The sequence below is a fragment of the Streptomyces griseus subsp. griseus genome (genome assembly GCF_000720255.1).
In the GTDB taxonomy this organism is placed as follows: domain Bacteria; phylum Actinomycetota; class Actinomycetes; order Streptomycetales; family Streptomycetaceae; genus Streptomyces; species Streptomyces griseus_I.
Genome location: NZ_JOJE01000001.1, coordinates 226,816 through 340,390 on the forward strand (window position 1 = coordinate 226,816; position 113,575 = coordinate 340,390).

General features: G+C 71.0%; 101 protein-coding genes, 1 tRNA gene and 1 pseudogene (2 of these 103 running past the window's edge). 51 read left to right on the top strand and 52 right to left on the bottom strand.

Annotated elements, in window-relative coordinates; translation table 11 throughout:
• From IG99_RS01035 to IG99_RS01055, 5 genes are all read left to right on the top strand, one after another.
• Window positions 1–299, top strand: the 3' end of a protein-coding gene (locus tag IG99_RS01035; RefSeq protein ID WP_037668602.1) for a maleylpyruvate isomerase family mycothiol-dependent enzyme. 388 nt of this gene lie to the left of the window's left edge; only the last 299 of its 687 coding nucleotides appear in the window; its start codon lies beyond the left edge, outside the window; it ends in the stop codon at window positions 297–299.
• A 10-nt stretch (window positions 300–309) separates the two neighbouring features.
• Window positions 310–966: an MBL fold metallo-hydrolase gene (locus tag IG99_RS01040; protein WP_037669547.1), complete on the top strand. Its 657-nt coding sequence runs from the start codon at window positions 310–312 to the stop codon at window positions 964–966.
• A gap of 294 nt (window positions 967–1,260) precedes the next feature.
• Window positions 1,261–2,145, top strand: coding sequence for an ABC transporter substrate-binding protein (locus tag IG99_RS01045; protein ID WP_037668603.1), 885 nt, complete (start codon window positions 1,261–1,263; stop codon window positions 2,143–2,145).
• A complete protein-coding gene (locus IG99_RS01050; RefSeq protein ID WP_037668606.1) occupies window positions 2,142–3,080 on the top strand; it encodes an amino acid ABC transporter permease in 939 nt (312 codons plus the stop codon). Before IG99_RS01045 ends, IG99_RS01050 begins: the two co-directional genes overlap by 4 nt.
• Window positions 3,081–3,100: 20 nt before the next feature.
• The gene (locus tag IG99_RS01055; protein ID WP_037669549.1) at window positions 3,101–3,829 is read left to right on the top strand and encodes an amino acid ABC transporter ATP-binding protein; all 729 of its coding nucleotides are present in this window, start codon (window positions 3,101–3,103) and stop codon (window positions 3,827–3,829) included.
• Window positions 3,830–3,854: 25 nt separating this feature from the next.
• Here the strand turns inward: IG99_RS01055 and aroQ are convergent, their stop codons facing one another.
• The gene (gene aroQ / locus IG99_RS01060) at window positions 3,855–4,328 is read right to left on the bottom strand and encodes a type II 3-dehydroquinate dehydratase (protein ID WP_037668609.1); all 474 of its coding nucleotides are present in this window, start codon (window positions 4,326–4,328) and stop codon (window positions 3,855–3,857) included.
• A gap of 85 nt (window positions 4,329–4,413) precedes the next feature.
• On the opposite strand from aroQ, the gene IG99_RS01065 reads away from it, so the two are divergent.
• A complete protein-coding gene (locus IG99_RS01065; protein WP_037668613.1) occupies window positions 4,414–5,460 on the top strand; it encodes a S66 family peptidase in 1,047 nt (348 codons plus the stop codon).
• 62 nt (window positions 5,461–5,522) lie between these two features.
• Entirely contained in the window at window positions 5,523–6,839 is a 1,317-nt protein-coding gene (locus IG99_RS01070) for an MFS transporter (RefSeq protein WP_199815429.1), read from the top strand.
• Here the strand turns inward: IG99_RS01070 and IG99_RS01075 are convergent.
• From IG99_RS01075 to IG99_RS51885, 6 genes are all read right to left on the bottom strand, one after another.
• On the bottom strand, window positions 6,829–7,929 hold the full coding sequence (locus tag IG99_RS01075) for a calcium:cation antiporter (RefSeq protein ID WP_037668616.1): 1,101 nt from the start codon (window positions 7,927–7,929) through the stop codon (window positions 6,829–6,831). The genes IG99_RS01070 and IG99_RS01075 overlap by 11 nt on opposite strands.
• Before the next feature lie 131 nt (window positions 7,930–8,060).
• Window positions 8,061–9,062 (bottom strand): TerC family protein, encoded by a 1,002-nt coding sequence (locus IG99_RS01080; protein ID WP_037668617.1) that lies wholly within the window; start codon window positions 9,060–9,062, stop codon window positions 8,061–8,063.
• 287 nt (window positions 9,063–9,349) lie between these two features.
• Window positions 9,350–11,329 carry a TerD family protein gene (locus tag IG99_RS01085; protein WP_037668618.1) on the bottom strand — a complete coding sequence of 660 codons (1,980 nt, stop codon included), beginning with the start codon at window positions 11,327–11,329 and terminating at the stop codon, window positions 9,350–9,352.
• A 52-nt stretch (window positions 11,330–11,381) separates the two neighbouring features.
• Window positions 11,382–11,960 carry a TerD family protein gene (locus IG99_RS01090; protein ID WP_037668620.1) on the bottom strand — a complete coding sequence of 193 codons (579 nt, stop codon included), beginning with the start codon at window positions 11,958–11,960 and terminating at the stop codon, window positions 11,382–11,384.
• Between the two features lie 155 nt (window positions 11,961–12,115).
• Entirely contained in the window at window positions 12,116–14,263 is a 2,148-nt protein-coding gene (gene uvrB / locus IG99_RS01095; protein ID WP_037668623.1) for an excinuclease ABC subunit UvrB, read from the bottom strand.
• A gap of 40 nt (window positions 14,264–14,303) precedes the next feature.
• A complete protein-coding gene (locus IG99_RS51885) occupies window positions 14,304–15,170 on the bottom strand; it encodes an MHYT domain-containing protein (RefSeq protein ID WP_037668625.1) in 867 nt (288 codons plus the stop codon).
• Window positions 15,171–15,451: 281 nt separating this feature from the next.
• Between IG99_RS51885 and IG99_RS01105 the strand changes: the two genes are divergently transcribed.
• From IG99_RS01105 to IG99_RS01120, 4 genes are all read left to right on the top strand, one after another.
• Complete coding sequence (locus IG99_RS01105; protein ID WP_037668626.1) at window positions 15,452–16,327, top strand: glycerophosphodiester phosphodiesterase; 876 nt, start codon at window positions 15,452–15,454, stop codon at window positions 16,325–16,327.
• A gap of 54 nt (window positions 16,328–16,381) precedes the next feature.
• Complete coding sequence (locus IG99_RS01110; protein WP_037668627.1) at window positions 16,382–16,936, top strand: methylated-DNA--[protein]-cysteine S-methyltransferase; 555 nt, start codon at window positions 16,382–16,384, stop codon at window positions 16,934–16,936.
• A 124-nt stretch (window positions 16,937–17,060) separates the two neighbouring features.
• Window positions 17,061–17,969: a pseudouridine-5'-phosphate glycosidase gene (locus tag IG99_RS01115; RefSeq protein ID WP_037668628.1), complete on the top strand. Its 909-nt coding sequence runs from the start codon at window positions 17,061–17,063 to the stop codon at window positions 17,967–17,969.
• The gene (locus IG99_RS01120) at window positions 17,966–18,898 is read left to right on the top strand and encodes a carbohydrate kinase family protein (RefSeq protein WP_037668629.1); all 933 of its coding nucleotides are present in this window, start codon (window positions 17,966–17,968) and stop codon (window positions 18,896–18,898) included. Before IG99_RS01115 ends, IG99_RS01120 begins: the two co-directional genes overlap by 4 nt.
• Window positions 18,899–18,950: 52 nt before the next feature.
• Here IG99_RS01120 and IG99_RS01125 read toward each other — a convergent pair whose 3' ends face one another.
• Entirely contained in the window at window positions 18,951–19,745 is a 795-nt protein-coding gene (locus IG99_RS01125; RefSeq protein ID WP_037668631.1) for a methyltransferase, read from the bottom strand.
• Window positions 19,746–19,996: 251 nt separating this feature from the next.
• On the opposite strand from IG99_RS01125, the gene IG99_RS01130 reads away from it, so the two are divergent.
• Window positions 19,997–21,124, top strand: coding sequence for a magnesium and cobalt transport protein CorA (locus tag IG99_RS01130; RefSeq protein WP_037668633.1), 1,128 nt, complete (start codon window positions 19,997–19,999; stop codon window positions 21,122–21,124).
• A 25-nt stretch (window positions 21,125–21,149) separates the two neighbouring features.
• Here IG99_RS01130 and IG99_RS01135 read toward each other — a convergent pair whose 3' ends face one another.
• The gene (locus IG99_RS01135) at window positions 21,150–21,578 is read right to left on the bottom strand and encodes a CBS domain-containing protein (RefSeq protein WP_037668634.1); all 429 of its coding nucleotides are present in this window, start codon (window positions 21,576–21,578) and stop codon (window positions 21,150–21,152) included.
• Between the two features lie 130 nt (window positions 21,579–21,708).
• A complete protein-coding gene (locus IG99_RS01140; protein ID WP_199815430.1) occupies window positions 21,709–22,368 on the bottom strand; it encodes a nucleoside/nucleotide kinase family protein in 660 nt (219 codons plus the stop codon).
• A 39-nt stretch (window positions 22,369–22,407) separates the two neighbouring features.
• Here IG99_RS01140 and IG99_RS01145 point away from each other — a divergent pair, with 39 nt between their 5' ends.
• From IG99_RS01145 to IG99_RS01155, 3 genes are all read left to right on the top strand, one after another.
• Window positions 22,408–23,109: a DUF2293 domain-containing protein gene (locus tag IG99_RS01145; RefSeq protein WP_037668637.1), complete on the top strand. Its 702-nt coding sequence runs from the start codon at window positions 22,408–22,410 to the stop codon at window positions 23,107–23,109.
• A gap of 132 nt (window positions 23,110–23,241) precedes the next feature.
• Window positions 23,242–23,721, top strand: coding sequence for an anthrone oxygenase family protein (locus IG99_RS01150; RefSeq protein ID WP_037668639.1), 480 nt, complete (start codon window positions 23,242–23,244; stop codon window positions 23,719–23,721).
• Window positions 23,722–23,852: 131 nt separating this feature from the next.
• A complete protein-coding gene (locus IG99_RS01155; RefSeq protein WP_037668641.1) occupies window positions 23,853–25,340 on the top strand; it encodes a glutamate synthase subunit beta in 1,488 nt (495 codons plus the stop codon).
• Between the two features lie 21 nt (window positions 25,341–25,361).
• Here IG99_RS01155 and IG99_RS44935 read toward each other — a convergent pair.
• Window positions 25,362–25,639: pseudogene (locus IG99_RS44935) on the bottom strand (carboxymuconolactone decarboxylase family protein).
• A 132-nt stretch (window positions 25,640–25,771) separates the two neighbouring features.
• On the opposite strand from IG99_RS44935, the gene pdxR reads away from it, so the two are divergent.
• Complete coding sequence (pdxR, locus tag IG99_RS01160) at window positions 25,772–27,196, top strand: MocR-like pyridoxine biosynthesis transcription factor PdxR (protein WP_037669556.1); 1,425 nt, start codon at window positions 25,772–25,774, stop codon at window positions 27,194–27,196.
• Window positions 27,197–27,379: 183 nt separating this feature from the next.
• Here the strand turns inward: pdxR and IG99_RS01165 are convergent, their stop codons facing one another.
• The 3 genes from IG99_RS01165 to IG99_RS01175 form a co-directional block, all read right to left on the bottom strand.
• Entirely contained in the window at window positions 27,380–28,192 is an 813-nt protein-coding gene (locus tag IG99_RS01165) for an SAM-dependent methyltransferase (protein WP_037668644.1), read from the bottom strand.
• 77 nt (window positions 28,193–28,269) lie between these two features.
• Complete coding sequence (locus tag IG99_RS01170; RefSeq protein ID WP_037668646.1) at window positions 28,270–28,524, bottom strand: DUF397 domain-containing protein; 255 nt, start codon at window positions 28,522–28,524, stop codon at window positions 28,270–28,272.
• Entirely contained in the window at window positions 28,525–29,385 is an 861-nt protein-coding gene (locus tag IG99_RS01175) for a helix-turn-helix domain-containing protein (protein ID WP_037668648.1), read from the bottom strand.
• Window positions 29,386–29,626: 241 nt separating this feature from the next.
• On the opposite strand from IG99_RS01175, the gene IG99_RS01180 reads away from it, so the two are divergent.
• The 3 genes from IG99_RS01180 to IG99_RS01190 all read left to right on the top strand — a co-directional run bounded on the left by IG99_RS01180 (window position 29,627) and on the right by IG99_RS01190 (window position 33,011).
• Window positions 29,627–30,463 carry an ATP-binding protein gene (locus IG99_RS01180; protein WP_078947478.1) on the top strand — a complete coding sequence of 279 codons (837 nt, stop codon included), beginning with the start codon at window positions 29,627–29,629 and terminating at the stop codon, window positions 30,461–30,463.
• Window positions 30,464–30,495: 32 nt separating this feature from the next.
• Entirely contained in the window at window positions 30,496–30,897 is a 402-nt protein-coding gene (locus IG99_RS01185) for a hypothetical protein (protein ID WP_037669561.1), read from the top strand.
• Between the two features lie 221 nt (window positions 30,898–31,118).
• A complete protein-coding gene (locus tag IG99_RS01190) occupies window positions 31,119–33,011 on the top strand; it encodes an ABC transporter ATP-binding protein (protein WP_107055809.1) in 1,893 nt (630 codons plus the stop codon).
• A 6-nt stretch (window positions 33,012–33,017) separates the two neighbouring features.
• Here IG99_RS01190 and IG99_RS01195 read toward each other — a convergent pair whose 3' ends face one another.
• The 4 genes from IG99_RS01195 to IG99_RS01210 all read right to left on the bottom strand — a co-directional run bounded on the left by IG99_RS01195 (window position 33,018) and on the right by IG99_RS01210 (window position 36,669).
• Window positions 33,018–33,203: a hypothetical protein gene (locus tag IG99_RS01195; protein ID WP_199815431.1), complete on the bottom strand. Its 186-nt coding sequence runs from the start codon at window positions 33,201–33,203 to the stop codon at window positions 33,018–33,020.
• A 211-nt stretch (window positions 33,204–33,414) separates the two neighbouring features.
• Window positions 33,415–35,295 (bottom strand): FUSC family protein, encoded by a 1,881-nt coding sequence (locus IG99_RS01200; protein WP_234311728.1) that lies wholly within the window; start codon window positions 35,293–35,295, stop codon window positions 33,415–33,417.
• 143 nt (window positions 35,296–35,438) lie between these two features.
• Entirely contained in the window at window positions 35,439–36,257 is an 819-nt protein-coding gene (locus IG99_RS01205; protein ID WP_051864819.1) for a nucleotidyltransferase domain-containing protein, read from the bottom strand.
• Between the two features lie 34 nt (window positions 36,258–36,291).
• On the bottom strand, window positions 36,292–36,669 hold the full coding sequence (locus IG99_RS01210; RefSeq protein WP_037668655.1) for a hypothetical protein: 378 nt from the start codon (window positions 36,667–36,669) through the stop codon (window positions 36,292–36,294).
• 205 nt (window positions 36,670–36,874) lie between these two features.
• Here IG99_RS01210 and IG99_RS01215 point away from each other — a divergent pair, with 205 nt between their 5' ends.
• Window positions 36,875–37,318: a RidA family protein gene (locus IG99_RS01215; protein ID WP_051864821.1), complete on the top strand. Its 444-nt coding sequence runs from the start codon at window positions 36,875–36,877 to the stop codon at window positions 37,316–37,318.
• Window positions 37,315–37,785, top strand: a complete 471-nt coding sequence (locus IG99_RS01220) for a GNAT family N-acetyltransferase (protein ID WP_037668658.1) — start codon at window positions 37,315–37,317, stop codon at window positions 37,783–37,785. The genes IG99_RS01215 and IG99_RS01220 overlap by 4 nt, the downstream gene beginning before the upstream one ends.
• Window positions 37,786–37,828: 43 nt before the next feature.
• Here IG99_RS01220 and IG99_RS01225 read toward each other — a convergent pair whose 3' ends face one another.
• Both IG99_RS01225 and IG99_RS01230 read right to left on the bottom strand, forming a co-directional pair.
• Window positions 37,829–38,548 carry an aspartate/glutamate racemase family protein gene (locus IG99_RS01225; RefSeq protein WP_037668661.1) on the bottom strand — a complete coding sequence of 240 codons (720 nt, stop codon included), beginning with the start codon at window positions 38,546–38,548 and terminating at the stop codon, window positions 37,829–37,831.
• A 5-nt stretch (window positions 38,549–38,553) separates the two neighbouring features.
• Entirely contained in the window at window positions 38,554–40,035 is a 1,482-nt protein-coding gene (locus IG99_RS01230; RefSeq protein WP_037668663.1) for an NCS1 family nucleobase:cation symporter-1, read from the bottom strand.
• A gap of 166 nt (window positions 40,036–40,201) precedes the next feature.
• Between IG99_RS01230 and IG99_RS01235 the strand changes: the two genes are divergently transcribed.
• A complete protein-coding gene (locus IG99_RS01235; protein ID WP_037668666.1) occupies window positions 40,202–40,867 on the top strand; it encodes a GntR family transcriptional regulator in 666 nt (221 codons plus the stop codon).
• Between the two features lie 59 nt (window positions 40,868–40,926).
• The gene (locus tag IG99_RS01240; protein ID WP_037668670.1) at window positions 40,927–42,378 is read left to right on the top strand and encodes a LamG domain-containing protein; all 1,452 of its coding nucleotides are present in this window, start codon (window positions 40,927–40,929) and stop codon (window positions 42,376–42,378) included.
• Between the two features lie 2 nt (window positions 42,379–42,380).
• Here the strand turns inward: IG99_RS01240 and pip are convergent, their stop codons facing one another.
• Window positions 42,381–43,346 carry a prolyl aminopeptidase gene (gene pip / locus IG99_RS01245; RefSeq protein WP_037668672.1) on the bottom strand — a complete coding sequence of 322 codons (966 nt, stop codon included), beginning with the start codon at window positions 43,344–43,346 and terminating at the stop codon, window positions 42,381–42,383.
• Between the two features lie 37 nt (window positions 43,347–43,383).
• Complete coding sequence (locus IG99_RS01250) at window positions 43,384–44,094, bottom strand: uracil-DNA glycosylase (protein WP_037668674.1); 711 nt, start codon at window positions 44,092–44,094, stop codon at window positions 43,384–43,386.
• Between the two features lie 62 nt (window positions 44,095–44,156).
• Between IG99_RS01250 and IG99_RS01255 the strand changes: the two genes are divergently transcribed.
• The gene (locus tag IG99_RS01255) at window positions 44,157–44,750 is read left to right on the top strand and encodes an RNA-binding S4 domain-containing protein (RefSeq protein WP_037668675.1); all 594 of its coding nucleotides are present in this window, start codon (window positions 44,157–44,159) and stop codon (window positions 44,748–44,750) included.
• Between the two features lie 70 nt (window positions 44,751–44,820).
• Here the strand turns inward: IG99_RS01255 and IG99_RS01260 are convergent, their stop codons facing one another.
• On the bottom strand, window positions 44,821–45,504 hold the full coding sequence (locus IG99_RS01260) for a class I SAM-dependent methyltransferase (RefSeq protein ID WP_037668677.1): 684 nt from the start codon (window positions 45,502–45,504) through the stop codon (window positions 44,821–44,823).
• Window positions 45,505–45,599: 95 nt separating this feature from the next.
• Window positions 45,600–46,499 (bottom strand): acyltransferase domain-containing protein, encoded by a 900-nt coding sequence (locus IG99_RS01265; RefSeq protein WP_037668681.1) that lies wholly within the window; start codon window positions 46,497–46,499, stop codon window positions 45,600–45,602.
• 78 nt (window positions 46,500–46,577) lie between these two features.
• On the opposite strand from IG99_RS01265, the gene IG99_RS01270 reads away from it, so the two are divergent.
• Entirely contained in the window at window positions 46,578–46,844 is a 267-nt protein-coding gene (locus IG99_RS01270) for a DUF6343 family protein (protein WP_037668682.1), read from the top strand.
• Window positions 46,845–46,856: 12 nt separating this feature from the next.
• Here IG99_RS01270 and IG99_RS01275 read toward each other — a convergent pair whose 3' ends face one another.
• The 4 genes from IG99_RS01275 to rpsA all read right to left on the bottom strand — a co-directional run bounded on the left by IG99_RS01275 (window position 46,857) and on the right by rpsA (window position 50,588).
• A complete protein-coding gene (locus IG99_RS01275) occupies window positions 46,857–47,237 on the bottom strand; it encodes a tetratricopeptide repeat protein (RefSeq protein WP_037668683.1) in 381 nt (126 codons plus the stop codon).
• A 60-nt stretch (window positions 47,238–47,297) separates the two neighbouring features.
• On the bottom strand, window positions 47,298–47,900 hold the full coding sequence (coaE, locus tag IG99_RS01280; protein ID WP_037668684.1) for a dephospho-CoA kinase: 603 nt from the start codon (window positions 47,898–47,900) through the stop codon (window positions 47,298–47,300).
• 54 nt (window positions 47,901–47,954) lie between these two features.
• Window positions 47,955–48,893, bottom strand: coding sequence for a PAC2 family protein (locus tag IG99_RS01285; RefSeq protein WP_037668686.1), 939 nt, complete (start codon window positions 48,891–48,893; stop codon window positions 47,955–47,957).
• A gap of 195 nt (window positions 48,894–49,088) precedes the next feature.
• Entirely contained in the window at window positions 49,089–50,588 is a 1,500-nt protein-coding gene (gene rpsA / locus IG99_RS01290) for a 30S ribosomal protein S1 (protein WP_037668687.1), read from the bottom strand.
• Window positions 50,589–50,952: 364 nt separating this feature from the next.
• Here rpsA and IG99_RS01295 point away from each other — a divergent pair, with 364 nt between their 5' ends.
• Window positions 50,953–51,765, top strand: coding sequence for a class I SAM-dependent methyltransferase (locus IG99_RS01295; protein ID WP_037668689.1), 813 nt, complete (start codon window positions 50,953–50,955; stop codon window positions 51,763–51,765).
• Window positions 51,766–51,875: 110 nt separating this feature from the next.
• Complete coding sequence (gene hrpB, locus IG99_RS01300; protein WP_037668691.1) at window positions 51,876–54,407, top strand: ATP-dependent helicase HrpB; 2,532 nt, start codon at window positions 51,876–51,878, stop codon at window positions 54,405–54,407.
• On the opposite strand, the gene pgfA is transcribed toward hrpB, so the two are convergent.
• The 3 genes from pgfA to IG99_RS01310 form a co-directional block, all read right to left on the bottom strand.
• Window positions 54,397–55,389, bottom strand: coding sequence for a cell envelope lipid trafficking protein PgfA (gene pgfA, locus IG99_RS01305; protein WP_037668693.1), 993 nt, complete (start codon window positions 55,387–55,389; stop codon window positions 54,397–54,399). The two genes, hrpB and pgfA, sit on opposite strands and share 11 nt — an antisense overlap.
• 25 nt (window positions 55,390–55,414) lie before the next feature.
• Window positions 55,415–55,549, bottom strand: coding sequence for an SPW_0924 family protein (locus IG99_RS47320; protein ID WP_107055794.1), 135 nt, complete (start codon window positions 55,547–55,549; stop codon window positions 55,415–55,417).
• Between the two features lie 151 nt (window positions 55,550–55,700).
• Complete coding sequence (locus IG99_RS01310) at window positions 55,701–57,479, bottom strand: lytic transglycosylase domain-containing protein (RefSeq protein ID WP_037668695.1); 1,779 nt, start codon at window positions 57,477–57,479, stop codon at window positions 55,701–55,703.
• Window positions 57,480–57,820: 341 nt separating this feature from the next.
• Between IG99_RS01310 and IG99_RS01315 the strand changes: the two genes are divergently transcribed.
• Window positions 57,821–58,681: a DUF4184 family protein gene (locus tag IG99_RS01315; RefSeq protein ID WP_037669570.1), complete on the top strand. Its 861-nt coding sequence runs from the start codon at window positions 57,821–57,823 to the stop codon at window positions 58,679–58,681.
• Window positions 58,682–58,712: 31 nt separating this feature from the next.
• Here the strand turns inward: IG99_RS01315 and polA are convergent, their stop codons facing one another.
• Together polA and IG99_RS01325 are read right to left on the bottom strand one after the other, a co-directional pair.
• The gene (polA, locus tag IG99_RS01320) at window positions 58,713–61,436 is read right to left on the bottom strand and encodes a DNA polymerase I (RefSeq protein WP_037668697.1); all 2,724 of its coding nucleotides are present in this window, start codon (window positions 61,434–61,436) and stop codon (window positions 58,713–58,715) included.
• Between the two features lie 51 nt (window positions 61,437–61,487).
• A complete protein-coding gene (locus IG99_RS01325) occupies window positions 61,488–62,861 on the bottom strand; it encodes an ABC transporter ATP-binding protein (protein WP_051864828.1) in 1,374 nt (457 codons plus the stop codon).
• 670 nt (window positions 62,862–63,531) lie between these two features.
• Between IG99_RS01325 and IG99_RS01330 the strand changes: the two genes are divergently transcribed.
• The 7 genes from IG99_RS01330 to IG99_RS01360 all read left to right on the top strand — a co-directional run bounded on the left by IG99_RS01330 (window position 63,532) and on the right by IG99_RS01360 (window position 72,576).
• Window positions 63,532–65,811 (top strand): FdhF/YdeP family oxidoreductase, encoded by a 2,280-nt coding sequence (locus tag IG99_RS01330; protein WP_037668698.1) that lies wholly within the window; start codon window positions 63,532–63,534, stop codon window positions 65,809–65,811.
• 66 nt (window positions 65,812–65,877) lie between these two features.
• Window positions 65,878–66,366 (top strand): PaaI family thioesterase, encoded by a 489-nt coding sequence (locus IG99_RS01335; protein WP_037668700.1) that lies wholly within the window; start codon window positions 65,878–65,880, stop codon window positions 66,364–66,366.
• Window positions 66,367–66,866: 500 nt separating this feature from the next.
• The gene (locus tag IG99_RS01340; RefSeq protein WP_394297954.1) at window positions 66,867–68,096 is read left to right on the top strand and encodes a branched-chain amino acid ABC transporter substrate-binding protein; all 1,230 of its coding nucleotides are present in this window, start codon (window positions 66,867–66,869) and stop codon (window positions 68,094–68,096) included.
• A 115-nt stretch (window positions 68,097–68,211) separates the two neighbouring features.
• Window positions 68,212–69,141 carry a branched-chain amino acid ABC transporter permease gene (locus IG99_RS01345; protein WP_037668701.1) on the top strand — a complete coding sequence of 310 codons (930 nt, stop codon included), beginning with the start codon at window positions 68,212–68,214 and terminating at the stop codon, window positions 69,139–69,141.
• Window positions 69,142–69,146: 5 nt separating this feature from the next.
• A complete protein-coding gene (locus IG99_RS01350; protein WP_078947479.1) occupies window positions 69,147–70,973 on the top strand; it encodes a branched-chain amino acid ABC transporter permease in 1,827 nt (608 codons plus the stop codon).
• Between the two features lie 5 nt (window positions 70,974–70,978).
• Complete coding sequence (locus tag IG99_RS01355) at window positions 70,979–71,863, top strand: ABC transporter ATP-binding protein (RefSeq protein ID WP_199815432.1); 885 nt, start codon at window positions 70,979–70,981, stop codon at window positions 71,861–71,863.
• The gene (locus IG99_RS01360; RefSeq protein ID WP_037668703.1) at window positions 71,860–72,576 is read left to right on the top strand and encodes an ABC transporter ATP-binding protein; all 717 of its coding nucleotides are present in this window, start codon (window positions 71,860–71,862) and stop codon (window positions 72,574–72,576) included. The genes IG99_RS01355 and IG99_RS01360 overlap by 4 nt, the downstream gene beginning before the upstream one ends.
• 77 nt (window positions 72,577–72,653) lie before the next feature.
• Here the strand turns inward: IG99_RS01360 and IG99_RS01365 are convergent, their stop codons facing one another.
• Entirely contained in the window at window positions 72,654–73,310 is a 657-nt protein-coding gene (locus IG99_RS01365) for an ANTAR domain-containing response regulator (RefSeq protein ID WP_037668704.1), read from the bottom strand.
• A 100-nt stretch (window positions 73,311–73,410) separates the two neighbouring features.
• Between IG99_RS01365 and IG99_RS01370 the strand changes: the two genes are divergently transcribed.
• Window positions 73,411–73,483 (top strand) — tRNA-Leu (locus IG99_RS01370).
• A gap of 106 nt (window positions 73,484–73,589) precedes the next feature.
• Window positions 73,590–74,357: a helix-turn-helix domain-containing protein gene (locus IG99_RS01375; RefSeq protein WP_037668706.1), complete on the top strand. Its 768-nt coding sequence runs from the start codon at window positions 73,590–73,592 to the stop codon at window positions 74,355–74,357.
• Between the two features lie 9 nt (window positions 74,358–74,366).
• Here the strand turns inward: IG99_RS01375 and pyk are convergent, their stop codons facing one another.
• Together pyk and IG99_RS01385 are read right to left on the bottom strand one after the other, a co-directional pair.
• The gene (pyk, locus tag IG99_RS01380; RefSeq protein WP_037668709.1) at window positions 74,367–75,797 is read right to left on the bottom strand and encodes a pyruvate kinase; all 1,431 of its coding nucleotides are present in this window, start codon (window positions 75,795–75,797) and stop codon (window positions 74,367–74,369) included.
• A 141-nt stretch (window positions 75,798–75,938) separates the two neighbouring features.
• A complete protein-coding gene (locus IG99_RS01385; protein ID WP_037668710.1) occupies window positions 75,939–76,649 on the bottom strand; it encodes an SIMPL domain-containing protein in 711 nt (236 codons plus the stop codon).
• Between the two features lie 149 nt (window positions 76,650–76,798).
• Here IG99_RS01385 and IG99_RS01390 point away from each other — a divergent pair, with 149 nt between their 5' ends.
• Window positions 76,799–78,628, top strand: a complete 1,830-nt coding sequence (locus IG99_RS01390; RefSeq protein ID WP_037668712.1) for a bifunctional metallophosphatase/5'-nucleotidase — start codon at window positions 76,799–76,801, stop codon at window positions 78,626–78,628.
• 57 nt (window positions 78,629–78,685) lie between these two features.
• Here the strand turns inward: IG99_RS01390 and IG99_RS01395 are convergent, their stop codons facing one another.
• From IG99_RS01395 to IG99_RS01420, 6 genes are all read right to left on the bottom strand, one after another.
• Window positions 78,686–80,098 carry a lysine N(6)-hydroxylase/L-ornithine N(5)-oxygenase family protein gene (locus IG99_RS01395; RefSeq protein ID WP_037668714.1) on the bottom strand — a complete coding sequence of 471 codons (1,413 nt, stop codon included), beginning with the start codon at window positions 80,096–80,098 and terminating at the stop codon, window positions 78,686–78,688.
• Complete coding sequence (locus IG99_RS01400; protein ID WP_037668716.1) at window positions 80,095–81,465, bottom strand: pyridoxal phosphate-dependent decarboxylase family protein; 1,371 nt, start codon at window positions 81,463–81,465, stop codon at window positions 80,095–80,097. The genes IG99_RS01395 and IG99_RS01400 overlap by 4 nt, the downstream gene beginning before the upstream one ends.
• Before the next feature lie 121 nt (window positions 81,466–81,586).
• Window positions 81,587–82,408, bottom strand: a complete 822-nt coding sequence (locus tag IG99_RS01405; RefSeq protein WP_037668718.1) for an NmrA family NAD(P)-binding protein — start codon at window positions 82,406–82,408, stop codon at window positions 81,587–81,589.
• Window positions 82,409–82,522: 114 nt separating this feature from the next.
• Window positions 82,523–85,003, bottom strand: a complete 2,481-nt coding sequence (gene pepN / locus IG99_RS01410; protein WP_037669577.1) for an aminopeptidase N — start codon at window positions 85,001–85,003, stop codon at window positions 82,523–82,525.
• Between the two features lie 56 nt (window positions 85,004–85,059).
• Window positions 85,060–85,578, bottom strand: coding sequence for a response regulator (locus tag IG99_RS01415; RefSeq protein ID WP_037668720.1), 519 nt, complete (start codon window positions 85,576–85,578; stop codon window positions 85,060–85,062).
• A gap of 141 nt (window positions 85,579–85,719) precedes the next feature.
• The gene (locus tag IG99_RS01420) at window positions 85,720–86,070 is read right to left on the bottom strand and encodes a chorismate mutase (protein ID WP_037668722.1); all 351 of its coding nucleotides are present in this window, start codon (window positions 86,068–86,070) and stop codon (window positions 85,720–85,722) included.
• Window positions 86,071–86,208: 138 nt separating this feature from the next.
• Here IG99_RS01420 and IG99_RS01425 point away from each other — a divergent pair, with 138 nt between their 5' ends.
• The gene (locus tag IG99_RS01425; RefSeq protein ID WP_037668726.1) at window positions 86,209–87,102 is read left to right on the top strand and encodes a hypothetical protein; all 894 of its coding nucleotides are present in this window, start codon (window positions 86,209–86,211) and stop codon (window positions 87,100–87,102) included.
• 417 nt (window positions 87,103–87,519) lie between these two features.
• Here IG99_RS01425 and IG99_RS01430 read toward each other — a convergent pair whose 3' ends face one another.
• Together IG99_RS01430 and IG99_RS01435 are read right to left on the bottom strand one after the other, a co-directional pair.
• A complete protein-coding gene (locus tag IG99_RS01430; RefSeq protein WP_037668727.1) occupies window positions 87,520–88,623 on the bottom strand; it encodes an SDR family oxidoreductase in 1,104 nt (367 codons plus the stop codon).
• Window position 88,624: 1 nt separating this feature from the next.
• The gene (locus IG99_RS01435) at window positions 88,625–89,371 is read right to left on the bottom strand and encodes an SDR family oxidoreductase (protein ID WP_037668730.1); all 747 of its coding nucleotides are present in this window, start codon (window positions 89,369–89,371) and stop codon (window positions 88,625–88,627) included.
• Window positions 89,372–89,472: 101 nt separating this feature from the next.
• Here IG99_RS01435 and IG99_RS01440 point away from each other — a divergent pair, with 101 nt between their 5' ends.
• From IG99_RS01440 to IG99_RS01455, 4 genes are read left to right on the top strand one after another with little or no spacing between them, the layout of a single operon-like run.
• Complete coding sequence (locus IG99_RS01440) at window positions 89,473–90,228, top strand: enoyl-CoA hydratase family protein (protein ID WP_037668734.1); 756 nt, start codon at window positions 89,473–89,475, stop codon at window positions 90,226–90,228.
• Entirely contained in the window at window positions 90,225–91,061 is an 837-nt protein-coding gene (locus tag IG99_RS01445; RefSeq protein ID WP_037668737.1) for a CoA transferase subunit A, read from the top strand. Before IG99_RS01440 ends, IG99_RS01445 begins: the two co-directional genes overlap by 4 nt.
• Window positions 91,058–91,813, top strand: coding sequence for a CoA-transferase subunit beta (locus tag IG99_RS01450; protein ID WP_051864830.1), 756 nt, complete (start codon window positions 91,058–91,060; stop codon window positions 91,811–91,813). The genes IG99_RS01445 and IG99_RS01450 overlap by 4 nt, the downstream gene beginning before the upstream one ends.
• On the top strand, window positions 91,813–92,862 hold the full coding sequence (locus tag IG99_RS01455) for an NAD(P)H-dependent flavin oxidoreductase (RefSeq protein ID WP_037668740.1): 1,050 nt from the start codon (window positions 91,813–91,815) through the stop codon (window positions 92,860–92,862). Before IG99_RS01450 ends, IG99_RS01455 begins: the two co-directional genes overlap by 1 nt.
• A 229-nt stretch (window positions 92,863–93,091) precedes the next feature.
• Here the strand turns inward: IG99_RS01455 and IG99_RS01460 are convergent, their stop codons facing one another.
• From IG99_RS01460 to IG99_RS01470, 3 genes are read right to left on the bottom strand one after another with little or no spacing between them, the layout of a single operon-like run.
• Window positions 93,092–94,249: an acetyl-CoA C-acetyltransferase gene (locus IG99_RS01460; RefSeq protein WP_037668742.1), complete on the bottom strand. Its 1,158-nt coding sequence runs from the start codon at window positions 94,247–94,249 to the stop codon at window positions 93,092–93,094.
• 20 nt (window positions 94,250–94,269) lie between these two features.
• Window positions 94,270–94,881, bottom strand: a complete 612-nt coding sequence (locus IG99_RS01465; protein ID WP_037668744.1) for a TetR/AcrR family transcriptional regulator — start codon at window positions 94,879–94,881, stop codon at window positions 94,270–94,272.
• A 25-nt stretch (window positions 94,882–94,906) separates the two neighbouring features.
• On the bottom strand, window positions 94,907–95,695 hold the full coding sequence (locus IG99_RS01470; RefSeq protein ID WP_037668745.1) for an SDR family oxidoreductase: 789 nt from the start codon (window positions 95,693–95,695) through the stop codon (window positions 94,907–94,909).
• Between the two features lie 63 nt (window positions 95,696–95,758).
• Here IG99_RS01470 and IG99_RS01475 point away from each other — a divergent pair, with 63 nt between their 5' ends.
• Together IG99_RS01475 and IG99_RS01480 are read left to right on the top strand one after the other, a co-directional pair.
• Entirely contained in the window at window positions 95,759–96,898 is a 1,140-nt protein-coding gene (locus IG99_RS01475) for an acyl-CoA dehydrogenase family protein (protein WP_037668747.1), read from the top strand.
• Entirely contained in the window at window positions 96,898–97,863 is a 966-nt protein-coding gene (locus tag IG99_RS01480; protein WP_037668749.1) for an acyl-CoA dehydrogenase family protein, read from the top strand. Before IG99_RS01475 ends, IG99_RS01480 begins: the two co-directional genes overlap by 1 nt.
• Before the next feature lie 3 nt (window positions 97,864–97,866).
• Here the strand turns inward: IG99_RS01480 and IG99_RS01485 are convergent, their stop codons facing one another.
• From IG99_RS01485 to IG99_RS01500, 4 genes are all read right to left on the bottom strand, one after another.
• The gene (locus IG99_RS01485; protein WP_037668751.1) at window positions 97,867–98,589 is read right to left on the bottom strand and encodes a vWA domain-containing protein; all 723 of its coding nucleotides are present in this window, start codon (window positions 98,587–98,589) and stop codon (window positions 97,867–97,869) included.
• Between the two features lie 147 nt (window positions 98,590–98,736).
• The gene (locus IG99_RS01490; RefSeq protein WP_037668753.1) at window positions 98,737–100,200 is read right to left on the bottom strand and encodes a glutamate synthase subunit beta; all 1,464 of its coding nucleotides are present in this window, start codon (window positions 100,198–100,200) and stop codon (window positions 98,737–98,739) included.
• Window positions 100,193–104,800: a glutamate synthase large subunit gene (gene gltB / locus IG99_RS01495; RefSeq protein WP_199815433.1), complete on the bottom strand. Its 4,608-nt coding sequence runs from the start codon at window positions 104,798–104,800 to the stop codon at window positions 100,193–100,195. The genes IG99_RS01490 and gltB overlap by 8 nt, the downstream gene beginning before the upstream one ends.
• Before the next feature lie 365 nt (window positions 104,801–105,165).
• Window positions 105,166–105,897 (bottom strand): VIT1/CCC1 transporter family protein, encoded by a 732-nt coding sequence (locus IG99_RS01500; RefSeq protein ID WP_037668757.1) that lies wholly within the window; start codon window positions 105,895–105,897, stop codon window positions 105,166–105,168.
• A gap of 255 nt (window positions 105,898–106,152) precedes the next feature.
• Here IG99_RS01500 and IG99_RS01505 point away from each other — a divergent pair, with 255 nt between their 5' ends.
• The 6 genes from IG99_RS01505 to IG99_RS01530 are packed head-to-tail and all read left to right on the top strand — an operon-like array spanning window position 106,153 to window position 113,071.
• Window positions 106,153–107,214 (top strand): ADP-ribosylglycohydrolase family protein, encoded by a 1,062-nt coding sequence (locus IG99_RS01505; protein WP_051864832.1) that lies wholly within the window; start codon window positions 106,153–106,155, stop codon window positions 107,212–107,214.
• Window positions 107,211–108,479 (top strand): ADP-ribosylglycohydrolase family protein, encoded by a 1,269-nt coding sequence (locus tag IG99_RS01510; RefSeq protein WP_078947480.1) that lies wholly within the window; start codon window positions 107,211–107,213, stop codon window positions 108,477–108,479. The genes IG99_RS01505 and IG99_RS01510 overlap by 4 nt, the downstream gene beginning before the upstream one ends.
• Before the next feature lie 8 nt (window positions 108,480–108,487).
• Window positions 108,488–109,675, top strand: a complete 1,188-nt coding sequence (locus tag IG99_RS01515) for an ADP-ribosylglycohydrolase family protein (protein WP_037668758.1) — start codon at window positions 108,488–108,490, stop codon at window positions 109,673–109,675.
• The gene (locus tag IG99_RS01520; RefSeq protein WP_037668759.1) at window positions 109,663–111,045 is read left to right on the top strand and encodes an ADP-ribosylglycohydrolase family protein; all 1,383 of its coding nucleotides are present in this window, start codon (window positions 109,663–109,665) and stop codon (window positions 111,043–111,045) included. The genes IG99_RS01515 and IG99_RS01520 overlap by 13 nt, the downstream gene beginning before the upstream one ends.
• On the top strand, window positions 111,042–112,247 hold the full coding sequence (locus IG99_RS01525; RefSeq protein WP_037668761.1) for a CaiB/BaiF CoA transferase family protein: 1,206 nt from the start codon (window positions 111,042–111,044) through the stop codon (window positions 112,245–112,247). Before IG99_RS01520 ends, IG99_RS01525 begins: the two co-directional genes overlap by 4 nt.
• Window positions 112,244–113,071 carry an HpcH/HpaI aldolase/citrate lyase family protein gene (locus IG99_RS01530; protein ID WP_037668762.1) on the top strand — a complete coding sequence of 276 codons (828 nt, stop codon included), beginning with the start codon at window positions 112,244–112,246 and terminating at the stop codon, window positions 113,069–113,071. The genes IG99_RS01525 and IG99_RS01530 overlap by 4 nt, the downstream gene beginning before the upstream one ends.
• 72 nt (window positions 113,072–113,143) lie before the next feature.
• On the opposite strand, the gene lgt is transcribed toward IG99_RS01530, so the two are convergent.
• Window positions 113,144–113,575, bottom strand: partial view of a prolipoprotein diacylglyceryl transferase gene (lgt, locus tag IG99_RS01535; RefSeq protein ID WP_037668764.1) — the final stretch only. It continues 561 nt past the right edge of the window; only the last 432 of its 993 coding nucleotides appear in the window; the start codon falls outside the window, past its right edge — the gene reads right to left on this strand; the stop codon is at window positions 113,144–113,146.

Genomic DNA, 113,575 nt, shown 5'->3' on the forward strand with positions numbered 1-113,575 from the left:
TCGAGGTCGAGCTGCACCACGTGGACCTGAGGCTCGGCTACGAGCTGGAGGATCTGCCGACGGAGTTCACCGAGCGTGAGATCGACTTCCTGGCGAAGCGGTTCTCCGGGCACCCCGACGTGCCGCCCACGCACCTCACGGACGGCACACGCGCGTGGCACACGGGCCGGAATGCGGGCGAGCCCGCCGTCACCGTCACGGGCACCCGTGCCGAGCTGCTCGGCTGGCTCTCCGGCCGCCGCGCCGGGGCCGCCCTGACGGTCGACGGTGGGCCGCTCCCGGCCCTGCCCCCGCTATAGGCTGGCCGCCATGACGTACAGCGGTGAGGTGACGGTCGGCGGCCCGGCGGACGTGCACGAGCTCAAGGACCTGATGATCAGCAAGATCGCGGTCGGTCCGATGAACAACAACGCCTACCTGCTGCGCTGCCGGGCCACGGACGAGCAACTGCTGATCGACGCGGCCAACGAGGCCGACACGCTGATCGGCATGATCGGCGACGACGGCATCGCGTCGGTCGTGACGACCCACCAGCACGGCGACCACTGGCAGGCACTCGCGGAGGTCGTGGCGGCCACGGGCGCCCGGACGTACGCCGGCCGGGACGACGCCGACGGCATCCCCGTGCCGACCGACGTCCTCGTGGACGACGGCGACGTCATCCGGGTGGGGCAGGTGGAACTCACCGCGCGCCATCTCGTCGGCCACACGCCGGGCTCGATCGCGCTCGTCTACGACGACCCGCACGGGCACCCTCATGTGTTCACGGGGGACTGCCTCTTCCCGGGAGGTGTGGGCAACACCCGTAAGGATCCGAAGGCGTTCGCCAGCCTGATCCACGACGTCGAGACGAAGATCTTCGACGCTCTCCCGGACGAGACCTGGGTCTACCCGGGACACGGCAACGACACCACGCTCGGCACGGAACGGCCGCACCTGCCAAAGTGGCACGCGCGCGGGTGGTGAAGGCCCCCCACTGGGGGCGCGCGTCACTGAACGCGCGCCCCGTGTGAATCGCGCACACACACCTGTGCCCCGCGCGCGCTCCCGGCGTAGATGGTTGCGCGGTCAACTGGTCTTAGCCCCGCGCAGGATGACGGCTCCTGAGCGGTATGGGCCGTCGGTCCACCGATCCCCGCCCTCGACCGGCGGCCCAGGCACATCCGGACGTGTTCACGAGAACGCAACACTCGTTCCCACTATGCGGACTTGTGGGGGTGTGACCTCGACAAACATCGTTTTCGCTGCCACTCTCCCGCCATGCGCCTCGCCCCTCGTGTTCTGCGCCGCTCCCTCGCCGCGGCCACCGTAGCCCTCCTCGCCACCGCCGTCGGCTGTGCTCCGCAGCCGGAGGAGAAAGCGGCCGGCACGCCGTCCTCCGCGGCCGGGAAGGCCTGCGCCAAGGGCAAGCTGGCCACCGAGACTTCCGGCAAACTGACGATCGCCACCGACGAGCCGGCGTACGAACCGTGGTTCAAGGACGGCAAGCCCGCCAACGGCGAGGGCTACGAGTCGGCGGTCGCCTACGCCGTGGCCGAGCAGCTCGGCTACGACAAGGGCGCCGTCGTGTGGCAGAGCGTCCCCTTCAACAAGGCGTTCGCGCCCGGTGAGAAGACCTTCGACTTCGACATCAACCAGGTGTCGATCAGCGACGAACGCAAGAAGGCCGTGGACTTCTCCTCCGGCTACTACGACGTGCGCCAGGCCGTCGTCGCGCTGAAGAACTCCAAGGCCGCGAAGGCGACGGGTATCGCGGACCTGAAGGACGTCAAGCTCGGCGCCCAGGTCGGTACCACCAGCCTCGACTACATCGACGACGTGGTGAAGCCGAAGCAGGCGGCGGCCGTGTACGCCAGGAACGACCAGGCCAAGTCGGCCCTGAAGAACGGACAGGTAGACGCCATCGTGACCGATCTGCCGACCGCGTTCTACATCACCGGCGCCGAGGTGACCGACGCGAAGATCGTCGGTCAGTTCGAGAACAAGGGCGGTACCCCGGAGCAGTTCGGGCTCGTGCTCGACAAGGGCAGCGCGCTCACCTCCTGCGTCACGGAAGCCGTGGACGCCCTGCGGAAGAAGGGCACGCTCGCCGGCCTCGAGAAGCAGTGGCTCTCGGACGCGGTCGACGCGCCGGTGCTCAAGTGACGGTCACCAAGGACGAGTCCGGGCCGGAGGGCGCGGACGACAAGGGTGACAGGTCCGGAGGCGCGGGCACCGTTCCGGGAGCCGGTGACGGTTACGTGCCCTCGCAACGGCGGCGGGAACGCGAGCGGTACAAGCGCGTCCGCGCCCGCCGCGCCACGGCGATCGCCGCGCTCTCGACCCTCGTCACGGGCGTCGTCCTCTACCTGGTCGTCGTCAACGCGCCCGGCTGGCCGCGCACCAAGGAGACGTTCTTCAGCGCGCAGTACGCGCGCGAGGCGCTCCCGAAGGTCCTCGACGGACTGTGGCTGAACGTCCGTCTGCTGTTGATCTGCGGCGCCGCGGTGCTGGTCCTCGGCATGCTGATCGCGATCGCCCGGACGCTGCGCGGCCCCGTGTTCTTCCCCCTGCGGGTGCTGGCCGCCGCGTACACCGACTTCTTCCGCGGCCTCCCGCTGATCATCAACCTGATGATCGTGGTCCTGGGCGTCCCGGCACTGCGGCTCCAGGGCGTCACCGTCGACCCGGTCCTGCTGGGCGGAACGGCGCTCACGCTGACGTACTCCGCCTACGTCGCCGAGGTGTTCCGCGCCGGCATCGAGTCCGTGCACCCCTCGCAGCGCGCCGCCGCCCGCTCGCTCGGCCTCACCAACCGGCAGGCGCTGCGGTACGTCGTCCTGCCCCAGGCGGTGCGCCGTCAGGTGCCACCGCTGCTCAACGACCTGGTGTCGCTCCAGAAGGACACCGGGCTCGTGTCGATCGGCGGCGCGGTGGACGCCGTACGCGCGGCCGACATCATCGTCGGCCGCAGTCTGAACTACACGCCGTACATCGTCGCGGGCCTGGTCTTCGTGGCGTTGACCATCCCGATGACCCGCTTCACCGACTGGGTGACGGCCAGAATGGACCGCCAGCGGGCCCAGGGAGGATCACTGTGAACGACGCGCCCGTGCTGCGCATGGAGTCCGTCCGCAAGACCTTCGGCGGCTCCGTCGTCCTGGAGGACGTCGACCTGGAGGTCGCCCCGCACACGGTGACCGCGCTGATCGGCGCCTCCGGCTCCGGCAAGTCGACGTTGCTCAGGTGCGCCAACCTTCTCGAGGACATCGACGACGGCGCGATCTGGCTGGACGGCGAGGAGATCACCGACCCGCGCGTGGACCAGGACGCGATACGGCGCCGTATCGGCGTGGTGTTCCAGGCGTACAACCTCTTCCCGCACATGACCGTCCTGGAGAACATCACGCTCGCCCCGCGCCGTGTGCACGGCGTCGCCCGCGCGGAGGCCGAGGCACGCGCGCGCGAGCTGCTGGAGCGGCTCGGGCTTGCCGGAAAGGCCGACGAGTACCCGGACCGGCTCAGCGGCGGACAGCAGCAACGCGTGGCGATTGTGCGCGCCCTGGCCGTACGCCCCCGGCTGCTGCTGCTCGACGAGATCACCGCCGCCCTCGATCCGGAGCTCGTGGGCGAGGTCCTCACCGTGGTCCGCGACCTGAAGGGCGACGGCATGACCATGGTGCTCGCCACGCATGAGATGGGCTTCGCACGGGAGATCGCCGACCAGGTCTGTTTCCTGGACGGAGGGGTGGTGCTGGAGCACGGCACGGCCGAGCAGGTGTTCGGCGACCCGCAGCGGGAGCGTACGCAGCGCTTTCTACGGCGGATCGTGGAGGCGCGGCGACTGTAAGGACCGTGCGCCTGGTCGTCGGGGGTTACGCGTCTGCCTGCGCCGCCCCCGCCAGCGCCGCGACCCGCTCCACGCCGAACACGTACCCTTGCACGCCACAGCCCGCGATGACGCCGTCGGCGCGCAACGAGACGTACGAGTGGTGCCGGAACGACTCGCGCTTGTGGATGTTGGAGATGTGCACCTCCAGCACCGGCAGGCCGTCGCAGGTGTTGAGCGCGTCCAGGATCGCGACCGATGTGTGCGAGTATGCGCCGGGGTTGATGACGATCCCGCAGTGGTTCAGCCGTGCCTCGTGGATCCAGTCCACCAGCTCACCTTCGTGGTTGGACTGCCGGAAGTCGACCGTGCCGCCGTGCGCGGCCGCCGCCTTCGCACACAGCGCCTCGACGTCGGCGAGCGTGTCCGAGCCGTAGATCTCCGGCTGGCGCTGCCCGAGGAGGTTCAGGTTGGGGCCGTTGAGGATCATGATCGGGGCGTTGGCCAGGGTGCGGGGCACGGTTCCTCCGGTCCGGTGAAGGCAGGCTGCTCTGACCCCGGTTTATCACGATGCGCCGCCGCGGGACCGGCCGTACCCTCCCGCCATGACCATGATCTCGTACCCGCCCAAGCCCTCCCCCGGCGATCGCATGGCCGTCGTCTCGCCCGGCGCCGGTCTGCCCGGCCTGTTCCCGCGCCCCTTCGAACTGGGCCTGGAGCGGCTGCGCGAGGACTACGAGCTCGAACCGGTCGAGTACCCGACCACCCGCAGGATGGGCTCGACGCCACAGGAGCGGGCCGACGACATCCACGCCGCCTTCGCGGATCCGGACGTCAAGGCGGTCATGGCCTCGATCGGCGGCGACGACCAGATCACCGTGCTGCCGTTCCTGGACCGGGAGTTGATCCGGGCGAACCCGAAACCGTTCTTCGGGATGAGCGACAACACCAACCTGCTGGCCTTCCTGCGTAACACCGGAATCGTCGGCTACCACGGCGCCACCGTGATGACCGCGCTGGGCCGCCCGGGCGCCATGGATCCGCTGACGGAGCGGTCGCTCCGGGCAGCACTGTTCACGTCGGGCGAGTACGAATTGACGCCCGCCGAGCGATGGAACGACGTCAACCGCGACTGGGCCGACCCGGCCACCTTCGACGCGGAGCCGGAGACCCGGCCCGGCAACGGATGGACCTGGAAGAACGCCGACCGGGTCGTGGAGGGCCGCAGCTGGGGCGGCTGTCTAGAAATCCTCGGCTGGCTGCTGATGGCCGACCGGGAGATCGCGCGCGACCTTTCCGAGTACGACGGCGGAGTGCTGCTCCTGGAGACGTCCGAGGAGATGCCGAGCGCCGAGGAGGTCTTCCGCACCATGCGGAACATGGGCGAGCGCGGGCTGCTCCAGCGTTTCTCCGCGCTGCTCATGGGCCGGGCGAAGACGTGGTCCTTCGAGCGCCCCAACACCCCGGAGGAGGCCGCTCGTTACGCTGCCGAGCAGCGCGACGCCGTTCTTCGCGCCATGCGTGCCTACGCCCCCGACACCACGATCGTCTTCGACGTGGACTTCGGCCACACCGATCCGCAGCTCGTGATCCCCTACGGGGGCATCGTCCGCGTCGACGGGCCCGCCCGGCGCATCACCGTCACGTACTGACGAGGACGGCGCGCCTCCGCACGCCCCCGTAACCCGCCGTCACCGTGGGTAGTTGACGCGGCATGCACGATGTACGCGCCGTAAGGACACCTTCCATGCTGCGGCTCGCGGCCGCCTCGCTCGCCGGGACGGCCATCGAGTTCTACGACTTCTTCGTCTACGGGACCGCGGCCGCCCTGATCCTGGGTCCGCTGTTCTTCCCGACCTTCTCGCCGGTCGCTGGGACGCTGGCCGCCTTCGGGACGTTCGGTGTGGGGTTCGTGGCCCGGCCGCTGGGGTCGGTGCTGTTCGGGCACATCGGTGACCGGCACGGGCGCCGGCCGGTCCTCGTCGGCTCGCTCCTGCTGACCGGCGGGTCGACGGTCGCGGTCGGGTGTCTGCCGACGTACGAGGCGATCGGGGTGGCCGCCCCTGTGCTGCTGCTCGTGCTGCGGTTCGTGCAGGGCCTCGGGCTCGGCGGGGAGTGGGGCGGCGCGGTGCTGCTGACCGCCGAGCACGCTCCCCCGGAGCGGCGTGGGCTGTGGTCGAGCTTCCCGCAGGTCGGCCCGGCCGTCGGGTTCGTGCTCGCCAACGGGGTGGTGCTGGCACTGAGCGCCACATTGACCGACGCGCAGTTCGCGCAGTGGGGGTGGCGGGTGCCGTTCTGGGCGGCGGGCGTGCTGGCCGTGGCGGGGCTGTGGCTGCGTTCGTCGCTGGTCGAGAGCCCGCGCTTTCTGGAGATCGAGAAGCCCGCGCGCGTGCCGCTCGTCGAGGTCGCGCGCCATCACTGGCGACTCGTCCTGCTGACCGCGGGGGCACTGGCGGTCGGATACGCGGTCTTCTACGCCGTGACGACATGGTCCCTCTCCTACGCGACCGAGCGGCTCGGGATGAGTCGGCCGGTCACGCTGGCCTGCATCATGGCGGCGGTGGTGGTGAAGGGGGCGCTCACGCCTGTCGTGGCGGTCCTCGGCGATCGCGTCGGGCGCCGGCCGCTGTGCCTGGCGGGGTGTGCCGGCGCGGCCCTGTGGATGTTCCCGATGGTCGCGCTCGTGTCGACGGCGCAGCCGCTGCTGATGTTCCTCGGGTTCCTCGGTGCGATGGTCGCGTTCGTCACGATGTTCGCGGTGATCGCCGCCTATCTGCCGGAGCTGTACGAGGCCCGGGTGCGGTGCACGGGTGCCGCCGTCGGCTACAACCTCGGCGGGGTCATCGGCGGGGCGCTCACCCCGATCGTCGCCACGGCGCTGGCGGAACAGGGCGGCCGGGTGCCCTGGGGTGTGGGGGCGTATCTGACGGGCGTCGCCCTGCTCAGCCTGGGGTGCTTCGCGCTGCTGCCGGAGACCCGACCGGTTCCGGTGCTGCCGGAGACGGAGGCGAGGGCGGCGGCTACGGGTTGACGGCCAGCTCCAGGTACGCCGCGAACAGCACCAGATGGACGCCGCCCTGGAGCGGTGTGGCCCGGCCCGGCACGACCGTCAGCGAGCTGACGACCACGGTGAGGGCGAGCAGCACCATATGGGTGGCGCCGAGACCGAGGACGAGCGGGCCGGAGAGCCAGACCGATGCCAGGGCGACCGCGGGGATGGTGAGGCCGATGCTGGCCATCGCCGACCCGAGCGCCAGGTTGAGGCTGGTCTGCACCCGGTCGCGGCGGGCCGAGCGCAGCGCGGCGATGGTCTCGGGGAGCAGCACCAGCAGCGCGATGATCACGCCCACGACGGCTTGCGGCAGCCCCGCCGCCGCCACGCCGGACTCGATCGTGGGTGAGACGCCCTTGGCGAGCCCCACCACTCCGATCAGGGCCAGGCCCAGCATCCCGAGACTGATCAGGGCGATGCGGGCCGTCGGCGCGCCGGCGTGATCGAGAGCGGTGATCAGTTCCCCCTCCCGGGTGATCGGCAGGAAGTAGTCGCGGTGCCGGACCGTCTGGGTGGCGACGAACAGGCTGTAGAGGACCAGTGAGGACAGTGCGGCGAAGGTGAGCTGGACGGTGGAGAACTCCGGGCCCGGCTTGGATGTGGTGAACGTCGGCAGCACCAGGCTGAGCGTGGCCAGTGTGGCGACGGTCGCGAGGGCCGCGCCGGTGCCCTCGGGGTTGAAGACGGCCGTTCCGTGCCGGAGGGAGGCGACGAGGAGGCACAGGCCGACGATGCCGTTGCAGGCGATCATCACGGCCGCGAAGACCGTGTCCCGTGCGAGGGTCGAGCTCTTGTCGCCGCCGTCCACCATCAGGGTGACGATCAGGGCGACCTCGATGATGGTGACGGCGACGGCGAGCACCAGGGAACCGAAGGGCTCACCGACCCGGTGGGCGACCACCTCCGCGTGGTGCACGGCGGCCAGGACGGCACCGGCGAGGACCAGGGTCACCAGCGCGACGATCGCCACCGGCAGGTCACGGCCCCATGTGAGGGCCAGCAGAACCACCGCGAGCACCGGCACGACGGACGTCCACCGGGTCGTGAGCGACCTGAGCCGAGCGCGCATGCTGTGAGCGTCGCAGAGGCGCAGGGGCCCCGCATGTCCGGTGCGTAGGTACGGTCCGTCCCGACGCGAGGGGTCCGGCAGACGAGCTGCCGGACCCTTCCCGGGGCGACCCTTGCGGCGGCTGCCGCTGCTCAGACGTCGACGCTGTCCTTCGGGGCGCCTTCGCTCCCCGACTGCGCCGCCTCGGCCGCTGCCTGCTTCTTGGAGGCCCTGAGGCTGGTGATCGTGGTGACGATCAGGACCGCGCAGATCACACCGAGCGAGACGGGGATGCTGATCTCCGGGACGTGGACCCCGGACTCGTGCAGCGCGTGCAGCACCAGCTTGACGCCGATGAAGCCCAGGATGATCGACAGGCCGTAGGAGAGGTGGACCAGCTTCCTGAGCAGGCCGCCGATGAGGAAGTACAGCTGCCTGAGTCCCATCAGCGCGAAGGCGTTGGCCGTGAACACGATGTAGGGGTCCTGGGTGAGGCCGAAGATCGCGGGGATCGAGTCGAGCGCGAACAGGACATCGGTGGTGCCGATCGCGAGCATCACGACCAGCATCGGGGTCATGACCCGCTTGCCGTTCTGCTGGATCCACAGCTTGGTGCCGTGGTAGCGGTCGGCGACGCCGAACCTGCGCTCGGCGGCCTTGAGCAGCTTGTTCTCCTCCCAGTCCTCGTCGTCCTCGTCGGCCCGGGCCTCCTGGATGAGCTTCCAGGCGGTCCAGATGAGGAAGGCACCGAAGAGGTAGAACACCCACGAGAAGCTGGCGAGGATCGCGGCGCCCGCGGCGATGAAGATGGCCCGCAGGACCAGGGCTATGAGGACACCGATGAGCAGGACACGCTGCTGGTACTGCGACGGGACCGCGAACTTCGCCATGATCAGGACGAAGACGAAAAGGTTGTCGACGCTCAGGGACTTCTCGGTGATGAAGCCCGCGAAGAACTCGCCGGCGGGCTGGCCGCCGGCGAAGATCATCAGGCCCAGTCCGAAGAGACCGGCCAGCACGATCCAGACGACCGTCCAGATACCGGCTTCCTTGATCGAGACGTCGTGCGGCTTGCGGCCGATGAAGAAGTCGACCGCGATGAGGGCGGCAAGGCCCACGATGGTAAGGACCCACAGGGTCACTGAAACGTCCATTGCGCCTCCGGCAATACGTAACGGCAGGTAATCAGCGTCGTCGCGCTGCCGGAGGTCTCTTCCACCCCGGACTCCCGGGCGCTGGACGCGCCGGAGGTCCACGGGCCGACGCCCCGGGATCTGGCCTGATCCGTATTGACGGGTACGCCGCACAGACAGGGAGTACTCCCCTCCGTATGGAAAACAGTACCTCAATCACCAAGGAACGGTAAAGTGATTGGTAAAAGAAGTTCCAAACTGCCTGGTCAGAACGCTTTACGAGTGCTTGAGGGAGGCGCGGTCGGGCGTCAGCGGTTCCAGGAGCCGCGGGCCGTGGCGACCTGCGTGAGGACGTGCTGGAGGACCTGGCTGCCCGGCGGCACGAGCGAGGGCTCGTAGGTCCAGGTGTGCCCCACCCACGGGTCGGCGAGGTGGTCGTCGGCGACCGGGGTGAGCCGCAGCAGCGAGCGCCACAGCGGATCCAGCAACGGACCGTAACCGGCGGCGTCCTCGCGGTCGGCCACCATCATCAGATGGACACCGACGGCCGGCCCCTCGTCGGCGAGGTAGCGGAGCTGGGTCACGGCGCGGTCGTCGAAGCCGTGGGGGAAGTCGTTGACGACCAGCAGCTGCTGGGAGGTGTCGAAGCCGGGCGGCAGTGAGTCGGCCGCGCCGCCCCGCACCGCCATCTGCACCAGGTCGACGCGCTGGGTGAGCCGGGCGAGGACGTCCGCCACCCCGGCGGCACCGACGGCGGGCGGGCCGGCGAGGACACCGGACTGCACCAGCGGCACCAGCGTCTGCGCCGCCGAACCGGCCGGATCGGCGACGTGCACGGTGAACTCGCCGGCAGGATGGGCCGCGAGCAGCCGCGCGACGTGCGCCACGGCCGTTTCCATGGCCAGGCGGCGCAGGTCGTGGGAGTCGGTGAACGCGCCGTCGGACGAGCCGGTCCGCCCGCTGTCGATCCACAGCCCGCGCTCCAACGGCAACCGGACCAGCATCGGGATGCGCAGCGGCTCGGCCTCTGGCAGATGGAGCTCGCCGAGGCGCAGGGCCATGGGCATCTCCATCGGGACGCGGTAGCCGTGCCAGACGGGGTTGTCCCAGCCGGCATAGGCGGGCGGCAGCGCGGGTTCGACGACCTCGGCCTCGGCGACGAGCTGGGCGATGTCCCGGTCCAGGACCTGCCGGGCCTGGTCGACGAGCTGCGCGTACTTGGCGCGGGCCGCCTCGCGGGCGGCGTCACCCTGTCCGCCGATCCGGCTGCGCGGGTCGGACAGGACCTGGTCGAGCTCCTTCTCCATACGGGATTCGGCGAAGTCGACCGCGCTGCGGTAGGCGGCGGTGGTGCGGGCCAGGTCCTCGAACATGCCCCACACCTGGTTGTAGAGCCGCTCCTCCATGGTCCAGCCGGTCGCGTCACCGGCGACGGGCCGGGCCGGCTGCCCGGGCTGGGCCGGGGGTGCGGAGGGCGGGGGCGGCGGAGCCGAGTTCTGACGGCGGGGGTGACTGTAGTCGACGGGGCCGCCGACGGTGGGCGTGGCCGGCTGGCCGGTGGTGGAGGAGTCCGAGGGGGTCGGCCCGCCGGGGTAACCGGCCTGGGATCCGGCGGTGTTCTGGCCCTGGGTCGCGTAGGGCGAACCGCCCTGGTCCGGGCCGAGCGCCGGTGCGGCCGTCTGTCGGGAGCGGTCGCCGTCCGCCGTCCGTGACGGGGGTGCCGCGACCGAGCGGGCCACGCCCTGGGCGACCGCTTCGTTGATGCTGCCCGCCAGCTGCCGGGCCTGCTGCAGGCCCTGGTCGGCGAAGAGCGCGGCGAGGCCGCCGGCGTAGCCCTGGCCGACGGCGCGCACCTTCCAGGCGCCCTGCCGACGGTAGAGCTCCAGCGCGACGACCGCCGACTCGGCGTCCAGGCCGGTGATGGTGTAACTGGCGACCTCGGTGCCGTCCAGTGCGGTGATCACGAGGAACGGGGCGGCGACCGCTCCGAAGCTGACCGGCCCGCCGACGCCGGTGGGCAGGGCGAGCAGCACGGTGACACGGTGGACGGCTTCCGGCACTGCGTCCAGGTCCACCGCGAGCCGGTGGTCGGCTGCCGCCTGCCGGGAGACCTCGAGGCCGGGCTGGGTGGGCGCGCCGGGGTGCGCCACCCACTCGACGCCGTGGACCTTGCCCTGCTCGTCGCCGAGCGTGGCGCCGGCCACGACGGGCGTGCCGGCCGAGACCCGGATCTCGAGGCGGGCCTGGGAGAGCGGGTGGTTCTGCCCCCGCACCAGCTCGGCCGTCATCGCCTGTCGTCCCCCTGTGTCGTTGTGGTGTCGTGTGCCGCTCGCCGGCGTCCTACAGGTGCGGCAGGATCGCCGGCATCAGGTCCTGGAAGGTGCGACCGTTGGCCGGGGTACCGAGGGCCGTCATCGTCCAGCCCGGGCCCGTCCGGTGCACCTTCGCCATGATCTGGGCCGTGTAGGCGCCACCGCCCGCGAGCGTGTACCGGGCGAGTTCCTGGCCGTTGGTCTCGTCGACCAGGCGGCAGAACGCGTTCTGCACTTCCTGGAAGCTCTGGCCGGTGAAGGAGTTCACGGTGAAGACGATCTGGTCGATGTGGACCGGGATGCGCTGGAGGTCGACGAGGATCGCCTCGTCGTCGCCACCCTGGCCGACACCGCCGACGAGATTGTCGCCCGTGTGGCGCACGGAGCCGTCGTCACTCACGAGATGGCGGAAGAAGACGACGTCCACGGGCTGCTTGTCGGCGAACAGGACGGCCGAGGCGTCGAGGTCGATCTCCCGCGTACGCGAGCCGAACAGGCCGCGTCGCGGAGCCGCCTGCCAGCCGAGACCCATGCGCACCGCGGTCAGGCTGCCCCCGTCGTTCTTCTGCAGACTGATGGCCTGACCCTTGGTCATGTTGACGGTCACGCGCTGATTCCCCTCTCGGACTGTCCCCTGTTGCCGCGGAACCCGCGGTTGACCCGAACATTACGCAGGTGGGCCGAGCGTGCCGTACCCAGGCCCGCACTTTGTGTCGGTCTTGCAACACAGCGCGCTACGCCTGGGTCCGGCGGGACGGAAGGTCAGGCCAGGCCCGCTTCCCGCATCTGGCGGAGCTCCTTCTTCATTTCGGAGACCTCGTCCCTCAGACGGGCCGCGATCTCGAACTGGAGGTCGGCTGCGGCGGCGCGCATGCGCTCCGTCAGCTCCTCGATCTGCTCGGCGAGTTCGGCCGCCGGACGGTCGGTCGGCACGGTCGCCTTCGCCTTGCCCTTGGCGGGCTTCGCGGACTTCGCGCCCTTGGCCGCCTTGTCGCCGAGGGAGGGCACCGGGGCCTTGGTGCCGCGCCCGTCCTTCTTCGCGCGGTAGCCCGAGCCGAGCAGCTGCTCGGTGTCGACGTCCTCACGGGCGATCTGGGCGACGATGTCGTTGATCTTCTTGCGGAGCGGCTGCGGGTCGATGCCCTTCGCCGTGTTGTAGGCGGTCTGCTTCTCGCGGCGGCGGTTGGTCTCCTCGATGGCCCGCTCCATGCCGGGGGTGATCTTGTCGGCGTACATGTGGACCTGTCCGGAGACGTTGCGCGCCGCGCGGCCGATGGTCTGGATCAGCGAGGTGCCCGAGCGCAGGAAGCCCTCCTTGTCGGCGTCGAGGATCGCGACCAGGGACACCTCGGGCAGGTCGAGGCCCTCTCGGAGGAGGTTGATGCCGACCAGGACGTCGAACTCGCCGGCGCGCAGTTCACGCAGCAGCTCGACGCGGCGCAGCGTGTCGACGTCGCTGTGCAGGTAGCGCACCTGGATGCCGAGTTCCAGGAAGTAGTCCGTGAGGTCCTCGGCCATCTTCTTGGTGAGCGTGGTGACCAGGACGCGCTCGTCCTTCTCGACCCGCGTGCGGATCTCGTGGACCAGGTCGTCGATCTGCCCCTCGGTGGGCTTGACGACGACCTCCGGGTCGATGAGTCCGGTGGGGCGGATGATCTGCTCGACGACGCCGTCGCCGCGCGAGAGCTCGTACTTTCCGGGCGTCGCCGACAGATAGACGGTCTGCCCGATCCGCTCCTGGAACTCCTCCCACTTGAGAGGCCGGTTGTCGAGGGCGGAGGGCAGCCGGAAGCCATGATCGACGAGGGTGCGCTTGCGGGAGGCGTCGCCTTCGTACATGGCGCCGATCTGCGGAACGGTGACGTGGGACTCGTCGATGACGAGGAGGAAGTCGTCCGGGAAGTAGTCGAGCAAGGTGTTCGGCGGTGAGCCGGGTGAGCGGCCGTCGAAGTGCATCGAGTAGTTCTCGACGCCGGAGCAGGATCCGATCTGGCGGAGCATCTCGATGTCGTACGTCGTGCGCATCCGCAGGCGCTGGGCCTCCAGGAGCTTTCCCTGCTTCTCCAGCTCGGCCAGGCGCTCCCCCAGCTCCTTCTCGATGTCGTTGACGGCCCGCTCCAGGCGCTCGGGACCGGCGACGTAGTGGGAGGCCGGGAACACGTACAGCTGCTCGTCGTCGCTGATGATCTCGCCGGTGAGCGGGTGGAGCGTCGACAAGGCCTCGATCTCGTCGCCGAACATCTCGATGCGGACGGCGAGCTCCTCATAGACCGGGAAGATCTCGATGGTGTCCCCCCGGACGCGGAAGGTGCCGCGGGTGAACGCCAAGTCGTTGCGGGTGTACTGGATGTCGACGAAGCGGCGCAGCATCTCGTCCCGGTCGATCTCGTCGCCGACCCGGAGGGGCACCATGCGGTCCACGTACTCCTGCGGGGTACCGAGGCCGTAGATGCAGGAGACGGAGGCCACCACGACGACGTCGCGCCGCGTGAGGAGGGAGTTGGTCGCGGAGTGACGCAGGCGTTCGACCTCCTCGTTGATCGAGGAGTCCTTCTCGATGTAGGTGTCCGACTGCGGGACGTACGCCTCGGGCTGGTAGTAGTCGTAGTACGAGACGAAGTACTCGACGGCGTTGTTCGGCAGCAGCTCGCGGAACTCGTTCGCCAGCTGGGCGGCCAGCGTTTTGTTCGGCGCCATCACCAGGGTGGGGCGCTGGAGCTTCTCGATCATCCACGCGGTGGTGGCGGACTTTCCGGTGCCGGTCGCGCCCAGCAGGACGACGTCCTTCTCACCGGCCTCGATGCGTCGGGCCAGGTCGGCGATGGCCGTCGGCTGGTCGCCGCTGGGCTGGTAGGGGCTGACGACCTCGAAGGGCGCCACCGTGCGTTCGATGTGGGAAACGGGCCGCATGGAATCCACCGTACGACCCGCCACTGACAACCGGGGCCGATCAGCGGTTCTGCGGGGTGCGGGACTCCCTGTGACCGACCTTCCCCCGGGGACGCAGGGGGGCGGGCCGGGCGGAGTGGTGGACCGGGGTGTGCGCCGGTACACCCGGTTTGTGCTCGACGGGGGCCCAGTTCGGCTTGCCCAGGACCATCAGCGGGTCGCGGAGCACCACGACGCCCGCCAGGCAGAGGAAGGCGAGCGGGCCGATCAGCATCGGCGCGAGCAGCCCGGCGGGCGAGTCTCCCGTGCCGGGCCCGCCCGTGGCGTGGACGTGGACGGACAGGGCGGCCATGCCGGTGTAGTGCATGCCGCTGACGGCCAGCCCCATGACGAGGCTCGCGCCCACGCTCCACAGAAGTCCTCTGACCTGTCCGGCCGACCACAGGGCAGTGGTCGCGGCCACCATGGCGATGACGACGGACGCGGCGACGGTGAGGGTGTTGTACTCGAGCGTTCCGTTCAGGCGCAGGCCGGCCATGCCGAGGTAGTGCATCGAGGCGATGCCCAGACCGGTGATGGTGCCGCCGGTGAACAGGGCCGTTCCCGTGGCGCCCTTGTAGCCGATGATGAAGATCCCGACGCCCACCATCAGGATGGCGACGCCGAGGCTCGCGTACGTCGTCGGCTTGTCGTAGTGGATCGGCGCCCCTTCGACGGTGAAGCCCATCATCGCGACGAAGTGCATGGTCCAGATGCCGGAGCCGATCGCGGCCGAGGCGAGGGCGAGCCAGCCGGGCCGCCAGGAGTGCGTGACGAGCAGGGCCCGGGTGGTGCAGCGCAGACCGAGCGCACCACCGAGGCAGGCCATGACGTAGGCCACCAGTGGTGTGACGAGGCCGTAGCTGAATCCGTCGACCGTGCCCTGCATCCGCGACTGCCCTTCCCGCCCTGTTGTGTTCCGGAAACCCCTGGAATGAGTCCCCTGCCAGGACCGCACGAGCGGCCAGGGTTGACGAAAGAGAGTATGACCCCCACCGGAATGGTCGAACGATTTTCCGGCAAAGAAACACTTCCTTGCCGCACATGTGCGGCACCAGTGTGCGGGCTTGGAAAACTCCGTTCCTTCTGTGGCCATCCCGTGCCCCTCCGCCGTTGACCGTCTGCTGTCACAGTTGAGCTGTCCGTGATCATCAGACGCGAGGAGTACGCATGCACGCGCGCGCAGTTGCGGCCACGACCACCGCGCTCCTGGGTACCGCCGCCCTCCTGCTCCCCGCCCCCCACGCCCGGGCGGGCGTCACCACACGTCCTACCGTCATCGCACACCGGGGCGCTTCCGCGCTCGCGCCCGAGAACACACTGGCCGCCGTCGACAAGGCGGCCGAGCTGGGCGTCGCGTGGGTGGAGAACGACGTCCAGCGCACCCGGGACGGCGAGCTCGTGGTGATCCACGACGACAGTCTCCGGCGCACCACGAACGTCGAGGAGGTCTTCCCGGACCGTGCGCCCTGGAAGGTGAAGGACTTCACCACCGCCGAGATCGCGCGCCTCGACGCGGGCAGCTGGTTCGGCCCCGCGTACGCGGGCGTGCGTGTGCCGACGCTGGAGCAGTACGTGGAGCGGGTCGAGCGCCACCACCAGAAGCTGCTCCTGGAGGTCAAGAACCCCGAGCTGTATCCCGGCATCGAACGGCAGACCCTCAAGCTGCTCGGCAACGAGGGCTGGCTCGACCCGTGGCACCTCGCCGACCGGCTGATCGTCCAGAGCTTCAGCGCGGACAGCGTGCGCACGGTCCACGAGCTGAAGCCCGGCGTCAAGACCGGCTTCCTCGGTACGCCGTCCGTGACGGACCTCCCCGAGTACGCCGAGTTCGCCGATCAGGTCAATCCGTCGTACAGCTCCATCTCCAAGGGGTACGTCTCGGCGGTCCACGCCTTCACCGGGCCGCACGGGAGGCCGGTGGAGGTCTTCACCTGGACCGTCAACGACGCGGACACGACCCGGGCCGTCGCGGGTTACGACGTCGACGGCATCATCACCAACAAGCCGGACGTGGTGCGGGAGGCGCTGATGTCAGGAGCCTGACGGGCCCCGGTTCCAGGGTCGGGCGTTGTCAGCGGCGAGTCGTACGGTGGGGCCATGGACAGCAATGGGAAGTACGAGCAGCAGGTCGTGTGGGCCGTCGTCCCCACCGACATCGGCCCGCTGATGCTTGCCGCGACCCGCGAGGGGCTGGTCAACGTCGTCTTCCACGCCACGGACGCCGTGCGCGACAAGGCGCTGGACCGGCTCGCGTCCCGGTTGGGCACCGCGCCCGTCGAGGCGCCCGGCTCGCCGTTGCTGGCCGAGGCGATACGTCAGGTCGAGGCGTACTTCGCGGGGCGGCGGCGTGACTTCGAACTGCCGCTGGACTGGTCGCTGATCTCCGGCTTCAACCGGGAGGTGCTGCGCGAGCTGGCCTCCGGCGTTCCGTGCGGCACGGTCGTCGGGTACGGCGAGCTGGCCGGCCGGGTGGGTCAGCCGGGGGCCGCCCAGGCGGTGGGCGTGGCCATGGGGTCCAACCCGCTGCCGGTCGTCGTGCCCTGTCACCGGGTCGTGGAGAGCGGCGGCGGCATCGGCGGCTTCGGTGGCGGTCTGGAGACCAAGCGGCAGTTGCTCGCCCTTGAGGGTGTCCTGCCCGAGCCGCTCTTCTGAGGTGGCCGCGCCCGACGGCCCGGCATGCGTCGCGGGCTGGTGTCCTCCCCCACAGCTCGCACGGGTTTGACCGGGCGCGCCGCTCGCCAGGGATGAGGGAAGACGAGGGACAGGAGGCAGGCGCGTGGTGCTGGTGGTGTCGGAAGAGGTGCGGGAGGCGCTCGACGCGCGTCGCCCCGTGGTGGCCCTGGAGTCCACGATCATCGCGCACGGGCTGCCGCGCCCGCGCAACCTGCGGGTGGCGGAGGAACTGGAGGCGGCGGTACGGCAGGAGGGGGCCGTACCGGCGACCATCGCCGTACTGGACGGGCGGCCCCATGTCGGCCTGGACAAGGACCAATTGGATCGGATCGCGAACGAGGACGGCATCCGCAAGCTGGGCCATCGTGACCTGCCGCTCGCGGTGGCCTCCGGGGCGAGCGGGGCGACGACGGTGTCGGCGACCGCGCTGCTGGCGGCGCTGGCTGGGGTCCGGGTGTTCGCCACCGGCGGTCTCGGCGGGGTGCACCGGGAGTGGACGGTGACGCAGGACGAGTCGGCCGACCTGGGTCTTCTCGCGCGGACGCGGATCACTGTGGTGTGCGCGGGCGTGAAGTCGATCCTGGACGTCCCGGCGACCCTGCAGCGTCTGGAGACGCTCGGCGTCGCGGTGGCCGGCTACGGCACGGACCGCTTCCCCGGCTTCTACCTGTCCGACTCCGGACATCCCGTGGAGTGGAGGCTGGACACGCCGGAGCAGGCGGCGGAGGTGATGCGGGCGCAGGACACGTTGGACGTGCCGGAGTCGGCGCTGATCGTCGCCAACCCGGTTCCGGAGGAGGAGCAGCTCGATCCCGGCCTGCACGCGCGTGTCCTCGCCGACGCGCTGCACGCGTGCGAGGCGGAGGGGGTCACCGGCCAGGCGGTCACACCGTTCCTCCTGGACTACCTGGTGCGGCACACCGACGGTGCCTCGCTGAGCGCGAATCTGGCGGCGGTGCGCGGCAACGTACGGCTGGCGGGGCGGATCGCGGCGGCCTGGGCCGGCGCATGACCGTGCGGCGCGACAGCGCGCCGCGCCAGGGCGGTGCGCTGCTGGTCGTCGGGGACGTGGTGACGGACGTCGTCGCCCGGCACCGCGGGCCGCTCGCGCGGGGCACCGACACCGCCGCCACCATCCGGACCCTGCCGGGCGGGGCGGGCGCCAATATGGCGTGCTGGGCCGCACATTGGGGGTGGACGGACGTACGCCTGCTCGGCCGGGTGGGCAGCGACAGCGCGGTGTGGCACGAGCGGGAGCTGGTCGCCTGCGGGGTGCGACCGCTTCTGGTCAGGGACCCGGAGGCACCGACCGGCACGGTGGTCTGCATGGTCGACACGGACGCCTCGGCCGAGCGGACGTTCCTCACGGACAGCGGCGCGTCCCTGAGGCTGGAGCCCAGGGACTGGTCCGATGCGATGCTCGACGGGGTCGTCTGGCTTCACCTGTCGGGCTACCTGCTGTTCTCCGCCACCGGCCGGGCACTAGTGGCGGAGGCCCTGAGAGCGGCCCGCGCGCGTAGGGTGCCGGTGAGTCTGGACCCGGCCTCGGCGGGTTTCCTGGTGGAGCTGGGGGTCGACCGTTTCCTGGCGCTCGTCGACGGGGTCGAGGTCCTCCTGCCCAGCCGTGACGAGGCGTGTCTGCTGACGGGTCTGCCGGATACGGCGGACGCCGCCGTCCGGCTCAGTCGGCACATTCCGCTGGTGGTCACCAAGCAGGGCGCGGACGGTGCGCTCGTGGCTCGCGACGGCGCCGTGCTCACCCGAGTCTCCGCCCGGCCGACGACGCCCAGGGACACCACGGGGGCCGGTGACGCCTTCACCGGCGCGTTCATCGCCACGCTGCTCGCGGGCGGCGAACCGCAGGACGCGGCGGCGGAGGGATGCAGAGCGGGGGCACACGCGGTGGAACGGGTGGGCGGCCGTCCTCCCGCGGCGACATGACGGGCACCGTCTGATCAACACTGCGGTGCTTGCCCGGCTGCCTCCGGCTCGCTCACACCTTCCGCCCCCAGGCCGAGATCATCGGGGCCGTGGCCAGGTCCATGGTGCCGGACGCCACGTTGGCGAGGTGGCGGTCGATGTCCTCCTGCGTGGCCAGGCCGGCGGCGACCAGATCGCCACGGATCTGACGGATCGTCGCGGACTCCAGGGCCGCGCAGGCGGGCGAGGCGAGGGGAAACCAGGCGTCGGCCGTGACGTCGCGCAGCCCCGCCTCCCGCAGCAGACGCGGCAGTCTGCGGCCGTACGCCAGGTCGGCGCCGCGGTCGGAGAGCAGTCGGCGGAAGCCCTGGCGCAGCCGGTTCGCGAGCTGCTGCTCGGGGCCGTACTCGTCGGGGCAGGTCAGCGGCTGAAGGGCAGGGTCGGCGTCCTCGATCAGGATGCGTCCGCCGGGGCGCAGGGCCTTCACCATGGACCGCAACGCCCGGTCCCGGTCGGGTACGTGAACCAGGACGAGCCGGGCGTGCACCAGGTCGAAGCCCTCCCCCGGCGGCTCCTGCGCGCCGACGTCGTGGACGCGGACCTCGACCGGCGGCCGGGCGGCGGGGGTCAGCCGTGAGGTGTCGATGTCGGTCGCGACGACCTTGCCGGTCGGCCCGACCTTCTTGGCGAGCCAGGACACCACCGAGGTGCCGCCGGCGCCGACCTCCCAGCAACGCCAGCCGGAGCCGACGCCGAAGCCCTCGAGGTACCGGAAGGTCGTGGGATCGAAGAGGGTGGCGAAGGCGGTGAAACGCTCTGCCGCCTCGGTCTGGCGGTTGTCGAGGAGGTACCCGTCGGATCGCGTCATGCCGCGATCATCCCAGCTGCCCGCCTTGTCCGACGCGGTCGACGCGGTCGACGCTCCAGCAGGACACGGGGGGCGCCTCGGCAGGACAGAACAGGGCGGTCGCGGGAGGCCCTGGTGGTCCCGTTGTCCACAGCCGGGAACAAAGCGGAATGTTCCGTTTCCACAGGCTTACCCGGCACCTACGTCGGCCTGGCAAACTGGCGCGGCAGGCAGGGAATGCGGTGCGAGGAGAGTCACGCAAGGAGATCCAGATGTCCATGGCAGGGAATCTGCGGAAGGTCACCGGCCTCGGCGGGGTCGGCGGCCTCCGCAAGGTGGCACGGCTGGCCCGGCGACGCCCGCGGGTCGACCTGAGCCACCCCGCCAGGTCCCCGCTGGGCTCGTCGGTGGTGAACTGCGTGACCTACCGGGACGGTGTCCGGGACCCGGCCGGCGGCGACCTGGTCGACACGGTGGAGCGGGTCCGCAAGAGCGGCGACGGCTTCGTGTGGCTCGGTCTCCACGAACCCACGGACCAGGAGTTCGCAGGCATCGCCGAGCTCTTCGACCTGCATCCCCTGGCGGTCGAGGACGCGATCGAGGCCCACCAGCGTCCGAAGGTGGAGCGGTACGGCGACACTCTGTTCGCCGTGTTCAAGACGGTCTGCTACGTCGAGCACGAGGAGCTGACCGCGACGAGCGAGGTGGTGAACACCGGCGAGATCATGGTGTTCGTCGGCCGCGACTTCGCCATCACGGTGCGGCACGGCCGGCACGGCTCGCTGGGTCCGCTGCGCGAGGAGCTGGAGTCGGATCCGGGCCAGCTCACCAAGGGCCCGTCGGCTGTACTGCACGCGATCGCGGACCATGTGGTCGACGACTACCTCGACGTCATCGACGCGGTGCAGGCGGACATCGACCAGGTCGAGACGGACGTCTTCGCGGAGAACGGCGCACGGGCCGACCCGGGCCGTATCTACCAGCTCAAGCGGGAACTGCTGGAGCTGAAGCGGGCGGTGGTGCCGCTCGGCCGCCCGCTCAAAGAGCTGTCCGAACGGCCCACCCGGGCGGTCGAGCCGGAGATACAGGCGTACTTCCGCGATGTCTCCGACCATCTGCTGCGGGCCACGGAGCAGATCGCCGCCTTCGACGAACTACTGAACTCGATCCTGCAGGCGCACCTGGCTCAGGTCACGGTCGCGCAGAACGAGGACATGCGGAAGATCACGGCGTGGGCCGCGATCGTCGCCGTACCGACGATGGTGTGCGGGGTGTACGGCATGAACTTCAAGCACATGCCCGAACTCCACTGGCGGTACGGATACGGCATGGTCATCGGGGTGATATCCGTCGCCTGTCTGGTGCTCCACCGCGGCTTCCGGCGCAACGGCTGGCTCTGACCGGCCGCACGGCCGGGGACCGGTTTCAGTGCGGGGCGGTCCTGGCGTAGACGCTCTCGGCCCAGGAGCCGATCTGGTCCTCCGTCAGGTGCTGGGCGAGGTCGGACTCGCTGATCATGCCCACCAGGCGCTTGTCCTCGATGACGGGCAGCCGGCGGATCTGGTGCTCCTGCATCTCGTGGAGAACCTCACTGACGTCGGCGTCCGCGTCGATCCAGCGGGGGGTGCCCTGGGCCAGCTCACCGGCGGTCGTCTTGGCGGGGTCGTGTCCGAGGGCCACGCAGCCGACGACGATGTCGCGGTCGGTGAGGATGCCGCAGAGCCGTTCGTTCTGGTCGCTGATGGGCAGGGCGCCGACGTTCAGGTCGCGCATGAGCTCGGCGGCCCGGTCCAGGGTTTCGTGGGCGGGGATCCACTGGGCACCGCGGTGCATGATGTCTCGGGCGGTGGTCATGGGACACCTCCGGTGCCGGGCGGCCGGCGCGGCGCGGGCGCACCGCTGTTCCCGTCGCCCTTCATTCTCGCCGTCGCCGGGGGTCGGTGCACCCGGGGCCACACCCCCGACACTGCGGTACCCCCAGGACTCAGTCCGCCGCCCCGGGCAGCCCGCCCCACGCCGGATGCCGGGGATCGTCCGCCCGTACGAGGACGTCCGCCGTGCCTGCCGGGTCGGTCTCCCGCTCGTAGCGGGCGAAGGCGGGGAGGGTCCAGTGGTCGGTCTCGGGGGTGCGGCGGCGCAGGGCGCCCGAGGAGAGGAGGACGTGGACCGTCAGGTCGAAGGGGAACCAGTGGCGCAACAGGAGGGGACCGTGCAGCAGGAGGAAACCGCCGGGCGGGAGTCGGGAGTAGGGGCTGCGCGTGGCGCGGTCGGTGGCGGGATCCCAGAAGTCGGGCAGGATCCGCCCGTCGCCCCCGGCTTCGAGGGGGCCGAACACCTCACGCCAGAGGGCGCCGGTGTCGAACCAGCCGTTGTAATAGGCCTCGACGTCCTGGTGGCCGTATTCCAGCCGGAGCGAGGCCGGGCGCAGGAAGCCGTGTGTGTCGACGGTCAGCGAGGGCCGGCCGCGCAGACGGAGGGCCTCGGCGACCAGCGCCGCGAGGTCTCCGGGGCGGGCCGCCGGGGCACCGTCGAAGGCGATGCGCGGCCAGGGGCTGTCGTCGGCCGGCTTCAGGTCGAGCAGCCGCTCGGCGAGGAGGTCGCCGAGCCGGTCCCAGGTGATCGCTTCGAATCGCACACCGTCCATGATCCTGGTTCCCCGCCCGTGAAGGGGAATGAACCCGGTATGGCAGCCCTCGCTACTCCCCCGCCCCGCACCGGGCTTCTCGTCATCCAGCCGATCAGGAGGAAACACTGCGCCGACTGCCGTCGGGGGCCGCTGCCGCTGCTCCTCCTGGAGGACGGTGCGCCGCGGTGTCTGGACTGCGCCGATCTCGGCCACCTGGTGTTCCTGCCACGCGGGGACACGGCACTGACCCGCAGATCGCGGGAGGAGAGCACGCTGTCGGCGGTGGTCGTGCGCTTCAACCGGCGCAAGGGGCGCTACGAGCGGCAAGGCGTCCTCGTGGAGGAGGCGGGGCTGACGCGGGCCGAGGAGCGGTGCCTCGCGGACGCGGAGGCTCGTCGACGGCGGCGGGCCAGGGACGCTCGTCGGCGGGCGGCGCAGGACGCGCGGTTCATGGAGGCGTTCGCGGCGGAGATACGGCGGCTGCTTCCCGGCTGCCCCGAGGACCGGGCCCGGGCGATCGCGGCGCACGCCTCGGCGCGGGGCAGCGGGCGAGTCGGGCGCAGTGCCGCTGGGCGGGCGCTGTCCGAGGTCGCGGTGGTGTCGGCGGTCGTGGCCTCGGCACGGCATCTGGACACGCCGTACGACCAGCTGCTGATGAGCGGGCTGCCACGGCACGAGGCGCGACGGCGGATCGCGCCGGGAGTGGAGGCCGTGCTGCGGGGATGGGGCTGGGAGAGGGGGATCGGCCCCGCCGGATGAAGCCCGTCCGATGTGGCCCGCCGGATGCGGCCCGCCGGATGCGGCCCGCCGGAGCGGAGCCCGGAGAGAACCGGAAAGATCCCGGCCGGACATGGGAGTGGCAGTGGGAGTGGGAGCGGGAGCGGGAGCGACATGAACGACGAACCGTATGCCGTGCTGGCGGTGCTGGGCGCGCTCGGGACCGGGTTGGTGGCCGGCGTCTTCTGCGCCTTCTCCGCCTTCGTGATGAGAGGGCTCGCGGCGCTGCCTCCCGCCCAGGGCGTCGCCGCGATGAACGCGATCAACAGGGCGGCCCTGGGACCGGCGTTCATGATCGTGTTCCTGGGATCGGCGGGGTTGTGCGCGGTGACCGCGGTGGTGACGTTCGTGCTGTGGCCGGACGACGGAGCGGTGGAGTTGCTGCTGGGCAGCGGGCTGTACCTGGCCGGCGCGTTCGGGGTCACCGTCGTCGGCAACGTGCCCCGCAACGACGCGCTGATGAAGCTGGACCCGGTCACCGCGGAGGCGGCCGCCTACTGGCCCGCGTACGTGCGGCAGTGGACGGCGTGGAACCACCTCCGTACGGTCGCCTCCGCGTCCGCCGCGCTCTTCTTCGTCCTGGCGCTCACCTGACCCGGCAGAAAGCTCTTTCTCAATGGTGACCGGCCTCCTGCGTCTACGGCCGGTGGGACGTATCGTGGCCGGGAGAGTGCCGCCCGATGACGCTCGGCAGCCCGTCGTACGCGTACGCAAGGAAGACGGCCATGGCCGATCCCAAGGGATTCATGACCACACCGCGCCAGGACTGGCCCCGTCGGCCGGTCGAGGAGCGGGTCCGGGACTGGGACGAGGTGTACGTCCCCGGGGCACTGCTGCCCATCATCAGCAAGCAGGCCGACCGCTGTATGGACTGCGGCATCCCGTTCTGCCACGACGCCTGCCCGCTCGGCAACCTGATCCCCGAGTGGAACGACCTGGTCTCCCGGGAGGACTGGCAGAGGGCGAGCGACCGGCTGCACGCCACGAACAACTTCCCGGAGTTCACCGGGCGGTTGTGTCCGGCGCCGTGCGAGGCCGGCTGCGTGCTCGCCATCAACCAGCCCGCTGTCACCATCAAGAACGTCGAGTGCGCGATCGCCGACCGGGCCTGGGAGGACGGGTTCGCGCCGCCCCGGCCCCCGGACCGGCTCTCGGGACGCACGGTCGCGGTCATCGGTTCCGGACCGACGGGGCTCGCCGCGGCGCAGCAGCTGACCCGTGCCGGCCACACCGTCGCCGTGTACGAGAAGGCCGACCGGCTCGGCGGGCTCATGCGGTACGGCATCCCCGAGTTCAAGATGGAGAAGCGGCATCTGGAACGGCGGATCGAGCAGATGCGCGCGGAGGGGACCAAGTTCCGTACCTCGACGGCGGTGGGGCGGGACGTCGGGGCAGCCGAGCTGCGCGCCCGGTACGACGCCGTGGTGATCGCCACCGGCGCGACGGCGTGGCGGGAACTTCCCGTGCCAGGGCGGGAGTTGGCCGGAATACACCAGGCGATGGAGTATCTGCCGCTGGCCAACCGGGTGTGTGAGGGCGACCTGGAGGTCTCGCCGATGTCCGCTGCCGGGAAGCACGTGGTCATCGTGGGCGGTGGGGACACCGGGGCGGACTGTCTGGGGACGGCGGTGCGCGACGGCGCCGCGTCCGTGACCCAGCTCGACATCTACGCCCAGCCGGACGCGGAGCGCGACGAGGACGCGGAGCCCTGGCCGACGTACCCGAAGATCTACCGGCTGTCGGCCGCGCATGAGGAGGCCGGCGACCTGCGGACCGCACCGGCGGCGGACGCCGACGCGCGGCTGTTCGCGGCGTCCACGCTCCGCTTCACCGGGGAGGCGGACGGGCATGTGCGGTCGCTGCACCTGGTCGAGGTGGACGCGGGACGGCGCCCGAAGCCGGGCACCGCGCGGGCGCTCCCCGCCGACCTGGTGCTGCTCGCCCTGGGCTTCTCGGGGCCCGACCGCGAAGACGGGCTCATCGATCAGCTGGGGCTCGAATTGGAGCCGCGTGGCACGATCACCCGGGACGCCGGCTTCGCCACGAACGTGCCGGGCGTGTTCGTCGCCGGTGACGCCGGGCGCGGCCAGTCGCTGATCGTGTGGGCGATCGCGGAGGGGCGGGCGGTGGCCGCGGCGGTCGACCGTCATCTGACGGGGAGTTCACGGCTACCGGCGCCGATAACGGCGCACGACCGGCCGATGACCGTGTGAGGACAGAAGGCAGGCCGGTGATCAGCGGCGCTGGTCCGTGCCGGCCGCCCTCGGCGTGGCCAGGGCCAGGCGGTTCCAGGTGTTGATCGCGCGAAGAAGTACCGGGCCTGCCGCCAGACGGGCACCATGTGCAGCCGGTCCTCGCTCTCGCCGGCCTTGCGCGCCTCGTTGGCGTGCAGATACAGGCAGTACGCGCAGTGGTTGAGGTGCGAGGCGCGGATCTGGATCAGTTCGACGAGGGCCGGGTCGACACCCCGACGAGCCGCCTCGTCGAAATTGATGAGGGCGCGGAAGGCCATCGGGGCGGATTTCGCGAAGCGAGGCGGGGCCGTCCCGGCGTGAGCGTCGTCGCCGCCGTTGCCGTCGCCGCCGCCGTTGCCGTCATGCGTTCAACCTACGGCCGCGAAAGACCCCCGCTAGGGTGCATGTCGATGACAGAGTCATGGGTCAATTCAGCGGAGCGCGTCGGCGCAGACCTGCATCTGGAACTGGACGGTCCGGGCGGCCGGCGGGCCGCGCTCATCCGGGCGCTGCGCGATGCCGTGCGCAGCGGGCGGCTCGCGCCCGGCACCCGGCTGCCGCCCTACCGCTCGCTCGCCGCCGACCTGGGCCTCGCCCGCAACACGGTGTCGGACGCCTACGCGGAACTCGTCGCCGAGGGCTGGCTCACCGCGCGTCAGGGCTCGGGCACCCGGGTCGCCGCGCGTGCGGAACCCCTGCGCCCGCCCGCGCGCATCCCCAAGACGCCCGGCGCACCCCCACACGCGCGTGCGCCGCGCCACGACCTGCGTCAGGGCACCCCGGACGCGTCGTCGTTCCCGCGGTCCGCCTGGGCCACCTCCTACCGACGGGCGCTCCAGAAGGCCCCCAACCAGGTGTTCGGCCCCGGCGACCCGGCCGGCCGGACCGAGTTGCGGGAGGCCCTCACCGAGTACCTGGCACGCGCGCGTGGCGTCCGTACGGAGCCGGGCCGGATCGTCGTCTGCTCGGGCTTCGCGCACGCGCTGCGCCTGCTCTTCGGGGGCCGGGTGCTGCGCGGCCCGCTCGCCGTGGAGGCGTACGGCCTGGGCTTCCACCGGGGACTGCTCGCGGAGGCGGGCGTACGGACCGTACCCCTCCCCCTGGACGAACACGGGGCGAGGGTCGAGCGGTTGGGGCGCGAGCGGGCCGTACTCCTCACGCCGGCGCACCAGTTCCCGACCGGCGGCCCGCTGCACCCCATGCGCAGGGCGGCGGTGATCGACTGGGCACGCGCACGTGACGGAGTGATCATCGAGGACGACTACGACGGCGAGTTCCGCTACGACCGCAAGCCCGTCGGCGCGCTCCAGGGCCTCGACCCCGAGCGGGTGATCCACATCGGCTCCGTCAGCAAGAGCCTGTCACCGGCGCTGCGCCTGGGGTGGATGGTCCTGCCGCAGCGGTACGTCGCCGGCGTCCTCGATGCCAAGGGCGAGCGGGAGGCGTGGGCGAGCGCCCTCGACCAGCTGAGTCTTGCGGACTTCATCGTCTCCGGTGCCTACGACCGTCATGTGCGGCGCATGCGCCAGCGGTACCGGGTCCGCCGGGACCGGCTGGTCGCGGCACTGGCCGACCAGGCGCCGCACATCGAGGTCGCCGGGATCGCGGCCGGACTGCACGCGGTGCTGCGGCTGCCGCCCGGCACCGAGCCGTCCGCCGTCGAGGCGGCCACCGGCCAGGGCGTGGCCCTGGACGGCCTGGCCGCGTTTCGTCACCCGGAGACGGACATGGCAGTGCGCGACGGGCTGGTGGTGGGGTACGCGACCCCCGCGGAACACGCGTACGCGGCGGCACTCGAAGCGCTGTGCGCCACGCTGCCGCCACGCCGGCCGTAGGCGGAGGGGCAGCTGGGTACCGCGCGGCGGGCGCCGATGGCGCCCGCCACCACCACCTGCCCCCGCGCCACCACTATCGCCCGCCCCCGCGCCGGCGCCACCGCCCGCCCCCCGCGCCGGCGCCACCGCCCGTCCCCGTGCCGGCGCCCGCGCGCCCGCGCCGCGCCCGCCGCGTCCTGCCCCCTACGCCTTGCGCCCCACCGCCCCGTACCCCGGGATCACCCCGTCGTCCTGGCCCGGGATCGGCTCGCCGAGGTCCGGGTGCCACTCGTGGACCACGGCGACCCCCGGCTCGACCAGTTCGAGTCCCTCGAAGAACCGGCCGAACTCGTCGCGGGAGCGCAGCGCCAGGGTGACGCCGGCGGCCTTCAGCTTCTCCGTCGCCGCGGCCGACTCCTCCGGAGTGAAGTCGGCGGTGGCGTGGGTCATCATCAGGTAGCTGCCTGACGGGAGTTCGGACAGCAGCCGGTCGACGAGCTCGTGCGCTCCGTCCTCGTCCGAGATGAAGTGCAGCAACGCGACCAGGGAGAGGGCCACGGGCCGGGAGAAGTCCAGGACCTTCCGGGCCCCGTCCACGATGGCGGCCGGATCGCGCACGTCGGCCTGGAGGTACTCGGTGACGCCCGCAGGCGTGCTGCGCAGCAGCGCTGCCGCGTGGGCGAGCACGATCGGGTCGTTGTCGCAGTAGACGACGCGGGCGTCGGGCGCGATCTGCTGGGCCACCTGGTGCAGGTTCGGCTCGGTCGGGATGCCCGTGCCGACGTCCAGGAACTGCCGTACGCCGTTCTTGGCGAGCCAGCGGGTGGCCCGGTGCATGAACGCGCGGTTGACTCGTGCCATCACGGGCACGCGGGGGTCGAGGGCGAGCATCTGCCGGCCCATCGCCTCATCGACGGGGTAGTTGTCCTTGCCGCCGAGATACCAGTCGTACATCCGTGCGGGATGCGGTCTGCTGGTGTCGATCTCTGCGGCCGCGTTCGGGTCCAGCCCGGTCATGAGGCACTCCATAAGACACAAAGGGTGATCAATTCAGCACCACAATAAGGAAGTTCAGAAAAGAAGCGGCAATCACGTCAGGACAGCAGGAAGTCCGCCTCTCCCGCCTTCGCTCCCTGGATGAAGGCCGTCATCTCGTCGGTGGTGTAGATCAACGCGGGACCGTCCGGGTCGGTGGACTGGCGGACGGCGATCCTGCCGTCGGCGAGCTTCATCGCCTCCAGACAGTTCCCGCCGTTACCGCCGCTCCACGGCTTGTGCCAGCCTTCGCTGCCCAAGTCACGCGCGGGCATGCCGTTGTAGACCTGTTTGCGCGGCTTGATGCGATCCATTCACAGCTCCTTGCGGAGATCCCGGAGGATCTCCTTCGTGCGATGTGCAGTAGCGGCCTGCGCCGCCATGCGGTCCATGACCTCGAGGTGGGTCGCCACCTCGGTGCGGCCGTCCAGATAGACGGCGCCGGTCAGGTACTCGCTGTAGACCATGTCCGGAAGTTCGGGCATGGCGAATCGGAACAGCACGAAGGGTCCGTACGTGCCGGGGTGCGGCCCGCTGGCGAACGGGGCGACCTGGACGGTCACGTTGGACAGCTTCGTGATGTCGAGCAGTTTGTCGATCTGGGCGCGCATCACCTCCGGGCCGCCGACGGGGCGGCGCAGCACGGTCTCGTCCATCACGACCCAGAGCCGGGGCGCGCCCTGCCGAGTGAGCAGTTCCTGGCGTTGCATGCGCAGTTCTACGAGGCCCTCGATGTCCTCCGGCCGGGTCTGCCCGACGGCTCCGGAGGTCAGCACCCCGCGCGCGTAGTCCTCGGTCTGCAACAGGCCCGGCACGAAGTGGGGTTCGTACTGTCGGATGAGGGCGGCCGCCCCCTCGAGGCTGACGTGCATCGAGAACCAGCCGGGCAGGACGTCGTGGAAGCGCTGCCACCAGCCGGGCTGGTTGGCCTCCTCGGCCAGCTGGACGAAGGAGTCGGCCTCATGGTCGGAGACGCCGTAGGCCTTCAGCAGCAGCTGGAGATAGGGGATCTTGAGCGCGACCTCGGCCATCTCCATACGACGGACGGTGGCGGGCGCGACACGCAGTATGCGGGCGGCCTCCTCGCGCTTGAGCCCGGCGCGCTCCCGCAGATCCAGCAGGCGCCGGCCGAGGACGACCTGTCCGACCGTCGGCGCGGACCGCGGTTCACTCACGCTCCACCTCCACGAAGAACCCTGACAGCCCGGCTGCACCGGGGCGTTGGCGCCCGGTCGGCCCGGTGGCGACGTATCGACACAGACTGCTGACACTGATACGGCGCCATTCGAAGACCCGTTCGAAGATCCGTGCGGATCTCCGGCGATCCCAACTGGCGCCGCGTCACATGCTGTTGCGAGCAGTGTGCCACGGCCTTCCACCGCGTCACACAGCACTCTGCAATTTTCAGAGTGACACTTGCCAAGTGTTCACGGCGGGGCGATAGTGGCAAGCGTGATTCCGTCCGCGCCCTTAGGAACAGACGCCGCCGCAGGCCGCCCCCTCGGTCTCGGTGCCGCCCCGGCGGTGGGCCCCGAAAGGGTCGCTGTCGAGCGCCGGTTCCGTTTCGAGCTGGCCGCACACCCGGGTTCTCCCGCGCAGGCCAGACGCCTGACGAGGGCCCGGCTGACCGGCTGGTCCATATGCGAGGACACCTGCGACACGGCCGCTCTGGTCGTCACCGAACTGGTCACCAACGCGATCGTCCACACCGCGAGCAACGTCGTCGTCTGTGAGCTGAACGACGGCGACGACATGGTGCGCATAGCCGTGCGTGACGAGGGCTGCACTCCTGGTGAGCCCCACCCGTCCCCGCAGCGGGCCGAGGAGGAGCACGGGAGGGGGCTGCTCCTCGTCGACGCCCTCTGTCACGCCTGGGGCGCCCAGGAACACGGGCCCGGACTGCTCGTCTGGGCCGAGCTGCCGCGCACGGCCGACCCCGTCGACGACGCGGACCCCGCCGCCGGCATCGACGCCTGGGCCGACATCGACCACTGCGCCGAGGTCAGGCCCTCCCCCGACGGCGATCACGACGAGCCCAGCAACGATCTGGGCTGGGGTACCCGTCCGAAGCCCGGCGGCCCGTCCGACGGCTCGGGCGACGGCACCGGTCCGGCCCGCCAGGCGCACCGCGCGTCCGAGGACGCTCCGGCCCCGTCCCCGGACGCGCCGAACTCGACGACCGCTCCGGCCGCTCTGATCTCTCCGAGCGCGCAGGACGCCGCCGATCCCGGCCGAGAGCGGGGCAGGGCGTGAGCGCCGCCTCCGGCCAGGCTCCGCCTCTCAGCATGGACACGCTGGTACGGACGACGCGCGCACTGCGCCCTGCCGAGAGCACCCGCCGACTGGCCATGCCCGACGGTATGACGGCCCCGCTGGGCTGCGACGCGGTGGCGGTGCCCGCCCACCTCGGCCCGATGCTGATGCCTCGGCTGCCTCGTGTCGGATGCGTGTACGCCGACGAGACGCACTGGTGGTGGATCGTTCCTTCGGACTCCGACCACGCGTTGGAGTGGCCGGCCCCCGCCCGGTACGTGATCGGGGCGGTCGTCCCCGACTCGCCCCACGCCCCCGGCCTCATCCACCGACCGGACGGCTCGGTTCCGTACACTCCGCCGATACCCCTCTACCTGGCGCTGTGCCGACTGACGGGCACGACCCCGACCTGGTCCCGCCCGGTCAGCGCGTGAGCCCTCCGCCGTAGGCCCCCGGCAACCCCTCACACGGGAGCGTGCGCCCGCGCGCTCACCCCGACCCCCGCTCGCGCCCTGCCGCGACTCGGAGCGCCCCGCGATAGTGGCCGTTCGTCCACGGTCGCGGGAGGTCGTCAGTGTCCGGGAAAGGCCAGGCGGACCAGCCAGAGGTGTCCGAGTCGGAGCGGCTGCTGTTCGGCGGGCCGCTGCGCTACGACATGGGATGGAACCAGCACGCGGACGCGTTCCTGGAGCTGAACTTCCGCGCCATGATCACCCGCCTTCCCTCGCTGCTCGCCTCCAGTTTCCGGCTCGCCCGGCAGGCGGACCCGCGGGCCGCGCGGGTCGTCCTGGCCGCCGAGGCGGGCCGGGGCGTGGCGCAGGCGGTGAGTCTGCTCGCGGTCAACAGCGCCCTCGGCCGGCTGGTGACCGGCGGCTCGATCGAGGCCCGGCTGCGCGAGGCGGTCCCCGCGCTGGTCACGGTGGCCGTGGTGATGCTGGTCGAGACACTGCTGCGGGCCGCGTCGACATACGCCACCGGACGCCTGGAACCTGTGGTGGAGCGGGTGGCGACGGAACGGTATCTGGAGCGGGCGGCGGCCGTGGAGCTGTCGGCGATCGAGGACCACGCCTTCCACAAGCTGCTGGACACCGCGCAGTACGGGGCCTCCTCCGCCCGGCGCATGATCGCTCACGCGACCCGTCTGGTGAACGCGATGATCTCGCTGGTCGCGGCCGCGAGCGTGCTGACCGTGCTGCACCCGGCGCTGCTTCCGCTGCTGGTGACGATGACGCTGCCGAGCGCGTGGAGCGCCCTGACGAACGCCCGGCGCCGCTACGAGTCCTTCCACACCTGGGTGCAGCACGCCCGCGCCGGTTATCTGCTCAGCGGCCTGCTCACCGAACCGGCGGCCGCTCCGGAGATCCGGCTGCACGGGGTCGGCCCGTTCCTGCTGCGCCATTTCCGCGCCATGTCGGAGACGGCGGAGGCGGAGCAGGCCCGGCTGGCGCGGCTGGCGGCGCGCACGGGGCTGATCGCGGCGGCCTGGACGGGCCTGGCGACGGTGGCGACCTACGCGACGCTCGGCGGGCTGCTGCTGGCGGGCGCGATGGCGCTGTCGGTCGCGGGCACGGCCGTGATCGCGATCCGCACCGGCTCCGGCAGCCTGGACAGCCTCGTTCTGGAGGTCAACCAGCTGCACGAGGAGGCCCTGTTCGTGGGCGATCTGCAGCGCCTGTACAAGGAGGCGGCCGAGCGGGCCATCCCGGTCGGCGGGGACGCGTTGCCGGACGAGCCGCGGGAGATCCGCTTCGAGAAGGTCTCGTTCAGCTATCCGGGCGACGGCGCCCGGCCCGCCCTCGACGACGTGTCCCTCACCCTCCCCCTGGGCCGGATCATCGCGCTCGTCGGGGAGAACGGCTCGGGGAAGACGACCCTGGTGAAGCTGCTCGCCGGGCTGTACAAGCCGGACCGGGGGCGGATCCTGTGGGACGACGTGGACGCGGTGACCGCGGACCGGCACCGGCTGGCGGAGCGCATCGCCATGGTGGCGCAGGACTTCAAGCGCTGGCCGTTCACGGCCAGGGTGAACATCGCGGTCGGCCGTTCCTCGGCGCCGCTGACGGAGGAGCGCCTGGCGGCCTCGATCGCGGAGGCGGGCGCGCAGGACGTGCTCGCGGATCTGCCGCGCGGTCTGGACACGCTGCTGGCCCGCAACTTCAGCGGCGGACACGAGCTGTCCGGCGGCCAGTGGCAGCGGCTCGGCATCGCCCGCGCCGCCTACCGGCGCGGACGCATCCTGATCGTGGACGAACCTACCGCGGCCCTGGACGCGCGGGCCGAGCTGGAGGTTTTCGAGAAGATCCGCGCCCTGGCGGGCACCGGCCAGACGGTGGTCCTCATCACCCACCGGCTGGCGTCCGTGCGCCACGCCGACCTGGTGCACGTCCTCGACCAGGGCCGGCTCGTGGAGTCGGGTACACCCGACGAGCTGCTCGCCCGGGGTGGCGTCTACGCGGAGTTGTACTCGCTCCAGGCCGAGCAGTTCTCGACGAGGGTGCCCGCGCCGAAGCCGCCCGCCACGAAGCTGCCCGCGCCCGAGGCGGGCTGATCCGCGTCAGGCCGCGGCGTCTCCCACGCCGTCGCTTCGGACGATCACCAGGAACGTGTCGGTCGCGAGGTCCATGACGACCTCGGCGGCCAGTCCCTCGAGACGCCGCGCGTGCGCGAACTCCTCCGCCGGCCACGATCCGCGGGGCCCGCCTGCGGGAAAGCGTTCGAGCACGGTTCGCCCGTTCACCATCCAGCACCTCCAGTAAGCGTCGTACTTGTAGGAGTTAACGCTCTGGGAGGGGGAAACGCCTCGCACGGTGACGCGACTGAGACGTAGTTGACACCCGTTCACCGCAGTGTGTGAGGTCGTGATCACTTTCCGATCGTCAACAACACCACCTGTATCGATCGTCGTACTGATCGTGAGATACGTCCGCGTCCAACCGTGAGGGAGTCCGACGTCATCCGGCGAGGGGCAGCACGGGCACGTCGGGTGAGCGCAGGCCCACCCGCGCCCGGTGCGCGGTGAGTTCGCTCAGAAGTTCGGTGAGCCGCTCGGTGTGACGAGGTGTGAGCCGTCCGGTGTCGTCGAGGTGCACGGCGCACGCGGTGGCCGTGTCGACAAGCCGTTCGAGCAGGTCGGCGACCTCGTCGGTGCCCTCCGTGTGCCGGGCCACGGCGGGCAGTTCGGCGGCGGCGAGGGCGATGGCGGTACGGGCCTGTGCGAGCGTCCGATAGGCCTCCCGCCGCAGGGTCCAGCGGGCGGCGCGATCGTCGGAGCCGCCGAGCACATGGACGAGGTAGGCGTCTGCGGCACCGCCCGCCACGACAAGCCGGGCCCGCACGCCCCCGCCGCGCTCCCCCGGCATCGGCAGGTGCCCGACGATCAGCACGATCACACAGGCCAGGAGCGTCTCCCCGATCCGGCCGACGGAGGCCTGCGGTTCCCCGCCGATCATGACCAGGGCGAGGACGAGCAGGGTGACGACGGCGGTCTGCGCGGCGAAGTGCCGGGTGGCGACGGGTATGAGGGCACCGCAGACGGCGACGAGCGCGACGAGTCCCTCCGGCCGGGGCAGCACGGCGGCGAACCCGGCGAAGAGCAGCGCCCCGAGCACGGTGCCCGCGGCCCGGCACAGGACACGAGAGACGAGCGGGCCGAGGTCGGGCTTGACGAGGAAGACGACGGTGGCGGGCAGCCAGTACCAGTGCGCGTGCTGCCCGTACCAGTGACCGTGGTGCAGCGCCTGTGCGAGGGCGACGCCGGCCCCGAAGCAGAGGGCGACGCGCAGGCCGTACTCCCGCCCGCCGATCCCGAACGCGGTGCGCAGCAACTCCCGGGCGGTTCGCCGACGGGTGTGCAGATCGCCTCCCTCGCCCTGGTCGAACGCCTCGGCCGCGTGCAGCAGGGCGTGGTCGAGGGCGCGCAGTGCGGGCGCCGACCGGTGGGGCGCGGGCAGCGGCCCGGTGTGCGTGCCGCCACGTACGGCGGCCGCGAGGCGCCGGGGTCCCACGGAGGCACGCGCGGAGACGGGCTCCCCGGCCCAGGCGAGCGCGGTCGCGGCCTCGGCGAGGGGCAGCGCGGCGGCGTACTGGCTGTGCAGCCGCCGTTCGGCCGCCGAACTGGCACAGCGCCGCAGCCGGGGCCCGGTGAGGGCGTCCTGCGCGTGGTCCAGGGCGGCGGTGAGCGCGGCACGGCGAACGGTGGCGTGCTCACCACCGGCCGCGTCGAGCAGGTCGGCTACGGCCTCGTACACCCGTGCTACGGCGGCCCGCTCCCCGTCGAACCGGAAATCACCGGCGAGGGAGCCGGGCGTGGGCAGCGCGAGCCGCAGCGCCAGCAGCCAGCCGGCGCCCGTGAGGAAGGCGACCGCCCGCTGCCAGCCGGGTTCCGGGAGGGGCATCCCGGCCCCGATCGCGGCGGCGACGAGCAGCTGCGTACCGGCCCCGGAGGCCACGGGCCCGACCGCGCTCACGCTTCCGGCGACGAGCCCCAGTCCGGTGAGGACGAGGGTCAGCGGGACGGCCGAGAGGTGCTGTCCGGCGTACGTCCCGGTGAGCAGCCCCACCGCACCCGCCAGCGCGGGCCCTCCGATCCGGCGGACGGATGCCCGTCGGCTGCCGGGGCGGTCGTTGATCCCGGCGAGCATGGCGGCCACGGCGGCGACGACTCCGAGCGGGACTCGGCCGGTGGCCAGGGCCACGATCAGCAGCGGACCACCTGCCAGCGCTCCCCTGAGGACCGCGTTCCACGGCACCGGTCCGCGCTGGGCACGCAGCGCGTGAGCGATCCAGGGCGGAAGAGCGAATACGCGAACGGGAACGGGCAGGCGCGCAGACACGGAGCTCCTGTCGTGACGAGGGCGGGGTGTGCCTTCGGGCGACGGTGGCCGGGCTGGTGATCCACACCTTAGGAGGAGTTCTGGGAGGCGGAGCATCACTGAGGTTTCGGCAGCGTGACACTTCGGGCGAAACTCCGCGATCTTTATGAACGCAACTCGCCACGCGCCGCCGCAACAGACCGTTCGAAGAGTCCGCGAGCCCGTTCGAGCTCCCGCGACCACTCCGCGCCGGACCCCAGCCCGGAGACGATCTCGTCGACCTCACGCAGTCCGGCCCGCTCCAGCAGCCGCTTCTCGTTCGTCACCCACTCCCCGCGCGCGGCCAGCACGGCGTGGCCGGTCTGCGCGGCGGCGACGGCCAGGGCTCCGGCGACCTCCGTGCGCCGCCCGGTGGGGGCGTGGTTGGCGGTGGCGTAGGCGAGGGTGGCGCGGGCGGTGCCGTACCAGCGCTCGCAGGCGGTCCGCCGCAGTGGCTCGGGATAGGTCCGCGGGCGGGGCAGCTCGCCGCGGAGCACCCGGTTGAGGGCCAGCTCCGCGACGACCAGGTAACTGGGGATCCCGGCGAGATGGAACAACAGCGGCTCCACCCGGAACCGCCCTTCCCGGGCCTCCGCCAGCTCGTGCTCTACGACGTCCAGGTCCCGGTAGTGCACGTCGACCCGTCGCCCGTCGACCGTCAGCCAGGCGCCCCCGTTGAAGACACCTCCGCCCCAGCCCCCGACCTCGGAGACCTCGCCCTCCCAGCCGACGGCCCGCAGGTCGGCCGGGTCGAAAGGGCCGCGGTAGTAGACGGCGAGATCCCAGTCGCTGTCGGGCCGGTGGTTTCCCTGGGCGCGGGAGCCCCCCAGGGCCACGGCTTCGACGGTGGGGAGCACGACGAGGCGGTCGGCGATGTCGTCGAGGAAGCTCAAGGAGAAGTCCAGGGTCCGGGGAGTCGGGAAGGGCGGAGGGGCCGGAGACATCAGTGCCGGAGGGGCGGATCCGGAGGCGTTGCGCCTACCAGAGGTCGGCGTGGCGGTGGCGGGTCGGCGGGTGGTCCAGTTCCTCGGCCGCGGTGAGGAGGTCGCCGGGTGCGGCGGCGCGCAGGCGCGTGCGGGCGGTCGTACGGAAGGCCTGGAGGGCGGCGCGCGCCCGTGACTCGTAGGGGCCGCTGATGTCGGAGTTCAGGCTGCGGGGGAAGGTGTAGGCGACGAAGCTCCGAACGACGAGGGTCGGCACCGGACGGCGCCGCTCGCGTCGGGCACGGGCCGACGCCTGCTCGCTGTAGCGCAGTGCCGTGAGGATGTGACCCGTGTCCAGGCTCCAAGGGTGGGGCGACGAGTTCACGGGGTGCTTGCGGTGTCGGGGGCGGACGTGGTGGACGGTGCGGGACATGGCAGACCTCCTGGGGCCCGCCGGGACTTCCGGCGTGGCCCGCTAGAAGTCCGCCGCTGTGAAACGCCCGAGGAGTTTTCTGCGCATGGGGGCAGCTTGTGCGCCGGGCGGCGGTGTTGTCGAGCGAAATTCGGATGCGCCGGTGTGCGCGGCTGCGGATGATCGGCAGGTTGCCTGTCGTCCCGGTCGTCTCCGAGGAGTTGATGTGATCCAGCGCGTCACCGTCCCCGCTCTCTTCCCTCCGCCCACCTACTCCCACGCCTGTGTCGTCGAGGCCGGCACGAAGCTCGCCTTCCTCGCCGGTTCCGTCCCGCTCGACGGCGACGGGAAGCTGGTGGGGCCGGGGGATCCGGTACGACAGGCCGAGCAGGTGATGGCCAACCTGGAGGAGCAACTGCGCGCGGTCGGCAGCGATCTGGCGCACGTGGTGTCGACGGACGTGTACGTGGTGAGCGCCGAGACCTCGGTGCTCTCGGCCGTCTGGGAGGTCGTCGAGGCGTCCGGGCTCAGCATCGGACCCCACGCGTCGACACTCCTCGGGGTCGCCTGCCTCGGATACGCGGGCCAGCTCGTCGAGATCACCGCGACCGCCGTCGTACCGGAGGGCCCGGCCACGGCCGCCGACGGACCGCAGGGCGCCCGCCCATGAGCGCCGACGGCACCGTCGAACTGCGCCGCGCCGCCACCCCGGACGCCGCCGCGGTGGCCGACGTGTGGCTGCGTTCCTTCACCGCCGCGCTGCCCACGGTCGTCAGGCCACGCTCCGACGACGAGGTGCACGCGTACTTCCGGCATGTGCTGGTGCCGCTGCGCGAGACGTGGGTGGCCGAGGCCGGGGGCGCGATCGTGGGGGTGATGGTGCTCGACGAGGAGTTGTTGTCCCAGCTCTACCTGGATCCCACGTGGCGTGGGCGCGGCATCGGCGACCGGTTCGTCGCGCTCGCCAAGGAGCGCAGGCCGGACGGGCTGTCGCTGTGGACCTTCCAGGTCAACGAGCCCGCCCGGCGCTTCTACGAGCGGCACGGCTTCCGCGCCGACACGTACACGGACGGCGGGGACAACGAGGAGCGGGAACCCGATGTGCGGTACGTCTGGCAGCCCGGGGCTCATGACTGAGCGGTCCGGGGGGCGATGACGCGTGGGCGGCCGCCCAGTCATGTCAGTCCGCGGCGGCCCCCCACTCCCGGCGCTTGGGCAGCGGCCGTGCGTAGCTCCCCGCCCGGCTCGTGCGCAGTCCCAGCGCGACCAGTGACTCCGCGAGCTTGACCGCCGCCGCGACCCCGTCGACGACCGGCAGGCCCAGCTTCTCCCCCACCGCCCGTTGCAGGCCGGTCATCCCCGCACAGCCCAGCACCAGCACCTCGGCACCCGCGTCCCTGGCCCGTTCGGCGGCCGTCAGGAACGCCGCCTCGGTGCGTTCGGCGTCGCCGAGGTCGAGGACACCGAGGCCCGTGCCGACCACGGCGGCGCAGTTGCGGCCCACCCCGGCCAGCGCCAGGCTGTCCTCGATCTGGCCGCACGTCCGCTCCAGCGTGGTGACGACGCCGTACCGCCGCCCGAGCAGACACGCCAGATGCGCCGCCGCCTCGGTGATGTCGACGACCGGTACGCCGACCAGCTCCCGCACGCCCTCGCGCCCGTGCTCGCCGAAGCCCGCCATGACGACGGCGTCGTACGGCGGCCCGTCGTACGTCCGCAGGGTGTCGAGGACGGCGGCGGCCGAGAGGTAGCTGTCGAGCCAGCCCTCGGCGGACTCGGGTCCCCAGGCCGGGGTCAGTCCGGTCACGGCGGTGCCCGGGCCTGCGGCGGCCCGGGCACCTCGTACGATCTCCTCGGTCATCTCCTGCGTGGTGTTGCAGTTGGTGACGACGATCCGCACGTTTCTCATGCCTCCACGGGTTCGGCGCTGTCGGGAACGATCTCGGGCGCGCCGCGCTGCGACCTGCACAGCACCGCGTACAGGCCGGCGGCGAGCGCCGTGCCGATGAACCAGGAGTACGGGGCCACATCGCTGAACGTCTTCACCAGCGCCAGCACCGCCGCGACCGCCGCCGACGGCAGGAACGCCCACAGCGCCCTGGGGTTGACGCCGTTGCGGTAGTAGTAGCGGGAGCCGGGCCGGGCGTCGAAGAGCTCCTCGGTGTCGACGCGGCCGCGCTTGACCCAGTAGTAGTCGACCATGATCACGCCGAACAGCGGTCCGAGGAAGGCGCCGAGGCCGCCGAGGAAGTAGTTGACGACCGTGGGGTTGGAGAAGAGGTTCCACGGGGTCACCAGGAGCGCCGCGACGGTGCTGATCATGCCGCCGACCCTGAAGGTGATCTTCTGCGGCCAGACGTTGGCCAGGTCGTACGCCGGTGAGACGAAGTTGGCGACGATGTTGACGCCCATGGTGGCGACGGCGAAGGTGAACGCGGCCACCACGAGCACCCAGGTGTTGCCGACCTTGGCGACGAGCTCGGCCGGGTCGGTGATGGCTTGGCCGAACACCTCCAGCGAGCCGGCCGTGACGATGACCGAGACGACGACGAACGCCGTCGAGTTGATGGGCAGGCCCCAGAAGTTGCCGCGCCGGACGGTTCTGTAGTCGGGGGCGAAGCGCGAGAAGTCGCAGAAGTTGAGCATCAGCGTGCCGTACGTGGCCAGGATCAGACCGATCGCGCCGAACCACTGCCGCCACTGCTCGCCGACCGACACCGGGTGCGGGGTGGAGGTGAGCGAGATGCTCCAGTCGGCCTTGGCGAGGATCCAGATCGCCAGCGCGATCATCACCAGCCAGATCGCGGGGCCGCAGAAGTCCTGGAACTTGCGCACCGACTCCATGCCCTGGCTGATGATCAGTGCCTGGATCAGCCACAGCGACACGAAGGACACCCAGCCGAGCGCGTCCAGGCCCAGGAAGGAGTGGTGCGTCCAGGACTCCAGGCCCGGCCAGGCGGCCAGCAGCATCACGTTCACGGCCACGGACGCCAGATAGGTCTGGATGCCGTACCACATGATGGCGATCACGGCCCTGATCAGCGCCGGGATGTTGGCGCCCCAGACGCCGAAGCTGATGCGGCTGACGACGGGGAAGGGCACGCCGTGGCGCTGGCCGATCCTGCCCATCCAGTTCATGCCGATGTAGATGAGCACGAAGCCGACGAGCAGGGACGTGAAGACCTGCCACACGTTCATCCCGAGGACCAGCAGTCCGGCGGCGAAGGTGTAGTTGCCGAGGTTGTGGACGTCGGACATCCACATGGCGAAGAGGTCGAAGACCTTCCAGTTGCGTCGGCCCGCGGGGGCCAGGTCCTCGTTGGTGAGCCGGGGATCGGGGACGAACGCCGGCGCTCCGGTGGCTTCGGCGGAATCGGCGAGTGACACGGGGCCTCCAAAAGCGAGGGGACGGCGGAGGACATCATTCCGGTTCGTACGGCAACCGTGTTTGGTATACCAAACTGCGGTCATGGTCCTGCCGTCAACCCTCTTGACCGATGTCCATGCTGTTACGGCCGCGTAAAAGAGTCCTCGCGTCGGCGAAGATGGCCCCATGGCGAAGATCGAACCGCTCGGTGCGGTACGCGAGCGGGTCCTGGCGACCCTGCGGCAGGACATCATCGCGGGCCGCCTCGGCCCCGGCGACCGGCTCGTCGAACGTGAGCTGGCCGAGCGGTTCGGGGTGTCCCGGGTGCCGGTCAGAGAGGCGATCCGGGCCCTGGTCGCCGAGGGCTTCGTCCTGTTCGAGACCCCACGCCGCACCGTCGTGCGCCGGATCACCCCGACCGACGTCAAGGAACTCTTCGAGCTGCGCGAGGCGCTGGAGGTGTACGCGGCCGGACTGGCCGCCTCACGGGCGACACCTCAGGCGCTGGCCGAGCTGCGTGAGCTGCTGGAGAGCACGGCGCGCGCCACCGCGGCCGGGGACGCCGAGACGATCACCGACGTCAACACCCGCTTCCACGACCGCATTCTCGCGCTCGCCGGCAACAACCTGCTGATCTCCGTCATGGAACCGGTCGACGGCCGCCTGCGCTGGCTCACCCGGCAGAACGAGGAATGGCACCAGCTCCTCACCGAACACCGGGAGCTGTACGAGGCCATCGCCTCCGGCGACCCCGAACGGGCACGCGCCCACGCCCTCGCCCATGTGCGAGCCAACTACCGGTCGACGGTACGCCACTTGTTCGGGCCACATTTCGAACACCCGTCCGCCTAGACTCTCCCGACCCTTCGGACGCTTGAGGCGCCCGAACCACGAAACGGGACGGAGAGAACATGGTCAGCAGACGTGGGCTGTTGAGCGGAGCCGCACTCGTGGGGGTGGGTGCGATGACGGGCGTGACCGGCGGCGCGGGGGCCGCCGCGGCGGACGCTCCGTTGAACACTCCGTTCACCCCCGTCACGGCACCGCACCTGGCGGAGGCCGAGCGCATGGTCCAGTACCAGCGGCTGCTCGCGTCCGGTCACCTCACCGCCGGGCTGATCGGCCACTGGCCCCTCGACGGCACCCCGGCCGACCGCTCCGGCCGGGAGCACCCCGTCACCCTCGGCCCGGGCGCGTCCTGGACCGACCTGCGGGCCGGCAGCGAGCTGACTCTCGACGGAAGCCCCAGCGGGTACGCCGCCACCGGCTCCGTCCTCGACACCACCGCCCCGTTCACGGTCTCGGCCTGGGTGCGCCTGTCGGAGACGGCCGACAAGGCCAACATGTACACCGCCGTCAGCCAGGACGGCGCCATGGCGAGCCGCTTCCTGCTCCAGTACGACGACACGGTGGGCACGTGGGCCTTCAAGGTGCGCAGCGCCGACCAGAGCGTCAAGACATCCGCCGTCTCCACCGGCACCGCCGAGCCCGGGCGGTGGACCCACCTCACCGGCGTGTGGGACGGCACGCGCATCCACCTCTACGTCGACGGGGCGTTGCAGAACAGCGCCGACGCCGCCGTCGCCTGGGCCGCGACCGAGGGCTTCAACATCGGCCGCGCCCGCTACGACAGCGCGCCCGTCAACCGCTTCAAGGGCTCCATCGACGACGTACGGGCCTACGACCGCGCCCTGACCGCCGCGGAGGTCGGGCTGATCAGCGGCAAGACGGCCATCGACAACAACCGCTATCTGATCGGCTCACCGTCACTGGTCACCTGGGGAACCCCCACCGACCTCACCACCTGGGTCTCGCACGCCCGCTGCTCGTCCTTCCTCACCTGGGTGCTCAAGCACAGCTACGCATGGGCGACCGACGACTACTTCAAGCAGTACTTCGACGACCGCATCCCCGAGGCCGCCGACTACCGGCGCGCATTCGCCGGCGGCACGGCCGGCCCCCGTTTCCAGCCGATCCGCAAGGTCACCGACCTCCAGCCGGGCGACCTCGTCGCGGTCGACTACCAGGACACCGTCGAGGGCAGTACCGGGCACATCGTGATGGTCCGTCAGGTCAAGGGCGTCTACACCGGCTCCGCGACCTACAGCGGCGAGACGCAGTACGCCGTCGAGGTCGTCGACTGCACGGCGGACCCGCACGGGATCTACGCCAGGCCCACCTACGCCGCCTTCCCGGACACCCGCATGGTCGACGACGTGAAGAACTTCGAGGGCGTCGGCATCGGCCACATGACGTTCTACGCCGACAACGCCACCGGAAGGTTCTGCCGCTACCGGTGGAGCGTCAACAGCGATTCGTTCACCACCGACAAGCGGCCGATCGCGGCGGCCCGACCGCTCTGAGGTCAGCGGCGCCGGGCGTACTTGTCCGTCGCCGCCACCAGGGCCTCGACGATGTCCGGAGCGCCGGCGTTGTGCCCCACCTCGTCGACGACGACCAACTCACTGCCGGGCCAGGCGTGGTGGAGCCGCCACACGATGCCGAGGAGGTTGCCGAAGTCCAGGCCGCCCTGGACGAGGGTGCCCGGGACGTCCTTCAGCGCGGGGGCGTCCCGGAGCACCACGCCCTCGTCGTTGCCCTCGCCCATGAAGTGGTCGTTGCCGAAGTAGTGCGTGACCGTGCGGGCGAAGGCCATGCGGAACACCGGGTCCTCGAAGCGCTCGACGGACCCCGGCGGCGCGGGAATCGTCGCCGTCTCCCAGTCCGTCCAGGCCCGCGCCGCCCGCTCCCGCACCGTTCGGTCGGGCGACTCGAGCAGCCGGTTGTAGGCGGCCGCGAGATCGCCGTCCCGCTCCCCCGCGGGCAGCTCGCCGAGAAATCGCTCGAATGCCTCCGGGAAGATCTTCCCCAATCCCCGGGTCAACAGGGCGACCTCCGGAGCGGACCCGGTCGCCACCCCCGTCAGGACCAGCTCCGACACCACCCCGGGATGCGTCTGCGCGTACCTCAGCCCCAGCACCGAACCCCAGGACACCCCCCACACCAGCCACCGCCCGATCCCCAGATGCCGCCGCAGCACCTCCAGGTCGGCCATGACATGGGCCGTCGTGTTGACGCTCATGTCGGTGCCGTACACGCTCGCGTGCGGCGTGGACCGACCGCAACCCCGCTGGTCGAGCAGCACGATCCGATACACGTCCGGGTCGAAGAAGCGCCGGAAGTACGGCGAACTTCCCGACCCCGGCCCCCCGTGCAGTACCAGCGCCGGCTTGCCGCGCGGGTTCCCGCAGGTCTCCCAGTACACGCTGTTGCCGTCACCGACATCCAGCATCCCCTGCTCGTACGGTTCGATCTCCGCATACAGACCCATCCGCGCACCTTACGATCCGGACACCGCCGCGGTCCCCTCAATTACGCCCCGGCAGACCGGCCACCCCCGCCGCCGTACCCAGCACCTCCCGCAACATCTCGGGTGTCAGCCGGCCGGTGAAGGTGTTGCGCTGGCTGACGTGGAAGCAGCCGAAGAGGTCGAGTCCGTCCAGGGAGACCCGCGTGCCGTGGGCGAAGGCCGGGCGAGGCCGGGGCACGCTCCAGCCCGCCTCCGTGAACGCGGGCAGCGCCGCCTGCCAGCCGAAGGCCCCCAGCACGACCACGACCCTCAGGGTCGGCCTGAGCAGCCGCAGTTCCTGCACCAGCCACGACCGGCAGGTGTCCCGCTCCTCGGGGGTGGGCTTGTTCGCGGGCGGCGCGCAGTGCACCGGTGCGGTGACCCGCACCCCGTGCAGTTCCAGGCCGTCGTCGGCGCTCACCGAGCCCGGCTGGTTCGCCAGCCCCACGTCGTACAACGCCTGGTACAGCACGTCCCCCGACCGGTCCCCGGTGAACATCCGTCCCGTGCGGTTCCCGCCGTGCGCGGCGGGAGCGAGCCCCACTATCAGCATGCGGGCGTCCGCGGGTCCGAAGCCCGGTACGGGCCTGCCCCAGTACGTCCACCCTGTGAACGCGGCCCGCTTGGTCCTGGCCACCTCCTCCCGCCACTCGACCAGCCGCGGGCAGGCCCGGCACCCGGCGATGCGCTGATCCAGATCTGCGATGCCCGCGCTGGGGGTACTGTCCATGCCCCCACCGTAGGACCTACGCCACCGGCGCTCCGATCCGCTCCGGAGGCTAAGGTCAAAACATGGCTTCTGAGGGTGCGGACCACGACACGACGGACGGAACGGGCGAGCCCCCGCGCGAGGCCCCACGGCCGGCCGACGCGCCCCTCGCCGGCCCGGAACCCGCCGCAGCGGTGGCCGCCGCCGAGGCCGCCGGGCCGGCCGGTGGGGAGAGCGTGCGCATCGACAGCTGGATCTGGGCGGTGCGTCTGATCAAGACCCGCTCCCAGGGGGCCGCCGCCTGCAAGGGCGGGCATGTGCGGGTGAACGGGGAGCGCGTGAAGCCCGCGTACTCCGTGCGCGTCGGCGACGAGGTCCGCCTCCGGCACGAGGGCCGCGAGCGGGTCGTCGTCGTCAGGCGCCTCATCCGCAAGCGGGTCGGCGCCCCGGTCGCCGTCCAGTGCTTCATCGACAACAGCCCTCCGCCCCCGCCCCGCGAGACCGTCGCCCCCGCCGGCATCCGGGACCGCGGTGCGGGTCGCCCGACCAAGCGCGACCGGCGCGAGCTGGAACGCCTTCGCGGCCTCGGTGGACCGGGCGGGCCGGGCACTCAGGGCGCCCCGGGCGGGTACCCAGGCAACCCTGGCGGCCGGGGTGACCGCCCAGGTGGGCGCTGAGCCGACGGGGTGGGGCGTGGGCGATCAGGGTGAGCCGTCTCGTCGGATGCCGTGCCGGGGCGGCCGGTGCTCAGGGACTCACCGGCATCGCCCTCACCCAGGTCCGGTCCTCCGTCAGGTATCCGTGCACTCTCAGGCCCTGCTCCGCGAGCGCCTCCTCGAACGCCTCCGGGGTCATCGGCCGCGCCCGGAAGGTCTGTGTCCAGGTGGCGTCCGGGAACTCGTACTCCACGCGGACCGAGTTGACGCCGTCGCCGACCGGGTCCGACGACAGGGTCCGCACGGTGAAGCCGGTCGGGTCGACACGTTGGCGTGGCAGGTCGCTGTGGTAGTCCTCGCCCTCCCGTTGGATCAATACGCAGCCTCCGTCGGCGAGGTGGCGTAAACAGGTACGCAGCAGCCCGCGTCGTACCTCGACGTCTCCGGTGTGAACGAGGAACGACGCCAACAGCACCACGTCGAACGTCTCGCCGAGGTCGAGGTCCTCGATCGGACTGAGTATCGTGCGCGCGCCCCGGACGCGCTCCAGCATCCCCGGGGACTCGTCCACCGCCGTGACCGCGAAGCCGCGCTCCAGCAGTGGGTGGGTCATGCGACCCACCCCGCAGCCCAGTTCGAGGATGCGGGCCCCCGCGGGCACCGCCGCCGCGATGATGTCCGGCTCTGCTCCGACAGGCAGTCGTGAGTACAGCTCGACCGCACAACCGTCCGGGGTGATGGTCCCGGGCCCCGTCCCCTGATGTCCCGTACGCATTTTCAGCTCCATGCCCCCACAACGGCCGCTCTCCGCACGGCCGTTCCCACCCGGGCCCAGTTCACCCGTTCGAGTGGCAGGAGCGGAGGCAGCTGTTACAGCGGGAACCAGCCGTGCCCCACGTACCAGTGGCCGCCCGCCCGCAGGTGGTCCACGATCGCCCGCTGGAGGACGGTCCTGCGGGGCAGCCTGTCGAGCGGCACGTCGTCCGTGCCGAAGACGAAGCGGATCGGTGTGTCGTCCTCCGCCTCCGTCGCCATGTGGCTGACGCGGAACCGTTCCTGGAAGCGGACGATGTTGGAGTCCTCCGGCAGGTACTGCCTGAGCTGCGGGTCGAGCAGCCACGAAGCGCACGTCACCGCCCGGTAGGGCTCCTCGGGGTAGTGGCGGGCGAAGAACTCCCGTGCCAGCGCGAGGGACCGGTCACAGGCCTCCCTGGTCAACGGCCCGAGGAAGTCGGGTATGTGCATCCCCAGACCGAGGTCCCCGGGACCGCTGCCGAACCCCGCCGCCTCGATGGCGGCCCCGGCCCGCCGGCCGACCCGGTCGCGCTGGAACTGCAGCCGCCCCAGTTGGTACAGCTCACCGTGGAAGTGCAGCGTCAGCCAGCGCGGCACCAGCACCCCGCCCATGCCGTACGTCCTGCGGTGGGCCGCGATATTGCGGCCGACGTCGGCCAGGGTGCGCCGGGCGACCTCCGCCGGTACGCCCCGCTCCTTGTGATACGCCCGCACATCCGGCAGGGCCGCGACGAGGACGTACAGCGGGAAGAAGCGCTGGAGGGGACCGGACGGCCAGTCGAGGTCCGGGAGGTCGACCGTCCCGCGGATCTCGCCCATGTCCCCGACCAGCTCCCCGACGGCCTGCTTCAGGGCGTGCAGCAGCTCCGGGTCGTCCGTCACCCGTCGGCTCATACGTATGACGTCATTGATGTCCTCGTGCGGTACGGCCAGGTCGACAAGGACCTCGGCCAGTTCGTCTGCGTCCGGAAGCACGCGGTGAACCCCCTACTGGGACGGCTTGGAGAACGTCCGCACCGAAGAGTACGTTGCAAGGAGGAGTACTGATCAGTGATGCGTACGGGCAGTGAGCCGACGACGGCTCGCAGTGCGCTGCGGGTCCGCTTCTGGCTGGCCGTGTGGGGGTTCCTCTGGGCGATCTTCGGGACGGCCGCGTTCGCGCTCGCCGGGCGTCCCGGATGGGCCGCCGCCTGCGGGGTGCTCTGGATCGTGATCACCGTCGACATGACGATGATCCTCAGGCACATCAAACAGGGCCCGCACTATCAGCCGGGCCGCGACATCCCACCGTACGATCCGCCCCGGCAGCACCACCCGTAGCGCGAGCGGTGTTCACGAGTCGAAGCGGGCGGCCTTCAGGTACTGCGGGTTCGGGTCCAGGGCGGCCGCCAGGCGGAAGTGCCGCTTGGCCTGGTCCTCGCGGCCCTGACGCTCGTAGGTGCGGGCGAGTGCGAAGTGCGCGAACGCGTTGTCCGGCTCACGCTCCAGGACGATGGTGAACTCAAGCTCGGCGGGCCGAAGTTGCGCGGCCGCGAAGAAGGCACGCGCGCGCAGCAGCCGGGCGGCGGTGTTCTCGGGGTGCGCGGCGATGACACCGTCGAGCAGCTTCACCGCACCCCGCGGGTCCCGTGCGGCGAGCAGTTGCTCGGCGGCACGGTAGTCGATGACGTGAGTCTCCGGAGAACGTCCGGTCGAACCGCTGGTATCGGGCACGGAAAAGTCCTTCCCTCACACGACCCGTTCAACGCCGTGGTCGTGGCTGATATTCCCCCGTCAGGGCGCCGACGCACGCTCCGACAGCTCCGCCCACACCTCGCGCACCCGCCGCCGCAGTTCCTCGAGCGGTACGTCGTTGTCGATGACGATGTCCGCGATCTCCCTGCGCTTCTCGCGTGTGGCCTGCGCGGCCATGCGCGCGCGTGCGTCCGCCTCGGTCATCCCGCGCAGCCGTACGAGCCGGTCCAGTTGGGTCTCGGGGGCGACGTCAACGACGATCACCACGTCGTAGAGCGATTCGAGGCCGTTCTCCGCGAGAAGCGGGACGTCGTGGACGACGACGGCGTCCTCGGGGGCGGCGGCCTCGAGTTCGCGGGAGCGCGCGCCCACCAGGGGGTGCACGATCGCGTTCAGGACGGCCCGCTTGTCGGGGTCGGCGAAGACGATCGAGCCCAGCCTGGGGCGGTCCAGACTGCCGTCCGCCGCCAGCACCTCCGCTCCGAAGGCGTCGACGATCGCCGCGAGCCCGGGAGTCCCGGGCGCGACGACCTCGCGCGCGACGCGGTCCGCGTCGACCAGCACCGCACCGCACTCGACGAGCAGTCGCGACACCTCGCTCTTACCGGACCCGATACCGCCGGTCAGGCCAATCTTCAGCATGAGCGGAAGCTTAGGGCCTGCCGTCGGCCGCCGACCCGGTGGGAGTCGGCCGCGTCAGCCGTCCCCCTCCCGCTCCGCCAGGAACCGCTCGAACTCCAGCCCGATCTCGTCCGCGGAGGGGATGTCGACCGGCTCGGCGAGCATGTTGCCCCGGGACTCCGCGCCGGCCGCGGCGTCGTACTGGTGCTCAAGGCCCTGGACGAGGGCGGTGAGTTCCTCGTCGCCCTCCTGGATCTGCCGGTCGATCTCCGTCTGGGTGCGGTGGGCGTCCGTGCGCAGGGAGTGCGCGATGCCGGGAAGGACCAGTCCGGTCGCGGCCGTGACCGCCTCCAGGACGGTCAGCGCCGCGTCCGGGTACGGGGAGCGGGCGATGTAGTGCGGCACGTGCGCCGCGACGCCCAGGACGTCGTGCCCGGCCTCCATGAGGCGGTACTCGACGAGGGCCTCGGCGCTACCGGGGACCTGCGCCTCGTCGAAGGGGCTGCGGTGGCCCGGGACGAGGTCCGTGCGGCTGCCGTGCGGGGTCAGGCCGACGGGCCGGGTGTGCGGGACGCCCATCGGGATGCCGTGGAAGTTCACGGAGAGGCGTACGCCGAGCCGCTCCACGATCTGCTGGACGGCCGCGGCGAAGCGCTCCCACTCCACGTCCGGCTCCGGACCCGACAGCAGCAGGAAGGGCGCCCCGGTGGCGTCCTGTACGAGCCGCACCTCGATGGCCGGCTCCTCGTACCCGCTCCACCGGTCGCGCTTGAAGGTCAGCAGCGGGCGGCGGGCGCGGTAGTCCACGAGCCGATCGTGGTCGAAGCGGGCGACGACCTGGTGGGGCAGCGAGTCGAGGAGCCGGTCGACGATCTGGTCGCCGGTTTCGCCCGCGTCGATGTATCCGTCGAAGTGGTAGAGCATGACAAGTCCGGCCGACTCCTGAGCCAGCGCCACGTCGACGACGTCCAGCCCCTTCGGCTCCCATGCGTACAAACCCTGCGGATCAAGCACTTGGACCGCTCCTCCTCGTGTTCATACGTCTCAACGCGCGTGGAGGCACGGGCATTCCCCGCCCCGGCACTCTTGATCAGCCAGATCGAGAGTGCCGGGGCGGGGAGAGAAGCAGGACCGTGCCCTGAAAACGCCTGAGGGGCCGCACCTCGAAAGGTACGGCCCCTCAGTCAAGGGTTACTGCTCAGTGGGCGTTCAGCTCTGCCCGCCCGCCAGCTTCTCCCGCAGCGCGGCCAGCGCCTCGTCCGAGGCCAGCGCACCGGAGTTGTCCGGGCCCTCGGAGGAGTACGAACCGCCGCCACCGGCGGCCGGAGCCGCACCCGCCGCGTCGCCGCCCTCGGCAGCGGCCTTCTCGTCCGCCTCGCGGGACTTGATGACCTGCTGCTGGTGCTGCTCGAAGCGGGTCTGCGCCTCGGCGTACTGGGTCTCCCACGCCTCGCGCTGGGTCTCGTAGCCCTCGAGCCAGTCGTTGGTCTCGGGGTCGAAGCCCTCGGGGTAGATGTAGTTGCCCTGGTCGTCGTAGGACGCGGCCATGCCGTACAGGGTCGGGTCGAACTCGACCGAGGCCGGGTCGGTACCGAAGGACTCGTTGGCCTGCTTCAGCGAGAGGCTGATGCGACGACGCTCGAGGTCGATGTCGATGACCTTGACGAAGATCTCGTCGTTGACCTGGACGACCTGCTCCGGGATCTCCACGTGGCGCTCGGCCAGCTCGGAGATGTGGACCAGACCCTCGATGCCCTCGTCCACGCGGACGAACGCACCGAACGGAACCAGCTTCGTGACCTTGCCGGGCACGACCTGGCCGATCTGGTGGGTGCGGGCGAACTGCTGCCACGGGTCTTCCTGGGTCGCCTTCAGCGACAGGGAGACGCGCTCGCGGTCCATGTCGACGTCGAGGACCTCGACCGTGACCTCCTGGCCGACCTCGACGACCTCGGAGGGGTGGTCGATGTGCTTCCAGGAAAGCTCGGACACGTGGACCAGACCGTCGACGCCACCCAGGTCCACGAAGGCACCGAAGTTGACGATCGAGGAGACCACACCGGAACGGACCTGACCCTTCTGGAGGGTCGTGAGGAACGTCTGGCGGACCTCGGACTGGGTCTGCTCCAGCCAGGCACGGCGGGACAGGACCACGTTGTTGCGGTTCTTGTCCAGCTCGATGATCTTGGCCTCGAGCTCCTTGCCCACGTAGGGCTGGAGGTCGCGGACGCGGCGCATCTCGACCAGGGAGGCCGGGAGGAAGCCACGGAGGCCGATGTCGAGGATGAGACCACCCTTGACGACCTCGATGACGGTACCGGTGACGATCCCGTCCTCTTCCTTGATCTTCTCGATGGTGCCCCAGGCACGCTCGTACTGGGCGCGCTTCTTCGAGAGGATCAGGCGGCCTTCCTTGTCCTCCTTCTGGAGAACAAGGGCCTCGATCTCGTCACCGACGGCGACGACCTCGTTGGGGTCGACGTCGTGCTTGATCGAGAGCTCGCGGCTCGGGATAACGCCTTCGGTCTTGTAACCGATGTCGAGCAGGACCTCGTCCCGGTCGACCTTCACGATGACGCCGTCGACGATGTCGCCGTCGTTGAAGTACTTGATCGTCTCGTCGATCGCGGCGAGGAAGGCTTCCTCGTTACCGATGTCGTTGACCGCTACCTGCGGGGTGGTGGCGGTGGTCTCGGTGCTGCTCGTCATGTGGGAAAGGGCTCCGGTACGGACATTGAAGTCGTAGGTACTGCTTACGCCGGGAGCCCGTTTCGCTCTGCAGAAGCCGGACAGCCAAGGAAGCGCCACACAAAACCACAGGTGGCGCCTCGACAACCGAGGGGACATACAACAGATGCGAGCGCAGCCTGCTACGTCTGAGGTGCGCAGGCCCGCAGCGCAACTTGTAGCATACGGGGGCAGCCAGGCGGGGTCAATGCGCGAAGGCGCACACCCGGGGCGGATCGCCGCATAACCGGCACAAGAAACGTTCCGCGAGGCCAGGCAGGCCGCAAAGACCTCTCCCGCGACACGCCCGTGACGGGATGAACGGAAGAGTACGACGAGGGAGCCGATCATCCAAGAGTCCGATGCGTTCGAACCGGAAGCCACCCGGCGTGAGGCCGATGTCACGGAGAGCTCCCGAGCCAGTCGGGGCTGGTGGGACCGGAACGCGGACGAGTACCAGGTCGAACACGGCACCTTCCTCGGCGACGACCGCTTCGTGTGGTGCCCGGAGGGCCTCGACGAGGTGGAGGCCGAGCTGCTGGGCCCGCCGGAGGAGCTGAAGGGCAAGGACGTCCTGGAGATCGGCGCGGGCGCCGCCCAGTGCTCGCGCTGGCTGTCCGCGCAGGGGGCCCGTCCGGTCGCTCTGGACCTCTCCCACCGTCAGCTCCAGCACGCGCTGCGCATCGGCGGAGCGTTCCCTCTGGTGTGCGCCGACGCGGGCGCGCTGCCCTTCGCCGACGCCTCCTTCGACCTGGCGTGCTCGGCGTACGGGGCGCTGCCGTTCGTGGCGGACCCGCGCCTCGTCCTGCGTGAGGTGCGCCGGGTGCTGCGTCCGGGCGGCCGCTTCGTCTTCTCGGTCACCCACCCGGTCCGCTGGGCGTTCCCGGACGAGCCGGGCCCCGAGGGGCTGACGGTGTCCGCCTCCTACTTCGACCGCACGCCGTACGTCGAGCAGGACGAGGACGGCCACGCGGTGTACGTCGAGCACCACAGGACGCTCGGTGACCGTGTCCGCGACATCGTGACCTCCGGCTTCCGCCTCGTCGACCTCGTCGAGCCGGAGTGGCCCGACTGGAACACGTCGGAGTGGGGCGGCTGGTCACCGCTGCGCGGGAACCTGATCCCGGGGACGGCCGTCTTCGTGTGCGAGCGGGACTGAAGTTCTTCCGCGAGCGGGCGGGCACGCGCGCGTAGGGGGCGGGCACGCGCGCGTAGGGGGCGGGCACGCGCGCGTAGGGGGCGTTTCGCGGGGCGTACGACACTAGGGGCGTGATCCGTTACGACGCCCTGGACGCACTGCCCGTGCGTGGTGCCCTGCCCGCGCTGAACGACGCCCTGGAGGGGCACGGGACCGCCGTGCTGGTGGCGCCGCCCGGTACCGGTAAGACGACCCTGGTGCCGCTGGCGCTGGCGGGGCTGCTCGGTGGGGGGCCGGCGCGGCGCGTGGTCGTGGCCGAGCCGAGGCGGATCGCGGCGCGGGCGGCGGCCCGGCGGATGGCGTGGCTGCTGGGCGAGAAGGTCGGCGAGAGCGTCGGTTACACCGTGCGCGGTGAGCGGGTGGTGGGTCGCCGCGCGCGCGTGGAGGTCGTCACGACCGGCGTGCTGCTCCAGCGGCTGCAACGGGACCAGGAACTCACCGGCGTCGACGTGGTGGTGCTCGACGAGTGCCACGAGCGGCACCTGGACGCCGACACGGCGGCGGCCTTCCTGTGGGACGTACGGGAGACACTGCGGCCGGAGCTGCGTCTGGTGGCCGCGTCGGCGACCACCGACGCTCAGGGGTGGGCGCGGCTGCTGGGCGGGGCGCCGGTGGTGACGGCGGAGGGTGCCGCGCATCCGGTGGAAGTGATCTGGGCGCCGCCGGTACGTCCGGTTCGGCCGCCGCACGGGATGCGTGTCGACCCGGCGCTGCTGACGCACGTGGCGTCGGTGGTGCGGCGGGCGCTGGCCGAACGGGCGGGGGACGTCCTGTGCTTCCTGCCGGGCGTGGGGGAGATCGCACGGGTCGCCGGGCAGCTCGGGGAGTCGGCCGGGGACGTGGAGGTGCTCCAGGTGCACGGGCGGGCGCCGGCGGCCGTGCAGGACGCGGTGCTGTCCGCGGGGGTGCGGCGCCGGGTCGTGCTCACCACCTCCGTCGCGGAGTCGTCGCTGACGGTTCCCGGGGTGCGGGTGGTCGTGGACTCGGGGCTGGCGCGCGAGCCGCGCGTGGACCACGCGCGCGGGTTGAGCGCGCTGACGACGGTACGGGCCTCGCAGGCGGCGGGGCGGCAGCGGGCGGGGCGGGCCGGGCGTGAGGCGCCGGGGGCGGTGTACCGGTGCTGGGCGGAGGCGGAGGACGCGCGTCTGCCGCGGTTCCCGTCGCCCGAGATCAAGGTGGCCGATCTGACGGCGTTCGCCCTCCAGGCGGCGTGCTGGGGGGATCCGGACGCCTCCGGGCTCGCGTTGCTGGATCCACCGCCGGGCGGGGCGATGGCGGCGGCACGGAGCGTGCTGACGGCGGTCGGGGCGGTCGATTCCGCCGGGCGGGCCACGGAGCGGGGGGTGCGGCTGGCGCGCGTGGGGTTGCATCCCCGGCTGGGGCGGGCGTTGCTGGACTCCGCGCCGGTGGTGGGAGCGGAGCGGGCCGCGGAGGTGGTGGCGCTGTTGAGCGAGGAGGCTCCGCGGGAGTACGGCGATGATCTGACGGTCGCGTTGCGGGCGGCCCGGCGCGGGGGTGACGCGTACGCGCGGCGCTGGCGGGCGGAGGTACGGCGACTGCGGGCCGTCGCCACGGCCGAGGAGCTGGGCGAGGTGGCTCCAGGAGGCGGCGCGGGGCTCGTGTCGCGGACTGACGACGGGGTTGTGGGGGTCGTCGTCGCTCTCGCGTTTCCCGAGCGGGTGGCGCGGGTCGACGGGGGGTCACTGCTCATGGTGTCCGGTACACGGGCCGAGCTGCGGGAGGGGAGCGGTTTGCGGGGTGCGGGCTGGGTCGCTGTCGCCGTGGCGGACCGGCCGGTCGGGAAGGGGCACGCGCGTGTGCAGCTCGGAGTGGGCGTGGACGAGGGGGTCGCGCGGGTCGCGGCGGGGGCGTTCCTCGACGAGCGGGACGAGGTGCGCTGGGCCGGCGGGGACGTCGTGGCGCGTCGGGTGGAGCGGCTGGGGGTGGTGGAGTTGGCGGTGCGGCCGTTGCCCGACGCCGACCCCGGGCTCGTACGGAACGCGCTGGTCGAGGGGTTGCGGCAGGGAGGGCTCGGGTTGTTGCGGTGGTCGCCGGGGGCGCGCGTGCTGCGGCAGCGGCTGGCCTTCCTGCGTCTGTACGTCGGGGAGCCCTGGCCGGACGTCTCCGACGAGGCGCTGCACGCGCGTGTGGACGACTGGCTGGAGCCGGAGTTGAGCAGGGCCCGGCGGCGCGCGGACCTCGCGAGGATCGACGCCGGGGACGCGCTGTCCCGGCTGCTTCCGTGGGCCTCGGGGGAGGCCGGGCGGCTGGAGGAGCTGGCGCCGGAGCGGATCACCGTGCCGAGTGGGTCCAGGATCCGGATCGACTACGGCAACCCCGAGCAGCCGGTCCTCGCCGTGAAGTTGCAGGAGATGTTCGGGCTGGAGCGCTCGCCCACCGTGGCCGGTGTGCCGCTGCTGGTGCACCTCCTCTCCCCCGCCGGGCGCCCGGCCGCCGTCACGGCCGACCTCGCCTCCTTCTGGAGGGACGGCTACAAGGGCGTACGGGCCGAACTGCGCGGCCGGTATCCGAAGCATCCGTGGCCCGAGGACCCCGCCACCGCCGAGCCGACCCGGCACACCAGCGCACGGCTCAGGCGGTGACCGGTTCCGGGTCGGTGGAGCGCGCGGGCGCCGGGTCGGCCGGGCGGCGTCCGCGTGCCTCCAGGTAGAGGGAGAGGGACAGGAGCAGGACGCCCAGGGTGAGGAAGCCCCACGGCAGGTACGACGTCATCAGCAGGATCACTGTGCGGTTGGACTTGACCAGGTCGACCGTGTGCTCGATGTAGTCCTCGCGCATCTTCACGTGCCCGGCGAAGGCCGTCACCTTCTCGCGGCCGCCGAGCAGGGTGCCGCCGCGCAGTTCCTCCTGGTGGATCTCCTCGCCCCTGACCGGGGCACCGGTGAGGGGTTCGACCCAGAACTTGCGGACGGTGGTGTACCAGCGGGTCGTGCCGGTCTTGGCGACCGTCTCGGGCGTGATGCCCTGGACGGGCATGGTTCTGGGCATCCTGACCTGGGTCCAGGGGATGGTCTGCTCGAAGTAGTAGACCTCGAGGCCGCGGAAGGTGCGGGTGCCCTTGTAGTGGATGGGGGCGGTCACGCGCGCCTGGGCGTCGAAGTACGCGTAGTCCCGTTTCTCCGTCAGGAACGGCCACTTGAACTCGATGCCCTCCCGTCGGACGGGGTCGCCGTCGACCATCTCGCCGGTGGCGTGGACGGGCTCCTGGGTGTGGGCGTCGAAGATGTAGCGCTCGGGGACCTTGGAGACCATCTTGCCGTCGGGGCCTTGTATGTAGGAGAGGCCGTCCCAGACGACGACGTCCCTGCCCGCCGTCTTCTCGATCTTCTCGGCCGCCTCCACGTTGCCCTTGAGGGTCTGCACGATGGTGACCTTGGGGACCTTGCGGGCCCGCATGGTGCCGTAGTCGAGGAGGGTGGCGTTCTTCGCCTCCAGGACCATGTCCTGGTACTGGCCGGCCGGGATCTTGGCCAGGCGGGGGAAGGCGTACCAGCGCGTCAGCGGGGACAGTGCCGTGAAGAACACGGCGAGGGCGAGCAGGATCAGGCTTGCCTTGCGGCGCATCTCGGCCTCCTTCCCGGGCGGGTGGTCACGGGTGTGCGGGCACCGTGGTCAACAGCGGTTTCGGGGACGTGTGGCCGGTCGGCGTGCCGAGCGCGGTCAGCGTGAACGTCAGGGCGAGCGCGACGGCGAGGCCGGTCGCGGCGGCGATCAGGGCGCGCATACGGCCTCCCGGCAAACACTCATATGACCTGATGGGTCGTCAGTTCGGGCACCGTAGCAACGGGCGCGCGAGATGAGAACACGTTGTCGCACATGACGGCGGCGCCGCTCCCGGCCGGGAGCGGCGCCGCCGTCACGAGGTCTGGTCGGCTCTACGAGGTGGGGCTCGGGGAGGTGCTCTCCGACGGGCTCTGCGAGGGGGTCGCCGTCGTGCTGTCCGACGGGGTCGGGGTGGCCTCCGGTGCCGTCACGGTCAGTTGGACGTTGAGGGTCGCTCCGCCCGTGGTGGTGATGCGCAGCATGAACGTGCCGGTGGTGTCGTCGGCGTACAGCTTCGGCAGCGTGAGCAGGCCGTTCTCGTCCGTCTGGAGGTCCGTCAGGGTGCGGACGGTCTTGCCGTCGGCGTCCTTGAAGTAGGGGCCCTTGTCGTTGACGGTCGGGTCGAGCGTCGACTTGATGAGAGTGGCGGTGGCGGCGACCTTGTCCGCGACGGCGCCCTTGTAGGTGGCCTTCACCTGCACCTGGTCGGCGAACTCACCGTCGGCGACACAGGTCAGGGCGGTGTCGCTGGTGCGGGTGAGGGTGTCGGCGGCGCGGGCGGTGACGGTCGCCTTGTACCCGAGGGCGGGCAGGGTGCGGCCGACGACGATGGCGCGGACCGTGAAGTCGCCGGTTTTCTCGCCGGCCTGGAGCAGGGGCGTGACGGCGACGCCGGAGCTGTTGGTGACGACCGTGGCGACGCTCTCGCCGCCGGTGAAGGTGGCGTCGGTGTCACCGAGGATGGTGAAGCGGATCCTGACCTTGGCGACGGCCGTGCCCGACTTGGTCTCGGCCCGGGTGCTGATCCTCTGGCTGAACCGGTCGCCGGCCGTGGCGGTGAGCGTCGCGGTGCCGGCGTCCTCGAGGTGGTCGACCGTGTCGGTGGGCGTGGGAGCGGGGGTGCCGGGCGGGGTCGGCTTGCCGGGCGTGCTCGGGCCGGGGGCCGGGGTCGTCGGGCCGCCGGGCTTCTCGGGGCGGGGGCTCGGCTTCGGGGGCCTCGGCGTCTTCGGCGGTTCGGTGGGCGTCGGCGAGGGAATGGCGGTGCGGCCGGTGCCGTTGTCGCTGCGGTTCGACGGGACGCTGCCGCTGCCGTCCGGGATCTCGTGGGTGCCCTTGCGGTAGTACTCGAGCCACGTCAGGACGAGGTTCAGGTACTCCTGCGAGTTGTTGTAGCTGAGGATCGCGCGGTTGAGATCGGCCTGGGTGGACAGGTCCCAGCCGTTGCGGCACAGGTAGTGGCCGGCCGCGAGCGCGGCGTCGTAGACGTTGTTGGGGTCCTTCTTGCCGTCGCCGTTGCCGTCGCGGCCCGCCCAGGCCCAGGTGGAGGGGATGAACTGCATGGGGCCGATGGCCTGGTCGTACGAGCTGTTGCCGTCGTACGCGCCGTTGTCGGTGTCCTTGATGAGCGCGAAGCCGTTGCCGTCGAGCTGCGGGCCGAGGATCGGCGAGACGGTGGTGCCGTCGGCGGTGACGCGGCCGCCGCGGGCCTGGCCCGACTCGACCTTGCCGATGGCGGCCAGGAGCTGCCAGGGCAGGTTGCAGCCGGGCTTGGAGGAGGCCAGCTCGGCCTCGGCCTTCTTGTAGGCGTCCAGGACGGTCGCGGGGATGCCCGCCTCGGTCGCGTCCGGGTCGGCCGGGGTGGTCGCGCTCGGGCTGGGCGCGGGGGTCGGGCTGTTCAGCGGCGGCAGGTCCGTGTAGTACGGCGAGTTGCCGGTAGCGCTGCCCTCAGTGGTGGCGCCGGGCGTCGGCTGGGAGTCGGCGGCGGACTGTCTGCCGGGCTCGTCGGTCGTGGCTCCCGGAGCCTGGGAGGCGGACAGAGCCGCGACCGCGGCCGCGGCCACGGCGGTGGTGAACGCCGTCTTGCGCAGCCTCACGCCGAATTGCGCCGCCATAGAGAGAACCCCTCCCGTGGACGCTCGCGCGTCCGTGTCCGGTATGCCCTGCCCGACCCGTACTTCGTCCAGTGCTCGACGCTGTACCTCGACCTGTTCTGACGATCGACGCGCCCCTGAGGTTGCACGCGTGGGGCGTTCGTTTCGCCTGTTGGCGATGGTGCGGCCTCGTTGTCCTACTTGTACTGCCCCCGAGACGGGGACCCAGGCGACCCTACGACAACTCTCTTTGCATGGACACCTGTTCGTGCCCGATATTCACCGGTTGGGCGTCACGCATACTGAACGCCGATGATCAGCAGGTCGGCGGTGCCGGCCACCATCCGTTCCTGGGGGCCCTGTTGCCGTTCACACTGAGCCACGCGGCGGCCGTACTGCCTGGCGTGCGCACCGACGGAACGGGCCGGGGGCGACTGGTACCCGCCGCACTCGTCGCGGGTTCCTTCGCGCCCGACATGACCTACTACGCGGCGAGTGTCCTGACCGGGGCCATGGAGTTCGGGGACGTCACCCACTCCTTCCCGGGGGTGTTCACGGTCGACGTGCTGATCACCTGGACGCTGGTGGGGCTGTGGCTGCTGGTGCGCGAACCGCTGGTCGCGCTGCTGCCGAGGGCCCGGCAGGGGCGGGTGGCCACGCTGCTGCGCTGCGGGGCGCCACACGCGCGCGTGCGCCCGTCCCTGGTGCTGTGGTGGTACGTCTCCGCGGTGCTCGGCGCGCTGACACACGTCGTGTGGGACGCGTTCACGCACCTCGACCGGTGGGGGATGCGGCTGTTTCCCGTCCTCGGGCGGGAGGTGGCGGGCTCACCGCTGTACTGGTACCTGCAATACGGCGGCTCCGCCGTGGCCGCGGTGGCCATCGGCATGTTCCTGCTGCGCGCGCTGCGTCGGGCGCCTGCCGGCGAGCCGGTGGGGGTGCCCGCGCTGTCGGTACGGGACCGATGGTGGGCCGGTGCGGTGATCGGCGGGTGCGCGGTGGTGGCGACCGTGCAGCGGGCGACGCGCTGGTGGGAGTACTGGGGGGCGCGGGCGAAGCCCTGGGAGCTGATCCCGACGGTGTGCTTCGGGGCCGGCGCCGGGCTGGTGCTGGGGCTGCTGCTGTACGCCGTGGGCGTGCGGGTGTGGCGTCCGGCCGCCCGGGAGGTCACCGGGCGGCCGGAGGAGGTCGGCATGCAGCGGAGCGGGCCGGGCGCCCGCTGAGGGGTGCCGGACACAGTCTCGCGGACAGCCCCTAGTGGGCTGCTGATTCCCAGTCCGGTCCTGCGCCCACCGACACGTCCAGGGGCGCGCGGAGTTGGACGGCGGTGGACATTTCGTGGCGGACGAGTCGTTCTGCGGCCTCGCGTTCACCGGGGGCGATTTCGAGGACGATTTCGTCGTGCACCTGGAGGAGCATGCGGGAGTTGAGGTCCGCCGCGCGCAGGGCCCGGTCCACGTTGAGCATGGCGATCTTGACGATGTCGGCCGCCGTGCCCTGGATGGGCGCGTTGAGGGCCATGCGCTCGGCCGCCTCACGACGCTGACGGTTGTCGCTGTTGAGGTCGGGGAGGTAGCGGCGCCGCCCGAAGAGCGTCGCCGTGTAGCCCGTCGCCCGGGCCTCGTCGACCGCGCGGCGCAGATAGTCCCGCACGCCGCCGAAGCGCTCGAAGTACGCGTCCATCAGGGCGCGGGCCTCGGCCGCCTCGATGTTCAGCTGCTGGGAGAGGCCGAAGGCGGACAGACCGTAGGCGAGGCCGTAGGACATCGCCTTGATCTTGCGGCGCATCTCCGCGTCCACCGCGGTCGGCTCGACGGCGAAGACCTGGGAGGCCGCCGTGGTGTGCAGGTCCTCGCCGGAGGTGAACGCCTCGATCAGGCCGGCGTCCTCGGAGAGGTGGGCCATCACGCGCAGTTCGATCTGGCTGTAGTCCGCGGTCATCAGCGACTCGAAGCCCTCGCCCACCACGAACCCGCGGCGGATCGCCCTGCCCTCGTCCGTGCGGACCGGGATGTTCTGCAGGTTCGGGTCGGTCGACGACAGCCTGCCCGTGGCGGCGACCGTCTGGTTGAAGCTGGTGTGGATACGGCCGTCCGCGGCGATCGTCTTGATCAGGCCCTCGACGGTGACGCGCAGCTTCGCCTGCTCGCGGTGGCGGAGCATGACGACCGGCAGTTCGTTGTCGGTCTGGGTGGCGAGCCAGGCCAGGGCGTCGGCGTCGGTGGTGTAGCCCGTCTTGGTCTTCTTCGTCTTCGGCAGGCCGAGTTCGCCGAAGAGGACCTCCTGGAGCTGCTTGGGCGAGCCGAGGTTGAACTCGTGTCCGGCGGCCGCGTGGGCCTCCTTCACGGCCTGCTGCACGGCGCCCGCGAACATCTGCTCCATGGCCTCCAGATGGGCCCGGTCGGCCGCGATGCCGTGCCGCTCCATACGGGCCAGCAGGGCGGAGGTGGGCAGCTCCATGTCGCGCAGGAGGTCCGTGGCCCCGACCTCCTCCAGGCGGCCCGTGAACGCCTCGCCCAGGTCGAGGACCGCGCGGGCCTGCACCATCAGGGCCTCGGCCTCGGCGCCGTCGTCCGCGCCGAAGGCCAGCTGCCCGTCGGCCGTCGCGGCGGGGGCCAGCTCGCGGTGGAGGTACTCCAGGGACAGCGCGTCCAGGTCGAAGGAGCGGCGGCCCGGCTTGACCAGGTACGCGGCGAGCGCGGTGTCCATGGTGACGCCGCCGACGCGCCAGCCGTGCTCGGCGAACACCCGCATCGCGCCCTTGGCGTTGTGCAGGACCTTGGGGCGGTCCTCCGCGGCCAGCCAGGCCGCGAACGCGTTCTCGTCGGCCTCGTCGAGCTGGGACGGGTCGAACCAGGCGGCCGCTCCCCCGGCCGCGGCGAGCGCGACCTCGGCGACCGAGCCGGTGCCGAGCGCCCAGGTGTCGACCGTGGCGACCCCGAGGGGCCCGGTGGCGTGCTCGTCGAGCCAGCCGGTCAGCTCGCCGGTGGCGAGCACCTTGCCCTCCAGCTCCACGCCCGCCGTGACGACCGGGGTGGTCTCGGCCTCCGCTGCGCCCGGGTCGACCGCGAGCAGCCGCTCGCGCAGCGACGGGTTGCGGATCTCCAGGGTGTCCAGGACCAGCGCGACGGCCTTGCGGTCGTAGGCGGGGCGCTCCAGGTCGGCGACGGTCCTGGGCAGCTCGACGGTGCGGACCATCTCCGTCAGGCGGCGGTTGAGCTTGACCGCCTCCAGGTGGTCGCGCAGGTTCTGCCCGGCCTTGCCCTTGACCTCCTCGACGCGCTCGACCAGCTCCGCGAACGAGCCGAACTGGTTGATCCACTTCGCGGCCGTCTTCTCGCCGACGCCGGGGATGCCGGGGAGGTTGTCGGACGGGTCGCCGCGCAGCGCCGCGAAGTCCGGGTACTGCGCGGGCGTCAATCCGTACTTCTCGAAGACCTTCTCCGGGGTGAAGCGGGTCAGCTCGGAGACGCCCTTGGTCGGATACAGCACGGTCGTGTGCTCGCTGACCAGCTGGAAGGAGTCGCGGTCGCCGGTGACGATCAGCACCTCGAAACCGTCGGCCTCGGCCTGGGTGGCGAGGGTGGCGATGACGTCGTCGGCCTCGAAGCCGTCGACGGCGAAGCGGGAGACGTGCATCGCGTCCAGCAGCTCACCGATCAGCTCGACCTGGCCCTTGAACTCGTCCGGGGTCTTGGAACGGTTCGCCTTGTACTCCGTGAACTCCTCGGAGCGCCAGGTCTTGCGCGAGACGTCGAAGGCCACCGCGAAGTGCGTGGGCGCCTCGTCGCGCAGCGTGTTCGCCAGCATCGACGCGAAGCCGTAGATGGCGTTCGTCGGCTGGCCCGTCGCGGTGGTGAAGTTCTCCGCGGGCAGCGCGAAGAACGCGCGATAGGCCAGCGAGTGCCCGTCCATGAGCATCAGGCGCGGGCGGCTGCCGGGGCTGCTGTCGGTCTTCTTCGATGCTGTCTCTGCCACGCCCCCGATCCTGCCACGGCCCACTGACAGTCAGGCACACCACGGTCGGGCTCAGGGCATCACCGGCGCTCGGTCCTCCCCCGCAAGCCGCACCCCGTCCGACGTGTCCGAGGAGCGGTAGCCCCGCGCCTGGAGGGCGAGCAGGCGGGCGTAGCGCCCTTCGGCGGCCATGAGTTCCTCGTGGGTGCCCTGTTCCCGTATGCGGCCGTCGTCCAGGACCACGATGGTGTCCGCCTGCCGGACCGCTCCGAGGCGGTGGGAGACCAGCAGGCTGGTGCGGCCCGCGCGGTGCCCGGTGAGGCGACGGTGGATCTCGTGCTCGGCCTCGGCGTCGAGGCCGGCGCTCGGCTCGTCGAGGACGAGCAGGTCGCTGTCCCCGCGCAGGAGGGTGCGCGCCAGCGCGACGCGCTGCCACTGGCCCCCGGACAGCACGACTCCGGCGTGCGGGTCGTCCTCGTCGTCCTGGTCGAAGAAGATCCGGCTGAGGAGGGTGTCGTAGCCGTTCGGCAGTTCACGGATCTTCGTGTCGATGTCGGCCATCCGGGCCGCGTCCGTGATGCCGGTCGTGTCGGTCAGCCGGGCCAGGTCGCCGATGCCGATGTTCTCGGCCGCGGTGAGGTCGTAGCGCATGAAGTCCTGGAACAGGACGGTCATCCGGCGGCGCAACTCCGCGGGAGGGAGCGTTCTGATGTCCACGCCGTCCCAGAGGACGGCGCCGCGCGTGGGGCCGTAGAAGCGGCACAGCAGTTTGATGAGGGTGCTCTTGCCGGCTCCGTTGCGTCCGACGAGCGCCACCGATGAGCCGTGGGGAAGGGTGAGGTCGAGGCCACGCAGCACCCAGGGGTGGCTGTCGTCGTAGCGGAACCACACGTCGCGCAGTTCGATCCCCTTGCGCAAGGGGGCGAGCGCGGTGGCGGTGGCGGTCACTGCCGGGAAGTCGTCGGTGGTGGCGACGACCTTGTGGTGGTAGCGGAACAGCAGCAGCGACTGGTATGAGCTCGCCAGGCCGGTCGCGAGGCCGATCAGCGCTCCCTGCGCTCCGGCCACCGCGGCGACGAAGGCCATGACGGCACTGACGCTCAGCGCGCCGTCGGCGGCCCCGGCGACGGCCCACACCAGCCCGCCGCCCGAAATCGCGGAGGACAGCAGCGCGAGCAGTCCGTGCGTCCGGAACTCCTTGCGGTCGATCCGTCGCTCGCCGTCTTGCATGACGGCCACCTCGTCCGGCATGCGGCCCTTGAGGAAGTCGCCGAGGCCGAACAGGCGGGTCTCCTGCACCGCGGTGAGATCGGAGATCAGGGAGGAGTAGAAGATCCGTCGTCGGGTGGCCGGGGAGACCGAGGCGAGCATGGACACGCGTCCGCGGGTCAGCGCCAGGTGGCCCAGGAGCGCGGGGACGGCGGCCACGGCGACCAGGACCGCCAAAGAGTCTGCGCACCACGACCCCCATCAGGCTGTCGGCCGAAAATGGCCCACGGTGCCGGGAGTCGACGCTGTGGCGGTTGTCGCCGAGGACCGCCAGGGTGCCCGGCTCCACCCGGCCGTCGCCGGGGACTCCGGCCGGCAAGGGGTCGCCCGGCAGGGCGGCGACCCGTTTCACGTTCCATATCCGTCCGTCGGCGCCAGCCACGGCCGCCGTGCGATAAGGGCCCGTCAGCGGGGGTTCCAGCACCACGACGTCGCCGACTCTCACATGGCGCAGGCCTCTTCGTCGGACGAGGACAGTCGCCGTGCGCTATCGCGGGCGCCATGCTCATGCCCTCCACGGTGACGACCACCAGGTTCTTGCGACACCACAACAGCGCCGCGGAGACAGCCAACGCGCCCGGTAACACAGATGTCAGGATCACGTCATGATCCTAGAGTGATGAGCGGCGAGAACGTCTGGTTTCATACCCACGGTTCGCCCTGGGCAGCGGGAGACGCTCGGCCCCCGCCGACGGCGCCCCGCGCACAACGCACCGCCCACGCGAACGCCCCCGGCGAGGAGGCACCCAGCCCGCTCCCGCCCCCAGTACCTGTCCGGCAGCAGCCGGCGCCACCGCCCCATGCGAGGATCGCGGGCGTCCCCCGTGTGTACGCGAAGGAGAGTGCGATGGCGACGAAGCCGCCCAAGAGCGATCCGGTGCAGGACGCACCGCAGGTCGCCGAGCCCAAGCACGCGGCCGCCGGACTCCCGGCGATCGGACACACCCTGCGCATCGCCCAGCAGCAGATGGGCGTGAAGCGCACGGCGCTGACGCTGCTGCGGGTCAACCAGAAGGACGGCTTCGACTGCCCGGGCTGCGCCTGGCCCGAACCGGACCACCGGCACAAAGCGGAATTCTGCGAGAACGGCGCGAAGGCGGTCGCCGAGGAGGCCACCCTGCGCCGGGTCACCCCGGAGTTCTTCGCCGCGCACCCCGTCGCCGACCTCGCCGGCCGCAGCGGCTACTGGCTGGGCCAGCAGGGCCGCCTCACGCACCCCGTGTACCTCCCCGAAGGGGGCGAGCGCTACGAGCCGGTGACCTGGGAGCGCGCCTTCGACATCATCGCCGAGGAGATCACCGCCCTCGGCTCCCCCGACGAGGCCGTCTTCTACACCTCGGGGCGCACCAGCAACGAGGCCGCCTTCCTCTACCAGCTGTTCGCGCGGGAGCTCGGCACCAACAACCTGCCCGACTGCTCCAACATGTGCCACGAGTCGTCCGGCTCGGCCCTGTCGGAGACGATCGGCATCGGCAAGGGCAGCGTCCTGCTGGAGGACCTCTACAAGGCGGACCTGATCGTCGTCGCCGGCCAGAACCCCGGCACGAACCACCCGCGCATGCTGTCGGCCCTGGAGAAGGCCAAGGCGAACGGCGCGAAGATCATCAGCGTGAACCCGCTGCCCGAGGCGGGCCTGGAACGCTTCAAGAACCCGCAGACCCCGCAGGGCATGCTCAAGGGCGCCGCCCTCACCGACCTGTTCCTGCAGATCCGCATCGGCGGCGACCAGGCCCTCTTCCGTCTCCTCAACAAGCTGATCCTCGACACGCAGGGCGCCGTCGACGAGGAGTTCGTCCGCGAACACACCCATGGCTACGAGGAGTTCGCCGAGGCCGCCCGCGCCGCCGACTGGGACGAGACGCTCGCGGCGACCGGCCTGACCCGACAGGAGATCGAGGAAGCCCTGCGCATGGTCCTCGCCTCGCGGCGCACCATAGTGTGCTGGGCGATGGGTCTCACCCAGCACAAGCACTCCGTGCCGACCATCCGCGAGGTGGTCAATTTCCTGCTCCTGCGCGGCAACATCGGGCGTCCGGGCGCGGGTGTGTGCCCGGTGCGCGGCCACTCCAACGTGCAGGGCGACCGCACGATGGGCATCTTCGAACGCCCCGCCCCGGCCTTCCTGGACGCCCTGGAGAAGGAATTCGGCTTCGCGCCGCCGCGTACGCACGGCTACGACGTGGTGCGAGCCATCCGTGCCCTGCGTGACGGGGAGGCGAAGGTGTTCTTCGCCATGGGCGGCAACTTCGTCTCCGCCTCGCCCGACACGGAGGTCACCGAGGCGGCCATGCGGCGCGCGCGGCTCACGGTGCACGTGTCGACGAAGCTCAACCGCTCGCACGCCGTCACGGGCGCGCGTGCCCTGATCCTGCCCACCCTGGGCCGCACCGAGCGCGACCTCCAGGGCGGCGGCGAGCAGTTCGTGACCGTCGAGGACTCCATGGGCATGGTGCACGCCTCCCAGGGCCGCCTGGACCCCGCGAGCCCGCATCTGCTGTCCGAGCCCGCCATCGTCTGCCGGCTGGCGCGCCGGGTGCTCGGCGCGGACAGCAAGGTGCCGTGGGAGGAGTTCGAGAAGGACTACGCGACGATCCGGGACCGCATCGCGCGCGTGATCCCCGGTTTCGAGGACTTCAACGCGCGCGTGGCCCGCCCCGGCGGCTTCACCCTCCCGCACGCTCCGCGCGACGAGCGCCGCTTCCCGACGGCCACCGGCAAGGCCAACTTCACGGCCGCCCCGGTGGAGTACCCGGAGCTGCCCGAAGGGCGGCTGCTGCTGCAGACGCTGCGCTCTCACGACCAGTACAACACCACGATCTACGGCCTGGACGACCGCTACCGAGGCATCAGGAACGGCCGCCGGGTGGTGCTCGTGAACCCCGAGGACGCCCGTGCGCTCCGGCTCACGGACGGCTCGTACGTCGATCTGGTGAGCGAGTGGAAGGACGGCGTGGAGCGACGGGCACCGGGCTTCCGCGTGGTGCACTACCCGACCGCCCGGGGCTGCGCGGCCGCCTACTACCCGGAGACCAACGTCCTCGTGCCGCTGGACTCCACCGCCGACACCAGCAACACACCGGCCAGCAAGTCCGTGGTCGTGCGTCTGGAACAATCGACGACCGACTGAGCGTTTGCTCAGGAGGTGGGACCGACCGGTCCGACCACCACTCCCGAGGAACGGAGACCGGGCGCCATGGGCGAGCAGCACCACGTGAACTTCCCCCAGGAGGTCATCGACGAGTACGCGGCGCTCGGCGTCGACCTCCACGCCCTGTTCTCCGCGGGGCACCTCGGGACGCGCATGGGCGTGGAGATCGTCGAGGCTTCGCCGGACCGGGTGGTCGGGACCATGCCGGTGGAGGGCAACACCCAGCCGTACGGACTGCTGCACGGCGGCGCGTCCGCCGTGCTCGCCGAGACCCTCGGGTCGGTCGGGTCCATGCTGCACGCCGGCAGCTCCAAGATCGCCGTCGGCGTCGACCTGAACTGCACCCACCACCGCGGCGTCCGCTCCGGCAGCGTCACCGGCGTGGCCACACCCGTGCACCGGGGGCGCACCACGGCGACGTACGAGATCATCATCAGCGACGAGGCCGGCAAGCGCGTCTGCACCGCCCGGCTGACCTGCCTCCTGCGGGACGTGAACCCCGGCGACGCGGCCCACGTCCGAACCGCGGACTGACACTCCGTCGACTCACGCCCCGCTTCCGGAACATCCCGGAACGCGGGGCTTTGTCAGCAAACGCCGCACCCCCTTTCCGTGGCGTAACTCTGCGTAATGCGGGCGCAATGGCAAACCCTGGAGTTCCCGCTTCCATTGCGGCCCTGGCGCCCCGCCGACGCACCTCCGAAGAGCACTCAAGTCGCCCGCGGCAACGACTTCACGTCATCACCAAAACGGGAAACACTGCTGAAAAAGCGAGCACACGTCCTGCACGTTCTCACTATGCGGACGGGGCGAATCGGCCTGAATTCCACGCATCCACCCACCGTGTACCGCTCTGCATTACGCCGTGTCATAACAAGAGCGTCACAGCCTTGGTCAGACACTCCTCCACCTTCCCCGCCCGCGCTTAGAGTCACGCCCAGTCACCGCGCCATCGGATTCGAAGTCAATTCGGCCCAGCGCTCGACTCGGCGCGTTCCAGGGGGGACCGCCGTGCCAGGGAAAGGACCTGATTCGTGCGTCAACGTTCGATCATCGCCATCACCGCCGCACTCGCGGCGGGATCGCTGACACTCACCGCCTGTGGATCGCGTGACGACGACGGCAAGAGCAGCAGCGGAGACAAGACCACCGTCGTGATCGGCGTCGACGCCCCGCTCACCGGCGACCTGTCCGCACTTGGTCTCGGCATCAAGAACTCCGCCGACCTCGCCGTCAAAACGGCCAACAAGCAGGAGCTCGTCAAGGGCGTCGAGTTCAAGATCGAGGCCACCGACGACCAGGCCCAGCCCTCCGTCGGCCAGCAGAACGCCCAGAAGTTCATCAGCGACAAGGACGTCCTCGGCGTCGTCGGCCCGCTGAACTCCGGCGTCTCCCAGCAGATGCAGAAGCCGCTCAACGACGCGGGCCTCACCCAGATCTCCCCCGCCAACACCGGCACCGAGCTCACCCAGGGCGACGGCTGGAAGACCGGCAAGTCCGTCCGCCAGTTCAAGACGTTCTTCCGCACCGCCACCACGGACGAGATCCAGGGTGCCTTCGCCGCCGAGTACCTCTACCAGAAGGCCGGCAAGAAGAAGGTCTACCTGATCGACGACCAGAAGACCTACGGCGCCGGCCTCGCCGCCTCCTTCAAGACGAACTTCACCAAGCTCGGTGGCAAGATCGTCGGCAGCGACCACGTCAACCCCGACGACCGCGACTTCAACGCCGTCGTCGCCAAGATCAAGAAGACCGGCGCCGACGCCCTCTACTACGGCGGCGAGTACCCCGCCGCCGCCCCCCTGAGCCAGCAGCTCAAGGACAGCGGCCAGAACATCCCGCTCATGGGCGGCGACGGCATCTACTCCGGCGAGTTCCCCAAGCTCAACAAGAAGGCCGAAGGCGACCTCGCCACCTCCGTCGGCAAGCCCGTCGAACAGCTCCCCTCCGCCAAGGAGTTCATCGCCAACTACAAGAACGCCGGCTACAAGGACGCCTACGAGGCCTACGGCGGCCTCACCTACGACGCGACCTGGGCCATCATCGAGGCCGTCAAGATCGCGGTCGAGGGCAACGACGGCAAGGTCCCGTCCGACGGCCGCAAGGCGGTCCTGGACGCCATGGCCAAGGTCAAGTTCGACGGCGTCACCGGCACCATCTCCTTCGACGAGTTCGGCGACACCACGAACCACATGATGACCGCCTACAAGGTCAAGAACGGTGCGTGGGCGCCCGAGTACAGCGCCGCACCCAACGTCAGCTGAGCGAAGGCCGAGCAACACACCCTCCCCACCTCACGCATTGATCAGGCCGCGCGGGAGTGCCCACCAGCGCTCCCGCGCGGCGCCGTATCCGAACCACTCCCACGGAGGCCCTGCGGTGCACGAACTGCCGCAACAGCTGGCCAATGGACTCATCCTCGGCGCGATGTACGGTCTCATCGCGATCGGTTACACGATGGTCTACGGCATCGTTCAGCTCATCAACTTCGCCCACGGCGAGATCTTCATGGTCGGGGGCTTCGGGGCCCTCACCGTCTGGCTCACCCTCCCCGACGGCTTCGCCCTCGGCGCAGCCATCCCGCTCATGATCCTCGGCGGCGTCATCGTCTCCGTCGCCGTCGCCACCGCAGCCGAGCGCTTCGCCTACCGGCCCCTGCGCACCGCCCCGCGACTGGCACCCCTCATCACCGCCATCGGCCTCTCCATCGTCCTCCAGCAGGCCGTATGGATGTGGTACCCCGACGCCAAGAAGGACCGCCCCTTCCCGCAGTTCGACGGCGGCCCCATCGACGTCCTCGGCGCCAACGTCCAGCGCGGCGACCTCTTCGTCCTCATAGCCGCGCCCCTCTGCATGGTCGCCCTCGGCCTCTTCGTCACCAAGACCCGCTCCGGCCGCGGCATGCAGGCCACCGCCCAGGACCCCGACACCGCCAAGCTCATGGGCATCAACACCGACCGCATCATCGTCATGGCCTTCGCCATCGGCGCCGCGTTCGCCGCCATCGCCGCCGTCGCCTACGGCCTCAAGAACGGCCAGGTCGGCTTCCGCATGGGCTTCCTCATGGGCCTCAAGGCCTTCACCGCCGCCGTCCTCGGCGGCATCGGCAACATCTACGGCGCCATGCTCGGCGGCATCGTCCTCGGCGTCGCCGAATCCCTCGCCACCGGCTACATCGGCGACATCCCCGGCATGGACCTCTTCGGCGGCGGCGCCTGGAAGGACGTATGGGCGTTCGCCCTCCTCATCCTCGTCCTGCTGTTCAGGCCACAAGGCCTGCTCGGCGAACGCGTCGCGGATCGGGCGTGATAACGATGACCACCAACATCCCCACCCAGAAGAACACGGACATCACCAAGTCGCCCACCACACAAGCGACTCCACTGATCCCACTCCCCCCGGCCGCGGCACGCCTCATCACCATCGCCGGCACCGCCGTCGCCCTCGCCGGCACCTTCCTCGCCTGGACCTGGACCAAGGACTTCCCCGGCAACCTCACCGTCACCGGCTACCCCGGCGGCCTCCAGGTACTCACCCTCGTCGGCACCATCCTCACCCTGCTGTTCGCCCTCAGCGGCTACGGCATCAAGGGCCTCGGCTGGCTCACCCCCGGCGGCACCAACAGCCCCGTCCTCGTCCTCACCCTCGGCGTCCTCGGCACCACCGGCTACGCCATCGGCGCCATCGCCCAGGAACTCGGCGGCCTCGTCAACCTCGAACCCGGCGCCTGGGTCTCCGGCATCGGCGCCCTCATCGCCGTCACCGGCGCCCTCGGCCTCCCCGCCGACCGGCCCCACGACGACGGCGACACCCCCAACGCCTGGGGCCGCCTCCGCCACGCCCTCACCGCCCCCGAGCCAGGCCGCACCAAGGACCTCCCCTCCTGGGCCGAGATCCTCATCATCGCCGCGGGCTTCGGCGCCGGCCTCTACGTCTTCGCCTACGGCATCGGCACCGAATACTCCGAGCTGTTCGTCGGCTTCCTCATTATCGCGGCCTTCGGCTTCACCGCCCTCAACCGCGCCGGCCTCCTCAAGCAGCTCTCCGCCCTCACCGCCAAGCACCGCACCGTCACCCTCGCGGCAGCCTTCGCCGCCGCGATCTGCTTCCCCTTCACCCAGACCAACGACCAGTTCGCCCTCATCGGCGCCAACATCCTCATCTTCGCCACGGTCGCCCTCGGCCTCAACGTCGTCGTCGGCCTCGCCGGCCTCCTCGACCTCGGATACGTCGCCTTCCTCGGCGTCGGCGCCTACGCCGCCGCCCTGGTCTCCGGCTCCCCCCAGTCGACCATCGGCGTCCACTTCCCCTTCTGGGCAGCGGTCATCACCGGCGCACTCGCCTCACTGATCTTCGGCGTCGTCATCGGCGCCCCGACCCTGCGGCTACGCGGCGACTACCTCGCCATCGTCACCCTCGGCTTCGGTGAGATCTTCCGCATCACCATGAACAACCTCAACGGCAACAGCGGCCCCGACGTCACCAACGGCTCCACCGGCATCCCGAACATCCCCGACCTGGAGATCTTCGGCTTCAACCTCGGAGTCCCCCACAACGTCCTCGGCCACGAACTGACACGCCCCGGCAACTACTACCTGCTGATGCTGCTGTTCACCGCCGTCATCGTCACCGTCTTCCGACGCTCCGCCGACTCCCGCATCGGCCGCGCCTGGGTCGCCATCCGCGAGGACGAAACCGCCGCCACCGCCATGGGCATCAACGGCTTCCGCCTCAAGCTCCTCGCCTTCGCCCTCGGCGCCTCCCTCGCCGGCCTCGCCGGCACCGTCCAGGCACACGTCTCCTACAGCGTCACCCCCGAGCAGTACCAGTTCGCCGGCTCCGTGCCGCCCAACTCGGCCTTCCTGCTCGCCGCCGTCATCCTCGGAGGAATGGGCACCATCAGCGGGCCGCTCGTGGGCGCCGCACTGCTCTACCTCATCCCCGCCAAGCTCCAGTTCATGGCGGAATACCAGCTGCTCCTCTTCGGCATCGCGCTCATGCTCCTCATGCGCTTCCGCCCCGAAGGCCTCGTCGCCGACCGCAGGAAGCAGCTCGAATTCCACGAGACCGGACAGCTCGACGTACCCGACGACAAGGGCCTGCCCGAGACCGCCACCGGCGTCGCCAAGGCAGGGGCGTGACCTCGATGACCACCACCACAACCACCACGACCACCACGGTCCTCGACGCCACCGGCGTCACCATGCAGTTCGGCGGCCTCACCGCCGTACGCTCCGTCGACCTCACCGTCGGCAGCGGCGAGATCGTCGGACTCATCGGCCCCAACGGCGCCGGAAAAACAACCTTCTTCAACTGCCTCACGGGCCTCTACGTCCCCACCACCGGCACCGTCAGCTACAAGGGCACAGTCCTCCCGCCCAAACCCCACCTGGTCACCCAGGCCGGCATCGCCCGCACCTTCCAGAACATCCGGCTCTTCGCCAACATGACCGTCCTGGAAAACGTGCTCGTCGGACGCCACACCCGCACCAACGAAGGCCTCTGGTCCGCACTGCTGCGCCTGCCCAGCTTCAAGAAGGCCGAAGAAGCCTCCCGCGAACGAGCCATGGAACTCCTCGAGTTCGCCGGCCTCGCCGCCAAGGCCGACCACCTCGCCCGCAACCTCCCCTACGGCGAACAGCGCAAGCTGGAGATCGCCCGAGCGCTCGCCAGCGAACCCGGTCTGCTCCTGCTGGACGAACCCACCGCCGGCATGAACCCCCAGGAGACCAGGGCAGCCGAAGACCTGATCTTCGCCATCCGCGACAAGGGCATCGCCGTCCTCGTCATCGAGCACGACATCCGGTTCATCATGAACCTCTGCGACCGCGTCGCCGTGCTCGTCCAGGGCGAGAAGATCGTCGAAGGACCCGCCGAGGTCGTCCAGGCCGACGAACGCGTCATCGCCGCCTACCTCGGCACCCCCTTCGAAGGCGCACCCGGCGCGGAGGAAGCGGCGGAGGTCGAAGCAGCGGAAGAAGCAGCCGAGGCCGCGGAGGCGCCCAGCACCACAGAAGGAGACGAGAAGTGACCGCACTGCTCGAGGTCGAGGACCTCCGGGTCGCCTACGGCAAGATCGAGGCGGTCAAGGGCATCTCCTTCAAGGTCGACGCGGGCGAGGTCGTCACCCTCATCGGCACCAACGGCGCCGGCAAGACCACCACCCTGCGCACCCTGTCCGGCCTCCTCCAGCCCCTCGGCGGCCAGATCAAGTTCGACGGCAAAGTCCTCAACAAGATCCCCGCCCACAAGATCGTCGCGCTCGGACTGGCCCACTCCCCCGAAGGCCGGCACATCTTCCCCCGCATGACGATCGAGGACAACCTCCGCCTCGGCGCCTTCCTCCGCGACGACAAGGACGGCATCGAGAAGGACATCGCCCGCGCCTACGACCTCTTCCCCATCCTCGGGGAACGCCGCAAGCAGGCAGCAGGCACCCTCTCCGGCGGCGAACAGCAGATGCTCGCCATGGGCCGCGCGCTCATGTCCCGCCCCAAGCTGCTCATGCTCGACGAGCCCTCCATGGGCCTCTCCCCGATCATGATGCAGAAGATCATGGCCACCATCCAGGAACTCAAGTCCCAGGGCACCACCATCCTGCTCATCGAGCAGAACGCCCAGGCGGCCCTCTCCCTGGCCGACCATGGCCACGTCATGGAGGTCGGCAAGATCGTCCTCTCCGGCACGGGACAGGACCTGCTGCACGACGAGTCCGTACGGAAGGCGTACCTCGGCGAGGACTGAGTGCTTCGCTGATACGCCTGAGGCCCGCACCCCACTTCTCCGGGGGCGCGGGCCTCAGTCGTGACTGTCTCCGGGCCTCAGCCCTTGCCGGCCTTCTTCTCGTCCGCGTCCAGAATGACCGCCTCAGCAACCTGCTGCATCGACATGCGCCGGTCCATCGACGTCTTCTGGATCCACCGGAACGCGGCCGGCTCCGTCAGCCCGTACTCCGTCTGAAGGATCGACTTCGCCCGGTCCACCAGCTTGCGGGTCTCCAACCGCTGGGTGAGGTCGGCGACCTCGTTCTCCAGCTCCTTCAGCTCCGTGAACCGCGAGACGGCCATCTCGATCGCCGGCACGACGTCACTCTTGCTGAACGGCTTCACCAGGTATGCCATCGCACCGGCGTCCCTCGCACGCTCGACGAGGTCGCGCTGCGAGAAGGCGGTGAGCATCAGCACGGGGGCGATGCGCTCCTCGGCGATCTTCTCGGCCGCGGAGATCCCGTCCAGTTTCGGCATCTTCACGTCGAGGATCACGAGGTCCGGCCGGTGCTCGCGCGCCAGCTCGATGGCCTGCTCGCCATCACCCGCTTCGCCGACCACCGAGTACCCCTCCTCCTCCAGCATCTCTTTGAGATCCAGCCGGATCAGGGCCTCGTCCTCGGCGATGACGACACGGGTCGTCAGCGGAGGCACGTGCGACTTGTCGTCGTCGGGCGCGTCTTCGGGCTGGGGCGACTCGGGGGAGGTCACGGGGGCTCCTTGTTGGGGCAGGGGTGGTGCTGACAAGAGCGTACCTAGCTGCGGTAAGGTGGGGGCACGGCGGGTGACCGCTGACCTTCATATTGAAGGGGCCCCGGTAGCCCAGCGGTAGAGGCCATGGATTCAAAACCCATACAGCGTCGGTTCGAATCCGACTCGGGGCACTTTTCCTTGGATTCCCAGGGTGCCATCAGAAAGCGGATGTTCCCGTTCTCGTGAACATCCGCTTTTTGCTGCGTGTCGTCGCGATCACTCTCCCAGAGTGGGCGCATGTACGACGTCAGCACACGCAAGCAGGCACTCGCCCTGGTTTCACAGGGTCGCAGCTTGAACTCGGTGAGCAAAGAGACGGGTATCTCCCGCTCGGCGATCAGCCGTTGGCTGGTCCGGATCGACCCCCTTGAGCGAACCCCGCCCTGCTTCCGATGTCGAGACACGCCGGGAATGCCGGAAGACACCGCAGCGTATGCGTACCTCTTGGGCCTCTACCTCGGTGATGGCTACATCATCTCCAAACCGAGGCAGCACTATCTGATGATCACATGCACGGCTTCATGGCCCGGCCTGATCGATGCCGCCGAAGCTGCGATGCGCGGAGTCCTGCCCTGGCCCAACGTCACCCGCCTTCAACGGGCTGGATGCGTTGACGTCAAGTCATTCACCAAACACTGGACCTGCGTCTTCCCCCAACACGGCCCAGGCAAGAAGCACGAGCGCCGCATCGCCCTCGAACCCTGGCAACAAGTCATCACCGATGCGGACCCCTGGGAATTCATCCGCGGCCTCATCCACTCCGACGGATGCCGCCTCACCAACTGGACCACCCGAATGGTCCGCGGCGAACGCAAGCGCTACGAATACCCGCGCTACTTCTTCACCAACGTCTCCGACGACATCCGCAGCCTCTACACCGACACCCTCGACAAGGTCGGCATCGAGTGGACGCTCTGCACCCGTCACGGCAACCCGTACAACATCTCCGTCGCCCAGAAGGCGTCCGTCGCCCTACTCGACACCCACGTAGGCCCCAAACACTGACCCACTCCCCTACTTGTCGTCCTCCCCGATGTGATGCACCCGCACCATGTTGGTCGACCCCGACACCCCGGGAGGCGAACCGGCCGTAATCACCACCACGTCGCCCCGCTCGCACCGCCCGTACTGCAACAGCAGCTCATCCACCTGGTCCACCATCGCGTCCGTCGAGTCAGCCTCCGGGATCAGGAACGTCTCCACGCCCCACGTCAGGTTCAGCTGGGAGCGGGTCGCCGGCTCGGGAGTGACGGCGAGGAGGGGGATCGGGGAGCGGTAGCGGGACAGGCGGCGGGCTGTGTCGCCGGACTGGGTGAAGGCGACCAGGTACTTGGCGTCGAGGAAGTCGCCGATCTCGGCCGCCGCCCGGGCGACCGCGCCGCCCTGGGTGCGGGGCTTGTTGCTGTCGGTCAGGGGCGGGAGGCCCTTGGCCAGCATGTCCTCCTCCGCAGCCTCGACGATCTTCGCCATCGTGCGGACCGTGTCGACCGCGTGCTTGCCGACGCTCGTCTCGCCGGACAGCATCACCGCGTCCGTGCCGTCGATGACCGCGTTGGCGACGTCGCTCGCCTCGGCCCGCGTCGGGCGGGCGTTGTCGATCATGGAGTCCAGCATCTGCGTGGCGACGATCACCGGCTTGGCGTTCCGCTTCGCCAGCTTGATCGCGCGCTTCTGGACGAGCGGGACCTGCTCCAGCGGCATCTCGACGCCCAGGTCGCCCCGCGCGACCATGATGCCGTCGAAGCACGCCACGATGTCGTCGATCGCGTCGACCGCCTGCGGTTTCTCCACTTTGGCGATGACGGGCAGCCTGCGCCCTTCCGCGTCCATGATGCGGTGGACGTCCTCGATGTCCTTGCCGCTGCGGACGAAGGACAGGGCGATGATGTCGCAGCCCATGTGGAGGGCCCAGCGGAGGTCTTCCTTGTCCTTGCCGGAGAGGGCGGGGACGTTCACCGCGACGCCGGGGAGGTTGAGGCCCTTGTGGTCGGAGATCACGCCGCCTTCGATGACCTTCGTGTGGACGCGGGGGCCGTCGACCGAGGTGACCTCAAGGCAGACCTTGCCGTCGTCGACGAGGATGCGTTCACCCTCGGTGACATCGTCGGCCAGGCCGGAATACGTCGTTCCGCAGATGTTGCCGTCGCCCTTCACGCCCTCCTCGACCGTGATGGTGAAGGTGTCGTCGCGTTCGAGAAGTACGGGGCCTTCGGTGAAGCTGCCGAGTCGGATCTTCGGTCCCTGAAGGTCGGCGAGGATTCCGACGCTGCGGCCGGTTTCGTCGGAGGCCTTGCGGACCCGTCGGTAGCGCTCCTCGTGCTCGGCGTGGCTGCCGTGGCTGAGGTTGAAGCGGGCTACGTCCATTCCCGCGTCGACCAGGGCTTTGATCTGGTCGTAGGAGTCGGTGGCGGGGCCCAGGGTGCAGACGATTTTTGCTCGGCGCATGTTTCGAGCTTATGACTTACCGGCGGGTAGGGAATTGGCGGCGAATGTCTGCTCAACAACCTTTGGGCAAAGGGTAGTTGACAAGTGTTGAATTGTGCGACGAGGTGCTCCTGTGAGCATCCGATCATCGATCGGTGCGCATCACAATTTCGGGGGCGCCATGGTGAATCGCGCGTTGATCGCCGCCTGGACGCGTTGACGCTGAGGTTCGAGGTCCAGGGGTGCGGCGGTCTCTTCCGCGGCTCCCGCGGACATGGAGCGCATACGGGCGCCGCCGGGTGCCGCCGGATACGCCGGCCTCGGGGCCTCCGCTCCGATGTCGGCGAGTTCGACGAGGGCGGCCAGTGAGGTGCCGAGGGCCTCGGCGTATTCGCGTGCGCGCTGGACGGCTTCGCGTACGGCTTGCTGGCGGGCCTTGCGGTGGGCGGGTGAGCCGGGGCGCAGGGACCACCAGGGGCCGGTGACGCGGGTGAGGTCGAGGTCGGCGAGGCGGGTGGTGAGTTCGCCGAGGGCGGTGAAGTCGGTGAGTTCGGCGGTGATGTGGACGCTGCCGTGGTAGGTGCGGATGTGTTCGCCGCGGCCGCGTTTGGCGAGTTCGGGGGTGATGGAGAAGGCGCCGGTCTCCAGGCGTTCGACGGCGTCTCCGTAGGACTTGACGAGGTCGAGGGCGGTGGCGTTGCGGTGGGTGAGGTCGTCGAGGGCGGAGCGGCGGTCGCGGCCGCGGGCGGCGACGGTGATGCCGATGCGGGCGATCTCGGGGTCGACTTCGAGGTGGGCCTCGCCGCGGACGGCGATGCGGGGTGCGTCGGGGGTGCCGTAGGGGACGTGGGTGGGTTCGTCGGGCGAGGTCATACGCCCCACTCTGTCATGTCTTCGCTGGTTAGCGGCTTGTGGTTGGTGGATTCGGTCACCAATTCGAAACCTTGTGGATCTGTTGCGCTCCGTCATGTCCGGGTCAGAATCTACGCGCGTCGTTGACCTATCCCCGAGGAGAACCAGACATGCCGTTGAACCGCCGGAAGTTCCTGAAGAAGTCGGCCGTCACGGGGGCGGGGGTGGCGGTCGCTGGTGCGGCGGCGGCTCCGGCGGCGCAGGCGGCTCCCGCCAAGCCCGCGATGCCCTCGAAGCCCTCGAAGCCCTCGAAGCCCTCGAAGCGGTACGCGTTCACCGTGATGGGCACAACCGACCTGCACGGCAACGTCTTCAACTGGGACTACTTCACGGACAAGGAGTTCGACGACAAGGCGCACAACGACGTCGGTCTGGCGAAGATCTCGACCCTGGTGAACCAGATCCGCGAGGAGAAGGGCCGCCGCAACACGCTGCTCATCGACGCCGGCGACACGATCCAGGGCACGCAGTTGTCGTACTACTACGCGAAGGTCGACCCGATCACCGCCAAGGGCGGTCCGGTGCACCCGATGGCGCAGGCCATGAACGCGATCGGCTACGACGCCGCCGCGCTCGGCAACCACGAGTTCAACTACGGCATTCCGGTGCTGCGCAAGTTCGAGGAGCAGTGTCGTTTCCCGCTGCTGGGCGCGAACGCGCTGGACGCGAAGACGCTGCGGCCGGCGTTCGCGCCGTACAGCATGCACCGGCTGTGCACGCCGTTCGGGCGGGACGTGAAGGTGGCGGTGCTGGGGCTGACGAACCCGGGCATCGCGATCTGGGACAAGGCGAACGTGCAGGGGAAGATGACGTTCCCGGGTCTGGAGGAGCAGGCGGCGAAGTGGGTGCCGAAGCTGCGTTCGATGGGTGCGGACGTGGTGATCGTGTCGGCGCACAGTGGTTCGTCCGGCACGTCGTCGTACGGTGACCAGCTGCCGTACATCGAGAACGCGGCGGGTCTGGTGGCGGAGCAGGTGCCGGGGATCGACGCGATCCTGGTCGGGCACGCGCACACGGAGATCCCGGAGTACTTCGTCGCCAACAAGGAGACGGGCAAGCAGGTCGTGCTGTCGGAGCCGCTGAAGTGGGGGCAGCGGCTGACGCTGTTCGACTTCGAGCTGGTGTGGGTCAAGGGCCACTGGGCGGTCGAGAAGGTGGGCGCGCGGGTCCTGAACTCCAACACGGTGGAGGAGGACCCGAAGATCACGAAGCTGCTCGGTGACGAGCACACGAAGGTCGTGGCGTACGTCAACCAGGTGATCGGTACGAACACCGCCGAGATGACCTCGGTGGAGGCTCCGTACAAGGACGTGCCGATCATCGACCTGATCAACCACATCCAGGCCGACACGGTGAAGCAGGCGCTGGCGGGTACGGAGTACGCGTCGTTGCCGGTGCTGTCGCAGGCGGCGGCGTTCTCGCGGAGCGCGGTGATTCCGGCGGGGCAGGTCACGATCCGGGATGTGGCGGGTCTGTATGTCTTCGAGAACACGCTGGAGGCGCGTCTGATGACGGGTGCGCAGATGAAGGCGTATCTCGAGTTCTCGGCGAACTACTACGTGCGGACGGCGCCGGACGTGGTGGTCGACCCGGCGCAGCTGACGAACGCGAACGGTACGCCGGATTACAACTACGACGTGGTGAGCGGTCTGACGTACGAGATCGACATCGCGAAGCCGGCGGGTTCGCGGGTGACGGACGTGCGGTTCGAGGGGGCGCCGCTGGCGGACGACCGGCAGTTCGTGTTCGCGGTGAACAACTACCGGGCCAATGGGGGTGGGAACTTCCCGCATGTCGCCGCGGCGAAGGTGCTGTGGTCGAACTCGGACGAGATCCGTAACACGATGATCGCCTGGGTGAAGGCGAAGGGGTCGATCGATCCGGCCTTGTTCGCGTCGGTGGACTGGAAGCTGACGCGTAACGGTACGCCGGTCTTCTAGCCGTCCGTGGAGCCGCCTCGTCCCTCGCGACGGGGCGGCTCCGGTGTTTCTGGCCGGCTAGCGTCCGTCGACGAGGGGGATGAGGGTGCGGGGCTGTCGGGCTCGGGGGACCTGGGGTTGGGGTTGTTCGAGTCCGAAGGTGGTGAAGGCGGTTCGGGTGGGGAGGGGGTAGGTCTCCTTGCCGGTGAGGGTGTTGAGGATGGTGGCGCTGCGCCAGGCGGCGAGGCCGAGGTCGGGTGTGCCCACGCCGTGGGTGTGGAGTTCGGCGTTCTGGACGTAGACGGCGCCGGTGATGGAGGGGTCGAGGACGAGGCGGTGGTGCTCGTCGACGCGTGGGCGTCCGCTGCTGTCGCGGCGCAGGTAGGGGTCGAGGCCGGCGAGGATGCGGTCGAGGGGGCGTTGGCGGTGGCCGGTGGCGAGGACGACGGCGTCGGTGGTGAGGCGGCTGCGGGTGTTCTGCTGGGGGTGTTCGAGGTGGAGTTCGATCTTGGTGGTGGCGATGCGGCCGGCGGTGCGGACCTGGACGCCGGGGGTGAGGGTGGCGTCGGGCCAGCCGCCGTGCAGGGTGCGGCGGTAGAGCTCGTCGTGGATGGCGGTGATGGTGTCGGCGCTGATGCCCTTGTGGAGTTGCCATTGGGCGGCGGTGAGGCGGTCGCGGACGGGTTCGGTGAGGGCGTGGAAGTAGCGGGTGTAGTCGGGGGTGAAGTGCTCCAGGCCGAGCTTGGAGTTCTCCATGGGGGCGAAGGATTCGGTGCGGCCGATCCAGTGGAGGTTTTCGTGGCCGGGGGTGCGGTGGCGCAGGAGGTCGAGGAAGACCTCGGCGCCGGACTGTCCGGAGCCGATGACGGTGACGTGGCCGGCGGCGAGGAGGGTGGCGCGGTGGGTGAGGTAGTCGCAGGCGTGGACGACGGGGACGCCGGGGGTGTCGACGAGGGGGCGTAGTGGGTCGGGGATGTGGGGTTCGGTGCCGATGCCGAGGACGATGTTGCGGGTGTGGGTGCGGCCGAGTGCTTCGGCTTCTCCGTCGGTGTCGAGTTGGGTGTGATCGACTTCGAAGATGTCGCGTTCGGGGTTCCAGCGGACGGCGTCGACCTGGTGGCGGAAGTGGAGTCCGGGGAGGCTGGCGGCGACCCAGCGGCAGTAGGCGTCGTATTCGGCGCGGTGGATGTGGAAGCGTTCGGAGATGTAGAAGGGGAAGAGTCGGTCGCGGGTTTTGAGGTGGTTGAGGAAGGTCCAGGGGCTGGTGGGGTCGGCGAGGGTGACGAGGTCGGCGAGGAAGGGGACTTGGAGGGTGGTGCCGTCGATGAGCAGGCCGGGGTGCCAGTCGAAGCGGGGGCGTTGTTCGTAGAAGACGGCGTCGACTTCGGTGAGGGGGTGGGCGAGGGCGGCGAGGGAGAGGTTGAAGGGGCCGAGGCCGATGCCGACGAGGTCGCGGGGGGTGCCTGGGGCTGGGTGGGGTGGCGTGCTCATGCGGGGGTGTGTCCTTCTACCAGGGTGAGGAGGGTGGCCAGGTCGTCCGGCCGGGTGTGGGGGTTGAGGAGGGTGGCTTTGAGCCAGAGTCGGCCGTCGAGGCGGGCGCGGCCGAGGACGGCCCGGCCGTCGGTGAGGAGGGTGCGGCGTACGGCGGCGACGGCGTCGTCGGTGGCGGCGGCGGGGCGGAAGAGGACCGTGCTGAGGGTGGGCCGGTCGCGGAGTTCGAAGGCGGGGTGGGCGGCGACGAGGTCGGCGAGTGTGTGGGCGTGGGCGCAGACGTGGTCGACGAGGGTGCCGAGTTGGGTGCGGCCGAGGGTTTTGAGGGTGGCGGCGATCTTGAGGATGTCGGGGCGGCGGCTGGTGCGGGTGGAGCGGCCGAGGAGGTCGGGGAGGCCGGCGTCGGTGTCGTCGTCGGCGTTGAGGTAGTCGGTGCGGTGGTGCAGGGCGGTGAGGTCGTGGGGGTCGCGGACCGCGAGGAGTCCGGCGGCTACCGGTTGCCAGCCGATCTTGTGGAGGTCGAGTCCGACGGTGTGGGCGGTGTCGAGTCCGGTGAGTTTGTGGCGGTGGCGGGTGCTGAGGAGGAGTCCTCCTCCGTAGGCGGCGTCGATGTGGAGGCGGGCGTGGTGGGTGGCGCAGAGGGCGGCGATGTCGGGGAGGGGGTCGATGAGGCCAGCGTCGGTGGTGCCCGCGGTGGCGGCGACGAGGACGGGGCCGTGGTGGTGGGTGAGGGTGTCGTCGAGGGTGGTGGGGTCGAGGGTGCCGGTGGGGGTGGGCACGATGACGGGGTCGGGCAGGCCGAGGAGCCAGGCAGCGCGGGGCAGGGAGTGGTGGGCGTTGGCGCCGCAGACGAGTCGGAGGTCGGTGCCGTGTGTTTCTCGGGCGAGGAGGAGGGCGAGTTGGTTGGACTCGGTGGCGCCGGTGGTGACGAGGGCGTCGCCGGCCTTGTCCTGGCCGTAGATCTCCGCGGCGAGTGCTCTGGTGACGAGTGCCTCGAGTTCCGAGGCGGCCGGGGCCTGGTCCCATGAGTCGAGGGAGGGGTTGAGGGCGGAGGCGGCGAGGTCGGCGGCGGTGGCGACGGCGAGGGGCGGGCAGTGGAGGTGTGCGGCGCACAGGGGGTGGGCGGGGTCGGCGGCGCCTTCGGCGAGGGTGTGGACGAGGGTGCGCAGGGCGTCGGGGTCGCCGGTGTCGGGCAGTACGTCGCCGACGGCGGCCCGGACGCGTGCGGCGACGGTGTGCGGGCCGCCGACGGGGAGGGGTCCCCCGCGGGTGCGGGTGCCGCTGGCGAGGGCGTCGAGGACGGTGTCGAGCAAGGGCCGCAGTGCGCCGGGGCCTTGGGGGCCTGAGGCGAGGGGCGGCGTGTGCATGGGGTTTCTCTCCGGGGCGTCACGGTGGAGTCCCAGCTTGTACCCGGATGCTCCAACACGCCCGAAAAGAGCGGCGATCAGAACCCGAAAGAGGGTATGTCCCGCCGGGGTCGCCTGGAGTTCAGGCCGCCCGGAAGTCGTCCGCGTGGTCGGTGGACCAGGTGGCGAAGGTGCGTGCGGGGGCGCCGGTGAGGTCCTCGACGGTGGTGGTGATCTCGGGAGGTACGCCGACGGTGGCGGCGAAGGACGCCACGAGGGCCTGCACCATGGCGGGCGGTACGTTCGGGAAGAGTTCCGGGCCGGCGTCCTGCGGCGGTATCTCGATGAAGCGCAGGTCGCGGCCGAGGGCCCGGCCGATCGCGTCGATCTGCTCGGCGTTGGTGGTGGCCTCGGGGCCGGTGAGGCGGTGGACGGCGCCGGTGTGGCCGTCGTCGAGGAGGGCGCGTTCGGCGACGGCGGCGATGTCGTCCTCGTGGATGGGCGCGGAGAGTCCGTCCGCGAAGATTCCGCGGACGGTGTCCCCGGCGCGGGTCTGGGGGGCCCATTGGAGGGCGTTGGTGGAGAAGGCGTTGGGGCGCAGGAAGGTCCACTCCAGGCCGCTGTCGCGCAGTCGCCGTTCGACGGTGGCGTGCATCACGTGGATGGGGTGGGTCTCGTCGGCGCCGTCCTGGATGATCCCGGAGGACAGCAGGACGACGTGGCGTACGCCGGCCGCGCGGGCCGCGTCCAGGAGGTCGGCCGCCTGGACGTAGAGGAAGAGCTTGGTCACGCCCTGGAAGGGGGCGGTGGGGTCGTCGTGGTGGAGCGGCACGACCTCGGCGGTGTCGGGCAGGTCGGCGCGCCGGGGGTCGCGGGTCAGCGCGCGTACGGGCCGGCCGGCGGCGGTGAGCCGTTCGACGAGGGCGCGGCCGACGTTTCCGGTGGCGCCGGTCACTGCGATCACGGGGTTTCCTCCGATGAGTCGGGGACTGATCGTCCTTGGCTCGGTCGAGCCTAGGAAGGCCGATCGGTCCCCCGCATCGTCGGCAGGGACCAGCCGCGCCCTACGTCGGGGGTCCTACACCTCCCGTACACGCAACGCCCGTGCGAGATCGTCGAGGTGGTCGACGAGCTTGCGGCGCAGGGCGGGGGTGGGGTCGGCGTCGCGCAGGCAGGCCCGGCCGAGGTGGAGGGTCTCGGGGTCGACGGCGTGGGCGGGGAAGGCCCAGCGGCCGGCGGCCTCGGCGATGGCGGGGCCGCGGCGGGCGGCGACGGCGACGGCGTCCTCGTAGAAGCGGGGCACGTACTGCCGTACGAGGTCGGCCTGTTCGGGCTGCCAGAAGCCCTGGGCGGTGGCGGTGAAGAGGTAGTTGGAGAGGTCGTCGCCGGTGAACATCGCCTCCCAGGCCTTGGCCTTGGTCTGCGGGTCGGGCAGGGCGGCACGGCAGCGGGCGGCGCCTTCCTGGCCGGTGGCGCTGGGGTCGCGGTCGAGTTCGGCGGCGATGGCGTCCTCGTCGGTGGCGCCGAGGACGGCGAGCCGGCCGAGGACGCGCCAGCGCAGGTCGGGGTCGAGTTCAGGGCCGCCGGGGACGGTGCCGTCGGCGAGCCAGGCGGCGATGGTGTCGGGGTGGGCGGCGACGTCGATGAAGTGGCGTACGGCGATGAGGCGCAGGCCGGGGTGGTCGCCGTCCTCGGTGCGGCGGATGAGGTCGCGGCAGAGGGAGGCGAGGGTGGTGAGGGCGGCGGGCCGTTCCTCGGTGGTGAGGTAGCGGTCGGCGATCTGGGTGTGGGCGAAGGCGAGGACGCCCTGCACGAGCGCGAGGTCGGTCTCGTGCGGGAGGTGGGCGCGGGCCGTCTCCAGGTAGGCGGTCGGGGGGAGTTCGCCGTCGCGTACGGCGTCGCGCAGGGCATTCCAGACGACGGCGCGGGTGAGGGGGTCGGGCAGTCCGGACAGGCCGGTGCGCAGGGCCTGGAAGGATTCGGGGTCGAACCGGATCTTGGCGTAGGTGAGGTCGCCGTCGTTGAGCAGGAGCAGGGCGGGGCGCTTGCCGATGGGACGGGGCTCGTGCTGCGGGATGTCGAGGTCGAGGCGGTCGCGCAGGGTGAGGCGGCCCTCGTCGGTGAGGTCCTGGTCGTAGAGGCCGACGGCGATGCGGTGGGGTCGGCTGCCGGTGTGGGCGACGGTGAGGGTGCGTTCGCCGTTGTCTCCGGTGATGACGGGTGTGAGGGTGTCGACGCCGGTGGTGCGCAGCCAGGCGTCGGCCCAGGCGTGGACGTCGCGGTCGGTGCCGTCGGCGAGGGAGTCGATGAAGTCGGCGAGGGTGGCGTTGGCGAACTTGTGGCGGGCGAAGTGGGTGTTGATGCCGGCCAGGAAGTCCTTCTCGCCCAGCCATGCGACGAGTTGCCGTAGGGCGGAGGCGCCCTTGGCGTAGGAGATGCCGTCGAAGTTGAGGAGGGCGGAGGCGGTGTCGTCGACGTTCTCGGGGGCGACGGGGTGGGTGGAGGGCCGCTGGTCGGCGTCGTAGCCCCAGGCCTTGCGGACGACACCGAAGTCGGTCCAGGTGTCGGTGAAGCGGGTGGCCTCGGTGAGGGTGTGGTAGCCCATGTACTCGGCGAAGGACTCGTTCAGCCAGATGTCGTCCCACCACTTGAGGGTGACGAGGTCACCGAACCACATGTGGGCCATCTCGTGGGCGATGACCATGGCGCGGGTCTGGCGTTCGGTGTCGGTGACGGCGGAGCGGTAGACGAACTCGTCGCGGAAGGTGACCAGTCCGGGGTTCTCCATGGCGCCGGCGTTGAACTCGGGGACGAACGCCTGGTCGTAGGAGTCGAAGGGGTAGGGCTCGTCGAACTTCTCGTGGTAGCGGTCGAAGCAGGCGCGGGTGATGGAGAGGATTTCGTCGGCGTCGGCGTCGAGGTGGCGGGCGAGGGAGCGGCGGCTGTGGATACCGAAGGGCAGGCCGCGGTGTTCGGTGCGTACGGAGTGCCAGGGGCCGGCGGCGACGCAGACGAGGTAGGTGGAGATGAGGGGGGTGGGGGCGGCCTGCCAGCGGCCCTGTCCGAGGTGTTCGGCGATGCCGTTGGTGAGGACGGTCCAGCCTTCGGGGGCGGTGACGGTGAGTTCGAAGACGGCCTTGAGGTCGGGCTGGTCGAAGGCGGCGAAGACGCGCTGGACGTCGTCCATGAAGAGCTGGGTGTAGGCGTAGGTCTCGCCGTCGGTGGGGTCGGTGAAGCGGTGCATGCCCTCGCCGGTGCGGGAGTAGCGCATGCGGGCGTCGATGCGCAGTTCGTGCTCGCCGGCGGTGAGGTTGCGCAGCGGCAGCCGGTTCCCGTCCAGGGTGTCGGGGTCGAGGGGCTGTCCGTCGAGGGTGACGGAGCGCAGCTCGGCGGGCTTGACCTCGACGAAGGTGGAGCCGTCAGCCCGTGCGGTGAACCGGATGACGGTCTGGGACTCGAAGGTCTCGTCGCCGGTGGTCAGGTCGAGCTCGATCGTGTAGCGGTGGGCGTCGATGAGCTGGGCTCGGGCTTGCGCTTCGTCGCGCGTCAGTACGGACATGGTGGACATGCTGCCTGATGGCGGGGTCATGGCACAGAGGCGGATCGGTACGCGCCCTATGTCCCGTCTCGCGCCGGAGCCGCCTGTTCGAGTTCGCGCGGTCCGGGCAGACGGGCCGGGGCGGGTGCGGGGGGCACCGGGTCCTTGAGGAGGGCGCGCAGTTCGCGGACCTCCTCTTCGAGGGCGAGGTGGCGTTGGTGGGCGTCGTAGAGGTAGCGGACCTTGGTGCGCAGGGCCCAGGGGTCGACCGGTTTCATGACGAGGTCGGCGACGCCCAGGCCGAAGGCGGAGGCGGTGAGTTCCTGGTCGGGGCCGAAGCCGGTGAGCAGGACTACCGGTATGTGCTGGGTCTGTTCCACGCGCCGCATGTAGCGCACGACGTCGAGGCCGCTGACGCCGGGCATGCGCACATCGAGCAGGAGCAGGCCCACGTGGCCGCGCAGGACGTGCTTGAGTGCCTCGTCTCCGCTGGTGGCCCGGCTCAGCTGGTAGCCGAGCGGGGCCAGGGCGCTCTCGAGCGCGTACAGCGTGTCCTGGTGGTCGTCGACGATGAGGATTTTGGCATCAGACGGCATGGCCCCACGTCCCTCCCGCGGTGGGAGGACCAGCTTACGTCGGGTCGCTGACGCGCGGTGCCCGTCGGGTGACGAGCGGTGCACGCCGCGGTCTGCGTCCGTGGCGCCGACGTGTCCCGCTCGGGGAGGTGCCGTGCGAGGTCAACGGGGGGTGGTCTGCGTTCCGTTGACGGTGTCCTCGGCGATGCTCTCGTGGTGGCGGATCACCTCGGCGATGATGAAATTGAGGAACTTCTCAGCGAAGGCCGGGTCGAGCTTGGCGCTCTCTGCGAGGGCGCGCAGCCGGGTGATCTGGCGGGCCTCGCGGTCGGGGTCGGCGGGCGGCAGCTGGTGGCGGGCTTTGAGGTGGCCGACCTGCTGGGTCGCCTTGAAGCGCTCGGCGAGCATGTGGACGACGGCGGCGTCGATGTTGTCGATGCTGTCGCGCAGCCGGGCGAGCTCCTCGCGGACGGCGGGGTCGACGTCGCCGGTACCGGTGTTGCTGGTGGTCATGGATGTTCACCCTAGTCGCCGTCGGGGGCGGCCTCAGCTTCGGTCCGACCGGCGAGATCCGTCCCGATCGCCACGGACGCCGGGGGCCGGGGTCTGCGTAGAGTGGGTGGGGGTTCTGGGCGTCTTGGGGGTGAGGGCGTGGCGAACGACGGACCGGTCGAGCACGGCTACCCGCATCTGGAGACGGTGCGGGCCGCGATCACCGCGCTGTACCGGCGGCTGTCGTACGACACGGTGCGGACGTTCGCGACCAGTGTGGCTCCGGCCGACGTGGCGTTCTCGGACGTGGACGACCTGTATCTGGGGGCGCAACGGGTGGCTCGTGAGCTGGTGCGTCACTACCGGCTGCCGGACGCGCGGATGATCGTGGGTTTCCGGGAGATGCGGCACGCGGCGAACATCGAACTGGCGGCGGGTCCGGAGTACTTCGTGGAGCTGAACGACCGGTTCCGTACGCATCGGCGGGACATCGGGGCGGCTCTGGCCCACGAGATCATGCATGTGTATCTGCACCGCCTGGATCTGTCCTTCACGGGGACGCGGGAGAACGAGATCCTCACGGATACGGCGACGACGTATCTGGGGGCGGGCTGGCTGCTGCTGGACGCGTACCGGGAGGACGCGGCGTCCTCGCAGAAGCTGGGGTATCTGACGCCGGAGGAGTTCGGGTACGTGCTGGCGAAGCGGTCGCTGGTGTTCGGTGAGGATCCGTCGACGTGGTTCACCAGTGCGCAGGCGTACACGGCGTATGCGATGGGGATGCGGCGGGCCCGGCAGGACGAGCAGCAGCCGCCGTTGACGGCGGCCGGCTGGGCGGGCCGCCGCCGTTACGCCCGCGACCGCCGGCACGCGCAGGACCAGGTGCCGGTGGCGGTCGCGGGCGCCCCGTACGCCTTCACGCCGGATGTGCGGGGTCCGCTGCGGGTGACGTTCCCGTGCCCGACGTGCCACCAGCGGATCAGGGTGGAGGTCCGGGGGCGCGTGCGGGCGCGGTGTGCGCTGTGCCGGACGGTGCTGGAGTGCGACACGTAGGGCGGTTTCACCGCGCCGAGCGCGCCGCGGCCGTGGAGAAGATCCCGGACGTGCCGCCCGCGAGGTCGGCCGGTACGGCGGACAGGACGACGTTGACGAGGGGCAGCAGGAGGAGTCCGGGCCGGCGCCTGCGAGGGCCGGCCCGGGGGTCGGGGGCCAGGCCCTGGTGTGGGTGTCGGCGGTGTCGCCGACGGCGGCCCGGGGGCCGGGGGGCAGGCCCTGGTGTGGGGTGTCGGCGGTGTCGCCGACGGCGGCCCACACCCCGGTGAATCGGCCCGCCATCGGCAGCGCCCCGGCCGCGAGCACGAGTCGCCCGAAGCATATGGCGAACACTCCGGCGGCGGGTGCGGTGAGGAAGCCGCCGCCGGGGAAGGCGGCGGCCGGCCCACCGGCCCGCGCCGCTGTGTACCCGTTCGCCTACGTCCCGTACACCGCCCCGGGCGGCTCCGACCGGGCCAGCAGCTTCCGTACCTGCTCCCCCACGTCCGCTGGGCTCCACCGGCCTCCCTTGTCGGCGCTCGGTCCCGGTCGCCAGCCTTCCATCACGGTCACGCGACCGCCTTCCGTCTCGAAGACGCGCCCGGTGACGCCAGCGCTCGCGGCGGAGCCGAGCCAGACGACCAGGGGGGAGACGTTCTCGGGGGCCATCGCGTCGAAGCCGGAGTCCGGCGCGGCCATCGTGTCGGCGAAGGTGCGCTCCGTCATCCGGGTGCGTGCGGCGGGCGCGATCGCGTTGACCTGGACGCCGTACCGGCGGAGTTCCGCCGCGGCGACCAGGGTCAGCCCCACGACGCCGGCCTTCGCCGCGCTGTAGTTGCCCTGCCCCACGGACCCCGACAGGCCCGCTCCACTGCTGGTGTTGATGATCCGCGCCGCGGGCGTGCGTCCCGCCTTCGCCTGGGCCCGCCAGTGCGCGGCGGCGTGTTTCAGCGGCAGGAAGTGACCCTTGAGGTGGACGCGGAGTACGGCGTCCCAGTCGTCCTCGTCGAGGTTGACGAGCATGCGGTCGCGCAGGAAGCCGGCGTTGTTGACCAGGGTGTCGAGCCGGCCGTACGTCTCCAGCGCGGTGCGGACGAGGGACGCGGCGCCTTCGGTCGTGGCGATGTCGCCACCGTGGGCGACGGCCTCGCCGCCCGCGGCACGGATCTCGTCGACGACGGCGGCGGCAGGGCTGCGGGGGCCGGGCTCGTCACCGGGGCCGGGCTCGTCACCCGGGCCGGGCAGGGCACCGAGGCCGGGAGCGCCGCGGGAGCCGAGAGCGCCACCGACGTCAGGCGCGTCGCCGGCGCCCGGTCTGCCACCGACGTCGGGCACGTCACCGACGCCCGGTCTGCCACCGACGTCAGGGGTGCCACCGACGTCAGGCGCGTCGCCGGCGCCCGATGTGCCGTCGAGGCGTACGTCCAGGTCGTTGACGACGACGCGGGCGCCTTCCGCCGCGAAGGCGAGTGCGTGGGCGCGGCCGAGTCCACGGCCGGCGCCGGTGACGACGACGACCCGGCCGTCGCAGATTCCGCCCATCTCACTTCCCCTTCCACTTCTCGTTGTTGGCGGTCGCCGCGTCGAGGAACGCCGGCCGCTCTCCACCGCCGTGGACGTGGAGGCTCGCTCCGCTGATGTAGGCGGCCGCGTCGGAGGCGAGGAAAACAGCGGCGGCGCCGACGTCGGCGGGTTCGGCGAGGCGTTCGAGCGGCACGGTGCGGGAGACGGCGGCGAGGCCGTCCTCGCCGCCGTAGTGGAGGTCGGACCGCTCCGTGCGGACCATACCGACGACCAGCGTGTTGACGCGGATGTCCGGTGCCCACTCGACCGCCATGGAGCGGGCGAGGCTCTGCAGTCCGGCCTTGGCCGCTCCGTAGGCCGCGGAGCCGGGCGAGGGGCGGCCGCCGCTGACGCTGCCGATCATCACGATCGAACCCCTGGTTCGCCTCAGGTGCTCGTGGGCGGCGAGGGAGGCGGTCAGCGGGGCGATGAGGTTCAGTTCGACCACGCGCGCGTGCCGTTCGGCGCCCGCGTCGGTCAGCCGTCGGTAGGGGGTGCCGCCCACGTTGTTGACCAGGACGTCGAGGCGGGGCAGCGCGGCGAAGAAGGCGGCCACGGCGGCCCGGTCGCGCAGGTCCAGGGGGATGAACTCGGTGCCCTTGACGGGGTTTTCGGGTGGTCTGCGGGCGCACGTCACGACGTGGTCGCCCGCCTCCGCGAAGGCCCTGGCGATGCCCGCACCGACACCGCGGGTGCCGCCGGTGACGACGACGGTTCGGTTGTCCACAGGCCCTCCCGCTTGTCAGCGGCGACTGCTAGCTTCGAAGTCGCACACCTAACAAATGTTTGGTGGAAAGGTAGCTGACTGCGAAGGTAGCTGATGCGTCCATGGGTGTCTCCACCTCGTCCCCGGAAAAGGGGATTTCCGTCGTCACCGTCGATTTCCCACCGGTGAACGCCTTGCCGGTGGACGGCTGGTTCGCCCTGGCCGACACCGTGCGTGCGGCCGGCCGCGACCCGGAGGTGAGGTGCGTGGTGCTGGCCGCCGAGGGGCGGGGGTTCAACGCGGGCGTGGACATCAAGGAGATACAGGCCCGCGGACAGCGCGCCCTGCTCGGTGCGAACGCGGGCTGCGCGGAGGCGTTCGCGGCGGTGTACGAGTGCGAGGTGCCCGTCGTGGCGGCGGTGCGGGGCTTCTGCCTGGGCGGGGGCATCGGGCTCGTGGGCAACGCGGACGCGATCGTGGCGAGCGAGGACGCCACCTTCGGGCTGCCGGAGCTGGACCGGGGCGCGCTGGGCGCGGCGACCCACCTGTCCCGGCTGGTCCCGCAGCACCTGATGCGCGCGCTGTTCTACACCGCGCGCACGGCGACGGCTGCGGAGCTGCACGCGCACGGCTCGGTGTGGCGGGTGGTGCCCCGTGACCCCCGTGACCTGCTGCGGGCCGCCGCGCTGGAGCTGGCGCGGGAGATCGCCGCGAAGGACGGGCGGTTGCTGCGACTGGCCAAGGCCGCCCTCAACGGTATCGATCCGGTCGATGTCCGCCGCAGCTACCGCTTCGAACAGGGCTTCACCTTCGAGGCGAACCTCAGCGGGGTGGCCGACCGGGTCCGGGCCGGCTTCGGGAAGGAGGGTGCGAGGTGAGCGACAAGACGATGACCGCCGACGAGGCCGTCGGACGGCTGATGAGCGGCATGACCCTCGGCATCGGCGGGTGGGGCTCGCGCCGAAAACCGATGGCGCTGGTGCGGGCCCTGCTCCGCTCCCCCGTCACCGATCTCACGCTCGTCTCCTACGGCGGTCCGGACGTCGGCATGCTGGTCGCCGCCGGCCGGGTCCGCAAGCTCGTCACCGCCTTCGTCACCCTCGACTCGATCCCGCTCGAACCCCACTTCCGGGCGGCACGCGAGCGTGGGGAACTGGAGCTGACGGAGATCGACGAGGCGATGTTCATGTGGGGGCTGCGCGCGGCGGCGAACCGGCTGCCCTTCCTGCCGGTGCGGGCCGGGATCGGTTCGGACGTGATGCGGGTCAACCCCGGTTTACGGACGGTGACTTCCCCCTACGAGGACGGGGAGAGGTTCGTGGCGATGCCAGCCCTGCGGCTGGACGCGGCGCTCGTGCACGTCAACCGCGCGGACCGACAGGGCAACGGCCAGTATCTCGGCCCGGACCCGTACTTCGACGACTTGTTCTGCGAGGCGGCGGACGCGGCGTACGTCTCCTGCGAGCGGATCGTGGACACGGCCGAGCTGACAAAGGCGGCGGCGCCGCAGTCGCTGCTGGTCAAGCGGCACACGGTGACGGGTGTCGTGGAGGCGCCGAACGGGGCGCACTTCACGTCCTGCGCCCCGGACTACGGCCGGGACGAGGCGTTCCAGAAGCGGTACGCGACCACTCCCTGGCCGGAGTTCGCGGCGCGCTTCCTCGCCGGGGACGAACAGGCGTACCAGGCGGCGGTCAGGGAGGAGACGTGAAGGCGGGCGCGCTGGAGGGCAGGGAGACGGACGCGCCCGATGTCACCCGCGCCGAGTACTGCGTGGTCGCCTGCGCCGAGGCATGGCGTGGCGCGGGTGAGGTCCTGGCGAGTCCGATGGGGCTGGTCCCCTCCGTCGGTGCCCGTCTCGCCCGGCACACGTTCGCGCCGGACCTGTTGCTGACCGACGGCGAGGCACTGCTGGTCGGCCTGGACGGAACGGTCGAGGGCTGGTTGCCGTACCGGCAGCATCTGGCCCTGGTCACCGGTGGCCGGCGGCACGTGATGATGGGCGCGAGCCAGATCGACCGGTACGGCAACCAGAACATCTCGTGCATCGGCGACTGGGCGAGGCCCGCCCGGCAGCTGCTCGGGGTGCGCGGCGCGCCGGTCAACACCCTCAACAACCCGACGAGTTACTGGATACCGCGGCATTCCAGACGGGTCTTCGTCGAGAAGGTCGACATGGTCTGCGGGGTCGGGTACGACCACGCGGCGGGCGCGCGCCACCACCGCATCCCGCGTGTCGTCTCCGACCTGGGCGTCTTCGACTTCGCCACGCCCGATCGGTCGATGCGGCTGGCCTCGCTGCACCCCGGGGTGAGTGTCGAGGAGGTCCGGGAGGCGACGGGCTTCGCTCTGGTGGTCCCGGACGAGGTGCCGTACACCCGCGAACCGACCGCGGAGGAACTGCGCCTGATCCGTACGGTGATCGACCCGCACAACACCCGGGCCCAGGAGGTCGGTGCCTGATGGAGACGGCACTCACCCGGCTGGTCGGGGTCCGGCACCCGATCGTGCAGACCGGGATGGGCTGGGTGGCGGGCCCCCGTCTGGTCTCCGCGACGGCGGAGGCGGGTGGGCTGGGCGTCCTGGCCTCGGCGACCATGACGCTCGACCAGCTGCGGGATGCGATAAGGGAGGTCAGGTCCCGTACGTCCGCGCCGTTCGGGGTGAATCTGCGGGCCGACGCGACGGACGCCGGTGAACGGGTGCGGATCATGCTCGACGAGGGCGTGCGGGTCGCGTCGTTCGCGCTCGCGCCCTCCCGGGAGCTGATCGGCGCGCTGAAGGAGGCGGGCGTGGTCGTCATCCCCTCCATAGGCGCCCGGCGGCACGCGGAGAAGGTCGCCGCGTGGGGCGCGGACGCGGTGATCGTGCAGGGCGGGGAGGGCGGCGGACACACCGGGGACGTGGCGACGAGCGTGCTGCTGCCTCAGGTGGTGGACGCCGTCGGCATCCCGGTGGTGGCGGCGGGCGGATTCTTCGACGGGCGGGGCCTGGTGGCCGCGCTGGCGTACGGCGCGGCCGGCGTCGCCATGGGTACGCGGTTCCTGCTGACGTCGGACTCGACGGTGCCGGACGCGGTGAAGGCGAGGTACCTGGCGTCGACGGTGAGGGACGTGACGGTGACGCGGGCGGTCGACGGCCTGCCGCACCGCATGCTCCGGACGGAGCTGGTGGCCGCCCTGGAGGACTCCGGGCGCGCGAGGGCGGTGCTGCGGGCGGTGCGCGCGGCGTCCGGTTTCCGCAGGCTGTCCGGGCTGACCTGGCGACAGATGGTGCGCGACGGGCTCGCCCTGCGGCACGGCAAGGACCTGTCGTGGAGTCAGGTGCTGATGGCGGCCAACACGCCGATGCTGTTGAAGGCGTCGATGGTGGACGGCCGTACGGACCTGGGGGTGATGGCGTCCGGGCAGGTCGCCGGGGTGATCGCCGACCTGCCGTCGTGCGCGGAGCTGGTGGAGCGGATCATGAAGGAGGCGGAGGAGACGCAGGCACGGCTCTCCACCCTGCGCTGAGCGTCACAGCCTCTCGATGACCGTCACATTGGCCTGGCCGCCGCCCTCGCACATGGGCACCATCCTCAACGGCACCCTCGCCCTGCTCGGCCCCAGGGGCCGCACAGGCTTCGCGAGCCGGCGCCGGACTCCGTCCGTCGAAGCAGTCGGCCGGCGTGCCCCGCCCACCGCTCCCGTCCCTCCAACCGCTGCGCCAGTCCCGTTGACCCCGCCGCCCCGGTCACCGCCGTCACAGCCTCTCGATGACCGTCACGTTGGCCTGGCCGCCGCCCTCGCACATCGTCTGGAGGCCGAAGCGGCCTTCCGTGCGCTCCAGTTCGTGCAGGAGGGTCGTCATCAGTTTGACGCCGGTCGCGCCGAGGGGGTGGCCGAGGGCGATGGCGCCGCCGTTGACGTTGACCTTGTCCGGGTCCGCGCCCGTCTCCTTGAGCCAGGCCAGGACCACGGGGGCGAACGCTTCGTTGATCTCGACGAGGTCGATGTCGTCGATGGTCAGGCCGGTCCTCTTCAGGGCGTGGGCGGTGGCCGGTATGGGCGCGGTCAGCATGCGGATGGGGTCCTCGCCGCGCACCGAGAGGTGGTGCACGCGGGCCCGGGGGGTGAGGCCGTGTTCGCGTACCGCACGCTCCGAGGCCAGCAGCATCGCCGCCGCGCCGTCGGAGACCTGCGAGGAGCATGCGGCGGTGACGGTGCCGCCGTCGATGACCGGCTTCAGCGCGGCCATCTTCTCCAGGGTGGTGTCCCGGCGGGGCCCCTCGTCGACGCTCACGTCGCCGTAGGGCACGGTCTCGCGCCGGAAGCGTCCCTCGTCGAGGGCTCGTACGGCCCGCTGGTGGGAGCGCAGTGCGAACTCCTCCTGGTCCTGCCTGCTGATCGACCACTTCGCGGCGATCATCTCGGCCCCGGCGAACTGGTTCACGGGTTTGTTGCCGTACCGGGCGCGCCAGCCCTCGCTGCCGGCGAACGGTCCTTCCGTGAAGCCCAGGGGTTGGGCCGCCTGCCGGGTGGCGAAGGCGATCGGTATCTGGGACATGTTCTGCACCCCACCGGCGACCACCAGGTCCTGGGTGCCGGACAGCACGCCCTGCGCGGCGAAGTGCACGGCTTGCTGGGAGGACCCGCACTGCCGGTCCACGGTGACGCCCGGCACCTCCTCGGGCAGTCCGGCCGCCAGCCAGCAGGTCCGTGCGATGTCCCCGGCCTGCGGTCCCACCGTGTCCAGGCAGCCGAGGACGACGTCCTCGACGGCGGCGGGGTCGATGCCCGAGCGGGAGACCAGCTCCTTCAGCACATGTGCCCCGAGGTCCGCCGGATGGACCCCGGCGAGCCCTCCCCCGCGCCGCCCGACGGGCGTACGGACCGCTTCGACGATGTAGGCCTCGGCCATGGCGACTCCCTGGTGGTCGGCTAGGTGCGTACGGCGATCCCGTCCAGCACCATCGACAGGTACTGCCGGGCGATCTCCTCCGGGCTGTGCTGTCCGCCGGGCCGGTACCAGGACGCGGCGACCCAGACGGTGTCGCGGACGAACCGGTAGGTGAGGCGGACGTCGAGGTCGGCGCGGAAGACGCGGTCGGCGACCCCGCGCTCCAGCGTGGACAGCCACGCCTGTTCGAACTTGCGCTGTGACTCGGCGAGGAACGCGAACCGTTCCTGCGCGACGAGCTGCCTGCTCTCCTTCTGGTAGATCGCGACGGCGGCGCGGTGCCGGTCGATCTCCCGGAACGATTCGGTGACGAGGGCTTCGAGGGTCTCGCGGGGGCCCTTTCCGGCGGCCAGGACGGTGTCGTACCCGTCCCACAGCTCGCCGAGGAAGGTGCGCAGGATCTCTTCGAGCATCGACTCCTTGGAGTCGAAGTGGTAGTAGAGGCTGCCCGCGAGCATGCCCGCGTGGTCGGCGATCTTGCGTACGGTGGTGGCGTTGTAGCCCTGTTCGGCGAAGACCTCGGCGGCGGTGTCGAGGAGTTCGCGGCGCCTGGCGGGTGCGGCGGTCACCTGGGGCTTCTTCTTGGTCGGCACGGTTCCATTGTGGTTGCTCCGGTCGTCAGGCGTGCTGGCTGCTGACGGAGACGACCTCTCCCGTCATGTACGAGGAGTAGCCCGACGCCAGGAAGACGATCACGTTGGCCACCTCCCAGGGCTGCGCGTGGCGTTTGAAGGCCTCGCGCGTGGTCAGCTCCTCCAGCAGCTCGGGGGTCGTCACCTTCGCCAGGTGCGGGTGCATGGCGAGACTCGGTGAGACGGCGTTGACCCGCACGCCGTAGGCGGCCGCCTCCACCGCCGCACACCGGGTCAGGGCCATCACGCCCGCCTTGGCGGCGGCGTAGTGCGCCTGTCCTGCCTGGGCCCGCCAGCCGGCGACGGAGGCGTTGTTGACCACGACCCCGCCGCCGGTCTCCCGCATCCGTCGCAGCGCCGCCCGGGTGCAGCGGAAGGTGCCGCCCAGCGTCACGTCGAGCACGCGGTCCCACTGTTCGTCGGTCATGTCAGCGAGCTCCGCGGTGCCTCCGAGTCCGGCGTTGTTGACGACGACGTCCAGCCGCCCGTGCTCCCGCACGGCCGTGTCGAACAGCGCTCCGACCTGCGTCTCGTCGGTGACGTCGCAGGGCAGCGCGGTCACCGACGCCGCACCGAACTCCTCGGCGAGCTCGGCCTCGTACGCCTTGAGGCGGCGCCCGTGGGCGTCGCTGATCAGCACGCGCGCGCCCTCCTCCAGGAAGCGGCGCGCGGTAGCCCCGCCGATGCCCGCGCCCGCCGCTGCCGTGATGACGGCGGTGCGCCCCTCCAGCAGGCCGTGCCCGGGCACGTAGGCCGGACTCTCGACGTCTGTCATGGGACCACGCTAACCTACCAAACACTTGTTAGGGAAGGTTCGGTCAGGGAAGGACGGCGGCCCGTGGATCTCGACGTCACCCCACAGGACGAGGCGTTCCGCGCGGAGGCCCGCGCCTGGCTCCACGCCCACGTGCCCGCCGCCCCGCTGCCCTCCCTGGAGACGGCCGAGGGCTTCGCCGCGCACCGCGCGTGGGAGGCCGAACTGGCCGCGGACCGCTGGTCGGTGGTGAACTGGCCGACGGCGTACGGCGGGCGGGACTGCGGACTGGTCCGGTGGCTGCTGTTCGAGGAGGAGTACTACGCGGCGGGCGCCCCCGGCCGGGTCGGCCAGAACGGCGTCAGCCTCCTCGCGCCCACCCTCCTCGACCACGGCACCGAGGAGCAGCGGGCCCGCGTGCTGCCGCCCATGGCACGGGGCGAGGTGGTCTGGGCGCAGGCCTGGTCGGAGCCGGAGGCCGGGTCCGACCTGGCCTCCCTCACCTCCCGGGCCGTGCGCACGGACGGCGGCTGGCTGCTGAGCGGCCAGAAGACCTGGTCGTCCCGGGCGCCCTTCGCCGACCGCGCCTTCGGCCTGTTCCGCAGCGAGCCGGGGACGCCGAAACCCCACCAGGAACTGACCTACGTGATGTTCGATCTGCGCGCGCCCGGCGTCACCGTCCGCCCCATCGGCCGGCTCGACGGGAAGCCGGCGTTCGCGGAACTGTTCCTGGACGAGGTGTTCGTGCCGGACGAGGACGTGATCGGCGAACCCGGCCAGGGCTGGCGGATCGCGATGTCCACGGCCGCCAATGAGCGGGGCCTCACCCTGCGCTCCCCGGGGCGTTTCCTCACCTCGGCGGACCGGCTGTGGGAGTTGTGGCGGGAGCTGGGCGCTCCGGACGCCACGCGCGACCGGGTCGCCGACGCCCTGATCGGTGCGCGCGCCTACCAGTTGTTCACCTACGCCGCCGCCTCCCGCTTCCTGGCGGGCACTCCACTCGGCCCGGAGTCCAGCCTGAACAAGGTCTTCTGGTCGGAGTACGACATCGCGCTGCACGAGACCGCCCTCGATCTGCTGGGTGAGCGGGGCGAGTCGGCGGACAGCGAGTGGGCGGAGGGGTACGTCTTCGCCCTCGCGGGCCCCATCTACGCGGGCACGAACGAGATACAGCGCGACCTCGTCGCCGAGCGCCTGCTCGGCCTGCCGAAGGGACGCCGCTGATGCGTTTCCTCCTCGACGCCGAGCAACGGGCGTTCGCCGCCTCGCTGGACGCGATGCTCACGGCCGCCGACACACCCGCGCTCATACGGCGGTGGAGCCGCGGGGAGCACACGGGCGGGCGCGCGCTGTGGTCCCGTATCGCCGACGCCGGCGTGTTCGCGCTCGCGGTCCCGGAGGCGTACGACGGATGCGGGCCCCGGCCCGTCGACCTCGCCGTGGCCTTCGTCGAACTGGGCCGCCACGCGGTTCCGGGCCCCCTGGTGGAGACGGTCACGGCGGCCGTCCTGCTGAGCGAACCGGCCCTCGCCAAACGCTTCCTGGGATCTCTGGCATCGGGCGAGACGATGGCGACGGTCGCCCTGGGCGGCGCGGACGGCACGGCCCTGGACGGCGATACGGCGGCGCTCCTGCTCTCCCTCGGCGCCGACGGTCTGCGTCTCGCCCCCGGGCACGGGCCTGTTCGTGCGTCGCTCGACCCCGCCCGCCGGCTCACGTCCCTCGCGCCCGGCGGCGAACTCCTCACCCCCGGCCCTCCGCTCGCCCACGCCCTCACCTGGGCCCGCCTGGCCACCGCCGCCCAAGCCCTCGGGGTCGGTCTGGCGCTGCTCGACCGGACCGTGGCCTACGTCAGGCAGCGCACTCAGTTCGGGGTTCCCATCGGCTCTTTCCAGGCGGTCAAGCACCGGCTGGCCGATGCCACGATCGCGCTGGAGTTCGCCCGCCCCCTGGTGTTCGGCGCCGCTCTGACGATGTCTCCGGCCGATGCCGCCGCCGCCAAGGTGAGCGCCTGCGGGGCCGCGTACGCCACCGCCCGTACGGCGCTCCAGTTGCACGGCGCGATCGGCTACACGGCGGAGTACGACCTGTCGCTGTGGCTGACCAAGGCCCGGGCCCTGCGCACCGCGTGGGGCACGCCCGACGAGTGCCGGGCCACGGTGCTCGGTGACCGTGCCCGCCGCCGATGAGCGTCAGGCCCGGACGATCCCCTGGGCCCGCGCGGCGACCAGCCACTTCGGGAACTCGCCCACGAGACGGTCGTACAGCTCGCTGTCCGAGACCTTGCGCGGATCCGCCCCCGCGTGGAAGAAACCGGCGTTGTCGACGACACGCCTGCCCGGGACGGACAGCTCGTCGAGTTTGCGCAGGTACTCGAACTGCCGGCTCCCCGGATCGCCGAACCCGATGAACTGCCAGAACAGCGGAAGTTTCGCCGCCTTGCAGAGGTAGCGCTCCGCGGCGAGCTTGTTGATCGGGCCGCCGTCGGTCTGGAAGACCACCAGCGCGGGGGCGGTGGAGCCGCTGTCGAGGTAGTGGTCGATGACGGCGTCCATGGCCAGGTGGTAGCTGGTCTTGCCCATGTGTCCGAGACCGGCCACGATCCGCTCGATCCTTCCCTCGTGGTCGGCGAGGGCGATGTCCGTCTCGGCGTCGACGTCCGTGGAGAAGAAGACGACCGGCACCCGGCCGTCGTCGTCGAGGTGCGCCGACAGCCCCAGCACCCGGTCGGCGAGCGCCTGCACACTGCCGTCCTTGTAGTACGGCTTCATGGACCCCGAGTAGTCGACCACGAGATACACGGCGGCCCGCAGCCCGTCCAGTCCGTGCTTGGTGAGGGAGACCCCGGCGGTCCTGTAGAGGTTGACGAGCGCGGGTGCCGTCTCCTGGATCTTGCTGAGGCTGATCGCGACCATGGGGCACACCTTCCCACACCCGGACATGCGACGGCGCCTGCCAGGTCGTCCGGTCGGGGACTGTGAGGCAGGCGCCGTCTGGTGTTCCGTACGCCGTTGTACGGGACGTTTGTGAGGGGCCGTCAGGCCCCTTGTTCAGCGGGTCCGTCAGACCATCAGCGAGCGGTCCGTCGGGCGGATCGGGGCCGGCAGGTCGCTGGCGCCGGTGAGGAAGCGGTCGACGCCGCGGGCGGCCGAGCGGCCCTCCGCGATCGCCCACACGATGAGGGACTGGCCGCGGCCGGCGTCACCGGCGACGTACACGCCGGGGACGTTGGTCTGGAAGTCGGCGTCGCGGGCGATGTTGCCGCGCTCGTCGAGTTCCAGGCCGAACTGCTCGACCAGGCCGTTCTCGCGGTCGGTCCCCGTGAAGCCCATCGCCAGCGTCACCAGCTGGGCGGGGATCTTGCGCTCCGTGCCCGGCTTCGGGGTCAGCTTGCCGTCGATGAACTCCACCTCGCTGAGGTGCAGCCACTGGACGTTGCCGTCCTCGTCGCCCTCGAAGTGGGTCGTGGAGACGGAGTAGACCCGCTCGCCGCCCTCCTCGTGCGCGGAGGTGACCTTGTACAGCATCGGGAAGGTCGGCCACGGCTGATTGGTCGCGTGCCGCTCGTCGTTCGGGCGGGGCATGATCTCCAGCTGCGTGACGGAGGCCGCGCCCTGGCGGTGGGCGGTGCCGACGCAGTCCGCGCCGGTGTCGCCGCCGCCGATGACGACGACGTGCTTGCCCTCGGCGGAGATCGGGGGCACCACGTAGTCGCCCTCCTGGACCTTGTTGGCCAGGGGCAGGTACTCCATCGCCTGGTAGATGCCCTTGAGCTCGCGACCGGGGGCCGGGAGGTCACGGGCGGTCGTCGCACCGGCGGCGATGACGATCGCGTCGTAGCGCTTCTTCAGGTCGGTCGCCTTGAGGTCGCGGCCGATCTCGATACCCGTACGGAAGCGGGTGCCCTCCGCGCGCATCTGCTCGATACGGCGGTTGATGTGCCGCTTCTCCATCTTGAACTCGGGGATGCCGTAGCGGAGGAGGCCTCCGATACGGTCCGCGCGCTCGTAGACGGCGACGGTGTGGCCCGCCCGGGTCAGCTGCTGGGCGGCGGCCAGGCCCGCCGGGCCCGAGCCGATGACGGCGACGGTCTTGCCGGACAGGCGCTCGGGGGCCTGCGGCTTGACGTCACCGCTGTCCCACGCCTTGTCGATGATCGAGACCTCGACGTTCTTGATGGTGACCGGCGGCTGGTTGATGCCGAGCACACACGCCGACTCGCACGGGGCGGGGCACAGCCGGCCCGTGAACTCCGGGAAGTTGTTCGTCGCGTGCAGGCGCTCGGAGGCCTCGGTCCAGTCCTCGCGGTAGGCGTAGTCGTTCCACTCGGGGATCAGGTTCCCCAGCGGACAGCCGTTGTGGCAGAACGGGATGCCGCAGTCCATGCACCTGCTGGCCTGCTTGCTGATGATCGGCAGCAGGGAGCCGGGGACGTAGACCTCGTTCCAGTCCTTGACGCGCTCCTCGACGGGGCGGGACTTGGCGACCTCGCGGCCGTGGTTGAGAAAGCCCTTGGGGTCAGCCATTGGTCGCCGCCTCCATCATCTTCTCGGTGATCTCGGTCTCGGAGAGACCGGCTCGCTCGGCGGCGTCCTTGGCGGCGAGCACTGCCTTGTACGTGCTGGGGATGATCCTGCTGAAGCGCTCCACGGAAGCGTCCCAGTCCACGAGGAGCTTCTCGGCCACGGTCGAGCCGGTCTCCTCGGCGTGACGGCGCACCACGTCGTGCAGCCACTGCTTGTCCGTGTCGTCCAGCGCCTCGACCGCGTCGAGGTTGCCGACGTTGACGTTGTCGCGGTCGAGGTCGATCACGTAGGCGATACCGCCGGACATACCGGCCGCGAAGTTACGGCCCGTCGCGCCGAGAACCACCGCGTGACCGCCGGTCATGTACTCGCAGCCGTGGTCGCCCACGCCCTCCGAGACGACCGTCGCGCCGGAGTTGCGGACGCAGAACCGCTCGCCCGTACGACCGCGCAGGAACAGCTCACCGCCGGTCGCGCCGTAGGCGATGGTGTTGCCCGCGATCGTCGAGTACTCGGCGAGGTGGTCGGCGCCCCGGTCGGGACGGACGATCACGCGGCCGCCGGAGAGGCCCTTGCCGACGTAGTCGTTGGCGTCGCCCTCCAGGCGCAGCGTGACACCGCGCGGCAGGAAGGCGCCGAAGGACTGGCCCGCCGAGCCCGTGAAGGTGATGTCGATGGTGTCCTCGGGCAGGCCCGCGCCACCGAACTTCTTCGTCACCTCGTGGCCGAGCATGGTGCCGACCGTCCGGTTGATGTTGCGGATGGCGACCTGGGCGCGCACCGGCTGGGCCTCGGTCGCGTCGGAGGCGGCGAGGGCATCGGCGGCGAGCTTGATGAGCTCGTTGTCGAGCGCCTTCTCCAGACCGTGGTCCTGGGCGATGACCTGGTGCAGGGCCGCGCCCTCGGGCAGCGCCGGCACGTGGAACAGCGGCTCCAGGTTCAGGCCCTGCGCCTTCCAGTGGTCGACGGCACGCTGGACGTCGAGGACCTCGGCGTGGCCGACGGCCTCCTCGATGGAGCGGAAGCCCAGCTCGGCGAGGATCTCGCGGACCTCCTGGGCGATGAACTGGAAGAAGTTCACCACGTACTCGGCCTTGCCGGAGAACCGGTCGCGCAGCGTCGGGTTCTGGGTGGCGATGCCGACCGGGCAGGTGTCCAGGTGGCAGACGCGCATCATGACGCAGCCGGAGACGACGAGCGGCGCGGTCGCGAAACCGAACTCCTCGGCGCCGAGCAGCGCGGCGATGATCACGTCACGGCCGGTCTTCAGCTGGCCGTCGGTCTGCACGACGATGCGGTCGCGCAGGCCGTTGAGCAGCAGCGTCTGCTGGGTCTCGGCGAGGCCGAGCTCCCAGGGGCCACCCGCGTGCTTGAGCGAGGTGAGCGGGGAGGCGCCCGTGCCGCCGTCGTGGCCGGAGATCAGGACGACGTCCGCGTGGGCCTTGGAGACACCCGCGGCGACCGTGCCGACGCCGACCTCGGAGACCAGCTTCACGTGAATCCGCGCCTGCGGGTTCGCGTTCTTCAGGTCGTGGATCAGCTGGGCCAGGTCCTCGATGGAGTAGATGTCGTGGTGCGGCGGCGGGGAGATCAGGCCGACGCCCGGCGTGGAGTGCCGGGTCTTGGCGACCCAGGGGTAGACCTTGTGACCGGGCAGCTGGCCGCCCTCGCCGGGCTTGGCGCCCTGGGCCATCTTGATCTGGATGTCGTCCGCGTTGACCAGGTACTCCGAGGTCACGCCGAAGCGGCCGGAGGCCACCTGCTTGATCGCCGAGCGGCGCACCGGGTCGTACAGGCGCTCGGGGTCCTCGCCGCCCTCACCGGTGTTGGACTTGCCGCCCAGCTGGTTCATGGCGATGGCGAGGGTCTCGTGCGCCTCCTTGGAGATGGAGCCGTACGACATGGCGCCCGTGGAGAAGCGCTTGACGATCTCGCTGACCGGCTCGACCTCGTCGATGGAGATCGGCTGACGGTCACCGGACTTGAAGCCGAACAGACCGCGCAGCGTCATCAGGCGCTCGGACTGCTCGTTCACGCGGTCGGTGTACTTCTTGAAGATGTCGTAGCGACCGGTGCGCGTGGAGTGCTGGAGGCGGAAGACCGTGTCCGGGTCGAACAGGTGCGGCTCGCCCTCGCGGCGCCACTGGTACTCGCCGCCTATCTCCAGCGCGCGGTGGGCCGGCGCGATGCCGGAGGCCGGGTAGGCCTTGGCGTGGCGGGCGGCGACCTCCTGGGCGATGACGTCGATGCCGACGCCGCCGATCTTGGTGGCCGTGCCGTTGAAGTACTTCTCGACGAACCCCTCGTCGAGGCCGACGGCCTCGAACACCTGGGCGCCGCGGTAGGAGGCGACGGTCGAGATGCCCATCTTGGACATGACCTTCAGGACGCCCTTGCCGAGGGCGTAGATCAGGTTGCGGATCGCCTTCTCGGCCTCGATGTCCGACAGGAAGGTGCCCGCGCGGACCAGGTCCTCGACGGACTCCATGGCCAGGTACGGGTTGACGGCCGCGGCCCCGAAGCCGATGAGGAGGGCGACGTGGTGGACCTCGCGGACGTCACCGGCCTCGACGAGCAGGCCCACCTGGGTGCGCTGCTTGGTGCGGATGAGGTGGTGGTGGACGGCCGAGGTGAGCAGCAGCGACGGGATCGGCGCGTGCTCGGCGTCGGAGTGGCGGTCCGACAGGACGATCAGGCGGGCGCCGTTGTCGATGGCGGCGTCGGCCTCGGCGCAGATCTCCTCGATGCGCGCGGCGAGGGCGTCGCCGCCGCCGTGCACCCGGTACAGGCCGGAGAGGGTCGCGGCCTTGAAGCCGGGCATGTCGCCGTCGGCGTTGATGTGGATGAGCTTGGCGAGCTCGTCGTTGTCGATCACCGGGAACGGCAGGGTGACGCTGCGGCAGGAGGCGGCCGTCGGCTCCAGGAGGTTGCCCTCGGGGCCCAGCGACGAGCGCAGGGAGGTGACGAGCTCCTCGCGGATCGCGTCCAGCGGCGGGTTGGTGACCTGCGCGAACAGCTGGGTGAAGTAGTCGAAGAGCAGCCGCGGGCGCTCGGACAGCGCGGCGATGGGCGAGTCGGTGCCCATCGAACCGATCGGCTCGGCGCCGGCCTTGGCCATCGGCGCGAGGATGACGCGCAGCTCCTCCTCGGTGTAACCGAAGGTCTGCTGGCGGCGGGTGACCGAGGCGTGGGTGTGGACGATGTGCTCGCGCTCGGGCAGGTCGACCAGCTCGATCTCGCCGGCCTCCAGCCACTCCGCGTAGGGCTGCTCGGCGGCGAGGGACGCCTTGATCTCGTCGTCCTCGATGATGCGGTGCTCGGCGGTGTCCACGAGGAACATGCGGCCGGGCTGGAGGCGGCCCTTGCGGACGACCTTGGCCGGGTCGATGTCGAGGACGCCGACCTCGGAGCCGAGGACGACGAGGCCGTCGTCGGTGACCCAGTAGCGGCCGGGGCGCAGGCCGTTGCGGTCGAGCACGGCGCCGACCTGGGTGCCGTCGGTGAAGGTGACGCAGGCCGGGCCGTCCCAGGGCTCCATCATCGTGGAGTGGAACTGGTAGAAGGCGCGCCGGGCCGGGTCCATGGATCCGTGGTTCTCCCACGCCTCCGGGATCATCATCAGCACGGAGTGCGGCAGCGAACGGCCGCCGAGGTGGAGGAGTTCGAGCACCTCGTCGAAGGACGCCGAGTCGGAGGCGTCGGGCGTGCAGACCGGGAAGACCCGCTCGAGGTTCTCCTGCGGGCCGAACAGGTCGGAGACCAGCTGGGACTCGCGGGCGACCATCCAGTTGCGGTTGCCCTTGACGGTGTTGATCTCACCGTTGTGCGCGACGAAGCGGTACGGGTGGGCGAGCGGCCAGCTCGGGAAGGTGTTCGTCGAGAAGCGCGAGTGGACCAGGGCGACGGCCGACGCGAAGCGGCGGTCGGACAGGTCGGGGAAGAAGGGCTCCAGCTGGCCGGTGGTCAGCATGCCCTTGTAGACGATGGTCCGCGCGGACAGCGACGGGAAGTAGACGCCGGCCTCGCGCTCGGCGCGCTTGCGCAGCACGAAGGCCTTGCGGTCGAGGGCGATACCCGTGGAAGGCACTGCGGCGCCGTCGGTCACGAAGACCTGGCGGAAGGCGGGCATCGTGGAGCGGGCGGTGGCGCCGAGCAGTTCGGGGGCGACGGGGACCTCGCGCCAGCCGAGGACGGTGAGGCCCTCGTCCGCGGCGATCGTCTCGATGCGCGAGACGGCCTCGGTCGTCCCCTCCTCCGGCAGGAAGGCGATGCCGACGGCGTATCCACCGGCCGCGGGGAGCTCGAATCCGGCCACATCACGGAAGAACGCGTCGGGGACCTGGGAGAGGATACCGGCGCCGTCGCCGGAGTCGGGCTCGGAGCCGGTGGCACCGCGGTGTTCGAGGTTGCGCAGGACCGTCAGGGCCTGCTCGACCAGGGTGTGGGACGCCTCGCCGGTGAGGGTGGCGACGAAACCGACGCCGCACGCGTCGTGCTCGTTGCGGGGGTCGTACATACCCTGCGCAGCAGGGCGAGCATCCATGAAGGACCAGTTCTGGCCATTCGCGGAATGCTGGGACGGCTGGCGCGGCGTACGCATCGGCTCTCCCGTCGTCGTCTCAAGTGGCATATGCAGGTGCCGAGGGACGACGTTGGCCCTCTGCTTAGTGCAAAATTTCGTGCAGGTTACATGATGGAGCGGTTCTCGGGAACCGGATACTCCGTTCCAGCATGCGGACGCCGCAGTGAGCGGCGGTCACCGTGCACGACGGTGGAATGGATGGGGACCGATACGGACAGATCGGTGTCCATCGATCCAGGGGCGGGGTGGGCGGCGTCGCTCACTCCACTGCGCGCCGTGGGCACCATTGCCCACAGCGCTTACGGCTCATGCCCGGTGGTTAAGCATTCGAAACCAGCGAGTAACGGCTACTTATGCGGCCCATCGCATAAGTAGCATCCGAGCTATCCTACGGCCGTTCCGAACAGGCTGCCCAGGGCGTACGTCACACCGGCCGCCGCGCCTCCCAGGGCGAGCTGCCGCAGACCGCTGTACCACCAGGTCCGCGCCGTCACCCTGGCCACCACGGCACCGCAGGCGAAGAGCCCGATCAGTGCGAGGAGAACGGCCGGCCACAGGGCGGTGGCGCCCAGCAGGTAGGGCAGCACGGGCAGCAGTGCGCCCAGCGCGAAGGCACCGAAACTGGAGACGGCGGCGACCAGCGGCGAGGGCAGGTCGCCGGGGTCGATGCCCAGTTCCTCGCGGGCGTGGATCTCCAGGGCCTGCTCGGGATCCTTGGACAGCTGCCGGGCGACCTGCTGCGCCAGGTCGGGCTCGACGCCACGGGCCACGTAGAGTGCGGCGAGCTCGGCCTCCTCGTCCTTGGAGTGCTCTCTCAGCTCCCGCCGCTCCACCTCCAGTTCCGCCTCGACGAGCTCGCGCTGCGAGGCGACGGAGGTGTACTCTCCGGCGGCCATCGAGAAGGCTCCCGCGGCGAGGCCCGCGAGTCCGGTCAGGACGATGGTGTGCTGGCCGACCGAGCCGCCGGCGACGCCGGTCATCAGGGCGAGGTTGGAGACCAGGCCGTCCATCGCGCCGAAGACGGCGGGGCGCAGCCAGCCACCGTTCACGTCCCGGTGGGTGTGGTTGTCGCGGTGCGCTTCATGCAGCGCCGCCTCGGTCTCTATGAGCGCCATGGGGTCTCCAGCCGTACTTCTGGACTGATTCTACTTTTCGACAACGCTTACGGTACGCCTCCGATTCCTCGCCCGCCAGCAAGGAAAGGCTGGGCTAACCTGCAGTTTTGTCGGTTCTCGCTCATCCGTGTAGGGAGCCGCACAGATGTCGACCGGGTGACGCTGCGGTGGGTCAGGCTGCGCCGGAGAGCGCACCGGGGACAGTTCCGCAAAGGGTTCCGCGCCCCTGGCGGGCACCCCCGAGAGGAGCCGCGTATGGCATCGATCGCCTGCATTCCCTCCGTCCCGCCGCCCGGGAACGCCACCGAACTGCGGGAACGGGCCCGGGGCGCGCTGCTCGGCCTGGCCGTGGGCGACGCCCTCGGGGCGCCCGCCGAGAACCTCAAGCCGTCCGAGATCCGCGCGCGCTGGGGCCGTATCACCGGCTACGTCGCCGAGAAGCCGGCGGGCACGGACGACACCGAGTACGCGATCTTCTCCGGGCTGCTGCTGGCCCGGCACGGCTCGGCGCTCACCCCGGCGCACGTCGAGGCGGCCTGGCACGAGTGGATCGCCGACCGCGCGGAGGGCCCCTTCCGCGGGGCCGGCTTCAGTGAGCGCGGCACGCTGGAGAACCTCCGGCGGGGCCTGGCAGCCCCCATCTCCGCCCAGCACCGGCACGCCTGGAGCGACGGCCTGGCCATGCGTGCGGCCCCGTTCGGGGTCTTCGCGGCGGGCCGCCCCGCCGAGGCGGCCCGCCTGGTCGCGATCGACGGCTCCGTCAGCCACGACGGCGAGGGCATCTACGGCGGCCAGGCGGTCGCGGCGGGAGTGGCGGCGGCGATGGCCGGCGCCCCCACGATCGCGGTCGTCGCCTCCGCCCTGGCCGTCGTCCCGGACGACTCCTGGACCGCCCGCTCACTGCGCCGCGCGGTGGCCGTCGCCCACCGCGGCGAACGCGCGGTCCGCTGCGCCGTGGTGATCGGCGGCTACCCGTGGACCGACCTCGCCCCCGAGGCGGTGGCCCTCGCGTTCGGCGCGTTCGCGGCGGCCGACGGCGACTTCCGGCACGCCGTCCTGACAGCGGTGAACATGGGACGCGACGCCGACACCACGGCCGCGGTCGCCGGCGCCCTCGCCGGCGCCACCCAGGGCTTCTCCGCGATCCCCGAGGAGTGGGCGGCCGCGATCGGCCCGGCCCGGGGCAGCTGCCTGCCCTCCATGGCGGGCCACCACGTCCTCGACATCGCGGACGCGCTGGTATCCGACGACCCGCGGGACCCCTGGCCCCCCGTCACCCCGCCGCCGACCCCCGACCGGAGCGAGGCCCACTCATGACCCCGGCCCCCGGCCCCTGGGGCACCGAGTCGAGCACGACGACGACAGCACCGACGACCGCCACGGAGGTACTCGAGGGTTCGCCCGACAGGCCGACGGAGAGGCGTGGGAGCGAGGTGCTCACCTCCCCGGGGTCCACCCCGGTCGCCCGCCACCGCCGTATCGAAGGTCTCCTCCTCGGTCTCGCCGCCGGGGATGCCGCCGGGTGGCCCGCCGCCCGGCATCGGGCGGTCCGGATGCCGGAGTGGACCAGGAGGCTCACACGGGAGCTGGACACGTTCGCCGAGCAGAACGCGACGACCACGCTGCCCGTCCCCATCGCCCTCAACCAGTCCCCGGAGCCGCTCCGCCTGGGTCCCTCCGACGACGCCGAGTGGGCGGTGTTCGCGGCGGAGGCCGTCCTGCGGGCCGGGGACGACAGCGTGCTCGGCGACCTGAGCAGGGAACGCAGGATGCGCGCCGCCATCGACCTGACCTGGAACGCGGCCGCGAGCGAGGTCGCCGCGGCCGCCGAACGCGCGCCCGAGGTGGAGTCCGCCGTACTGCCCCTGCGCGCCCGCATCTCCGTCCGGGCCGGCCTCGGCAACCTCGCCACCGGCCTGCGCCCGCCCGCCACCGGCCACGACAACCCGCACTACTTCGACGACGCCGCCTGCGTACGCGCCTGCGTCCTCGCCGTGGCCCACCCCGGCGACCCCCGGCTCGCCGCCGACCTCGCCGAGTTCGACGCCCGCTACACCCAGGACGGCGACGGCGTGCACGGCGCCCGCGCGATGGCGGCGGCGCTCGCGCTGGCCCTGGTCGGCGCACAGGTCGAGGAGTGCGTGACGGCCGCCCTCGCCGAGCTCCCCGAGGAGACCGAGATCGGCCGCAACGCCCGCGAGGCACTGCGGCTGGCCCACGCCGCCAAGAGCACCTTCGCCCTGGTCCCGCCCCTGGAGCACCGCATCGTCGACCACGTCTACAGCTACGGCGTCGCGGCCGCCGAGACCGTCCCCGTCGCCCTCGCGCTGGCCACGGCGGCCCACGGCCGTATCGCCGAGGCGGTCCCGGCGGCGGCCTGCCTCTCCCGCGTCGCCGACTCGGCCCCGGCCCTCGCGGGCGCCCTCACCGGCGCGCTCGGCGGCGCCGAGGCGATCCCCGACTCCTGGCGCACCACCTGCCGCACCCTCCCCGGCTGCGTCCTGCCCCGCCTCACCGGCACCGACCTGGTAGAACTCGCCGAACTCCTGGAAGCCACACAACCGGCCCCGCCAGGAGGATGATTCGGGGCATGACGCCCAAAGCAGCGGAAAGCACAGCAGAGGTCCACGGGGCGAGTCTCGACGAACGGATCACGGGCGCCCTGGTCGGAGCCGCCGTCGGCGACGCACTGGGCGGCCCCGTCGAGGGCTACTCCCCCGACCAGATCGTCCAGCGCCACGGCGGCCGCGTCCACGGCGTCGTCGGACCCTGGAACGGCGACGACTGGCGCACCGCCCGCCCCGTCGCCCCGTACCACAAGGGCGACGGCCACGTCACCGACGACACCTTGATGACGCACGCCCTGGTACGGGTGTACGCGCGGGTCCGCGACCACCTCGACGCGTACGCGGTCGCCGACCACCTGGTCCCGGACCTGATGACGACACCGCGCTGGATCCCGGAACTGGAGGCCGAGGCGCTCCCGCTCCAGCGGATCTTCCTCGCGGAGAAGTGGCTGGTGACAAGGCTCCACTACGGCCATGCCGACCCCCGGGAGGCCGGCGTCGGCAACATCGTCAACTGCGGTGCGGCGATGTACATGGCGCCCGTCGGACTGGTCAACGCGGCCGACCCGCCCGCCGCGTACGCCGAGGCCCTGGACATCGCCGGCGCCCACCAGTCGTCGTACGGCCGTGAGGCGGCGGGCGTCCTCGCGGCGGCGGTCGCCGCCGCGTGCTCTCCGGGCGCGACCCCGGACACGGTGGTGTCCGCGTGCCTGGCCCTGGCGAAGGACGGCACCCGGGCGGCGATCGAGAAGGTCTGTGAAGCGGCCTCCCGGCACACCGACTTCGAGTCCGCGCTGGTCCCGCTGCGGGAGGCGGTGGCGCCCTTCGACACGGTGGGCCCCGACTATCGCTCTCCCTCCCTGGCCGCCCGCCGCCCCTCCCGCCTGCACGCCATCGAGGAACTCCCGGTGGCACTCGGCATGTTGGTGGTGGCCGGCGGCGACTACCGGCACGCCGTCCTGGGCGCGGTGAACTACGGCCGCGACTGCGACTCGATCGCGACGATGGCGGGCGCGCTGTCCGGGGCCCTGGGCTCCCCGGTACCGGAGGACTGGGCGAAGACGGTGGCGGAGGCGAGCCGCCTGGACCTGTGGGCACCGGCGAGGACCCTCACGGACGTGACCCGCGAGATCTTCACCCGTGACCTCGCCCGCCGCCGCGCCCACGAGACCGCCTTCACCGCACTCGGAGGCACCGGATGCTCCGCCTGACCTGGGTCCAGCCCGAAGACCTCCTGGGCCACGAACTCCGCCAGGCCGCCCAGGACGGCCGATCGCCGTCGAGGATCGCGGCGCGATGGCGAGCAGCAGGAGGCCCCGACGCCCCGACACACGCCGGCGCGTCCCCTCACCCCGCCTCCCGCTACCTCCGCCTCCTCGCCGAAGACCTCCTCGACGAACTGGCGGACCTGCCGAGCAGCTTGGCGGAGGACGAGCCGACGGACCTGGCACGGATCAGAGCAGCGTGCGTGGACTGGCCCGAGGATCGCAGCTGCGAGCAGACCCGTGCCCGCCTCGAAGCCGCCTGGCTGGGCCGAGCAGCGGGCTGCCTCCTGGGCAAGCCAGTGGAAAAGCTCCCCCTCGAAGCCATCCGCCAACTCGCCCGGTCCACCGGCAACTGGCCTCTGAACACCTATTTCACAGCCCGGGGAGTACCCCAGGACCTCCTCGAAACCCACCCCTGGAACCGCCGCTCGGCGAGCACCTCCCTCGCGGAGAACATCGACGGCATGCCCGAGGACGACGACCTCAACTACCCGCTTGTCAACCTGCTCCTCCTCCAACGCCACGGCAGAACCTTCACCACCTCCGACGTAGCCCGCCTGTGGCTGGAGGAACTCCCCGCCGGCCGCGCCTTCACCGCCGAACGCGTCGCCTACCGCAACCTCCTCCTCGGCCTGGAACCCCCGCACACCGCCCGCCACCGCAACCCCTTCCGGGAGTGGATCGGCGCCTTGATCCGCGCCGACATCCACGGCTGGAGCAACCCCGGCGCCCCCGCGGCCGCCGCTGAACAGGCCCACCGGGACGCCACCCTCACCCACACCGCCAACGGCGTCTACGCGGCCATGTTCACCGCCGCCACCATCGCCACCGCCGCCACCGGCACGCACGACGTCCACGCCTGCCTGCGCACCGGCCTCACCGTCGTCCCACCCCGCTCCCGCCTCTCCCACGCGGTCCGCCACGCGATCCGGCTCGCCGGGACCCACGACGACTTCGACACGGTCGTGGACGAACTCCACGCCATCCACGCCGCGACCTACCACTGGGTCCACGCCGTCCCCAACACCGCTCTGATCGCCGCCGCCCTCACCCACGCCGACGGCGACTTCACCGGCTCCGTCTGCCGAGCCGTCTCGGGCGGCTGGGACACCGACTCCAACGGCGCGACGGCCGGTGGCGTCGCCGCCCTCCTCGCGGGCGCCCCCGCCGCCCTCCCCGACCGCTGGACCGCCCCCCTCAAGAACCGCCTGTCGACGTCCATCGGCGACTTCAACGGCACCGGCTTCGACGCCCTCGCCCAGCTCACCCACGCCGTCACCCACGCCCTCACCGACCGGGAGGCACCCGCCCGATGACCGACTCCCCCGCACCTCCCCGCCCCCTGACCGGCCTCCGCGTCCTCGATCTCGCCACTCTCTTCGCCGGCCCCCTCGCCGCCACCCTGCTCGGCGACTTCGGCGCGGAGGTCATCAAGGTCGAGCACCCCACGAAACCCGATCCCTCCCGAGGACACGGCCCGTCGAAGGACGGCATCGGGCTGTGGTGGAAGGTCCTGGGCCGCAACAAGCGCACGACGACCCTGGACCTCTCCAAGCCGGGCGGCCGCACCACCCTGCTGCGCCTCGCCGCCACCGCCGACGTCGTCATCGAGAACTTCCGCCCCGGCACCCTGGAGAAATGGGACCTCGGCTGGGAGGAACTCTCCGCCGCAAACCCCCGCCTGATCCTCACCCGCGTCACCGGCTTCGGCCAGTTCGGCCCGTACGCGCACCGCCCCGGCTTCGGCACCCTCGCCGAGGCGATGAGCGGGTTCGCCTCGATCACCGGCGAACCCGACGCGCCTCCGGTCCTCCCCCCGTTCGGCCTGGCCGACTCGATCGCGGGCCTGGCCACCGCCTACGCCGTCATGACGGCCCTCGCCGCCCGCGACCGCACCGGCGAGGGCCAGGTCGTCGACATGGCGCTGATCGAGCCCATCCTGACCGTCCTCGGCCCCCAGCCCACCTGGTACGACCAGCTCGGCCACGTCCAGCCCCGCACCGGCAACCGCTCCCAGAACAACGCCCCGCGCAACACCTACCGCACGGCCGACGGCACCTGGGTCGCCGTCTCCACGTCGGCCCAGTCGGTGGCGGAACGCCTGATGCACCTCGTCGGCCGGCCCGAGCTGATCGACGAACCCTGGTTCGCGACCGGCGCCGACCGCGCCCGCCACGCCGATGTCCTGGACGAGGCGGTCGGCACCTGGATCGCCGGCCGCACCCGGGCCGACGTCCTCGCGGCCTTCGAGAAGGCGGAGGCCGCGGTCGCCCCCATCCAGGACGTGCGGGACGTGATGACCGACCCGCAGTACGCGGCCCTCTCCACCGTCACCACCGTCGACGACCCCGAGCTGGGTCCGCTGCGCATGCAGAACGTCCTCTTCCGCCTCTCCGCCACCCCCGGCGCGATCCGCTGGGCCGGCCGCCCGCACGGCGCTGACACGGAGGAGGTGCTCACCGAGCTGGGCCTCACCCCGGCCGAACTCACCGCACTGCGCGCGGAAGGTGCCCTGTGACATTCCCCCTGACCTGGCTGTACGTCCCCGGGGACCGCCCCCACGTCGTCGCCAAGGCCCTGCTCTGCGGCGCCGACGTGGTGGTGATCGACCTGGAGGACGCGGTCGCCCCCGACCGCAAGGAGTACGCCCGCGCGGCCACCGCCGAGCTCCTCACCGATCCGCGGCCGGTCCCGGTCCACGTCCGCGTCAACACCCTGGACGGCCCCTGGGCGGCCGCGGACCTCCGGACCATGGCGCACCTCCCGGGCGTCGTCGGCCTCCGCCTGCCCAAGGTCACCTCGCCCGAACAGGTCGTACGCGTGGCGGAAGGGACGATTCCCGCCGCCGGAACAGGGCCCGCCCTGTACGCCCTGCTGGAAACGGCCCTGGGCATCGAGCGCGCCCACGCCATCGCCTCCGCCCACCCGGCGCTGCGCGGCATCTCCCTCGGCGAGTCGGACCTCCGCGCCGACCTGGGGGTACGGGACGACACCGGCCTGGACTGGGCGCGCTCGCGGATCGTGGTGGCCGCGCGGGCGGCGGGTCTGCCCCCGCCCGCGCAGTCGGTGTACCCGGACATCCGTGACCTGGACGGCCTGGCGGCCTCCTGCGCCCGCGGCCGCACCCTCGGCTTCCTGGGCCGCACCGCGATCCACCCCCGCCAGCTCCCCGTCATCAAGCGGGCCTATCTGCCCACTCCCCGCGAGATCGAACAGGCCGAGACCATCGTCAAGGCGGCGGCCGCCCAACAAGGCGCCCAGGCCCTCCCCGACGGCCGCTTCATCGACGCGGCGGTGGTGGCTGCGGCCCAACGCACCCTGTCCCTGGCCCGCCGCCTCTGAACTTCACGCTCACACGCGACGAGGGCGCCCGGTCAACCCGGGCGCCCTCGTCGTCGTACGACAGCCGTCGGCTCAGCTCTTCTTGCTCCCCGACTGGGCTTCGTCCTTCACGTCGCCATCGGTCTTCTCGGCCTTGTCGGCGTCGTCCTTCTCGTCAGCCTTGGTGGAGATGGCTGCGTCGCTCTTGGAGTCGCCCTCGTCGTCCCCCTCGGCCTTGCCGTCGGCCTTACCGTCGGAGACGTCCTCGGCGGCACCCGGCTCGACGACCGCTTCGCGCCCCGGCCGCTTCTTCGCCGACACGACCATGTAGACCACGGCGAGCAGGAACACCAGCAGCGCGGTCCAATTGTTCAGGCGCAGGCCCAGGATGTGGTGGGCGTCGTCGACGCGCATGTACTCGACCCAGAAGCGGCCCACGCAGTACGCGGCGACGTACAGGGCGAACGCCCGGCCATGGCCCAGCTTGAAGCGGCGGTCGGCCCAGATGACCAGGAGGGCTACGCC

Excerpts from the sequence above, each read along its gene's own strand:
- IG99_RS01040 (WP_037669547.1), top strand. The coding sequence starts at position 310 with ATGACGTACAGCGGTGAGGTGACGGTCGGCGGCCCGGCGGACGTGCAC.
- IG99_RS01045 (WP_037668603.1), top strand. The coding sequence starts at position 1,261 with ATGCGCCTCGCCCCTCGTGTTCTGCGCCGCTCCCTCGCCGCGGCCACC.
- IG99_RS01055 (WP_037669549.1), top strand. The coding sequence starts at position 3,101 with ATGGAGTCCGTCCGCAAGACCTTCGGCGGCTCCGTCGTCCTGGAGGAC.
- IG99_RS01065 (WP_037668613.1), top strand. The coding sequence starts at position 4,414 with ATGACCATGATCTCGTACCCGCCCAAGCCCTCCCCCGGCGATCGCATG.
- IG99_RS01070 (WP_199815429.1), top strand. The coding sequence starts at position 5,523 with ATGCACGATGTACGCGCCGTAAGGACACCTTCCATGCTGCGGCTCGCG.
- IG99_RS01075 (WP_037668616.1), bottom strand. The coding sequence starts at position 7,929 with ATGCGCGCTCGGCTCAGGTCGCTCACGACCCGGTGGACGTCCGTCGTG.
- IG99_RS01080 (WP_037668617.1), bottom strand. The coding sequence starts at position 9,062 with ATGGACGTTTCAGTGACCCTGTGGGTCCTTACCATCGTGGGCCTTGCC.
- IG99_RS01085 (WP_037668618.1), bottom strand. The coding sequence starts at position 11,329 with ATGACGGCCGAGCTGGTGCGGGGGCAGAACCACCCGCTCTCCCAGGCC.
- uvrB (WP_037668623.1), bottom strand. The coding sequence starts at position 14,263 with ATGCGGCCCGTTTCCCACATCGAACGCACGGTGGCGCCCTTCGAGGTC.
- IG99_RS51885 (WP_037668625.1), bottom strand. The coding sequence starts at position 15,170 with ATGCAGGGCACGGTCGACGGATTCAGCTACGGCCTCGTCACACCACTG.
- IG99_RS01105 (WP_037668626.1), top strand. The coding sequence starts at position 15,452 with ATGCACGCGCGCGCAGTTGCGGCCACGACCACCGCGCTCCTGGGTACC.
- IG99_RS01110 (WP_037668627.1), top strand. The coding sequence starts at position 16,382 with ATGGACAGCAATGGGAAGTACGAGCAGCAGGTCGTGTGGGCCGTCGTC.
- IG99_RS01120 (WP_037668629.1), top strand. The coding sequence starts at position 17,966 with ATGACCGTGCGGCGCGACAGCGCGCCGCGCCAGGGCGGTGCGCTGCTG.
- IG99_RS01125 (WP_037668631.1), bottom strand. The coding sequence starts at position 19,745 with ATGACGCGATCCGACGGGTACCTCCTCGACAACCGCCAGACCGAGGCG.
- IG99_RS01130 (WP_037668633.1), top strand. The coding sequence starts at position 19,997 with ATGTCCATGGCAGGGAATCTGCGGAAGGTCACCGGCCTCGGCGGGGTC.
- IG99_RS01135 (WP_037668634.1), bottom strand. The coding sequence starts at position 21,578 with ATGACCACCGCCCGAGACATCATGCACCGCGGTGCCCAGTGGATCCCC.
- IG99_RS01140 (WP_199815430.1), bottom strand. The coding sequence starts at position 22,368 with ATGGACGGTGTGCGATTCGAAGCGATCACCTGGGACCGGCTCGGCGAC.
- IG99_RS01145 (WP_037668637.1), top strand. The coding sequence starts at position 22,408 with ATGGCAGCCCTCGCTACTCCCCCGCCCCGCACCGGGCTTCTCGTCATC.
- IG99_RS01150 (WP_037668639.1), top strand. The coding sequence starts at position 23,242 with ATGAACGACGAACCGTATGCCGTGCTGGCGGTGCTGGGCGCGCTCGGG.
- IG99_RS01155 (WP_037668641.1), top strand. The coding sequence starts at position 23,853 with ATGGCCGATCCCAAGGGATTCATGACCACACCGCGCCAGGACTGGCCC.
- pdxR (WP_037669556.1), top strand. The coding sequence starts at position 25,772 with ATGACAGAGTCATGGGTCAATTCAGCGGAGCGCGTCGGCGCAGACCTG.
- IG99_RS01165 (WP_037668644.1), bottom strand. The coding sequence starts at position 28,192 with ATGACCGGGCTGGACCCGAACGCGGCCGCAGAGATCGACACCAGCAGA.
- IG99_RS01170 (WP_037668646.1), bottom strand. The coding sequence starts at position 28,524 with ATGGATCGCATCAAGCCGCGCAAACAGGTCTACAACGGCATGCCCGCG.
- IG99_RS01185 (WP_037669561.1), top strand. The coding sequence starts at position 30,496 with ATGGACACGCTGGTACGGACGACGCGCGCACTGCGCCCTGCCGAGAGC.
- IG99_RS01190 (WP_107055809.1), top strand. The coding sequence starts at position 31,119 with ATGGGATGGAACCAGCACGCGGACGCGTTCCTGGAGCTGAACTTCCGC.
- IG99_RS01195 (WP_199815431.1), bottom strand. The coding sequence starts at position 33,203 with ATGGTGAACGGGCGAACCGTGCTCGAACGCTTTCCCGCAGGCGGGCCC.
- IG99_RS01205 (WP_051864819.1), bottom strand. The coding sequence starts at position 36,257 with ATGTCTCCGGCCCCTCCGCCCTTCCCGACTCCCCGGACCCTGGACTTC.
- IG99_RS01210 (WP_037668655.1), bottom strand. The coding sequence starts at position 36,669 with ATGTCCCGCACCGTCCACCACGTCCGCCCCCGACACCGCAAGCACCCC.
- IG99_RS01220 (WP_037668658.1), top strand. The coding sequence starts at position 37,315 with ATGAGCGCCGACGGCACCGTCGAACTGCGCCGCGCCGCCACCCCGGAC.
- IG99_RS01235 (WP_037668666.1), top strand. The coding sequence starts at position 40,202 with ATGGCGAAGATCGAACCGCTCGGTGCGGTACGCGAGCGGGTCCTGGCG.
- IG99_RS01240 (WP_037668670.1), top strand. The coding sequence starts at position 40,927 with ATGGTCAGCAGACGTGGGCTGTTGAGCGGAGCCGCACTCGTGGGGGTG.
- pip (WP_037668672.1), bottom strand. The coding sequence starts at position 43,346 with ATGGGTCTGTATGCGGAGATCGAACCGTACGAGCAGGGGATGCTGGAT.
- IG99_RS01250 (WP_037668674.1), bottom strand. The coding sequence starts at position 44,094 with ATGGACAGTACCCCCAGCGCGGGCATCGCAGATCTGGATCAGCGCATC.
- IG99_RS01255 (WP_037668675.1), top strand. The coding sequence starts at position 44,157 with ATGGCTTCTGAGGGTGCGGACCACGACACGACGGACGGAACGGGCGAG.
- IG99_RS01260 (WP_037668677.1), bottom strand. The coding sequence starts at position 45,504 with ATGCGTACGGGACATCAGGGGACGGGGCCCGGGACCATCACCCCGGAC.
- IG99_RS01270 (WP_037668682.1), top strand. The coding sequence starts at position 46,578 with ATGCGTACGGGCAGTGAGCCGACGACGGCTCGCAGTGCGCTGCGGGTC.
- coaE (WP_037668684.1), bottom strand. The coding sequence starts at position 47,900 with ATGCTGAAGATTGGCCTGACCGGCGGTATCGGGTCCGGTAAGAGCGAG.
- rpsA (WP_037668687.1), bottom strand. The coding sequence starts at position 50,588 with ATGACGAGCAGCACCGAGACCACCGCCACCACCCCGCAGGTAGCGGTC.
- pgfA (WP_037668693.1), bottom strand. The coding sequence starts at position 55,389 with ATGCGCCGCAAGGCAAGCCTGATCCTGCTCGCCCTCGCCGTGTTCTTC.
- IG99_RS47320 (WP_107055794.1), bottom strand. The coding sequence starts at position 55,549 with ATGCGCGCCCTGATCGCCGCCGCGACCGGCCTCGCCGTCGCGCTCGCC.
- IG99_RS01310 (WP_037668695.1), bottom strand. The coding sequence starts at position 57,479 with ATGGCGGCGCAATTCGGCGTGAGGCTGCGCAAGACGGCGTTCACCACC.
- IG99_RS01330 (WP_037668698.1), top strand. The coding sequence starts at position 63,532 with ATGGCGACGAAGCCGCCCAAGAGCGATCCGGTGCAGGACGCACCGCAG.
- IG99_RS01335 (WP_037668700.1), top strand. The coding sequence starts at position 65,878 with ATGGGCGAGCAGCACCACGTGAACTTCCCCCAGGAGGTCATCGACGAG.
- IG99_RS01350 (WP_078947479.1), top strand. The coding sequence starts at position 69,147 with ATGACCACCAACATCCCCACCCAGAAGAACACGGACATCACCAAGTCG.
- IG99_RS01355 (WP_199815432.1), top strand. The coding sequence starts at position 70,979 with ATGACCACCACCACAACCACCACGACCACCACGGTCCTCGACGCCACC.
- IG99_RS01375 (WP_037668706.1), top strand. The coding sequence starts at position 73,590 with ATGTACGACGTCAGCACACGCAAGCAGGCACTCGCCCTGGTTTCACAG.
- pyk (WP_037668709.1), bottom strand. The coding sequence starts at position 75,797 with ATGCGCCGAGCAAAAATCGTCTGCACCCTGGGCCCCGCCACCGACTCC.
- IG99_RS01385 (WP_037668710.1), bottom strand. The coding sequence starts at position 76,649 with ATGACCTCGCCCGACGAACCCACCCACGTCCCCTACGGCACCCCCGAC.
- IG99_RS01390 (WP_037668712.1), top strand. The coding sequence starts at position 76,799 with ATGCCGTTGAACCGCCGGAAGTTCCTGAAGAAGTCGGCCGTCACGGGG.
- IG99_RS01395 (WP_037668714.1), bottom strand. The coding sequence starts at position 80,098 with ATGAGCACGCCACCCCACCCAGCCCCAGGCACCCCCCGCGACCTCGTC.
- IG99_RS01400 (WP_037668716.1), bottom strand. The coding sequence starts at position 81,465 with ATGCACACGCCGCCCCTCGCCTCAGGCCCCCAAGGCCCCGGCGCACTG.
- pepN (WP_037669577.1), bottom strand. The coding sequence starts at position 85,003 with ATGTCCGTACTGACGCGCGACGAAGCGCAAGCCCGAGCCCAGCTCATC.
- IG99_RS01415 (WP_037668720.1), bottom strand. The coding sequence starts at position 85,578 with ATGCCGTCTGATGCCAAAATCCTCATCGTCGACGACCACCAGGACACG.
- IG99_RS01420 (WP_037668722.1), bottom strand. The coding sequence starts at position 86,070 with ATGACCACCAGCAACACCGGTACCGGCGACGTCGACCCCGCCGTCCGC.
- IG99_RS01430 (WP_037668727.1), bottom strand. The coding sequence starts at position 88,623 with ATGGGCGGAATCTGCGACGGCCGGGTCGTCGTCGTCACCGGCGCCGGC.
- IG99_RS01440 (WP_037668734.1), top strand. The coding sequence starts at position 89,473 with ATGGGTGTCTCCACCTCGTCCCCGGAAAAGGGGATTTCCGTCGTCACC.
- IG99_RS01455 (WP_037668740.1), top strand. The coding sequence starts at position 91,813 with ATGGAGACGGCACTCACCCGGCTGGTCGGGGTCCGGCACCCGATCGTG.
- IG99_RS01460 (WP_037668742.1), bottom strand. The coding sequence starts at position 94,249 with ATGGCCGAGGCCTACATCGTCGAAGCGGTCCGTACGCCCGTCGGGCGG.
- IG99_RS01470 (WP_037668745.1), bottom strand. The coding sequence starts at position 95,695 with ATGACAGACGTCGAGAGTCCGGCCTACGTGCCCGGGCACGGCCTGCTG.
- IG99_RS01480 (WP_037668749.1), top strand. The coding sequence starts at position 96,898 with ATGCGTTTCCTCCTCGACGCCGAGCAACGGGCGTTCGCCGCCTCGCTG.
- IG99_RS01485 (WP_037668751.1), bottom strand. The coding sequence starts at position 98,589 with ATGGTCGCGATCAGCCTCAGCAAGATCCAGGAGACGGCACCCGCGCTC.
- IG99_RS01490 (WP_037668753.1), bottom strand. The coding sequence starts at position 100,200 with ATGGCTGACCCCAAGGGCTTTCTCAACCACGGCCGCGAGGTCGCCAAG.
- gltB (WP_199815433.1), bottom strand. The coding sequence starts at position 104,800 with ATGCGTACGCCGCGCCAGCCGTCCCAGCATTCCGCGAATGGCCAGAAC.
- IG99_RS01500 (WP_037668757.1), bottom strand. The coding sequence starts at position 105,897 with ATGGCGCTCATAGAGACCGAGGCGGCGCTGCATGAAGCGCACCGCGAC.
- IG99_RS01505 (WP_051864832.1), top strand. The coding sequence starts at position 106,153 with ATGGCATCGATCGCCTGCATTCCCTCCGTCCCGCCGCCCGGGAACGCC.
- IG99_RS01510 (WP_078947480.1), top strand. The coding sequence starts at position 107,211 with ATGACCCCGGCCCCCGGCCCCTGGGGCACCGAGTCGAGCACGACGACG.
- IG99_RS01515 (WP_037668758.1), top strand. The coding sequence starts at position 108,488 with ATGACGCCCAAAGCAGCGGAAAGCACAGCAGAGGTCCACGGGGCGAGT.
- IG99_RS01520 (WP_037668759.1), top strand. The coding sequence starts at position 109,663 with ATGCTCCGCCTGACCTGGGTCCAGCCCGAAGACCTCCTGGGCCACGAA.
- IG99_RS01525 (WP_037668761.1), top strand. The coding sequence starts at position 111,042 with ATGACCGACTCCCCCGCACCTCCCCGCCCCCTGACCGGCCTCCGCGTC.